This is a genomic window from Actinoalloteichus hoggarensis (genome assembly GCF_002234535.1).
GTDB classification, from domain to species: domain Bacteria; phylum Actinomycetota; class Actinomycetes; order Mycobacteriales; family Pseudonocardiaceae; genus Actinoalloteichus_A; species Actinoalloteichus_A hoggarensis.
This window is the reverse complement of sequence record NZ_CP022521.1, coordinates 1-115,343: the sequence shown is the minus strand read 5'-3', so window position 1 is coordinate 115,343 and position 115,343 is coordinate 1. Positions and strand designations below refer to the sequence as shown.

Here is a 115,343-nt window from a genome sequence, read left to right as displayed (position 1 = left end):
CAGAGGGCAGTTCCTGGAGCACTCGCCGTACTCGGAACGCGACCTCCGCGGCCCCGCGGCCCCGCTGCTCGTCGACGGCGAGGACGTACCCGTGCTGGTCCGCCATCGAGCAGGCCTCACCCGCCTGACCTACGCCCGGCACCCGTTCGACGTGGTCGGGTGGGACGGGTGCCTCTACCCGTGGGTCTTCAACATCCGCGACTTCGAGCCGATCACCGGCCGGGTCCACCAGCCGCCGCCGGTGCACCAGACCTTCGAGGGCCCCAACTTCGTGGTCTGCTCGTTCTGCCCGCGCAAGGTCGACTACCACCCGCAGGCGGTGCCGGTGCCGTACAACCACGCGAACGTCGACTCCGACGAGCTGATGTTCTACGTCGGCGGCGACTACGAGGCGAGGAAGGGCTCCGGGATCGGGCTCGGCTCGCTGTCCCTGCACCCTGCGGGCTGCACCCACGGCCCGCAGCCGGGGGCGGTGGAGGCCTCTCTCGGCGCGGAGTACTTCGACGAGACGGCCGTCATGGTCGACACCTTCCGCCCACTGGAACTGGGCGAGGCCGCCGAAGCCTGCGAGGACCCGCGCTACGCCTGGTCCTGGGCCCGACGTGGCCCGGACCGGGCGGACTGACGCCGCCGGAGGCGCGAGCGTCCGGCTCGACGTGAACAGCGGCGCGTCCTCGGGATCGGCGGCCCGCGCGCAGGCATCGACTCCCGCCGAAGACCTGCGGCAGGCCGTTCACCGCGGCATCGGTCCGTGCGGACGTCTCCGACCAGGGAGGGACTCCGGCGCCCGCCAGGACGTCGGGGTCAGGACCGTCTCACCGCTTTCTCGCCGACTCCGGAGCCTCGGGCCTCGGTGGCACCGGCGTGCAGGCGACACCCTGGCGGATTCCCCCTTACGACGCCCGATCCCGCGCGGCGCGCTTCCCTCCCACGCCGAAATAACTTAGGCTCCCCTAATAACCCGTGGTCGTTCCTCGTCGGCGCCCGCTCCCGGACTCGACGGACCACGGCATCGGCATGGGCGGCTCGTCTACGTCGCCCCGCGTCCCGGTGCGAGCCGTACGAGCCGGACACCGACGCGGAGTCCTGGAGGTGAGAGTGGACGTCAACGCGAGTCGCAGGCCCCCGTCGCCCACGGCGGCGGAACGAGCCAGGTCGACGGCTACCCGGGGGCGTGCCGTCATCCTGCCCGCGATCGAGAGCGCCGCCCGGGTGAACCCCGTGCTGCATCACGTGCACCCCGACGGCACCGTGTCCGCGATCCTCTCCCGACGGCATCCGCTCGTCGGCCTCGCCCTGCACGGTGCGGGCGGCGAACTCGCCGCGATGGTCGAGGTCGCGGACACCGCGCCCGTGGCCCTGCGCGAACCGGTCCGCGGGCTGCTGTGGATCAGCGGGCTGCTCAGCGTCCTGCCCGAGCGGGCGGCACGAGCAGCCGCGGTGAGCATCGCCGAGACCCGTCCCGACCCCCGACTGCTCGACGTCGGACACGACATGGTCGTCCTCCGGCTGCGGGTCGCCTCCCTGGTCCTCGCCGACGCCGACAGCAGCGGCCCCCTGGACGTCGCCGAGTTCGCCTCGGCCGCCCCGGACCCGTTCTGCCGGTTCGAGGCGGGCTGGCTGCGACACCTCGAGGGTGCGCATCGCAACGTCGTCGACATGCTCGCCCGGCATCTTCCCGAGAAGATCCGGGGCGGTCGGGTGCGACCGTTGGGACTGGACCGGCTCGGCCTGCGGCTGCGCATCGAGGACGACGACGGCGATCACGATGTGCGGCTGGCCTTCGCCAGACCGGTACGAGACGTCGCCGAGTTGTCGGTCGAACTGCGCAGGCTCGTCGGCTGTCCGTTCCTCGTCCGGCAGACCTGAGCTACCGTCTGGGCCGTGCCCACCGGATCGCCCAGTCCCTCGTCCGGCTGGTTCAGGCCGCGACGGCCCGACGATCCGGCGGTGATCACCGACCCGGCGGAACGCCGCGCGGTGGTCGTCGAACTGCTCATCGTCTTCACCGCGACGCTGGGACTGTCCGGGCTGCGCAGCCTGCTGTCGCTGCTGGATCGCCTGCTGCGGCCGGAACCGCTGAACGAGCAGGCGGTGGCGATCAACGTTCCGCAGGCCGCGCTCGGGCTGTTGGACTTCGCCAGACAGCTCACCAGCGTCCTCCAGCTCCTGTCATGGGGCGCGTTGGGCGTGTATCTGATCTGGCGTGGCGGCATCGCGCTACGGCGGATCGGCCTCGATCGCACCCGTCCAGGCCGTGACCTGTTGCACGGACTCGGTCTGGCGGCGTTGATCGGCATCCCCGGACTGGCCTTCTACCTCGGCACCCGCGCGATCGGCATCAATCTGACCGTGGTGCCGTCAGCCCTGGACGAGCAGTGGTGGCGAAGTCTGGTGCTCGTTCTCTCGGCACTGGGCAACTCCTGGGCCGAGGAGATCCTCGTCGTCGGATACCTGCTCACCCGTCTGCGGCAACTCGGCTGGTCGGAGAACGCGAGTCTGCTCGCCTCCGCCGTGCTGCGAGGCTCGTACCATCTCTATCAGGGCTTCGGGGGCTTCCTCGGCAACATCGTGATGGGGCTGATCTACGGCCGCTACTGGCAGCGAACCAATCGGCTGTGGGCCCTGGTCGTCGGCCATGCGGTCATCGACATCGTCGCGTTCGTCGGCTATGCGCTGCTGCGCGACTCCCTGTCCTGGCTCCCGTGACGCGCTCGGCGTCCGATCGGCACTGCTCGCGGGCGGACTCCGCCAAGACGTCCTCGGCGAGTCGGAACGTGCAGGCCGCAGGCTCCTCGCCTCGGTCCTCGGCGGGCAGGCCCGCCGCCAGCCGCAGCGCCACGTTGACCGTCTCGTCGACCGTGACCGTTCCCAGCCGCAGGCCGGCCATGGCCAGCATCTCGTCATCGATGTCCGTCACCCGCATCACCTCGTCGGGATAGCCGGTCCGACGGGACTCAAGCCCGCCGGACGGGCGACCCGGCCGGCGCGACGATGACGATCCGACAGCGACGCACGAACTGAACGAATACGCGCCGATTCACGGTTTGACGTTAATAGATCGACGCAGGCCAGAAGGAAGACAGCGAAATCGCTCGTGTACCGTCGCTGATCGCGACGATTATCGACGTCGAGCTTAGGCTGATCGGCGTGAGCATCCAGGTCATTCCGCCCGTGTCCCCGCCCGCCCGAGTCGACTCCGAGGTGGGGCCGCTCCGATCGGTGCTGCTCCACCGACCCGGCAACGAGCTGAAGCGCCTCACACCGAGGAACAACGATCAGCTGCTGTTCGACGGGATTCCGTGGGTGGACCGGGCTCAGGACGAGCACGACGCCTTCGCCGCGCTGCTCCGATCCCGCGGTGTCGAGGTCCTGCTGGTGGCCGACCTGTTGACCGACACCCTCGCCGACCCGCGTGCCCGTGCCGCGGGAATCCACGCCGCCGTGGAGGAACGCCGCCTCGGTCTCGAACTGGCCGACGCGCTGCGCTCGCACCTCACCGGACTGCCCGCCGCCACGCTGGTCGAGGTGCTGATGAGCGGCATGACGTTCGAAGAGCTGCCTGCGTCGGAGGGAGCCTCTCTGGTCCGGCGGATGCGGCATCCACACGACTTCGCCGTCACCCCGCTGCCCAATCTGCTCTTCACCCGCGACTCCTCGATCTGGGTCGGCGACCGCGTCGCCATCACGTCGCTCACCATGCCCGCGCGCCGCCGCGAGACCTCCATCACCGACCTGATCTACGCCTACCATCCCCGGTTCGCCTCCGCAGGTCGCGCCTACGGCGCGCACTCCGCACCCGTGGAAGGCGGGGACGTGCTGCTGCTGGCCCCCGGCGTGCTCGCCATCGGCGTCGGCGAGCGCACCACACCCGCCGGGGCCGAGTCGTTCGCGAGATCCGTCTTCGCCGACGGCCTGGCGCACACGGTGCTCGCGGTGCCCATCGAGCAGCGACGCGCCTCCATGCACCTGGACACGGTGTGCACGATGGTCGACGTGGACGCGGTGGTGATGTACCCCGCCATCCAGGACACCCTGTCCGCCTATCCGCTGCGGCCGACCGGGGAGGGCGGTCTCGCGGTGGCGGGACCGGCGCCGTTCCTCACCGCCGCCGCCGAGGCGATGGGCATCGAACGACTGCGAGCGATCGACACCGGACTGGATCCGGTCACCGCGGAACGGGAGCAGTGGGACGACGGAAACAACACGCTCGCGCTCGCGCCGGGGGTCGTGGTCGCCTACGAGCGAAATGTGGAGACGAATACCCGACTCGAGGAGAATGGAATCGAGGTCCTTCGCATCTCAGGCTACGAACTCGGCAGCGGCCGCGGCGGACCGCGTTGCATGTCCTGTCCACTGTCGCGCGATCAGATCGCCTGACCGAGCATTTTCGCAAATAGTCGAGATGCCGAGAAAAGGGAATCAAACCACGCCTGACCTGCCAGGTAAGGTCAGGCGTGGCTAACTTCGGCAAGCCTTCCCTCCGCTGAGAGGTATAGCCGTGAGCTGCTTCTCACGAAGTCGCAGGAGGGACGCGAAAGGCTTATCCTTTAATCATGACCATCGCGGCGAAGAATATTCAGCGGACGACGTCCGACTTCCAGACGCTCTTGCAGGATCAGGTGCGCAACGAGTTCACCGCCGCACAGCAGTACATCGCGCTGGCCGTGTGGTTCGACGCTCGTGATCTTCCCCAGCTCGCGCGCCACTTCTACCAGCAGTCGCTGGAGGAGCGGAACCACGCCATGATGATCGTCCGCTATCTGCTGGACAAGGACGTCGAGGTGACCATCCCCGACGTCGGGCCGGTCCGCAACTCGTTCAGCGAGCCCCGCGCGCTGATCGCGCTGGCACTGGAACAGGAGCGGGCCGTCACCGACCAGATCGTGGCGCTCGCCAAGGCCGCGCGGGCGGAGGACGACTACATCGGCGAGCAGTTCATGCAGTGGTTCCTCAAGGAGCAGGTCGAGGAGGTGTCGCAGATGTCCACGCTGCTCAACGTCGTGGAGCGATCGAACGGCAACCTGTTCGACGTGGAGAACTACCTGGCACGCGAGACCGTCGGCGATGCGGGCACGGACCCCACCGCCCCGCCTGCCGCGGGCGGGGCGCTCTGAACCGGGGTCGACCCGGTCGGCACTCGCCGCCGGACGCAGGCTCGCACTCCGACCAGGCCACGAGGCCGCGTCCGGCCGCTGCCCAGTCGGCTCGCGCCGAGGCGTCCGAGCCTGCGACGGAGGAGCGGTGGGCCTCCGGCCCGGGCGGGCCCGCTGGCGAATTCACTGCCGGGCCCGTCACGGCGGGTGGTGCGGCGGCTCGGATCGCGGGGCGCATCCCGACGCAGTCGCCGCGGACGGCCGAGGCGACCGGTCCGGCGGTCCGCCCGCCCACGAGCCCCGTCGCGGCCGACGACCTGTCACCCGATCTGCTGCCTCCGCTTCCCCTCCGCCACGACCGGGTGATCACTCTGCCCCCGGCGCCTTCCGACGAGCGGGGAGGCGAGGCAGGAACGGCGACGGTTCGCCGGTCCAGGTGAGGAGCAGGCGGTCGCGCGCTCGCGTGCAGGCCACGTAGAGCAGCGCCCGCCAACGGCGCAGCATCTCGGGTCGGTCGCCGGGGTCGACGCGATCGGCGAGCCCGGCAGGCGGCACCGACTCCGCCCCGACTCCGGAGACCGCCACCCGCGAGAACTCCCGACCGGCCGCCGAGGCCAGCTCACCGACCCGGACCGCCCGATTCTCCTCGATGTCCTCCTCGGACCCGAGGAGGACCGTGCCCACCCGAGCCGCACGGAGCCGCCGATCCAGGTGGTCCCGCAGCCGCGCCGACGGTGTGAGGACCGCGCAGGGCGGCTCGTCGACGGACACCTCCGTCCGCCACCGTCGCAACACCCGGACCACGGCATCGCGTTCCTCCGTGGTCGAGTCGAACGCCCAGGTGATCGGCTCCGGTCCAGCATCGACCGTGCTCCCCGCCCCACCCGCGCCCGGCGACTCCTCATCCGGATCGAGCACCGACGTGGCGAAGTCGACGATCGCTCGCGAGCTCCGGTGATCCGTCCCGAGCCGAAGCCGACGCCACGACGCGGCGACCGCGCTCAGGACGTCGCCCTGAGCATGAACCCGCTGCCGGTCGTCCCCGCAGAGCAGCAGACTTCCCGTGTCCCCGACGACCAGGGCACGCAGCAGCCGGAGCTGCGTCGGCGAGAACTCGTGCGCCGCGTCGCCGACGACGTGTCGGTAACCGCCGATCCTCGGCGCCCCCGGGTCGCGGGCGGCCTCCGCGAACTCGGCCGCCCGCGCCGCCGTCCGATCGCGGCTCGTCGTACCCCGCCGGGCGAGCAGATCCTCGAACGCCGTCACCAGCCCCCACACCCGCGTCCGCTCGGGTCCGTCGAGAGCGACACCGCGGTCCGATCGCGAACACGCCAGGTAATCCTCCCGACGGCGCAGGTCTCGACCGACGATCACCAACCGATACTCGGCGGCCAGGAACTCCGGGGTGTAACGCCTGCGGTCGGCGTCGTCGAGCTCGACGGCCCGCTGCAGCACCTGCGCCCAGCGAGCGGCCTCGTCGGGCTCGGTGCGGACCGTCCGGCCGGTGATGCCGACGCATGTCTGCCGAGCGACGACGTCGACATCGAGCACGTCGACCCGATCGAGGATCTCCCTGCCGCCGAGCCGCACCAGGCCGTCGGCAAGGCGACCGACCGCGGCGGGCGTCCCGGTCGTCAACAACAGCCTGCCCACTCCGCAGGCCCGCCACGTCCGGTGAATCCGATGCAACGCCACGACGGTCTTGCCCGTCCCCGGCCCGCCGATCAGCACATCGCGTCCGCCGGGTGTCGGCTCGGCCGCGGCGTCCTGTTCCTGATCGAGACGCCACCCGGCCGCGCCGCCCCCGGCGACCCCCTCGACTGCGACCATCGCGACTCGCCCTTCTCCTTCGTGTCCGGTGATCGAGGACGATCATGCATGCGAGGTCCGACTCCGGGAGCCGGCCGCTCTACGCCGAAGGTGTGACCTTCCGAACGACTCCAGAGCGTGGCAGACACGCTACCGAGCGACTGCTAACTTCGACGGGAAGATCGTCGGCGGGGCCGTAGGGGACGGTCCGACCACGAGAACGCACGGGGGAAGGACCGCACATGGCGGACGGCTACGAGATCGACCTCGACCGAGCACCACAGATCCTGGCGAACCTGAAGAACGCGCATGACTCAATTGTGGAAATTCAAGCAGAAGCCAGACAGCTCGCCCGATACAGTCTTCGAGGAACAGATGGCGTGAGCCGCCATGCATCGGCCGAGCTGCAAAGATTCGCCACAAACCCGGAATCCGGCTCACTGTTCGAAGCCATAACAGCTTACATGACAGCCCTCAAGGACCAGATCCACGCCCTAGAGGACAATCTTGCGAGATACCAGGACCTTGAGGAGCTGAATCAGATCAAAGCGACGCCGATAAACTGAAAGAATATCGACACTAAGGCTGAAATTCGACATAAGGAATCTGCATTGATCAGGAAAAGTCGCCCCGCCCGGACGCTGGTACCGATTTTTATCGCATCGCTCACACTGGCAGCGTGCAATCAGGACCCAGGCGCACTCTCAGTGGAGAGCACGCCGCCGAGTAGTAGCATCAGCGAGTCGGCGACAGGCGCCACCGCTGGAGCGATCGCCGTTCCGAACCCTGTAGACGCAACAGGGATTTCTCCATGCAGCTTCCTTTCCGCGGGAGACGCCGCCAGCCTCGAACTACCCGAGACGGGCGAACCTCATGAGGTCTGGATGAGCGAGGCCTGCAAGTGGACCGACCCCGACTCAGGCCTCAACGCGATCGTCTACCTCGATGCCGAATTCTCTCTGGCCGACATCTACGCACAAGAAGACAGTTTCTCGATCTTCGAACCGAGGACGATCGACGGATACCCGGCGGTAATTGCGAACCGAGTGGACTCGACGACCAGTTGCGAGGTATTCCTGGCCACGACAGAAGAGCAGATCATCGTCATCGACTCCACCGCGGCCAGGAGAGATAATCTCGACGCCTGCGAATGGGGAGCCGAGATTGCGGGAGCCACCCTGAAGAACATCACAGAATAGCACCACTCATAGCAGGGGGAAGAACAATGGGATTCCAGCCAGAAACGAGCAATCGATCTTGGGATCACACCAACGCACAAGCAATCTCCGCAGCACTACGCGCCAATCCGGGGAATGCCGATCCGGAGCAGTTGAAGAGCAGCTGGGACGCCATATCCGACCGGTTCAGAAACATCGGCGAGTACATCGAGAAGTCTATCTCCGATTCCTCCGACAGCTATCAGGGTGAGGCAGGCGATCGGTCCAGGGCGGCTGCCTCACCGCTTGCGCGGTATGCGCTGGAAGCGGAGGAGCAGGCACGGCAGGTCGGCAACGTCGTGGCAGTCCAATCCGTTTATCACGCGGCGGTCAAGCTCATGGCGCCCATGGGCTCACCGAAGCCGGAGAAGGGATTTCTGGAAACCGTCACCTTCGGGCTCAACGGCTATAACGACGAGATCGCGGCCTACGATCAGGACAATCAACGCGCTCGCGAAGCCATGGAGCAGTACCAGGACATCACGAACACGAACCTCGCCAATCTGCAAGGTTTCGAGGAGCCCGAGAAGACGACCATCACCATCGCCGATCCGGCGTTGAGTCGGGCCGACGAGGGCATGCCGTCGACGCTGGGCGACGCCCCGTCGACGGGCGGCCGAGCCGACGGCGGTTTCGGCGGCCCTGGCGGCGGTTTCGGCGGCCCTGGTGACGGTGGTGGCAGTGGTCTCGGCGGGAACGGCGGCTCAGAACGGCCCGGCGGCCCTGGCCACACCATTCCTCCGGTGGCGCCGCCGTCGATCGGGCCGGACTTCCACCATCCCGCTCCACCGCAGCCTCCGCTCGGTGCTCCGGTCGGGCCGCCGAGCGTGGGGCCCGGCCCCGGACATCCCGGGGGCGGCGGCCTGCTGCCTCCCGGTGGGCTGGGTGGACCCGACGTCCCCGGCGGGCCTGGGCCGGGCGGACGTGGGCCTGGTGGTCTCGGTGGGCGAGGCCCCGGCATGCCCGGCGCACGTCCCGGGGCGCCCGGCATCCCCGGCGGCGGACGCCCCGGCGGTCTCGGCGGCGGGCCCGCCGGCCCCGGACGCATCCCCGGTGGCTTCGGCCCCGGCGGGGGCTTCGGTCCAGGCAGCGGCTTCGGTCCGGGCAGCGGCTTCGGTCCGGGCAGCGGCGGCCCCGGCGGTGGCTTCGGTCCCGGCGGCACCACGGGCGTCGGCGGCGCCGGCGGCGCTCGCATGCCCGGCGTCGGGGGTGCGGGCGGCATGGGCGGTGGCGCGGCAGGGGGCATGGCAGGCGGCGGCGCGAACGGACGCAACGGTGCGGGCGAAGAGGACAGGGAGCACCAGCGCGCCGACTACCTCATCGAGATGGACGGCGTCTTCGACGACGACACGAAGGTCGCTCCGCCCGTCTTCGGCGAGTGACCAACCGGGAGACAGGTACGACGTGAGCGAACGATTCACCCTGACCGCACTCGCCGCCGATGCCGTGCGCGTCCACTTGAAGACCCGTCTTCCGCCGCTGTTCTACACCGTGGGCTTCGGTGAGTCGGAGGAGGAACGTCGGAGGCTGCATCGCACCGCGTGGGCCGAGCTCGATGCGCTCGGGCTGTTGGATCGCGGCGAGCCCGTCCCCTTCCTCGCCGACGCCTTCACCACGCTGTCCCGGCCGATGCGCGCCGTGTACGGCGCCTATCAGCTCGACCGGACGACGGGGGCGAACGCGGTGTCGGTGGCCAACGGCGAGTTCGCCGTGCTGGCGACGCAGACGGAGCCCGAGGGCAGCACCGAGGCCGAGCGGCCGTTGACCATCGAACGCATCTGGTCGACGTCGTTGGCGCGTGCCGTCGTGGAGGTGCTGCCGCAGGTGCCCGCGGGCCAAGGAACGTCGGTGAGCCTTCCCTCGGACGACATGCTGCATGCCGCGCAGCGATCCGGCCGCTCGATGACCGCGCTGCGGTCGGCGCTGACCGCGGCGGGGCTGCGCGGCGGCGAGGCCGACGTCGTCGCACGGACGCTCACCGCGCACCGTCTCCGAGCAGGCCAGATCAGCGCGGGCAGTTTCGATCGGCTCACCGGTCGGACGACCGACGGCACGTATCGGGTGGACTTCATCGACACCGCCGACGGGCGCTACCTCATGGGCCACCGGCCGTCCCACGACGGCCGACGATGGTTCACCATCGCCCCGGCGGATCGGGCGATGCTCGCGAGGCAGGTGGAGGAGCTGCTGGCCACTTTCGAACGGCGAGACTGAGCCGTCGGCGGGCGCGAGGCGGACGCCCGGCCGGGATGCTCGCCGGCTGTGATCGGCGGAGTGACGAGGCGTCCGGGCAGGCCGCGATCCTGCGTCGTCCTCTCGAGGCGCCTTGAGCGGACGTCGCCGCCACACGCCTCCTGTGCGATCGTCCGCCTTCGTGCACGGATGGCGGCCTCGGTGCAGGCTCGACGTCGGTGTCGGCGTCCACGCCCTCATCCAGGTCTCCGGCGGCGCGGGCGTTCGGCTCCCCTCTCGGCTCGGCCCCGATACCCCAAGCCTTCGAGGACCCGCGCACACCAGGAGCGACCACGGGCTCGCGGGCTGAGCCCGCGTCATCGCCGCGTGTCGCGACCGGTGCGGGTCTTCCGTGTCCTCGCCGCTCTCGATCCTCGGTGACACGGCCGCGCAGGCGAAGCCGGGCCGATTCACCTCGCCCGAGCTCTCGATCGCGGGCGACATGCTTCCTCTCGGGCCGTGTGTCCGGCCGCCGGGCGAGGCGGCACTGCGCTGATGGTGTGATGTCGCGGATCGACTTCGCAGGGTGCCTGATCCGCTACGCGCAGGCTGATAACTTCGGTCGAAGATCACTACGGGGCGGTGGGGCGGCCGCCCGGAGCAGCGACGGGGAGGCAGGCACTGTGTCCGACGCCGGTGAGAGACTCCGCGACCGCGCAGCGCAGTCACCGGTCGAGGTACGGCATGCACGAGTCCGGAACCGGCAGGCCTGCTCGCGCGCGCGGCGGTCGAGACCGCCCTGTCCGGCGGCTCCCGGGCGCCGGCCCGGTCGCCGCGGCGCGACGGAAGGCCTGGACGCGATGAACGCGGCGGGAGCACGGAGGACGCGGGCCCCGCGGCGCGACGAAGCCCTCGTGATGCGTCGATGAACGCCATGGCCGAGCGGTTCACCCTCTCCGCACTCGCGGTGGACGCGTTGCGCACTCGGCTCCGCACGACGATCACGCCTCTGCTGCATGCCGCAAGCCTCGACGACGCCGACCACGAACCTGATGATCTACGCCGGGAGGCCTGGCTGGAGCTCGACGCGATGGGCCTGCTTGATCGCGGCGAGCCGGTCCCGTTCCTGACGACCGCGTTCCACGCACTGCATCGACCCAGCCGCTCGGTGACAGGCTCCTTCCTGGTGTCCGACCTCGGACTGCACGCCATCGCCGCGTCGAGCGGGGAGTTCGCCGTCCTGGCTACGCGCTCGGAGCCGGTGGGATCCGCCGGGGCCGACCGCTCGCTGACGCTGGAGCGGATCCGGCCGACGTCGCTGGCTCGGGTGGTCGTCGAGGCGCTGCCCCCGGTCCAGGCCGGGCGGGGCGATCCGGTGCGGATCCCCTCGGAGCGCCTCCTGCGAGCCTACGACGCGGGTGTCCTGGACCCGGCGAGACTGTCGTCGGTGATCGCCGCCGCCGGCCTGCGCCCCCCGGACGCCCGGTTGCTGGAACGGGTCCTGACCGCACGGGTCGAGCGGGAAGGGCGGATCAGCGCCACCGGCTTCGACCCGTTGGCGGGTCGCACCGCCGATGCCGCCTACCAGGTGGAATTCCGGGACACCGCCGACGGCCGTTATCTGCTGCGGCATCGACCCGAGTCGGACGGCAGGCGATGGTTCACCCTCGCGCCCGCCGACCGAACGACGCTCATCGGCCAGGTCGAGATCCTGTTGTCCTCGATCGGGCCTCGGATCTGACCCGCCTCGACCTCACCCGGAGACCAGCGCGCCGCGGACGACGGCGCAGATCGGCGAGCCGGTGTGGCGGCCGCCGGTGTCGGCACGCGACAGGCTCAGTGCGGAGGGCCCGGCAGGATGGCCGTCCGATGCCGTCGGCCCGGCCGTCGACATCGACGTGCCGGACCGCTCGGCGAGCCGACGTGCGAGAACCGATCAGGCGATACCGGGACGGTGTCGCTCAGCGCAGCGTGATCTGCCGCCCGATCAGGCCGGCCCGAGCACGCCGTTCCGATTCGTCGAGCGGGGTGTCCTCGAGGGTGCCGAGTGCCTCGGTGAGTCGGACCCCGAGGTCGGCGGCGGGCTTCTCCCACTCCCGGGCGTGCAGCTCACGATCGAGATCCCACACCGGCACGAGCAGTCCGTGGGCCCGGAACGATCCCGCGTAGCGGCTGCCCTCGCCCAACGTGAGCGCATCGCGCGCGGCGAGTCGGGCCATCGCGGCGAGCAGCTTCTCCTCCGGCTCGGGCCGTACCCACCGCAGATGTGCCTTCTCGCCCGCATCGACCCAGTACGCGGCACGGATGTCGGTGCCGTCGAGCCGCTCGGTCGGCATGATCGCCTCGTTGGCGCGTTCCAGCGAGACGGTGATCTCGGGAGTCGCCTCGGTGCCCTCCGGGATCCACCAGGCGAAGTCGGGGTGCAGCTCGATGTCCAACGGCGCGTCGGCGATCAGCAGATCCTGGAGTCGCGGGCCCGCCGGGTCGTCGTCCGGCCCGACCACCGGCAGCATGTCGCCGGCGCCTGCATCGGCCACCCAGCGCACGGCGCGGGCGAGGTCGCGGCTGAGATCGCCGGACCGCGTCTGGACCTGGAGTCCGACGAGTGCCTGATCGTCGTTGCGACGCATGGCCGCGGCAGCCATCGGCAGCACGGAGGCCAGCGTCACGTCCACGGCCGAGACGCCGTCGACCAGCGGAAGCCGTGCGGTGGCGCTGGGCACGAACTCACGGAGCGCGATCAGCTCGCATTCCGAGGCGAGGCCTTCGAACGGCCTCGTGATGATCACGTCGGCCGCACCGCCGCCGGTGCCGTGGCAGGCCTTGAACCGCTTGCCCGAGCCGCATTCGCAGGGCCGCCTCGGGTTGAGGCCGTCCTCGCGGCCACCCGCCCGATCCTTACGCTTGACCGCTGTGCGCTTGGCCACGTGGCGCCCCTCCCGTGATTCCCTCGTTACGCGCTGGGAACGGTAGTCGACGGAGCAGGACCGAGGACGGACCGGGTGGCGGCAGGCCGGTTGGTCGCGAGGAAGCGGACGCCGAGTCGACGACACAACTCGATGTCGGCGGGCTCGTCGACCGTCCAGCAGTACGTCGGATGCCCGCGAGCCTCGGCCCGCCGGACATAGTCTGGGTCGGACCGCAGCAGACGGATGCCCGGTCCGGTGTAGTCCGCCCACGGGGGCAGCGTGCCGTCGTGGAGGGACCGGCCGATCCGGTCGAGCAGCAGCACCGTCGGCAGGGCGGGCGCGTGCTCGCGGACTCGCCGCACCGCGCGCGAGGAGAAGGACATCATCACCACGGGCGAGTCCTCCTTCGACGCGGGCCTGGTGAGTCCGTGCCGCGCGAGGGTGTGCAGCAGCGCCCGCTCCACGAGGCCGCCGAACCGGACCGGATGCTTGGTCTCCACGAACAGCCGGACCGGTCGCGACGCACCGACCACGAGGTCGAGGAGGTCGTCGAATCGGAGCGGACCGGTGGCGCGGTCGACGGGCAGGCGTCCGTCGGCGGCGGTGGGATCGGACCGCCCCGTCGGGTGCCCGCCGCCGAAGTCCAGGGCCGACAGTTCCGCCAGGGTCAGTTCGCTCACCAGGCCCCGCCCCGAGGAGGTCCGGTCGACGCTGCGGTCGTGGATGCAGATCAGATGCCGATCCCTGGTGAGCCGGACGTCGCATTCGAGTGCGTCGGCCCCCTGTTCCAGGGCCAGCGTGTAGGCGGCCAGCGTGTGCTCGGCACGGTCGGCTGATGCGCCGCGATGAGCGACGACGGCTGGTGACACCCGGCGATCCTGCGCCGCCGAGGTGGCTCGCAGGTGGCGTCTCGCCGACACGGGGGAGAACCCCCGATGGCACTCGCCCGCTCGAGCGGGTCGACGCCCGTCCGCTCGGAGGTCCAGCCCGATCGGAGGTCGCGGTCCGGCCTCGGCGGGCGTGCCGACGGTGGGCGTGCCGACGGTGGGCGTGCCGAATCGTCTACGGCGCCGACCGCCTCTCGAAAGCGGCGTACGACAACGCCGAGACCGACTCGCGGTAACCCCTTCGCACCCTGCCCGCACCCACGCCGATCCCCCTGCGCAGGCGGAACCACGGCGACTACGAGGGTCTGGTGCCGCGCCCCGGCCTCGCGGGGCGTCGCCCGCCGTCGCCGCCGGTCACGCGGGGATCAAGGTGTTCTCCCTGGCCGCGACCCACCACCGGCCCGCCTCCTTGACCAGGACGTAGAGGGCGATCATGGACGGATCCGCCTCCAACGGCTCCCCGGCGGCGGTCGCCGACCGCGCGGTCTTGACGGCGATGGCGACGTCGGGCCGCAGGAAGACGACGTCGCCGAGCTCGTAGCGGACGTGCTCGTCGCGCAGGAAGCCCGCGAGGGCACGCCGATTCGCGGCCAACAGCTCTCGTCGTCCCGTCAGCAGAGACCCGGCGGCGTTGACGACCACGGTGTTCTCGGTGAAGCGAGCGGTCAGGAGCTCGGCGTCATTGGTGTTGACGGCGGCCTCGACCTCGCGGATCACCTCGGCGACGGAGGCGAGGTCAGCCTGGTGGTCGACCGTCTCGTCCTGAACCACTGGGGCGGCGTCATCGTGTGTCGTCATACGACCGAGCCAAACACCTCAACCACGGTAAAGGTCAAGGCGGTCCATGATGACGCGCGTCCCGGCGGCAGACGACCCTCTCGGGCGCCACGCGGCCGTGCTCGGCACGCCGCCCGGCTCGTCGTCGACACCGTGAGCTGGCACGACCGATGCCGAGGGCGCGCGGGCGGCGGCTTACGGTGTTCCGATGAGCGTCGCCCAGTCTGCCGCCGCGCAGCCATTCGATCCGACCGACTCGTCGTTCCTGGCCGATCCGTACCCGACGTTCGCGGCCATGCGCGCGGCCGGGCCGGTCCACCGCCATGACGGCATGGGGCTCCAGCTTGCCGTCACTCATGCGGCCGCCTCCGCGGTGCTCCGACATCGATCACTCGGCCGGGTCTGGACCGACGCGGAGCCCGCCGCCGAGTTCGGTGCGTTCAATCTGCTGCACCAGACCTCGTTGTTGGAGAACGAGCCGCCGACCCACACCCGACTGCGTCGCCTCGTCTCGGCCGCCTTCGGCCGAGGTCACGTCGAACGGCTGCGGCCATGGGTCGAGCGGCTGGCCGATCAGATGGTGGCCGGGCTGGCCGATCGGATCGACGCCACCGGCTCCGGAGACCTGCTCGCCGAGGTGGCGGCTCCGCTGCCGGTCGAGGTGATCGCCGAGCTGCTGGGCGTCCCGCAGTCCGACCGCGGCCTGCTCGCCCCCTGGTCGAACGCGATCGTGAAGATGTACGAGTTCGACCTGCCCGAGGAGCGCCGACGAGCGGCGGAACAGGCCGCCCGGGAGTTCGTCGAGTACCTGCGCGGGCTGGTCGCGCTGCGCAGGCGGGCCCCCGGCGAGGACCTGGTGTCCGACCTCGTCGCCGTGACCGACTCCGACGGCGCTCGGCTCAGCGAGGACGAGCTGATCGGCACCGCCGTCCTGTTGTTGATGGCGGGCCACGAGGCGTCGGTGAACGTCGTCGGCAACGGTGTCTCGGCGCTGCTGCGGCATCCGACACAGTGGCGGCGACTGCTCGACGATCCCTCGTTGCTGCCCACGGCCGCCGACGAGCTGATCCGATTCGACTCGCCGCTCCAGCTCTTCGAACGCACGGCCGTCGAAGAGGTCGAGATCGCCGGGGTGGTCCTGGCTCCGGGCGAGCGGGTCGCCGCTCTGCTCGGCGCCGCGGCCCGTGATCCGCTGGTGTTCGATGATCCGGACGCGCTGGACGTGGGACGCGATCCGAACCCGCACATCGGCTTCGGCCTCGGCATCCACTACTGCCTCGGTGCACCGCTGGCCAGGATCGAGGTGACCGCCATCCTCGCGGCGCTGCTGCGGCGGCTCCCGACGTTGTCGGCGGCCGGGACGCCTCGGCGACGCGACGAGTTCGTCATCAGGGGGCTGCACGATCTTCCGGTGAGCCGATGAGGGCGGCGTGCCGGTGATCAGTCGGGCGACATGCGGGGTTTTCTCGTGTGCTGCTCCATTCGGGCGACAAAACCCGAGTGGATTGCCACGTCGGCACAGATCATCGGAGCATGGGACCCGTGAGTGAGCTGTTGACCGATCGCACAGTTCTCACCACGCTTGCCGTGATCGGGGTGCTGGGCATGTTCGTCATGCTCTGTCGGGCTCGTCGGGTCAGCACCTCCGTCGAGGACGCCACGCTGCGTGCCCTGCATCGGGTGTCGCAGGCCGCGCCCGAACTGCGCGAGGGGCTGACCGAGGAGTCAGCCAATCGAGCGACACCACACCTGCGGGAGCTGTTGCAGTGCGTAGCCGTGGGGCTCACCGACCGAGCGGGGTTGATCAGCTGGGACGGCGAGGCGAACCACCACTACGACGACCTGGCCGACAAGGTGGGCGAGGTCGTCTCCGGCGGCAAGCGCGCCCATGTCGATCATGCCGATCTCGACTGCACGCACAAGGCCTGTCCGATGCGACACGCCTCGATCATCCCGCTGCTGGTGGAAGGCGAGATCAAGGGATCGCTGGTCGTGGTGGCCGACACCGGCGGCAAACGACTCGTCAACGCCGCCGAGGAACTCGGACATTACGTCTGCACCCAGTTGGCGCTGGCCGAGCTCCAGGAGTCGCGAGAACGACTGGCCAAGGCCGAGGTGCAGGCCTTACGGGCCCAGATCTCGCCGCACTTCATCTACAACGCGCTCAACACGATCTCCTCCTTCATCCGGACCGATCCGGAGGAGGCGCGGGATCTGCTCCAGGACTTCGCGGAGTTCACGCGATACTCGTTCCGCGCCACCGGGCTGTTCACCACGCTCGCCGAGGAGCTGCGCAACGTCGACCGATATCTCACCCTGGAGCGGGCCCGCTACGGCGAGGACCGGCTGCGGGTCCAGCTGCGCATCGCACCGGAGGTGCTGCCGGTCGTCGTGCCTTTCCTGGTCGTGCAGCCGCTCGTCGAGAACGCCGTGCGGCACGGCCTCGCCAGCAAGCGAGGCGGCGGCACCGTGACCGTCGAAGCGGCGGACAACGGCACCGAGGCGTTGATCAGCGTCGAGGACGACGGCGTCGGCATGGACCCGAACCGGTTGAACAAGGAGTTCACCAACGCGCATCTCTCCGGCGCCCATGTGGGGCTCGGCAACATCCACGACCGGATGCAGTCGGTGTTCGGCAACGAGTACGGCCTGATCGTGGAGACCAATCTCGGCGCGGGGATGCGGGTCACGATGCGTGTGCCCAAGTTCAGCCCCGGTGTTCGGCCGCTGCCGGCCACGCCGGAGGACGACGCGGTCCCGGAGACGCCGATCGACGAGACGCAGGCGCCGCCCTCGATCGCCGACGAACCACGCGACGACGCGGAGCCGCTGGAACGGACCAGGACCGAGCTGGCGGTGCCCGGCGAGCCCGCCACCGACGATGCCAGGGCGCGGACGGCCGCGCTGGGCAGGCGCGACGGGAGCTGAGGACGGAGGAGGCGGCGTCATGCCCCGATGCCCCGATGCCCCGATGCCCCGATGCCCCGATGCCCCGATGCCCCGATGAGGATGCCTCCACCGAACACCAGGCCGTCTGCCTGCCGGGTCCGCACCCGGCGCCGTGCCGGGCCGTCGCCACACGGACGCACCGCGCACGCGGATCTCGACGTGGCCAGGCCTCCCGCCTCGATCGCGGCGAACGGTCGGCCCCTGGTCATCACATGATCGCGCGCCACCGGACGGCGTACCGGGTCAACCACGCGCGGCCGGAGGAGAAGGTCTCGATCAACCGTCGCGTTTCGGGCTAGGGTCGGGACATGAGCGTGACCGACAAACTGGCCGCCCGTCTTCCGCTGCCCGGCAGGCTCGGCGAGCGTGCGGAACGTGCACCGGTGGTCGCCGTGATCAGACTGCACGGCGTCATCACGCCGAACCCCGGCCCCACGACGCGCGGCGCACTCAGTCTGCACACGGTGGAGACCGCGCTGACCAAGGCGTTCGCCCACGATCGACTGGCCGCGGTCGCCCTGGAGATCAACTCGCCGGGCGGATCCCCGACCCAGTCGGCGTTGATCGCCGATCGCATCCGAGGCCTGGCCGAGGCGAAGGCACATCGGACGAGATCGGTCCCGGTGCTCGCCTTCTGCGAGGACGTCGCCGCGTCCGGCGGCTACTGGCTGGCGTGCGCGGCCGACGAGATCTACGCGCATCCGACGTCGTTGGTCGGTTCGATCGGAGTGATCAGCAGCGGCTTCGGTCTGACCGGGCTGTTGGAACGCATCGGCGTGGAGCGGCGGATCCACGCCGCAGGGGCGCACAAGGTCCGGCTCGATCCGTTCTCTCCGCAGAAGGACGAGGACGTGGAGTGGCTCACGGGACTCCAGTCCGACCTGCACGAGCAGTTCGCCGGGTGGGTCCGTGAACGGCGCGGTGACCGGCTGACGGGCACCGAGGAGGAGCTGTTCTCCGGGGAGGTGTGGACCGGAGCCAAGGCCAGGGGCCTGGGGCTGGTCGACGAGCTGGGCACGCTGCGCGAGGTGATCGCCCGCCGATTCCCCAAGGCCGAGATCTCGGTCGCCGAACCGCGCCGCAATCTTCTCTCCCGCCTCGGCTTCGGTAGCGGCGCGCAGCTGTCTTTCGGCCGTTCCACTGCGGCGACCGGCGTACTCCAGATGATCGAAGGTCTCGAACAGCGCGCGATGTGGAACCGGTTCGGGCTGTAGAGGGACCGGGAATGGTCAGAGCCGCGATCCCCTTGTCACACTGTCGGGTAGACGTTCGGTCATGGACGGCCACGACACGTCTGGGCAGGAATTGAAGGCATGGTGAGCACTCACGACAACGGCGCGGGACTGATCGTCCTCGCGGTCGACGACGAGGATCGCGGCCTGGACGAGTTGTTGTACTGTCTGCGCCGCAATAATCGAGTCCGTCGCATCCTCACCGCCTTCGATTCGGCCGATGCCCTCCGTGTCCTGCGCAGCAACGACGCCGAGTTGCGGGAGCGTTCCAGGGCGGGGCTGTCTCCGGTCGACGTGGTCTTCCTCGACATCGCGATGCCGGGGCTGGACGGTATGGAGCTGGGCAAGGTGCTCACCGCGTTCCGGGTTCCGCCCGCGTTGATCTTCGTCACCGGCTTCGACAATCAATCTCTGGAGGCGTTCAACGTCGGCGCCACCGACTACCTCGTCAAACCGCCGAACGCGGAGCGGGTCGACGAGGCGCTACGGCGGGCGGAGCGGCTGCGCCGACCGGAGAGCGGCCCGGGCACGGTGACCCCCGCGGAGGACGAGGTCATCCCCGTCGAACTCGCGGGCACGACGAAACTGATACCACGGTCCTCGATCCGCTATGTGGAGGCGCAGGGCGACTACGCACGTCTCCACACCGTCGACGGCAGCCATCTGGTACGCATTCCGCTCTCGCAGCTGGAGGAGCGCTGGTCCGAGGTCGGCTTCGCCCGTATCCACCGGTCTTATCTGGTCTCGTTGTCGTTGGTGAGCGAACTTCAGATGTCCTCGTCGGGCTATTCCGTGCGGCTGGGGAACGGGGAGACGGCCATCGAGCTTCCGGTGAGTCGCCGCCACACCCGGGAGCTGAAGGATCGGCTGGTGCGGTCGCCCAAACGGGGACTCGGTCCGGGCCGATGATCCCCCCGGACGACGATCGCGCGGAGCTTCCCGACCCCGACACGCTGGAGGCACCACCGGGACGCCGCCTGCGCCGGGTCAAGGTGGTGCTCGCGGATCGCCGTGCGCACCGCGGCCCGATCCGGCAGATCACGGAACTGGAGGAGCAGACCAGCGTCGGCGAGGCGCTCGTGCGCAACCTCATCCGTGCGCAGCTGCGCACGGCGTTACGACTGGCCTTGGCGACGTTGGCCCTGCTCGGCAGCCTGCCGGTGCTCTTCTGGCTGTTCCCCGCCTTCGCGACGCTGTCGGTCGGCGGGATCAGGGTCTCCTGGGTGCTCCTGGGTGTGCTGCCTTTCCCGCTGTTCATCGCGGCCGGCTATGCCTACAGCGTGCAGGCCGAGCGGCATGAGCGGGACTTCGTAGACATGGTGGAGAACTGATGTCACCACGTCGCGCGCAGGCGGTCGGATCGCCCCGTCGCGTGGCTGGGTCGTTCGACGACCGGGCAGGCCGCCGTGAGTGGGCGCACCCCGGCGGATCTTCGGCCGCATCCGCGGCCCGCCGCGCGATGGACGGGGCAGCGACGCCGTGGAGCTGATCCCCTGGGCGACGGTCGGCATCGTGGTCATGGCCGCGGTGATCTTCGCCCTCGGCGTCTTCGGCTCGCGGTCCGTGCACACCACCTCGGACTTCCTGGTGGCTCGGCGCACGATCGGCGCGGAGCGCAATGCGGCGGCGATCTCCGGCGAGTACCTCTCCGCCGCGTCGTTCCTCGGCATCGCCGGGCTGGTCTTGAAGGACGGCGTCGACGCCCTCTGGTATCCGATCGGCTTCGCGGGCGGCTATCTGCTGCTGCTGATGTTCGTGGCCGCGCCGCTACGTCGATCGGGTGCCTACACGTTGCCGGACTTCGCCGAGGCACGGCTGGGATCGGCGGGCCTGCGCAGGCTGGCGACCCTCACCGTCGTCGTCATCTGCTGGCTCTACGTGGTCCCGCAGTTCCAGGGCGCGGGACTGACCCTGCGGATGGTGACCGGGCTGCCATTCTGGGCAGGCACCGCGCTGGTGGCGCTGCTGGTGGCGGTGAACGTCCTCAGCGGCGGGCTGCGCGCGGTCACCCTGGTGCAGGCCGTGCAGTACTGGGTGAAGCTCTTCGCGATCTCCTTACCGGCGTTCCTCCTGGTCATCGTGTTCGTCGCGAACCAAGAGGGCACCCGCCGCGGCCTGGCCGAGCCGCTGCCCCCTCGGTTCGAGGAGGCGACCGCCGTCACGGTGGGCACCGACGTGACGTTGGACGTCTCGCGGCCGTTGTATCTGCACGCCGACGGGGTGATCGGCGGCAGGCCGGCGGCGGGCGCCGTCTACTGGGCACCGGGTGAGCACAGCGTGGGGGCCGACACCGAACTGACCTTCCCGGCGGGCTCCGACGTGCCGGTGGTGGTGGGCGCGCCGACGGACAACGCCTCGTGGCTGACCCCCCAGGACGACGGGGGTGCGGGTCTCTTCGCGACCTATTCGCTGATCTTCGCGACGTTCCTGGGAACCATGGGCCTGCCGCACATCCTGGTCCGCTTCTACACCAATCCCAACGGCGGAGCGGCCCGCCGGACGACGTTGTTCGTCCTCATGCTGCTGGGGCTGTTCTACCTGTTCCCGACGATCTTCGGCGCGCTGTCCCGACTGTACGTCCCGCAGCTCCTGGTCACCGGCACGACCGATGCGGCCGTGCTGCTGCTGCCCGGGGCCATGTTGTCGGGCTGGCCGGGCATGCTGTTGGGGGCGGTGACGGCGGCAGGCGCGTTCGCCGCCTTCATCTCGACCGCGTCGGGCCTGGTGAGCTGTGTGGCGGGTGTCCTGGCGACCGACGTCCTGCGGCGCGGGGCGTTGAACGACTTCCGACTCGCCACCGTGATCTCGGCGTTGGTGCCCCTGATCGCGGTCATGTACTTCGCGAATCTCAGCATCTCTCAGACGGTGGGCATGGTGTTCGCCGTGTCCGCGTCGACCTTCTGCCCGCTGTTGGTGCTGGGCATCTGGTGGCGCGGCCTGACGGCCACCGGCGCCGCGACGGGGATGATGGTCGGCGGCGGGCTCGCCGTCCTCGCGGTGACGCTGACGGTGGTCCTGGAGCCCACGTCGGCGGGCTGGTTGAGCTCGATGACCGCGCAGCCTGCGTTGATCACGGTCCCGATCGCCTTCGTGACCATGATCGTGGTGAGTCGGGCTACGGCTCGGCAGGTGTCCCCCGAGGTGGCACGGATCCTGCTGCGGATGCATGCCCCGGATCGGCTCGGGCTGATCAGGGATCGTGATCTGGAGCGCTTCGGATTCGTCGAGGAGCCGTCGGACGAGCCGCCTCCTCGCCCGACCCGACCTCGCCACCAACGGGCGACCGACGACGACTGACGGATCGGTGGGCGACGCCGTGCGGCCGCCGATCGCATTCCGCCAGAACGGGCTTGACCGCGCGAAACGGACACAATCGGACGGGCACGTTCGGCCGCGCCGATTCGCCGGGGTCGACGATTCGGGACCCGCACGCCAAGCTCGGACCTCCGCCGAGGGCGGGCTCCGTCGAAAACTTCTCACTCGACCGAATCAAGACATGCATCCAAAGAGTGAGAATCGAACCGCATCACCGTCACTCAACGTAGACGAAAACACCCTGTGCTGTCAGATTCCTCCGAGGCAGGCGGGTAAGCCCCCCGTTTGGCGGCTTCCGATGTGATCAACGCGACACAAGCATGTGGGACACCCCCAAGCCAGCAGGGAGGTCCTGTGAGCGAGACACCGCCACCACCCCCACCACCCGGCCCGGACGACTGGCGTGCCATCCAGGAGACGCCGGACTTCGTCGACCTGCGACGCAGACTGCGCCGTTTCGTCTTCCCGATGACCGCGCTGTTCCTCGCGTGGTATCTCCTTTATGTCCTGGTGGCCGACTTCGCACATGACTTCATGAGCATCAAGCTCATCGGCAACATCAACCTCGGCCTGATATTCGGCCTTCTCCAGTTCGTCTCCACCTTCGCGATCACGATGCTCTACGTGCGGTTCGCGAATCGCAGGCTCGATCCTCTCGCCGATCGGATCCGGGAAGAAGCCGAGGGAGGCGGACGATGACCAGTGCCGAGACGGTGATCCTCGCTCAGGGCGACATCGGATCGCCCTGGCTCAACATCGGCATCTTCGGCCTCTTCGTCGCGGTCACCCTGGTGATCGTGCTGCGGGCCAGCCGCAACACCAAGACCGCCGCCGACTACTACGCGGCCGGGCGGGCGTTCAGCGGACCGCAGAACGGCGTCGCCATCTCCGGCGACTATCTGTCGGCGGCATCATTCCTCGGCATCGCCGGCGCCATCGCGGTGAACGGCTACGACGGTTTTCTCTATTCGATCGGTTTCCTCGTCGCCTGGCTGGTCGCGCTGCTGCTGGTGGCGGAGCTGCTCCGCAACACCGGCCGCTACACGATGGCCGACGTGCTGAGCTTCCGGATGAAGCAGAAGCCGGTCCGGACCGCCGCGGCCATCTCCACCCTCGCGGTGTCCTTCTTCTATCTGCTGGCGCAGATGGCGGGAGCGGGCGGGCTCATCGCCCTGCTGCTCGGCATCGAGAGCGGTGCGGGCCAGGCCCTCGTCATCGCGGTCGTCGGCGCGCTGATGATCGTGTACGTGCTGATCGGCGGGATGCGCGGCACCACGTGGGTGCAGATCATCAAGGCCGCTCTGCTGATCTCCGGCGCCGCGGTGATGACCGTGTGGGTGCTCGGCATGTACGGCATGAACCTCTCGGAGCTGCTCGGCGCGGCGGTCGAGTCCGCAGGCACCGAGGACGTGCTCAATCCCGGCATGGCCTACGGGGCCTCGCTGCTGACGAGGATCGACTTCCTGTCATTGTCGCTGGCACTGGTGCTGGGCACCGCCGGGCTGCCGCACATCCTGATGCGGTTCTACACCGTGCCGACCTCCAAGGAGGCCCGCCGCTCCGTGCAGTGGGCCATCTGGCTGATCGGCCTGTTCTACCTGTTCACCCTGGTGCTCGGCTACGGCGCGGGTGCCATCGTCGGCCCGGAACGGATTCAGGAGGCCCCCGGCGGGGTGAACTCGGCGGCTCCGCTGCTGGCGGCCGAACTCGGCGGCCCGCTGCTGCTCGGCTTCATCGCGGCCGTGGCGTTCGCGACCATCCTCGCGGTCGTGGCGGGACTGACCATCACCGCGTCTGCCTCCTTCGCACATGACATCTACGCCAACGTGATCAAGGGCGGCGAGGCCGATGACAAGGCGGCGGAGGTGCGGGTGGCCCGGATCACCGCGGTCGTCATCGGTGTGGTGTCCATCCTCGGCGGCATCGTGGCCAACGGGCAGAACATCGCCTTCCTGGTCGCGCTGGCGTTCGCCGTGGCGGCCTCGGCGAATCTGCCCACGATCCTGTACTCGCTGTTCTGGAAGCGCTTCAACACCACCGGGGCGCTCTACAGCATGTACGGCGGCCTGGCCGTCACCGTCACGCTCATCGTCTTCTCGCCCGCCGTGTCCGGCAGCGAGACCGCGATGTTCCCCTCGGCGGACTTCGACTGGTTCCCGCTCTCGAACCCCGGCATCGTCTCGATCCCGATCTCCTTCGCCCTCGGCTGGCTGGGCACCATGCTCTCGAAGAGCCCCGCCGATCCGGCGAAGTACAGCGAGATGGAGGTGCGTTCGCTGACCGGCCTCGGTGCGGAGAAGGCCACCGATCACTGACTTCAGACCCCGATTCCGTGGGCCCGGCCGCCGTCGTGCGGCCGGGCCCACACTCGTCTCGGCACCCGGCTCGGCGAGCAGGGCGGCCCCACGTCTCCCGACGATCTTCGAGGCTCGTGCAACCTCCTCCGCCGGATCCGCGTAGTGACCATGACCGCAGCTTCACCACGGCAGAAGGAGATCGGTGCGCGGACGCAAGGAGCACGCGGAGGACTTCACCGAGTTCTTCGCGGCGCGCTTCGACACGGCACGAAGAACGGCGTACGCCCTGTGCGGTGACTGGTCGGAGGCGGAGGAGATCACCCAGGCGGCATTCGTCCGGGTCTACTCCCAGTGGTCCTCGGCTCGACGGATCAACCCGTCCGGTTACCTGCGCACCACGTTGACGCGGGTCTTCCTCGACTCGCGTCGACGAGGCAGGCAGTGGGAGCGGCCGGTCGCCGCTCCCCCGGAGAGACCCGACGTCGAGCCAGGCGGCCGTGACGAACGTCGAGAGTTGATCGCGGCGCTGCAGCGCGTTCCGTACCGGCAACGCGCCACGCTGGTACTGCGGTTCGTCCAAGACCTCTCCGTCGAGCAGACGGCCCAGGCGCTGCGGTGCTCACCGGGGACGGTCAAGAGTCAGACCGCGCGCGGGCTGGTCGCGCTGCGCCGGGCATACGAGTCGGCCGGTCGGCCGCAGGAAGCGAGGGTTCGGCGATGAAGGACATCTGGGCTGACGATGAGGCGATGGGTGCGGCGCTCCGGGACAGCGTCGACGGGCCTGCCCCGGCGCCGACGGTCGACGTCGAACACGTGATGCGCCTGGGAAGGCGACGCACCGCACTCCGGCGGGGGCTGACGACGCTGGGGACGGCAGGCGCCGCCGTCGGCATCGGACTCGGCACCGTGTTGCTCGGCGGGCTCGGCGGCACAGCCCTCGCCCCTGCGGGAGTCGACGAGAACGACCCCGCACGGCTCCCACCACGGGTGCAGTCACCGGTGGAACGTCTGCCCGGCTGGGAGCCGGTCGACGGCTGCCCGCTACTCGATCGATACGGCCACGAGCTTCCGTCCGACCTGGGTCCCCTCCCAGAGGTGGACCTGCCGTCGACGGGCGTCGTCGAGCCCGTGCTCCAGGACGCGCTGACCGAGCAGCGACCCGCGGCCGACCAGACCATCACGTTCACGATGAGCGAGCAGTACAGCGAGCGGTCGGAGTCTCCTCGGCTGGCCGTCAACCTGGACCTGGTCGATCCGGAGGCGTCCGGGGCGATCTATCTGGAAGCACTGCCCCATCACGGCGATCCGACGGAGGCCGCCGACCGTGCGGCGGCGGGCCGAACGACGAGAGCCTCGTCCTGTGAGGTCGCGCAGCGGATGACACTGGACGACGGATCGGTGGTGCAGATCTACGGCGTCATGAGCGGCGGCTTCAACGCCGAGTCCCCCAGTCAGGAACTCGATCTCTTCCACCCCGCGAACTACACCGTCTCCCTCGACGCCGACGGCCACCTCAGCACCGACTTCGAGGCGTCGGACGACGACCCCGGAATGGGAGGACTGCCCGAGGATGCCGGTACCGGCGTCGTGCCGCTGACCACCGAGGAGCTGGCTGCGGTGGGACTGACCCTGGCCGCCGCGCTGGGTTGAGCCGCGGGGAGGCAGCCGCCCCGCGGAATCCGGCGCGCCCCGGCTCGGCACGATCACCACGGAGCGTCGGGTGAGGACGGGACTGGTCGAGGCGCGGGCCCGCCTGCCGGGCCGGCGCAGACGGCCAATGGCACGGCGGCGCAGGCATGGTCGGCACGTCTCCCCCGGCGGCCGTCTCCCCATGCCTGCCGCCGTCGGGTCGACGAACCGATCTCGACGGCCCGCCCCGGACCTCCACGGCGCGGCAGCCGCAGCACGGGCGGGACGTCGGATGCGACGACCTCGGCCCGTGATCCGAGCTCCCTCAATCGCGACGTCCGACGCCGGCCCAACAGGCGGAGTCGCTCGGCTCAGAGCCGTCCGACTCGCCGTCCGGCCGCCACTGGGACGTCCACACCACGCCGGGCTCCACCAGGCTGAAGCCGTCGAAGAGCGCCTGTACCTCGGACCGGCTCCGATAGTGGATTCGGTGCGTGGTGGTCGCGAAGCGGTCGGCCACGGCGGCGGCCTCCGCCTCGCGTCCGTCGGCCGTCGCATGGGAGACGACGAAGTAGCTGCCCGAGACGAGCAGCCGATGATAGGGGGCCAGGACCGTGCGCATGTCCTCCTCGCGGTCGAGGTAGTGCAGGACCGCGACCGTCATCAGGGCGACCGGCCGATCGAAGTCGATCAGTCTGCGGGTCTCGGAGGCGTCGAGGACCGCGACCGCGTCCCGCAGGTCCGCCCGCACCACCGCGGCGCTGTCCATCCCCGTCAGCGCCGCGCGGGTCTGGGCGACGGCGACCGCCTCGTCGTCCACGTACACCACACGGGACGACGGATCGACGGCCTTGGCGATCTCGTGCACGTTGCCCACCGACGGGATGCCGGAGCCGAGATCCAGGAACTGGGTGACGCCCGCGTGCACACAGTGCCGCACGGACCGCCGAAGGAAGTCACGGTTGGCCCGCGCGACCTGTCGGCCGTTGCGGGTCACCGCCATGATCGAGTCGCCGACCATCCGATCGGCGGCGACGTTGTGCGCACCGCCGAGCGAGTAGTCGTAGATGCGCGCCGGGTTCGGCGTCGTCAAGTCCAGCCCGACCCGCGGGGTTGGTTCCATCAGCCCAGTGTCGCCGACGCGGGCCGAACCCCGCGCACCCCACCGGGGCCCGGTCGGGGCCCGTCCACGGCACGGCCGCCCCGGTTCGTGGCAGCATCGACTCGTGCAACCAGTACAGGTGCCCAGTGTGGCGATCAGCAATCTTCCCGACGAGCTGCCGAACCCGGACGTCGTCCTCCTCGACGTCCGGGAGGACGACGAGTGGCAGGCGGGCCACGCGCCCGACGCCCTGCACATCCCGCTCGGAGAGCTCGGCGCCCGGCTCGGTGAGCTGCCCACGGATCACGACGTCTTCGTCGTGTGCCGATCCGGTGGTCGATCCGCCCGAGCCACCGCCTACCTGAATCAGAACGGCTGGGACGCGGTGAACGTCGACGGCGGGATGAAGGCCTGGGCCGCGGCAGGCCGTTCCGTCGTGTCCGAGTCCGGAAACGACGCAGAGATCCTCTGAGGCGTGCAGCCGCGATCAGGTCAGCGCATGCGATGGGTGGCCGTCCCACCCGACCCGGTACTCCGGCCGGTCGGACGGACGACGCCCCCGCCGGTGTATCGGGGACCGCCCTCCTATCCCGCGCCGCCGCGCTGGGGTCTGCCGCTGCTGGGATGGCGTGCGCCGACCTCGGTGCCGAGCATGGCGGCTCCGACGCTCGACGCGAGCACCCGAGCGCGCCTGGTCGCGGTGCCCGCGATCCGCATGCTCTGGGCGACGGCGGTGCTGCTGGTGCTCGCCGCGGCCGCTGAGGCATGGCGTTACCTGCTGCTGGTCGCGGGTCTGCACGGAGCGTTGACCGTGCAGACGGTGCGGCTGTCCGACAGCGCTGTGCAGACCAGTGCGCTGCTCGCCCTCGTCTTCGGCGTCGGCGCCTTCGGAGCGGCTCTGCTGTGGCTGGTGCGGGCAGGCGAGGCGGCGGCCGAACTGGCCGAGGTGCGACCGTCCCGACCCCGATGGCAGGTGATCCTCGGATTCCTGGCACCGGGCGTGAACCTGATCGTTCCCGGTTCGGTCCTGGCGGAGCTGGAGCACACCGCCGCCCTGCGACCGCCCGATCGGCGGCCTCGGCCGAGCAGACCGGTGACGGTCTGGTGGATCGCGTGGTCGATCAATCTGCTGCTCGGTTTCACGGCCGTCCTCTGGCGTTTTCGCGAGGGCGCGCAGGCGATGGCCGACGGGGTGCTGCTGCATCTCGTGCTCAACCTGACCGCGGCCGCGGTGGCGGTGCTCTCCCTGTACCTGATCCGCCGGATGTCTCGGCTCCTCGACCCGGTCGACGTGCGCACCACGGCGCGCTTTCACGTCGTCCGGGTCGAGGGTGCCGCGGCGGCAGCGGGTGAGCGCAGGCCGCGGCATCCCGGTCAGGTCCGCTGACGTCGGACGCCCGGCGCGGCAGCCACCCGCGCGGAAGGCGGCGACGCCGGTCGGAGGCGGCGACGATCGGACCGGTCGGTCGGGCCTCCGGCGGGCTGCTCGGGCCGCGACGCTCACACTGTGACACCACGGCCCTGCCGAGTTCCACCGACGCGGCGAGGCCTCTCCGCACGCACCGGTCACTTGACGAAACGCGAGCGGCGGCGGTCGGCCAGCATCCGCCCACCGGTCTGGCAGGTCGGGCAGTACTGGAAGGAGCGATCGGCGAAGGACACCTCCGCGATGGTGTCCCCGCAGACCGGGCACGGCAGGCCTGTCCGCCCGTGCACGCGCAGGCCCGAGCGCTTCTCCCCCTTGAGCCGAGCCGCCTCCAGGCCGACCGAGCGATGCACGGCGTCGGAGAGCACGATCTCCAGCGCCGCGTGCAGCCGATCGACCTCTCCCGACGTCAGCCTGCCCGCCGTCGCATAGGGCGAGAGCCGAGCCGCGTGCAGCACCTCGTCGGAGTAGGCGTTGCCCAGCCCCGCCAGCATCGACTGCGTGGTCAACACCGTCTTGAGGCGTTCGGCACGGCCCCGCAGCACCTCGGCCAGGCCCGCCTCGTCCAGGGTCGCCGCGTCCGGCCCGAGGTTCGCGATGCCAGGCACCTCCGACGGGCTGCGCACCACCCAGACGGCGAGGCCCTTCCTGGTCCCGGCCTCGGTGAGGTCGAATCCGGGGCCGGTGCCGGGCGGACCGAGGTGGACTCGCACGGCCAGCGGTCCCCGGCCGGGCCGTGGCGGGGCGGCGGCGAGCACATCCGCCCACCGCAGCCAGCCTGCTCGCGCCAGATGGGTCACCAGGTGCAGTCCGCCGCAGTCGAGATCGAGGAACTTGCCGTGCCGGTCGACGTGCCGAACCCGTCCGCCGTGCAGCTCGGTCCACGGCGGGTCCGCCGTCTTCAGCACCGAGGGCGACGCGATGTCGATCCGGGAGATCGTCCGCTCCACCGCGTGTTCCCGCAGATAGCCGACGATCGCCTCGATCTCGGGAAGCTCAGGCACGTGCCCAGTGTGCGCCCGCGCGCCGCTTCCCACCGGGCGATGACCCGGCCGAGGCCGCCGCCCGCGGCTCCGCTGGACACCGCGGCGCGGCGGTACTCATTTCGCAGCGGGTGACACGGTACGCGCGACCGGCCTGGCGGGCGGGCCCCGCCGAACACCGTCACGGGCGACGCGACGAGCCTGCCCGAGTACGGCGGGGATCAGTCGACGAGTTGCAGCGTGCCCTCTTGATCCGGCTCCGAGTACACCTCGATGTGTCGTGCGGTCTTCGCCGCCTCCTGACGCACCAGGAACACCCCGCGCACCACACCAGTCCAGCGTTCCTGCGGAAGCTCCTCCTCGTCGACGCCTGCCTGGGTCTCGGCGACCAGCGTCCACGGCCTGCGCAGCACCCACCGAGCCGGGAAGAAGATCAGGACGAGGAGCAGCGCGAGGAGCAGCCAGCTCGGGACGACGACCTCCGGGGGAAGCCAGAGGATCAACAGGACGACGAGCGCGCCGAGCACGATCGACAACAGGATGCCGGGACCTCGACCGCCGCTGACGTCGTGCTCGAACTCGTCGAGCTGCAGCGGATGCGTCCACTCCATCTGGCCCTGGATGGTCCACATCCGGCCGTCGGCGCCGCGCACCATCTTGTTCATGCCGCCTCCCAGCGGGCAGTGGCGGCAGGGGCCACCCACCACCAAGAGACAACGGAGAAGTCGGGGTCGATCACCGTGCGTAGACTCACCGTACCGCGTCCACAGCGACTCGCCCAGCACTCGCGACGGCCTCGAAGACGCTCCCTCGGCGATCTTCTCATCTGAGAGGGTGGAGGCCGAGGAAGCGGCGCCGGTTCGGGCGTGGCACGGGTCGATGAGCACTCGGAGGCAGTCGTGGAGCACGGTGTCGCCCTGGACAGGGTCCGCGAGCAGCATCGGGCGGTGCTGGCCACCGCCCGAGCCGACGGGACACCCCAGATGTCCCCGGTGCTCACGGCCGTCGACGAGGAGGGTCGCGTGCTCGTCAGCACGCGGGAGACGGCGTACAAGGTCCGCAACGTCCGCCGCGACGCCCGAGTCTGGCTGTGCGTGCTGTCGGACGAGTTCTTCGGCGGCTGGCTCCAGATCGACGGCCGAGCGGACGTCGTCGAACTGCCGACGGCGATGCCGCTGTTGGAGCAGTACTACCGCCAGGTCTCCGGCGAGCATCCCGATTGGGACGAGTACCGCACGGCGATGCGCGAGCAGCGACGGGTGATCCTGCGGATCACGGTCGACCGCACGGGCCCGAAGGCGCACGGCTGAGATCTTCGGCCGACCCGGTGTAGGCAGTGGTTCGGAGGCGAGCTAGAGTGGTGTCACCACACGGGGTTCACCCCAGAGGCGGACATCGTGCGGACGTAGCGCAGTGGTAGCGCATCACCTTGCCAAGGTGAGGGTCGCGGGTTCGAATCCCGTCGTCCGCTCGGGACAAGAGGCTCGATCGATTTCGATCGAGCCTCTTTCGCGTCAGCAGGCACCGACGAAGGGCCGGGCCGGAGGGATCTACAGGTGAGCACTCCACCACCCCCGTCACCGGCGCCGAAGCGGCAATACCTCTACGGATTGGACGTCCTCCGAGCCGTCGCCGCCCTGTTCATCGTCTATCGCCATTTCATGGACTGGACTGCGACTCGAGATCTGGCGTTGGACTTCCGTGACGCGGTGAACGACACGGTCGCATCGCTGCGACTGCTGCCGAACCTCGGCATGGTCGGTCTGTCATCGTTGTTCTTGATCAGCGGGCTGGTCATCAGCTACGTGACGGAGAAGGAGACGCCGGGACAGTTCCTGGTGCGGCGGGCGTTCCGGTTGCTGCCCGCCTTCTGGGTCGCCGTGGTGATCAGCTGGCTGCTGGTGCTGATCGAGGTGTTCCCCGGCGGCAATCCCGCCATGACGGCCGACGCCAACGCGCTGATCGGCAGCCTCACGCTGGCCAATCACTTCCTGACCGAGCAGAACGTCGTCCTTCCGGTGGCCTGGACTCTGACGCTGCAGTTCGCCTTCTACCTGTTCACCGCGGCGATGATCCGCCCTGGACGGGACAGGCCGTGGCTCGGACCACTCATCGCAGGACTGATCATCGGCATCGCGCTCGCGTTGACGATGGAGACGCCCACGGCGACTCTGAACCATCTCCGCACCATGGCGACTTTTCTGCCGGTGTTGTTCATCGGGCAGTGCATCTCGCTGGTGCGCTCCGGGCGCCTGCGGCCGTCCGCGGGCATCGCCGTCGGAGCCGGCCACTACCTGCTGTTCATCTGGGGCGGGCTGAATCACGAGACCATCCCTTACGGTGACCCTGTCGAGCGGACCGTGCTGTTGATGACCCTGCTGACGGTGCTGTTGCTCGGGGCGAACGGCGGCCTTGCTCGATCACGAGCCGTCCGCGAGGTGGCGAAGCGGACGTACTCGATCTTCCTCATCCACATGCCGGTCGGCTTCCCGATCCTGGAGTTCGTCAGCCCGCATGCCGGAGCGGGCATGGCCGTCGTGGCGGCGATCCTGGTCTCCGGCGTCTGTGCCGAGCTGCTGTATCGACTGGTCGAGCTGCCCGTCCACGACTGGTACCGGCGGCGTGAACGCGATCGTCACGCCCGCCGAAGGGACGCCGCCCCAGCCGGGTCGTGACACCCCGCCGAGACGACGTCCGACTCATCTCAGCGAACCTCGTGGGCCGTGATCAATGTCTCCGTGTGGGAGTTGCCCGCGGCTTCGTCGGCCGCATGCACCCGCAATGACACGGGCCCCGCCTCCTGTCCGGGAACCCTCACGGTCCAGCCCTGCTCCGCCTCGGTGACCACAGCGTCCTGCCACGTCTCACCATCGGTGGCGAACTCGACCCGCGGGGCCGCCACACCGGCCGCGTCGATGGTGGGGCCGGCTTGATAACCGGCCGCGACGCCGAGGGTGACGTCCTCCCCAGCCGGCGCGGTGTGCGGCAGGCTCGACGCCATGTCGTAGTGGAGGTCGATCAACGGCAGCGAGGAACGCGGCGCACGCCGTGAGCACCGCCGAGGGCGGTCTCCATGATGATCGTCTTTCCTGCATGCACGCTCCTAGCAGATCGTCCGATCACCGACGGTGATCGCGGACTGCCGGTAGTACGCGGAATCGGCGGGAGAGGTTGCAGGTTCGGCGACAGCCATCCGGATGCGACGAGCCGTGACACACCCACGCTCCCCACCACCGACGGTAATCTTCCAACCTGATCGGAGAGCGATCAGTGAGGAGAACACGATGTCGACCCGGGCGGGGTGGCGAGTCGCGATACTGGCGGTGGGCTGTCTGACCGCGGCCTCCTGCGCCGAGCTCGACCGAGCCGAGCAGGATTCAGCACAGCGGTCCTCCCCCGAGTTGATCAGCAGCCTGACGCCGGACTCCGCGACGGAGTCGATCAGCGTGTCGGCGGAGGTACCGGTGACACGGCGGCCCGCGGTGGAAGTCCGCCCCACCGGCCCGGACCTGGTCTGCGAGGCCGTGCGCACCCCGGACGACATCGGCTTCGCCGTCACCGCGCTCGCCGATGAGGACGGGCGTAGCGTCGACTGCGCCGAGGCTCGCCGGATCGCGGGCGAGTACCACCGAAGCGGGGCCCACGGCGTCGGTCAACGCGCCAGGATCGACGGCTGGACCTGCGCGGCCGATTCGACGGCGGCGGCGACCCAGGGAGTTCTCTGCGGCCGGGACGACGACGTGAACCTGACCGTCGTGACCACCCGGCTGCTGCACCATGCCCGGCCGGAGAGCGGCGACGTCCAGTGCGGCGGACTGCCCGTGCACGACGGCGAACTGCGGCAGCTCGTCACCAAGGCAGGGCTGCCATCGAAGATCAACGGCACGGCGCCCGCCGACCAGGTGGGATGCGTCGCTGCTCGCGAGGTGATCGCCCGAGTCGACGACGGCGGACAGGCTGCGCACTGGACCTGCGCCGAACTGGACCCTGCCGATCACCCGTCTCGGGTGACGACATCCTGCGAGAGCGAGATCGGCGAGTTCTTCGTCGTCCTGGAAGGCGGGGCCTGAGGTCGAGAAGTCTCCGAAGCAGAGCCTCCACGGTCGCTCGTCGTCGGCGAGCGCCGACCCGTCCACCGAATCGTCCGCGCGAAGTGCGAGATCGCGGCCCGCCACTGTCACCAGACTCCGACAGCGATTCTCTCGGTGCGAGGCGCGTCGGAACCGCCGCAGGTGCGCCGTCAGGGCACCGCAGGACCCTTCCATGTGAAAGGCGTCAGGATGAGCGTTCCGGCAACCGCTCTCAGCGCTGCGCGCCGAGCCCCACCGGGCAGGCGACACCCGTACCGCCGATGCCGCAATAGCCGTTCGGGTTCTTGGCGTCGCTCAGGTACTGCTGGTGGTACTCCTCCGCGTAATAGAAGTCGGCGAGCGGCGCGATCTCCGTGGTGATGGCGCCGTGACCAGCCGAGCCGAGTGCCCGCTGATACTCGTCGCGGCTCGCTTCGGCCACCGCCTGCTGCGACTCGTCGGAGGTGTAGATCGCCGATCGGTACTGGGTGCCGACGTCGTTGCCCTGCCGCATGCCCTGGGTGGGATCGTGGCCCTCCCAGAACACTCGGAGCAGCTCGGACAGCGAGATGACTGCCGGATCGAAGACGACGAGGACGACCTCGGTGTGCCCGGTGAGCCCGCTGCAGACCTCTTCGTAGGTCGGATTGGGCGTGCTGCCGCCCGCGTACCCGACCGCGGTCGACCAGACGCCCTTCGTCTGCCAGAAGATCCGTTCCGCACCCCAGAAACAACCCATCCCGAACACGACTGTCCGCAGTCCTTCCGGGAAGGGCGGCACGATCCGACGATCCGGGAAGACCGCGTGTCGCCCACTGATCATCAACGGAGTGTCACGACCTGACAACGCCTCGTCAGAAGTCACGATCCGCCCTCTGGCCCCGCCGAACAACGCCATACCGCCACTGTACGCAACTCTCACGCCGCCATGGGCACCCTCATGCAAGACGCTTCAGCCTGACCTGCTGTGATCTTCTTGGTCGACCGGCGGCAGCCGTCGAATCGGACCGTGCGAGGGCAAGAACTCGACATCGTCCTCGACAACCGCCTGCCCGATGGACAAGATGATCCGGAAACTGCGGCACTTTGATCTCGATCACATCACGGCGTCGGCTGCTTATATCGAAGTTTGAATAGGCGATGAACAACCCGGACCGTTTCGCGGACAGGTTCGTGGAAGCAGCGAAGGAGCACAGTCATGACCTGGCAGGACGAGTTGCGCAGACTCGATACCGCTCTCGCTGCAGGCGACATCTCGCAGAGCGAGCATCAGGAGCAACGAGACGCCGTCCTGTCGATCGCAGCGGGCAGCAGGGCGGGATCGCCCTTCGACACTCAGCTCACACTGCGCAATCAGCCGATCGCCGCGCTCTCGACGCCCGCGCAGACCGACGCGCAGCAGGCCGCCGCAGGCGAGGCGGCCACTCGAACCGAGGCGGGCGCGGCATCCATCTCCCAGGCGTTCGCGGGCAGAGGCACCGGAGCGGCCGGCGCGGGCACGTCCGACGCAGCCGGCGTGAGCGCGGCCGAGCACGAGCACGCCGTGGCGCCCCGGACGCAGCCGGAGCAGGCGCGGATCGAGCAGACGCGGCAGGACCCGGCTGAGCCCTCGCCCGCCGAAGCGACGACCGACCAGGTGACCGACGGAGCGCCCGGCCGGCCGGGCGCCCACCCGACCGACCAGCCGGGCGTGATCGGCCGGGACGACGTCACCGCGGCGGCCGTGTCGAACGATCCTGACGCCCCGGCCGCGACGACTCCGGCAGCGGACGAGCAGCTGGCCGCCGCCGCGCCCGCCCCGAGTCATCCGACCTCACGCCCCGCGACGACGGGAGCGCCCGGCGCCGGGCCGACCGCACCAGCTCCGGTGCCGAGCACCGCACGGCAGGCAGGCCCGAACCCCGGCGTCCCGGTGCCCGACGGCGCGACGGAGGCCCAGACGCTCGGCGCCCGGCTCGGCGCGGTCATGCAGGACCACCCGAACGTCCACCAGACCGACCAGGACGCGCTGGCACTGCGGGAGACCGACCAGGCGAGCAGGCCGGGTCCCTACGCGGGCCGCGCCGAGGAGGTCTTCAGCGCGCAGAACGCCAGGCCGCGACGGAAGTACCTGCCGATCGTGGCCGTCGCCGTCGTCGTACTCGCGGTGATCGCGGCGGGTGCCTTCTGGCTTCTCTCCCAGAACGGCCCGGAGCCCGGGGACACGACCGTCCCGGACCACGCGCAGGGTCAGGGCGACGGCGCCGCGCCCGCGGAGGAGGCCGTACAGCCGGACTTCCCCGCGCTGCCCGGCGCCGTCGCTCCCCATCCCGAGGCGATGAGCCGTGACGCGGCAGTGAACGCGGGAGTCCTCGGCGAGAGCGAGGTCGCCACGTTCGCCGACCATGACGTGTCGGAGATCTTCTTCCGGGGTTCGGTGGACGGTGACAACGCCTTCGGCGTCCTCGTCGGCGTCGCCCCGACCGCTGACGCGGCACTGGCGGCCGCTGAGGCGTTGGCCCGCTCGCAGACCGAGTTGGGACTCGCCGCCGTCGCGATGGAGGAAGTCCCCGCGGAGGTACGCGTCTTCGAGCAGGTCGGCGAGGAGCAGAGCATTCATCGGGCCGTCTATGTCTCCGGCGAGTACGTGGTCCGCATCGGCGTGGCGGGACCGACGAACGGCGCGGGCGAGCCGGTCGCGGCGGCGTTCCGCACCCTCGCCGAGGACACGCTCCGGACGCTGGAGCAGAATTGAGAGCCGCCCCGCACGGACTGATCGCATCCGATCCGCGGCCCGCGTCCCGCGTCGTCTCGACGCCTCGACGGTGACGTCGGTCCGCACCTGGACGTGACATGGTGCGAACCAACCCACGGATCGACCCGAGGCAACGATCCGGCACCGGCGCCGAAGCACTGACGGTGACCTAGAACCGGGCACTCATCACAGATTGGTGACACCCGATCGCGGCCTCATCGAGGGTTTGGTGGGGTGTGGACAATAGGCATGCTTGACGCGTGAGGAAAGGGGGTGTCAGGGTGACCTGGCAGGAAGAGGCGCAGAAGCTGGACGCGGACCTCGCGACAGGTCGGATCTCCGCCGAGGAATATCGCGCCCGCCGCGACCAGCTGCAGGCAGGCGGCCAAGGCACCACCGGCACCCCCCAGAGCACCGGCCACGAGGCCCCCTCGTCGATGGAGTCGACTCAGTTGATAGGCCCCAATTCAGAGAACGATCAACGGCAGGGCGGCGCCACCCCTCCGAGCGATGCCACTCAGGTGGTCCGGCAGGACTGGCGTCAGCAGCCGGGTGGCCAGGCAGGCGGCCAGAGCGACGCCGACCGCACCCAGGTCGTCCGCGGCCTCGGCCAGCAGCAGCCTCAGGGATATCCGCAGCAGGGTTATCCCGCCGGACCGCCACCGCAGGCGCCGCAGTCGCCGCCCGGCGGCTTCCCGCAAGGCAACTACAACGCGCCGCCGCCGGGTATGGCACAGCCGCCCTGGGCCGGCGGCGACAGTCAGCCGCCGTGGGCGGGGTCGGATCTTCCGCCGATGGCGGCAGGCTCCTCGGAGAACTGGATCCGGCAGGGGCCGGAGGCCTTCGAGAGCGACGGCGGCGGCAAGGGACCGAAGATCGTGGCCGTCGTCGTGGCCGTCGTCGTCCTCGCCGCGATCGCGTTCGGTGCCTGGATGCTCTGGGGTCAGGGCGAGTCCACCGAGGCGAGCGACGACACCAGCCAGACCGGCGCCGCCGACCCCTCCGACTCGTCTCCGTCGTCCGAAGAGGCTCGGGAGCCGCGTGACCCGTTGTTGCCCGCGGACATCGGAGGCGCGCAGGAGCTGGACAAGGCCGAGATCGTCGACTACCCGGGCATTCAGGAGATCCGAACCCTCACCGAGGGCGAGGACGCGGCGTTCACGACCGGCGGTGCGGCCGACGCACGAGCACTCGTCTCGAACTTCGACGATGGAACCCACGTGGTGGTCTTCGTCGTGCAGATGGCGGACGAGGAGTCGGCGACGACGGCGCGCGACGAGCTCACCACATTGCAGGAGAACTACGGCCTCGAGCTCCGCGACGGTCCGCCCGGGGTCAACGAGGCGTGGCTGGTCGCCGGAGAGGGCGACGAGTCGATGGTCCGCGCGCACTACGTCAGCGAGGACCTGCTGATCCGCATTCAGGTCCGAGGCACGAGCGAGCAGGCGGTCGGCGACAGGCACCAGGAGGTCTTGAACCAGCAGATGGTGTCTCAGGTGCCGAATGAGTGAGTTCACGGCCCTGGCGTGCACCATCGTCGCGAAGAACTATCTGCCCGCCGCGAGAGTGCTCGCCCGGTCGTTCCGCGAGCATCATCCGGAACACGGCTTCGTCATCGCGGTGATCGACCGCGAACCCGGTGAGGAGCAGGACGAGCACGCGACCATCGTCGGCCCCGACTGGTTCGGCATCGACGAGGACGACTATCTGCGGATGGCCACCTCGTACACGGTCATGGAGCTGGCGACGGCGGTCAAGCCGTACCTGCTGCGCACACTGCGTGAGCAGGCCGACGTCGCCGTCTACCTCGATCCGGACATCCAGGTCTTCAGTCCGTTCGGCGAGGTGGTCGAGCTCGCCGCGGCGAACTCCATCGTGTTGACGCCGCACACCCTGGAGCCGATTCCGCAGGACGGGCTGGAGCCCGACGACGCCGTCATCATGGGCACCGGGATCTACAACCTCGGCTTCATCGCCGTGGGCGCGGGCTCGGAGGGTTTCCTGGACTTCTGGGCCTCCCGCCTGCGACACGACGCCATCGCGGCTCCCGAGAAGCAGCTGTTCACCGATCAGCGATGGGTGGACCAGGCGCCCGCGCTGTTCCCGCATCACATCTGGCGAGACCCGGGGCTCAACGTCGCGTACTGGAACGTGTGGCAGCGGCCGATCCGGCAGGAGGCCGACGGGGCGTACACCGCCGCGGGAAGGCCGCTGCGGTTCTTCCACTTCAGCGGTTACCGGCCGGAGAAGCCCTGGCTGCTGACCTTCCACTGTGCGCGCAAGCCCCGCACTCTGCTGTCCGATCACCCGGCGCTGCGGGCGCTCTGCGACGGGTACGGACAGGCGTTGCTGGCGGCAGGCTATGCAGATTCGGTGGAGTCGATCCCCTACCGCTACAACACCCTCGACGACGGGACGCGCATCACGCCGATCATGCGTCGGGTGTTCCGGGCGGGCTGGATCAAGTCCGAACGCGCCACCGGCACGCCCAGCCGACGGCCGTTGCCGCCCGCTCCGCCGCATGCGTTCGGCGTCGACGGCGGCAAGGCGTTTCGCGACTGGCTGACGGCGCCCGACGACGCGCAGCAGGCGTCGGCGGGGCTCAGCCGGTGGACGACGGCGGTCTGGCAGTCTCGCCCCGATCTGCAGGTGGCCTTCCCACAACCGTGGGGCGCCGACGCCGAGGGCTACCGACACTGGTGTCTGAACTCCGGGACGAAGGAGAAGCAGATCGCCGAGTGGGCACTGCCCACGGTCTCTCCCAGGACGAGCGCCCCGCTGGACCGGTTCGGCGTCAACCTGCTCGGCTATCTGACGGCCGAGCTCGGCCTCGGCGAGATGGCCAGGATCGTGCACGACGCGATCCGGCGCGCCGACGTTCCGATCGCGGCCGTGGTGGAGGACGAGCTCGTCTCCAACCGTACCGATCTGGCCGCCCCGGAGACGCTGGGCGATCCGCGGTTCCCGGTCAGCCTGATCTGTGTCAACGCCGATCAGATTCCGGCGGTGAGCGCGACCCATGCCGACGCCGTCCGCGATCGGTATCGCATCGGTCTGTGGGCGTGGGAGCTGGAGGACTTCCCGGAGTCCCTGCACGGCTCGTTCAGCATGGTCGACGAGATCTGGACCGTCAGCGACTTCTGCCGTGATGCCATCGCCAGGCACTCCCCCGTCCCGGTGCACACGATCCCCGTCCCGGTCCGGGACACCGGTGCTCCGATCCGTCGGGACCACGAGGAGGGCGAGCCCGTCCGGTTCCTCTTCGCCTTCGACTTCAACAGCGTCGGAGAACGGAAGAACCCGTGGGGCCTCGTCACGGCGTTCCAACGCGCCTTCCCCGACCGGCAGGACGTCCGGCTCACCATCAAGGCGATCAACGGGGCGCTGCATCCGGAGGCAGCTGAGCGGCTGCGCTCCCTGGCAGCCGCCGATGCACGGATCGACCTGCTGGAGCGCTATCTGTCGGTCGAGGAGTTGCGGGCGCTCTACGCCGACAGCGACTGTTATGTCTCGCTTCATCGCAGCGAAGGATTCGGGCTGACCGTCGCCGAGGCGATGATGCTGGAGCTTCCGACGATCTCCACGGACTACTCGAGCACCACCGAGTTCATGACCGCCGAGACCGGCTGGCCGATTCCGTTCACCACGATCCCCGTCGGGGAACGCTGCGAGCCGTATCACGCCTCGGCGATCTGGGCCGATCCCGATCTGGACGCCGCCGCGGCGGCGATGCGTCAGGTCGTGGAGGACCCCGAGGAGGCCCGCAGACGCGGGGCCGCGGCGCGTGCGCATCTGCTGGCCACCAGAAGTCTCGACACCACCGCGACGTGGATGCGCGACCAGCTCGAGCGGGCCTACGCCACCTGGCGGGAACGCCGCGCCGGCGAGCAGACACCGGCCGCTCCCGAGCAGCAGGCGGGCCCGATGGAACCGCTGCGCCGGGCGCGGGAGGCGCTGCGCTGGCGGGCCGACACCGAGATGCCCTCGCGGAATCCGCTGGCACCCGCGTTGCGCAAGGCGGTGCTCCGGGCGGTCGATCACTACGACGTCCACCAGCGTCGTGTCCTCGGTGCCGTGACCGACGGTGTGGAGGGCAGCCTCCAGGCGGCCCACGATCGGATCGACAGCCTCTCATCTCAGCTCACCGACCTCCAGCAGCGGCAGCTGGTCGGCGATGAGGAGGTGAAGTCGGAGGTCAGAGCCGTCGCGAGCCGGCTGGGCACCGCGCTGCGCGGTCACGACGACGCGCTGCACAAGCTCGAGAACAGGCTCCTGGAACAGGCCCGACTGTCCGAGGAGCAGCAGCTCTCCCTCAGCTCGGTCCAGGCCGGGCACACCGCCGAACTGCACGGGCTGCACCAGCGGGTCGACGAGGCGGGCGAGCAGTCGTTCACGATGTTCGCCGAGCGTGATCGCAGAGCGGATCACCTCGACGTCGAGCTGGCACAGGCTCAGCGCGATCTCGACGCCCTGCACGCACTCATCGCGGCACGACACAGCTCCGTCCCGCCGGGGTCGGAGGTCGTGGTATGCGATGCGGGCGCATTGTTGATGCCGTCGGACGAGGTCGTCCTGCCATGGATTCGGTACCACCGGAGCTGGGAGCTGGAGGAGGCCCGGCTGATAGCGCGGCTGGCGGGTGACGGCACGTTCCTCGACATCGGCGCGCACGTCGGTTACCACTCGCTGCGCCTGCTCACGCAGCACCCACAGCATCGGGTGATCGCCGTGGAGGCGAATCCGGAGACGGCCGAGTTCCTGCGCCGCAACATCAGCGCGAATCTCGCGCCCTCGGCGGCGGAACGTGTGGTCGTCCTCCCGGTCGCGGCCTGGGACACGTCCACCAAGCTCTCGCTATTGGCCGCCGATGCGGACAACAGTGGTGACTTCCGGGTCAGCGAGTGGGCGGAGAACCATTCGGTGACGGTGCCCGCCGTGGCGCTGGGCTCTCAGGCCGAGGTCATCGAGGCGCCGATCTCGTTGATCAAGGTTGATCTCCAGGGCCGTGACCATCGAGCGCTGACGGGGCTGCGGGACATCCTGATTCGTGATCGGCCGCATGTCGTCTGCGAGTTCTGCCCGGAGCAGATCGAGGAGCTGACGGACGATCCGAAGTCGGTCCTCTCCGAGTATCGGGAACTGGGCTACCGCATTCGTGACGTCGCGGGCGAGATCCTGCCCGACGACGCGGCGATCATCGACGACGCGCGGGGCAGCGCCACGGGGTTCTCGACGCTGTGGCTGGACCCGTCGGCATCCTGATCCGATGACGGCGGCGGAGACTCAGCCGAAGACCGGGCCCGTCTCGGATCAGCCGGACCGGACGGCGACGGCCCGGGACGCCTGGGGGCTGAGCGTCCTCGGCACCGTCGCCGTCGTCCTCGTCCTGTACAGCTACCTCGTCGCCTTGTGGCCGAATCGGCAGGGCGAGACGTTCGGTCTCGTCGTCGTGCTGCGACGGTGGGTGAACGAGCCGCTGGGCATCGGTGCCGACTTCGGTTTCGTCGGAATCGCCCTGCTGCTGCTGATCGCGGGCTATCTCGGGGCACGTTCGATGGACCTGGAGCCCCTGGGTCGGTTCGCCATGCGCATACTCGTCATGTTCTATGCGCTGGCCGTCTTCACGGCAGGCCTCGCCTTCCTGATACTCCTGGCGGGCGGGGAGCTCTACACGGCTCCGGCAGACGTCGATCCGGACGGCGGCAGCCTCGTCGCGACCGCGCTGCTCATCGCGCCGGTGACCGCTTCGGTGGACGCGGTTCCGTTCGCGATCGTGCTGACCTCGGTGCTGGTCTTCCTCATCGTGGCGATCCTGTGCAGGCCACTCGCCCGGATTCATCCGGCCTGGGCGATTCTCACTCAGATCCTGCTGTGCGCCGTGCCGGTGTTCGTCGGTGTCGGAGCAGAGGGGCCGTTGCGGTCGTTCGGCCTGCTGGCGTTCCTGCTACCGGTGGTGATCATCGGTCAGATCACCTGGTCGGTTCGACACTCCACGATTCCGCTGTGGCTCGGTGTGCTGCTGGGCATGACCACCTTCCAGGTGATGGCCTGGGCCGAGCACTCGTACCGCGAGCTGCTGCACTGGTGGTACCCGCTCAGCGCGGTCTTCGCCGTGCTGCTGCTTCTGCTGGCGCTGAACCATCCTCCTCGGTTCGGCGCGTATGGGGTGTTCCAGTGGTTCTTCGATCGGCGTCACACGATCCTGCTGTTCATCCCGACCATCGGCTGGGCAACCCAGACCGCGTCGACCGCGCTGCCCGTCATCCTCGTCGTGGTACTCGGGATCGGAGCGAACCTGGCAGCAGCCGACGCCTACCACCGATTCATCGAGACGGGTCTACGGCGACTCCTCGATCGAGCCCGGTCGCCGGGAGGGTCATGATCGGCGGGATCATTCAGGCGGCGGACGGGCGGCTGCGGTCGCCGCGACCGCCGCCACCTCGATGTCCGCGGCACGCACCGGCATCAAGGCGTGGGAAGTCTCGTCTGCGGCGAGGCGCGCCAACCCCGGAGGAAGCGCCGACATGACGGCCCGACCAGGACAGGCCCACGACGAGGACGGTCGAGCACGAGCACGTCAAGTGCGTCTCGAGGACGCGGTCACGGAGTCGATCCCCCGAATCGTCGACGCACGGGCGCCCGGAAAGCGGCAGACGTCCCGGATGCGGCAGGCGCGGGCACCCGGCACGCCGGGACGTGGCAGGGCTGCGGACGACGGAGTGCGAGCGCGCGTCCACTCCGCCGACGATGACGCGATCACCGAGGTGATCCCCGCGTTCACCGGGCCGGAACGGACGTCGGAAGCGCGCCGTGACGACGACGTGAGCGCGGCGGCGCACCGCACGGCGCCGGAGACCGTGCGCCAGAAGGCACGGCGACGGGACTATCACGCCGGGCTCGATCTGCTGCGCGTGCTCATGGCCGTCGCCGTGGTGTACACGCATCTCGCGATCTGGCTCGGCTCGAACGAGATCCTGTGGCCGGGTCACACCATCGTGCACCGCGGACTCACCACCCCGCTCAATCTCAACCTGAACCTGTCCTTCGTCGGTGTCGGATCGTTCCTGTTGATCAGCGGCATCGTGATCACGAGGGTCGCCGATCGTGAGTCGCCGACCCGGTTCCTGGCGCGGCGGCTGGTGCGCATCCTGCCCGCGATGTGGCTGGTGACCATCGCGATGTACTTCCTCGTGCAGGCCGAGCTGGTCAGTCCGGAGGGCGATCCGGCGGGCGGCCCCGCCGACCTCCTCGCGAACATGATGCTGACGACCTACTTCCAACAGCCTTCGGTGGTCCTGCTCGGAGTCACCTGGACTCTGGTCGTGCAGCTGCTCTTCTACACCTACATCGCCTGCACGATCCCGTTGTTACGCCGGTGGGCCTGGCTTCCGCCGTTGCTGGGTGCGGCGCTGGTCTCGGTCGCCCAGTCCTGGGCCGCGGCGCATGAGGGCATCATCGCGTTTCGCATCGGGATGTTCACCAGCTATCTGCCCGTGCTGTTCATCGGTCAGCTCATCGCGCTCGCCTACTCCCGACGCATTCCGCCGCTCGGCGCGCTCGGTCTAGGCCTGGCGCACTTCGGACTGTTCCTCAGCGCCGACCTCCTGCGGGACTACATCACCACCGGGGTCGCCCACACACGGACTCTGCTCCTGCTGGTCTTGCTGATCGTGTTGGTGATGAACAGCACCGGCAGGCTGGCGACCGCTCCGGTGATCTCGGCGATGTCCAGACGGTCGTACAGCGTGTACCTGGTCCACACCGCCTGCATCTACCCGATCATGGGTTTGATGACGCCGCGGTTCGGTCCTGGTCTCGCGATCCTCGTGTCGCTGGTCGCCGTGGCCGCGGCCACGGAGATGCTGCACCGCTGTGTCGAGATGCCACCGGTTCGGCTGCACCGACGCTGGGAGCGTCATCGTGATCGACGCCGGTCCGCCCAGCTCGACGGACGCTCCAGGAAACAGGACACGGGGGTCAGGAGATCGGGTTCCGGGCCAGCTCGGAGCTGATGAGACCGATCACCTCTTCCTCCAGGAACGGCGCGCTACCACTGACCAGGTTCCGTTCGACGACCTCGACCACGATCACGTCCTGCTCCACGAGCATCTGGATCACCGAGTCCGGATCGTGGCTCAACGTCTGGTAGTACTGCAGAGTCACGTCACTGAAGAATCCGGAGACGTACCGGCTGGCGGCGGCGAGGAACGAGTCTCCGATGATCGCGGTCCGCTCGGTGATCATGCCCGCGAGCGGGCCCGCGGTGAAGTGCTCCGGCTGATCGAGGTTGTAATTCAACCCATGGGTGTTGTCCGTACTTCCGTCCGGGTGGATGCGGTACGTCATGCCGGTGCGTTCCGCGTGCCGTCCGACGAGCACAGGCAGATCGGCATCGCTGTGCCACAGCGCGTCCTCGGTGGTGGTGACGGCGGCCGTGGAGCCGGGACGCAGGTCTTCGGCCACGCTGGTCAGCATGGCGATGGCGCCCTCGTCCATCCAGTGTGAGTCGAGCGGGTAGTACACCGGTCGACCGAGAGCCTCGCCCGCCTCCGCCAGCGGAGTCCGGATGTCGACCGCCCCCGTCTCGGTGGGTACCCGTTTCCAGAACTCCGCGCCGACCTCGCTCGAGCAGTCCCGGCCCGCGTAGTCGGCAGGCAGGTGTTCGGGGACCGCCGTCGTCTTGTCCGGAGCGATCACCATGACGAACTCGCGGCCCGAGGCCTCGACACCGGCTCGAAGCCGCTGCACCGCGTCGATCACCTCGTCGAGGGAGCGCTCGCTGTTGCACTTGCCGTCGACGTCGGCACCCAGGTACATCCAGCCGTCGCCGCCCTCGATCGCCTTGGGATAGACGATCCTGCGGTCGCCGCCGCCGCTCGGCGTGATGGGTCCGCCTGCCGCGTCGTCGCCGACGCCGTCCAGGGACACCGACTCGCCGAAGACGACGTGGCTGACGCCGTCCGCGATGGTGATGGCCGACTGGCGGAACGGCAGGTAGTCGATCGACCATTGGGGGAACTCGGTGAAGAAACCCCAGCCATGCATGATGTTCGGGAAGTCGACCAGGGCGCGGTTCTCGATCTCGGTGGCTCTCGCGCCGAACAGGTAGCTGAAGGCGGGAGCGCCGAAGAAGAGCAGTGCGGCCAGCAGCGCCAGGATCTGTCGTCCGCCGTGTCGGGGTCGGTACAGATCGTGCTCTCGTGGCAGCCATGCCTCGTGAACCTCGGGGAGCCGCACGCGAGGTATCGGCGCGGTCTCATCGCTCCCCTGCCTGGACATGTCAACACCCTAACGGTGGACGGGGGACGGTTCGGGCGGTTCCGTCGCGTCCCTCGTCCTCGCCTTGCCCTTCTCTCTGCTTCAGCCACCGCCTCGGTCCTCGTCCGAGCCCTCACTCCGCGTTCTCGCCATTCCGGAGATCCCCTGCCTCAGGCGCTCGCGGGGATCTCCGGCCGACCGGCGCGGTGGTCGGATCGGTGACGTGGTCGGGCCGCGCCGGGTGCGGTCAGTCGTCCCAGTCGTCGTCGTAGCGGTCGTCGTCATCCCGGTCGTCGTCATCGTCGTCGTGGTCCTGTTCGACGTCGCGAACCTCGCCGGTGTGGGCGTCGATCTCGACCTCCCATTCGGTCCGGTCCTGGCGCAGTTCGATCTCCCATTCGAGCCTGCCGTCGTCGGAGTCGAGGTCGACCTCGACGACGGTGGCGCCGGGTGCCTGCTCCTCGGCGATGCGGATCGCCTCGTCGCGGCTGACCGCGGCCTCGGTGCGCGAGTCCGGGGAGCCGCCTGCGGCATCGGGGCCGCCGAGACCACCGCGGTCGTCCTGGTCGTCCCAGTCGTCGCGGTCGTCCCAGTCGTCGCGGTCGTCCCAGTCGTCGCGGTCGTGCCGGTCATCCCGGTCGTCGACCTGCTGGGTGAAGGAGCTGGGGGTGACCTCGCTCGCGCCGCGGCCGTCCAACGCGATGGCGGTGCCGCCGACGGCCAGTAGTCCGGCGGCGCCGATGACCGCGGCCATGAGCTTCGGGTTGCGCATCGGATGTCCTCTCGTGGTGTGTGTCGCTGACGAGAACGACGATGGCCGAGAACGACCTAGCGGCACGCTGCGTGATCCCTAACGACCGGTTAAGGAATTCACGACACCCCGACGGCGGTCGCGCGACGACGAACCCGCGTCCGTGAGCGAGGCGCCGTCAGGCCACAGCCGCGCGACGAACATGTCCGGCACTCGCGACCCCGGAAAGCGCCGTGGACTCGACATCGCGGCCCGCCGACCGAACTCCGCCAGGCACGCCGTTCGCTCGTGATACCGGGGGATGTCGTGACCGATTCGAGGCGGACCGACATCCCGCCCGGCGGGCGCCTGCTCACTCACGAGGCCCGAGACTCCGATCACCACTGGTCACCGACCGCGTCGGCACCGATACACGCGCGAGAACGACGGCACCGCGGCGATGACAAGAGGTGACGCCTTATGGTCTTGAGCCGTGGAGCAACGACGACTGGGTGACTCAGGCCTGACCGTCAGCGTCGTCGGGCTGGGCTGTAACAACCTGGGCAGGCCCGGAACCAGTACGGAGACGCTGTCCGGTACTCGTGCGGTGGTCAATGCGGCGTTGGACGTCGGGATCACGTTCTTCGACGTCGCCGACGTCTACGGCGCCCCTCGCGGCCGCAGTGAGGAGCTGCTGGGACAAGCGCTGTCCGGCCGACGGGAGTGGGCGGTCATCGCCACCAAGTTCGGCATGGACATGCAGGGCGTCAACGGTCCCGACTTCGGCTCTCGCGGTTCACGCCGCTACATCAAACGCGCCGTCGAGTCGTCACTCCGGCGGCTGGGCACCGACTGGATCGACCTCTACCAACTGCATCGCCCGGATCTGGCGACTCCTCTGGAGGAGACGCTGTCCGCATTGGACGATCTGATCCACGAGGGCAAGGTGCGCTACATCGGACACTGCAACCTCGCCGGCTGGCAGATCGCCGACACGGCCTGGATCGCCGACACCGAGAAGCTCATCGGCCCCATCGCCGCGCAGAACCATTATTCGCTGTTGGAACGAGAGGCGGAGCGGGAGGTGGTGCCGGTCTGCGAACGGTTCGGCATCGGGCTGATCCCCTACTTTCCGCTCGCCAACGGACTGCTGACCGGGAAATATCGCCGGGGCGTCGAGACCATGCCGGGGACCAGGCTCGCCGGACGCGGCAGACTGCTCGCCGAGGCACCGTGGGATCGGATCGAGGCGATCAGGCACTTCGCCGACCAACGCAATCTGAGTATGACCGACGTCGCGATCGGGTGGCTGGCCGCACAGCCCGCAGTAGCCTCGGTGATCGCGGGCGCCACCATGCCCGAGCAGATCAAGATGAACGCCGTCGCCGGGGACTGGCAGCCGACCCTGGCAGACTTGGCCGAACTCGACCAGATCTGTCCACCCGGTCGTCGCTGAGCGCCTGAAGGCCTGACGTCCGGCACGGGGATCTCGCGTCGAATCTCGGCTGGTCCCGGTAGACGACAGACCTACGTGCTCAAGGGAGAGCAGATGCAGATCACCGACACCGCAGCGATCGTCACCGGCGGAGCCTCCGGGCTCGGCGGCGCCACCGCACGAGCCCTCGCGGCCGAAGGCGCCACGGTGTTCGCCCTCGATCTGCCCTCGGCCGTCGAGGCGGCGGCCCCCGTGGAGGGCGTCCGGTTCGTCGCCGCCGACGTGCGCAGCGCCGAGCAGGTGCAGGCGGCCGTCGACGCGGCCACCGGCTCCGGACTGCCGCTGCGCGTCGCGGTGAACTGCGCGGGCGTCGCCGACGCCGGCCGCATCCTCAGCCGCAAGGGCGTCCACGATCTGGAGCTCTTCCGCAAGGTCATCGAGATCAACCTGATCGGCACGTTCAACGTGATGCGCCTGGCGGCGGAGGCGATGGCCGCCACCGATCCGCTCGCCGAGGGACATCGGGGCGTGGTCGTCAACACCGCGTCGGTCGCCGCGTTCGAGGGGCAGGTCGGGCAGGCCGCCTACTCGGCGTCCAAGGGCGGCGTCGCGGGGATGACGCTGCCCGCCGCCCGTGACCTGGCCTCACTGGGAGTCCGAGTGATGACCATCGCCCCCGGCATCCTCAGCACACCGATGATGGCGGGCATCACGCCGGAGTTCCGCGAGAAGCTGGAGTCGAACCTCCAGTTCCCGAAGCGCATGGGACACCCGGAGGACTACGCGAGGCTGGTGCTGTCGATCATCGAGCAGGACTACCTCAACGGCGAGACCATCCGGCTCGACGGCGCGCTGCGGATGCCGCCGCGCTGAGTGGAGGACGTCGGGCCGTGCGCGGCGGCGATCACGGCCACACGGATCGCCGCCGCGCAGCCGGTGTTCGTCCGACACGGCGTGGCCCGGGCCTTGAAGGGCGGCCCGGACGCGGCGGGACCGAGCCTGGCGCATCGAAGCGGCGGACGAGCCCGCGAGGACACGGTTTCGATGCCGAGCGAGGTCCGGCCGCCGCGGCCGGAGAATCCTGTGAGGCCCCGACCGGCGTGGCAGCCCGCCGAGTCACGGAACCCACAGACCGCGCGGAACCGGGCGAGCCCCCTCAGAGGTCTCCGGCGTACGGCACCCGGGTGACCTCGGCCGAGGTCATCCAGCGGCGTAGGGCCAGGGTCGCCTGCACGTCGTCCTCGTTGTAGCGGAGCAGCCGCTCTCGCTGCCGATCGTCCGGGGGCGCGCCGTCCAGCCCGACGGCGTCGCGATACCAGCGCATCGAGTTCTCGCCGCCCGCCTCGGGGTCCCGCCACGAGAAGCCCGCCGCCGGCGCGATGGTCTTGAGTCCCCGCCCGCCCGCGCAGAGGAACTGCTCGCGGACGATCGCGAAGAGGTCCACCCATTCCTCCGACTGGATGAAGGCACGCACCTCGCCGACGGCGGGCACCCCCTCGATCCCCTCGAATCGGCTCGCGGAGGACAGCAGCCAGCGGTTCTCGGCCAGTTCGTTGTAGCAGTAGGCGCGGAAGGTCAGGCCGCGCGCCGCCGCCCGCATCCGGACCGTGCGCAACCACGACCAGAACTCGGCGAAGGACCGCGCCTCGTCGGGGGTCGGAACCGGCTCCCAGGTCGCGAAGGCGCGGTATCCCGCGGGCTCGCCGACGTCGGCGCCGGACAGCAGCGAACCCCACAGGTAGGCGCCGCCGTCGCCGAAGCTCTCCATGTCGACGTCCACCTCGACGTCCGCGCGGGGCACCTGGACGTCCCGGACGCGGCGGATCATCGACAGGTCCCGCAGCCAGGCCCTGGCCAGCACGACGGAGTCGCCGAATCCCGCGCCCATCAGCGGCACCGGCGACCGGCCCCGCGGGTCGAGCGCGGCGAGCCCGTCGACGGTGCCCACCCCGACCGACCGGAACGCCGTCGCGTCCTCACCTCGGACCACCAGGCTCACGTCTCGTTCGGCCCGCAGCGTCTGTTCGCACACCGGCCACCACGGGCATGATCGGCATTCGAGGATGCGTGACGGCCGGGCCAGCGGTTCGGCGCCCGCGGCCGCCGCCGCGGCGACGGCGAGCCGGTCGGCGAACCGCTTGTCGTACTCGTCCAGCGCCGTCCGGCCGCCCGGCCAGTTCGGCGCCTCCAGGTCGTGCCAGACCACGACGTCGCCGTCCATGCCGATGACACCGCCGACGGCACGTCCCCGGCCGCTCGCCGCGCCTCTGCCGACCGATCTGCGCCTGCCGGGTGCCTGCCGGGCCGTGTCTCCGCCCTCGTCCCGGCCGGCCGTCACGGCCTGGAGCAGCCGGTGAATGTGTGCGAGCCGCAGCTGGTCCCTCGCCTGCGGCCGGGCCTTGCGATTCGGGTCCGGCCGGGCGGCGGCGAAGGTCGGGGACTCCAAGGGGCTGGTCCGCACTCCGGAGCCCGGGTCGCTCACCTTATGCCGGACCACCAGGACGGGGAGGTAGCGGCCGTCGGACCGTACGAGCAGGTCGATGCCGCCGCGGCGCCCGTGGTCCGGGTCACCGGGCAGCTGGGCACCCCAGATCAGCGGTGTCTCGGCCGCCATCGCGTCGAGCGTGGCGCGGGCTCTGACGCTCGACGGCAGGTCCCGCGCGATCTCGACCCAACCGGGTTCGTGCAGCTCGGCGAGCCGCCTGGCGACGCTCGCCCGGTGGGCGGCCGCGTCCGCCATCCGCTGCTCGGCGGCGGTGTCCGGCTCCGCCTTGGGCGTGTCCGTCATCGTCGGGTCGTTCTCCAGATGGACCCGACGGCGACACCGCGTCACCACCCCCGCGTCGAGAAGAACCGTGTCCGTCACACATCGAGCGTAAGCGCACCCCCGGGATGCCCGAGTCGACACCCGATGTCGCACGCGCCTCGCGGCTGATCTGGCACGATTGGCGATCTCGCTGGAGTACCCCCAGCAGGCTGTCCCAGCCGGTGCTCCAGGGCGGTGCTCCAGGCAGGAATGCGGAGGTGCTCAGGCGATGGCACGACGGAAGAAGGACGACCCCGCCTCGAAGGGGCGTGGTGGCAGACGGCTCACGGGGCTGGCGAAGGCGTTGATCCCGGTCGCGGCACCGGTGCTGCTCCCGTTCGCCGCAGGGGCGGCGGCCTCGGCGCGCGACGCGGTCGACCGATTGCGGGCCCGGCGGCTCGGCGTCCCGGTCGAGCGGCTGGCGGAGTTCAGCGGCCGCGGAGCCGCCCTGCACGCGCGGATCGTCGGCGTGCGGGAGGCGCTGGACGCGCTCCGCGAGCGAGACGGCGACAAGCACGAGGACGCCCGATTCGCCGTGGGGATCGAGCCCCGACTTCGGCAGCTCCTCGCCGCGGTCCGGGCGGCGGAACGGATGCCCGCCGAACGGCGGCGAGCCGCGCACCGGGCGGTCGACGCGGAGCTGGCGCAGGTGGAGGACGAGCTCCTGCGCCGTTTCGGCCTGAGCACACGGCTCGGGTCGACCGCAGGCGGTGCTTCGGCCGCGTCGGGCAGGGCGCAGGCCCCGCGCTCGGCGGCAGGCTGAGCACGGCGGCAGGCGCGTTACGACGTCCCCGTTCCTCGCCGCAGGCCGACACGCCGGGGTCGGGCACCGGGGCATGCGCGCCGGTGGCGTGTCGAGGCGCCGGCGGTGTGTGTCCGGCCCGCCGTTCGATTCGACCCGGCGCCGAGCAGGGCGCCGACGCGCCTGGCCCGCGGAGCGTGCCTCCTCACGGCCGTCCACGAGCCTGGCGGTCGGTGGCCGACCCTGAGGAGACGACGTCCGGGCGTTCACGTCGTCCTCGTCACTCGGCCGCTGTGACGAAGCCCTCCTCGATGAGCCAGTCCCTGGCCACCTGATCCGGGTCCTGGCCCTCCACGTCGACCTTCGCGTTGAGCTCCCGCATCACGTCGTTGTTCAGCGCCTCGGCCACCGGGTCGAGCACCTCCCTGACCTCCGGGTACTCCTCGATGACCTCCTCACGGACCACGACGGAGGCGTTGTACCGGGGGAAGAACAGCCGGTCGTCCTCCAAGACCACCAGGTCCAGGCCAAGCACCCGGCCGTCGGTGCTGAAGATCTCGCCGACGGTGCAGACCTCGCCGTCGGCGGTGGCCTGGTAGATCGGCCCGATGGCCAGGGTGTTGAGATTCTCCGGCGGGACGCTGAAGCCGTAGGCCTCCTCCACACCCGGCATCCCGTCGTTCCGGCTGGCGAACTCGGTCTCCACGCAGAACGTGGCCGCCGACGGGTCCTCGTTGACGAGCGCCGCCAGGTCGGAGAGCGTCTCCACTCCGAGGCGTTCGGCGTTCTCCCTGTTCAACGCGAAGGCGTAGGTGTTGTCCACCGGGGACATCGCCGTCCACACCAGCTGATGTTCCCGCCGGTCCAGCTCGGCGACCGCGTCGTACTGCGCCACGGCATCCGTGATCGGGTCGACCTTGCCGTTGTAGGAGATCCAGGACGTGCCGGTGTACTCCCACATCATGTCGATCTGGCCCGCTGCCTGGGCGTCGCGCGCGCTGTTGGAGCCCTGGATGTTGGTCAGGTCTCGCACCTCGGCACCCGCCGCGGACAGCGTGAACAACGTCATGTAGCCGAGCAGCCAGTTCTCGGTGAAGTCCTTCGATCCGACGGTGAAGACCGCGTCTTCGAAGGCCGGGTTCACCTGGATCGAGCCCGGCCCGACTTCCAGGGACAGCGCCGCCCCCGAGCTGAGCCCGCAGCCCGCGAGCACCGAGACCGAGGTCAGCACCGTCGCCCCCAGCAGGGCGACGCGGCGACGTGTCGTGCTCATCGCAGTCCCTTCGGTCCGAGGAGCCGCTCGGCGAGCCCGCCGAGCCAGTCCACCAACAGTGCCAAGGCCATCGCCAGCGCCGCGCCCACCACCAGGACCGACGGCCTGCCGAGCTTGTATCCGGCGTCGATCAGCTCGCCCAGCCCGCCGCCGCCGACGAAGAACGCCAGCGTCGCGACGCCGACGGCCAGCACCAGCGAGGTGCGCAGGCCCGCCAGGACGAACGGAACGGCCAGGGGCAGTTCGATGCGGCGTAGGACGGTGAGGTTCGACATCCCGACGCCCCGACCCGCCTCCAACAGACTGGGGTCCACCTGCTGGATGCCGATCATGGTGTTGCGCAGCACCGGAAGCAGGGCGTAGAGCGCGGTGGGCAGCACCACGATCCAGAACCCCGTCTGGCCGGTCCACAGGAAGAACAACACCAGGATGCCGATCGCAGGCGCCGCCTGACCGATGTTGGCGATGATCAGCACCACCGGTGCGATGAGCCGGGCCCACGGCCTGGTCACCAGGATGCCCAACGGCACCGCCACCAGGAGCACGATCAACGTCACCATGGCGGTGATCTGGATGTGCTCCCAGGTCAGCGACGTCAACACCGCGAAGTTGATGTTGCGTGCCTCGATGTCGTCCAGGTCTCTGGTGAACGCCCAGACCAACACCCCGGCGATCAACGCCAGCACGATCGCGGGCTCGATGAACAGTCGTAGCCGGTCGCCGCGCCGCGAACCCGAGTTCATGTCCGGCGTCGCACCCTGTGCGACGGAGGTGGTCACGACGCGGTCCCGTCGTCGCCCTCGTGCTGCTCGCGCAGCTGCCGGATGGTGGCCATCAGTGTGTCGATGCCGACCACGCCCGCGTACTCGCCTCGGGACCGGGTGACCACGGCGTAACCGTCGTCGTCGGTCAGGATCGCCTCCAGTGCGTCCTGGAGGGTCGAGGCACGGTCGACGCTGTCGGCGACCGGCCGCCCCACCGTGGCGAGCGAGCCGGCCCTGGCCAGTTCGCGCCGGGTGGCCCAGCGGATCGGCCTGCGCCGCCGGTCCAGAACCAGGCCGACGGCGCCCGGTCGGGTGCCGAGCCGGGCCGACAGCGCCTCCGGGGCCTCCTCCACCGACGCCGTCGGCACCTCCTCCAGCTCGATGTCGCGCACCCGCAGCAGCGTGAGCTGCTTGAGCGAGGCACCGGCGCCGACGAAGCCTGCGACCGTGTCGTCCGCCGGATTGGCCAGGATCGCCTCCGGAGTGTCGTACTGCAGGATCCGAGACTGATCGCCGAGCACGGCGATCCGGTCGCCGAGCTTGACCGCCTCGTCGAAGTCGTGGGTGACGAAGACGATCGTCTTGCCCAGTTCCGCCTGGAGCCGCATCAACTCGTCCTGCAGGTTGCCCCTGGTGATCGGGTCGACCGCGCCGAAGGGCTCGTCCATCAGCAACACGGGTGGGTCGGCGGCCAGAGCTCTGGCCACCCCGATCCGCTGCTGCTGGCCGCCGGAGAGCTGCCGGGGGAACCGGCCGATGAACTCGCTCGCGTCAAGTCCGACCAGGTCGAGCATCTCCTCCGTCCGGTCCTTGATCCGCGCCTTGTCCCAGCCGAGCAGGCCGGGCACCACGCCGATGTTCTCCCCCACCGTCAGGTGCGGGAACAACCCGACCTGCTGGATGGCGTATCCGATGCTGCGCCGCAGTTCGTCGGGGTTCAGGCTGAGCGCGTCCCGACCGCCGATGGTGATCCGGCCGGACGTCGGCTCGATCAGGCGGTTGATCATCTTCATGGTGGTCGTCTTGCCGCAGCCGGACGGACCGACGAAGACCACCGTCTCCCCTGCCGGGATGGTCATCGTCACCGAGTCGACGGCGGGCGACGACTGGTTGCCGTAGCGCTTGGTGACCTCGTCGAGGTGGATCTCGACACTGTCCCCGCCCGTCGAGCCCGTCTGCGCTCTCGCACCGGTCGTACTGCTCGATTCAGACACGGACACCCCTTGACGTGGTCAGTCGGCCGATCACGATGTACAACGCGTCCAGCAGCAGGGCCAGCGCGATGATGCCGAGCGTTCCCGCGATGGCCGAGTTGACCGCGTTCGCGCTTCCGACCCTGGCCAGGCCGGTCAGGATCTGATTGCCCAGGCCGGGGCCCTTGGCGTAGGCGGCGATGGCGAGGATGCCCATGAGCATCTGCGTGCTGACCCGCATCCCGGTGAGCACCGAGGGCCAGGCGAGCCGCAGCTCGACCCTGGTCAGCACGCTCCATCGGCTCATCCCGATGCCTCGCGCCGCGTCGACCACCGACGGGTCGACCGCGCCGAGGCCGACGATGGTGTTCCGCACGATCGGCAGCAGCGCGTAGAGGACCAGCGCCGTCACCGTCGGCGGTACACCGAGACCGAGCACGGGAATGAGCAGGCCGAACAGCGCGAAGGACGGCACCGTCAGGATCGCGCTGGTCAGCGCGGTCGCCACCGATGAGCCTGCCGGGCTGCGGTAGACGGCGATGCCGATCAGCACGCCGATGATCGCCGCGATCAGCGTGCACTGCACCACGGCGCTGGCGTGTTGGAAGGCGTCGACGCCGAGCTGTTCCCATCGCGAGCCGATGTATTCCCAGAGACTCACGTCGACCCGTCCTGGTTCGTGGAGTCACCGATCGGCGACTCGTCCGCCGACGAGCCGGGCAGCGTGGGGCCCTTCTTACCGGTGTCTGTCTTCTTCGCGGCACCGACCTGAAGCTGGAAGTCGCCCGCGAAGCGCTGATTGCCGTGGATCACGGCCTGCTCGATCACCGCATCCGCCTTCTCACTGCGTCGAACCATCGGGTCGCTGCGCAGGTCCTTGGCCAGCGACATGCACAGCAGCACCATCACCAGCACGAACGGCGCGGCGGCGAGGATGGTCAGGTTCTGGAGTCCGGCCAGCGCGTCGCCGCTGCCGTCGCCCACCAACAGCATGATCGCCGCGACCGCGCCGGTGGCCACGCCCCAGAAGATGACGACGGGTCGACTCGGCGAGATGGACCCGCGTTCGGACATCGTGCCCATGACGACGGCGGCCGCGTCGGCGCCGGAGACGAAGAAGATGGCGACGAGCACCATGACCAGGACGCTGACCACCTCGGACAGTGGGAACGCGGCGAGCAGTCCGAAGAGCTGCGCCTCCTGTCCGCCCGCGTTCGCCAGGTCTATCCCCTGTTGCTGCTCGTAGATCGCGCTGCCTCCGAGGACGGCGAACCACACCAGGCTGACGGCGCTGGGCACCAGGATGACGCCGCTGACGAACTGGCGGATGGTGCGGCCTCGACTGATGCGCGCGATGAAGAGGCCGACGAACGGCGCCCACGAGATCCACCAGGCCCAGTAGAAGACCGTCCACCCGGAGAGCCATTCGTTGACGACGTCGCCGCCGGTGGCATCGGTGCGGGCGGCCATCATCGCCAGGTCGTTGAAGTAGGCGCCGATGGAGGTGGGCACCAGGTTGAGGATCAACACCGTCGGGCCGACCACGAACAGGAACACCGCGAGCAGCGCCGCGAGGACCATGTTGATGTTCGAGAGCCACTGGATGCCCTTCGCGACGCCGGACACGGCCGAGGCGATGAAGGCGATGGTCAGGACGACGATGATCATCACGAGGACCGTGGTACTCAGGTTCTGCGCCCAGCCCAGTTCCTGAAGGCCGCTACCGATCTGGAGCGCTCCGAGGCCCAACGAGGTAGCCGAGCCGAACAGGGTGGCGAAGATGGCCAGGATGTCGATGACCCTGCCGATCGGTCCGCCGGCCATCCGCCTGCCGAACAACGGCGCGAAGGCGGCGCTGATCAGCTGCCTGCGTCCTCGGCGGAAGGTGCCGTAGGCGATCGCGAGGCCGAGCACCGCGTAGATGGCCCACGGATGCAGCGTCCAGTGGAACAGCGAGGTGGCCATGGCGGTCGACACCGCCTCGTTGGTCTCGGCGGCGACGGTGCCGGGCGGCGGTGCCGCATAATGCGAAAGCGGCTCGGTAACACCGAAGAACATCAGACCGATGCCCATACCGGCACTGAACATCATCGCGATCCACGAGACGGTCCGGAACTCGGGCTTCTCGTCGTCGCGGCCGAGTGGGATGTTGCCGTACCTGCTTGCCGCCAACCACAGGATGAACACGACGAAGCCGGAGGCCGCCAGCACGAACACCCAGCCGGTGTTGGTCATCAGCCAGCCGAGGGCGGAGCCGGAGAAGTCACCGAGTCCGCTGGTGTCCAGCATTCCCCACGCCAGGAACGCCAACGCGAGCACCGCCGAGATGCCGAACACGACCCAGTCCGTCGTCGGCCGCGCGGTTCTGGTCGCGGCGTGTGACGTGGTCGGGGCATCGGCGGTGCCGAGTGATCGATCGCTATCAGGGTCTTCTGTCGTCACTTCATGTGCGACGCCCGGTCAGGGGCGCCCCTCCTCTCTACGGGAGGCACGCCCATTACTCAGAGCACACAGCGCGTGCTCTGAGTGAGAAGCATGCCGTCAAGGGACTCCACCGTTGCTCACGACGCTCGCAGAAGCAACCAGGCCCACGCGGGGTGTCATCGAAACGACACATAGGCTTGCCGACGTGAGAGGGGTGTCAGGAGGTGATCGGCCGGCGCCGCGAACGCTCGGCGACGCGCTGACGACCGGCCTCGCATCGTCACTCTCCGTGTCTGCACATGCCCTCGCGGGCGGGTCCGCGCCCGGCCTCGGCCTCACGCTGGTTCTTACCGCACTACTCGCGGCGGCGCTGCTCGCCGCGCCGAATCGCAGCCGGAGTCTGCGCGCCACGCTGCTGACGCTGACCGCCGCCCAGCTGGGGATGCACCTGCTGTTGGAGGCGCTGAGCGCCCACGGTCACTCGGCGACCGCGGTGACGGCGGAACTCGATCCGCTTCTCATGGTGGGCGCGCATGCTGCGGCCACCATCGTCGGTGCCCTCCTGCTGACTCAGGCCGAGCGGGTGCTGTGCCGAGGAGTCGGGGCCTTCGCCCGCAGCGTGGCAAGGCTCCGCAGGCTGTTGACGGGCGAACCCCTCGTCGTTCCCGCTCTGCGGGGCACGCTCACACCGTTGACCAGCGGCCAGTCTCGCCACGACCAGGTACTCGCCCGACGGGCCAACACCCGGCGCGGTCCGCCGACTCTCCACGCAGTACGTCACCTCGGTCCCGCCGACACGGTGCGGGATCACTGCCGCCAGGAGAGAAAGCGACATGTCGACATTTTGCACTGCCCGTAGGCTCGGCGGAGCCCTCGCTCTGGCCGGCGTCTTCGGCCTCGCGGGGGCGGGCACGGCCCTCGCCCACGTCACCGCCGTCCCCGACGAGGCGACCTCGGGCGGGTTCGCCACCTTCGCGCTGCGGGTCCCCAACGAGCGGCCGGACGCAGGCACGGTGAGCGTCTCGGTCAGCTTCCCCGCCGAGTACCCGCTCTCGTCCGTCCGCACCCGGCCCCAGCCGGGCTGGACGGTGGAGGTCGAACGCTTCGAGGAGTCCGAGGAGTCGGACCAGGAGCCCGCCGTCAGCACCATCACCTGGACCGCCGAGGACGGCGCCGGGATCGCCCCCGATGAGTTTCAGGAGTTCTCCCTGAGCCTGGGCGGGCTTCCCACGGACACCGACCACTTCGTCATGCCCGCCGTGCAGACCTATGACAGCGGCGAGGTCGTGGCCTGGGACGAGCCCCCGACGGAGGACGGCGAGGAGCCCGCTCGGCCCGCGCCGATGCTCACCCTCGTCGAAGGCGACGGGGGGCACGGCCACGGTGACGGCCACGGAACGACCACGCGGGGCACCGAATCCGGCGACGCGGAGTCGGAGGACGCCGTGACCGCGAGCGGTGCCCAGGACGACACCGCCCGACTGCTCGGCGGCGGCGGTCTGGTCGTCGGCGCGCTCGGCGTCGGCTTCGGCATCGGAGCGATGCTGCGGGCGAGGAGGCGATGACCATGCGACGCGGCGTCGCCTGGGTGCTCGCGGCGGCGGTGATCGGTCTCGGCATGGTCGGCACCGCCACGCCCGCCTCGGCGCACAACGTCCTCATCGACAGCAGCCCGGAGAACGGCGCCGAGATCGACACCGCACCGGATCGGATCGACCTGGTCTTCGATCAGATCGTCCAGCCGGGCTTCAACACGGTGACGGTGACCGGCCCGGACCAGAACCGGTGGGAGGAGACCAGCGAGGCGACCGTCGACGGCGAGACCGTCAGCACGACGGTGCACCCGCTCGGCCCGGCAGGCGAGTACACCGTGGGCTTCCGGGTGCTGTCCGCGGACGGCCACACGGTGCGGGGAAGCACGACCTTCACCCTGACCGAGGCAGGCGACGGCGACGTCCCGCCGCAGCCCGCGGACGACGAGGCGTCGGCGGACGGCTCCGCCGACGAGGCCTCGACGGAGGAGGGCATGCCGGTCTGGCCGTGGATCGCGGGAGCCGCCGTCCTGCTCGCCGTCGGAGTCACGGTGGGGATCCGTTTCGGTGGCGGCGACACGTCCAAGGGGTAACGAACGGTCCCATCGGCCAGAAGTAGTGAGCAGTACTGGTGAGTAGTACTAGTGGATCAACGAGCGGTCGTGGACCACTCGGCGCTCCGCTGCTCACGGCGGGGGCGGGGGCGCTGCTCGGGCTGACGCTCGGTCTCGCTCTCGCCACCGCGTTCGATCGCTCGACGACGCCTGCGGCGGACGGCCTCACCGGGGTCACGCTGCCCGCGCTCCGCCTGGCCGTCGACGTCACGGGCACCGCCGTGGTCGGTCTGTCCGTTCTCCGTCTGCTGCTGCGCACCGGCAGGCCGCCGCACGGCGGCGAGGCGGCGACCGCCGCCAAGGCCGCCGCCGCCGCGGACCGCTCCGCGGCCCGAGCCGCCCTCGCCGCGGCGGCCGCCTGGGCGCTGCTCGCTCTGGTCCTGCTGTGGGCCCAGGCGGGCGCCGCCGCAGGCGCCGGGCTGTGGATCTCACTACCCCGACTGGTGGAATACCTCGCCGTCGTGCCCGCGGGCCGAGCACTGCTCGTCGTCGTGGGCGCCGCCGCGGCCTGCGGCGTCGCCGTGGTGCTCGGGCGGCGGCGTGAATCCCTCCGTCGGGAGGCACTGATCGTCGCGCTGCTCGGCACGGCGGCCCTGCCGCTCACCGGGCATGCCTCGGTGACCGGCTTGGACACCCTGGCCGTGACGTCGGCGGCGGTGCACGCCGGAGCGGCCTCGATCTGGGTCGGCGGGCTGGGGGCGGTACTGCTGTTCGTGGCGCCGCGCCGGGGCCTGGCGGCACGGGTGCTACCCGGCTACTCCACGGTGGCGGGCTGGTGTCTGGCCGCCGTTGCGCTGAGCGGTCTGCTCGGTGCGCTGATCCGCATCGAGTTGGAGTTCTCGGCGCTGTACAGCACCGGGTACGGCAGCCTCATCCTCGCCAAGACCATCGCTCTGCTTCTGCTGGCCGTGTTCGGAGCGCGGCTGCGATTCCGGATCGTTCCCGGCGTCGCCCGGCATCAGGGCAGCGGCCTGGCGGTCTGGGCATCCGTCGAACTCGGCATCATGCTGGCCGCCTACGGGCTCGCCGCCGTGCTCGCCATCGCCTGACGCCGCACCGCCCGGAGCGAGCCGCGCAGGGCGCTCCGTGTGGAGACGCCACGCGCGGACGGCGGACGAGGCTCCCGGCAGCGGTCCCGACACCGCGGATGAGGCGCCGGCGATGTGCTTGCGCGGCGGGCCCGCGACGATACCGGGCCCGCCACCACTCCAGGCCCCGGCTCTCGACGCAGGCGCCGAATGCCGCCGGTCCCCGCCGAGCCCCGCCGCTCGCGACTAGAACCGGCCGATGTGCCGCAACGCGCGGACGGCCTCCGGTCGCCGCGTCATCCGGTCCAGGACGGCCATGCACTCCCGGCCGCGTCGATGCAGTTCCCGCCGACCGATCCAGCCCGCCGCGTACCAGCGATACGCCTGCCCCAGCATGACCAGGGCCGCGAGGTACTCCGAGGCCCGCCGCGCGGCGGGCTCGGCAAGCCCGACGACCAGCGAGAGCTGCGCGTCCACCAGTTCGTCGAGCATCGCGGCGGTGCGCAGCGCACGCCGTCGAGCGGCGCTCGGTCGAATCCGACGATCCCTGGGCCACGCCACCGACAGCCACCTCGCCTACATGCGGACGCCCGAACCACGCAGGCCCGACCGGCGACGACCGCAGGCGATGCGGCGTAGTCGACGAACCCTCGCCCGCGACACAGCGGCGGCGTTCTTCCGACCGGGACAGCCTGGGCATCGCCGAACGGGGCCCCGCCGTTACGCGTCCGGACGCCCCGTCGGGTGATCAACGATAGGGCGTCCAGGGCACGCTGTCGTCACCAGACCGCAGCGAGTCCAGACGCAGCTGCAACTGGGCGCGGACGCCGGGGTTGCTGCGCAGGATCGGCAGCACGCTGGTGGTGAGCTTGAGTTCCCGCACGTCGCGCAGCACGGCGAAACCCGACCAGCGGGTGATGTCGAAGCCGTACTCGTGAGCCAGCAGCCGCTGCTGCTCCTCCGGATGCAGGAAGCGCTGGGCGCCGACCGCGAGCGGTGTCAGATCCCATTCCCTCGGCCCCACACACGCGGAGTCGAAGTCGCAGATCGCCGTGCCCGCAGGCCCCGGGATGAGGTTGCCCAGGTGCGCGTCGCCGTGCAGGACGCCCTGCGGCAGCGGGAAGCGCAGGTCACGGAGCCGTTCCGCCACGTCGGCGCAGCGACGTTCCAGGAAACCGCGATCTCGATCGGACAGCTCCTCCGCGTCGGCGAGCCTGCGGCGCACGTCGTCCAACGGTCGCCAGGTCGGCAGGGGGAAGTCCGGTGCGGGCAGTCGATGAATGTCTCGCAGCAGCCGCGCCAGCTCCTCGGCGCCGGGAGGCGATCCCACGTGGGGAATCGCCTCCCAGATCGTCGCGACCTGCCCGCCCGCGTGGACCGGCTGATCGAGACCCGGCGGCAGCCGTACGGCGGCGACACCGTTCTCGGCCAGCCAGCGCGCCATCCGCACGACCTTCTCCGCGCGATGCCGCAGGCGGGCCGAGGCGACGATGCGCACCACGTGCCGCCGATCGGCCAATTCGAACACGGCGTTGTTCGTGAAGCGGAGCAGCCTCGCCCCGGCGGGGTCCAGTCCGACTCGGGCGCACACCTCCCCGAGCGCGACGGTCAGCTTGTCGATCGTGAAACGACCGTCGAGTCGGTTCTCCGCGATCACCGTCATGCCACTCGGTGACTCCTGATCCGCTCCGCGAGCTCCCGGCTCATCGGATTGGCGGATCGCTTCTGGGCGAGGTCCTCGAGCGGCCGCATCCGGTCGAAGACCCGCTTCGAGCGCACGTGCTCGCTGGCGTCGAGGGCGAGGGCGCCCATCGAGGCGCCCTGGTCGATGTCGCCCTCGATGAGGTGGTTGAGCGCCAGCATCGTGCACTGGAACGCGACGTTCCTTGTCGGCACGCCGCCGTAGTCGTTGATGGCCCTGGTCAGCGAGTTGATCGCGATCCTGCTGTGCTTCGGGTCGGCGTCGTCCTTGGTCGCCAGCTCGGTGTGGATCGCACCGATCATGGCGTACAGGTCGGTCTCGTCGAAGAACCGCACCCAGCCGGGCGGATCGGTGCGCTCGCTGCGCTCGAACATGTCCTTGGCCATGTTCACCAGGTTCTTGGCGGGCCGCTCCATGCCCAGCTTCGCGTAGGCCCATGCCTCGTTGGCGCAGAGGACCGCGGTGGTGAGCTGCGAGCCCGTGTTCTGCGCCGCCATCTGTCCGAGCTGGAACAGCTTGAGTGCCTCGTTGGGCTCCTCGTGGTGCAGGTAGAGCCGTCCCGTGCGGTAGAGCACGTTGGCGACCAACGAGTCGTCTCCGCCACGACGCGCGAACTCCAGCGCCCGGGAGAAGTGTCCGCGCGCGGAGTCGATCAATCCGGTGTCGAAGGAGGTCCAGCCCGCCAGGTTGTGCAGGTCGCCGATGGCGACGAACAGTCGATTCTCGATCCCGTCCCGGCGTTGGGCACTCAACAGCTGCTGCGCCCACCGGAGCTGGGCGATCACGGCGTCTCGGCAGAAACCGCCGCCGTGCCGAGAGTCCAACGAGCGCAGCGCACTGGTCGCCGCCTCGATCTGACGTACGTCGGTCACTCCGATCCGCCCCGGGATCGGGGTCTGATCAGAGGCAGGTGCCCAGCCCTCGTCTTCCCCGAAGACGGCCGCGCCGACGGTCACGGCGGCAGCGTGCGCCAGGAATTTGCGGCGCTTCACCGATTCGTCCTCCTCCGACTGTGGGTCACCGGACGTGCCGACGACCTTGATCGCCGTGCCCTCGTCATAGGCCAGGCCCATGAATCCCCTCGGCACCCCCAGGCCGTCGGCGATCCTGACCAGCACGTCATACGCCATGACCTGCCTGCCCTTGAGGATCTCCGAGACCTCGGACTGCGACTGGCCCGTCGCGGCGGCGATCTGACGCTGAGAGATCCCGTTCTTGCGAAGCAGCTTGTAGACGGTGCTGATCTCGCGCTTCAGCAGCGCCTCACGCATCTCCTGGCTCTCCCAGAACTCCGATGTAACAAGAGAGCTACGCGAACCGATGGTGTTCATTTGAACCCCCTCCCGCTCCAACGGGCGTCTCCCGCAGAGTAAGGCCACGTTGTGCGTCGGTGAAGTCCCGATCGGTGGAGCTGATCGGCCCCGCCGAACATCGCCGACCGCTTGTCGTCGAAGTGCAGCCGATCAACGCAATCGGTCTCCCCATGACAACGCCTGTGAATCAAGGTTGTACCCGGAACGACGGAACGCGGTGCGATCGACAGTGAGGAACCGAGAGTCGTGAGCTTGACGAGTCAGATCGACCCCCTCGCGGGGGGTGACACGGAGCAGGCGCGACGTCGCCACGTCCTCCGTGCGGACTCGGCTTCGAGCGGGGCCGAGGGACTGCACGACGACCGACCGGTGGGAGAGGACGACGGCGAGCCGGATCGCAACGACGTCGGCTCCGCGGAACCGCACGGCGGCAGGCCGCACTGGCTGGTGGACTGCCGAGACGTGGCCAACCGCGCCTGCGTCATCACCGTGCTCGTCGATCACGGCAGGGTGGTCCTGCTCGGGCCGCCCGGTGAGACGGCCGTGCTGACCGCAGCCGAGGTCGGTCGACTTCGGACGGTGCTGCACGAGGCCGCCGAACTGGCGAAAGGGTGACGTTGCGGTGGACGAGATTCTGGGCCGTGTCCTGCGGACGGCGGTGTGGGAGCGGCTCGACATGCTGACCCGGCTCGCCGAGCGGGCCGACACCTCGTCGTTGTTGTCGGTGGCTCGTTCGGAGCTGCCCCGTCTGACCGAGTGCTGGCGCGAGCTGCTCAGCGCGCACCAGCCGGACAACCGAGGAAACTGCCGCGAATGCTCCACCCGCTGGCGGCAGCAGCAGGCGCCGTGCGAGGTGTGGCGCGCGGCCTACGAACACCTGGTGATGGGCGGACTGGCCCCGGAGGACACGTCCGCTTCCGCGCCGGGCGGCACGGCAGGCAGGCCCGACGTCGGAACAACGGACCGGTCTCCGATCTCCGTCGGAGCCGCCTGAACATCGAAGACGGGCGGTCTCGACCTCGTGCCAACCCCCGACTGGAGCGAGTTCGAACAACCGCCTCGGTGCCGGTGGTCCGCCACCGCACGGCCCCCGACGGTGCACGGCGGGCCACCGGTCACCGAAAAACACCGTCCGGACGCCGGGCGCACAACTGCACAGTGATCTCTCTCGGCAGCACCGCGGCACGGCTGCGTCCGTCGACTCCACGACGACGAACGCACGACTCGAGCGCGAAGCCGAGACCACGACTTCCGCGGGCCGACACTCACGTCCCTCCCCCGACAGTGTTGGTCCGCGGATTCCAACCGGCCTCGGTGTCCGTTGCCGTCACCATGAGCGGACATCGAGGCCAGCCCAACCAGAGCCCTCCCGAGATGGGGCCGAGTCCGTCGACGCCCACACGACGTGACCGCCCCGCGAGAGGCGGGTGGCCGCCCACGCCACCCGCCTCTCGTCCTACCTTCATCGCCATCGCCGAGAGTGCGTGCTCGAGGGGACGGCGTGTCCGTGTCTCGGCCGTCGGTGATTCGACGGACCATACGGCGAGTGTTCCGCTGCCTCCGCCGATCCTGTGTCAGCGTGCCCGGCAGACGATTCCGTTGTGCGACTTGATCTCCCCGTGTCGCAGCACCTCGAACCCGTTCTCGTGCGCGTACAGGCCGAGCTGTGCGACGTTCTGCAGCTCGCGGTACGAGAAGTTCATGAGATCGCCGAACAGTCGGTAGAACGCCTTGGTGCGCAGGGCGACCCTCGGCGTGGTGAGGATCGCGTAGCCGCCGGGGCGGAGGAAGCGTCGATGCCAGTCGAAGGCCATCGGCTTGTACTGGTCGGGGAAGTGCTCGACGAGACCGATCGACACGACGATGTCGAACTCGCGGCCGAAGTCGAGATCACGGATGTCGGAGACCAGGTACGAGACGTCCATCTCGTCGCGGTGCCAGACCCGGGGCGCGCCGGTGGCCGGATCGGCGCCCAGGAAGGGATAGTCGGTCGGGAAGGCGCCGAACCGTCCTGTCACGCAGTACTCGTCGTAATCGACCAGAACCACCTCGCCGCCCGGATACATCGCCGAGAGCAGCATGGCCTCGTAGCCCTCCGCGGCACCGAGGAACAGGATTCTCGGCCGCTTCACGTCCAGTCCGTGAAACAGGGATCGTTTGGCCCTCGGGTCCCACACCGTGTCTCCGACTCGGTGCGCCTGGTTCCAGACCGTCCATCTGGCCACTTCGGACAGAGCAGCGTAGGCCGCCTTGACCTGCAACGCGGACAGCCTCAGTCCCGCCTCTCGCAGTGCGGCGACCCTGGCACGCACCGGATCGGTGTCGAACAGGGATTGGAAGGAGCGGTTGAACATCCGCCAGGCCAACGGGACCGGGAGCGACTCGTCATGCTCGGCCTCCCAGGCGCGTCGGTCACGGGACCAGTTCTCGACGCGGAACGGCCTGCCGACCTCCCGCCAGCTCAGCCGAGAGAAGTCGATCGGCCTCGCGTCGGCGAACACGTCACGCCCGGTGGGTCGTAGATCGACTCGATGCGTTCCTCGGACCTGAGTGCGGCCGAGATCCGCGTCGGACCATCGAGATGAGGACGACAGCGATGTCATGACGCCTCCTGTCTCGTTCGCTCGATCTGGTAGCGCACCGTCGCTCCCGGCGAACGAGATCGTTAGAGAAGGGAGGAGCCGCCTGTTGAGCCGCCCTCCCGGACGCGAAACTACTTCGCATACTAGGTGAGACGCAGCTCACGTGAAAAGGCCCGGATCTCCACCGACCACACCGTGAGGAGAGTTGCTGTGACCATCGCCCCGACCTCGCTCCGTAGGCGTCCCGTACAACAGCGCAGCACACAACGAGTCGAGAGAATGCTCAGCGCCTGCGCCGAACTCGTGAGCGAACTCGGCTACGACGGAGTGACGACCACCCTCATCGCCGAGCGCGCGGGCGTCGCCGTCGGCTCGCTGTACCAGTTCTTCCCGGACAAGAAGGCCGTCGTCGCGGAACTGACCAGGCGCAACCTCGACGACTTCCTCGCCAGGGTGCGCGAACAGCTGGCCGCCAGCGCGCCGGGAGACTGGTGGGGGGCGGTGGACACGGTCTTCGACGTGTACGTGGCGATGCACCGCACCGTCCCAGGATTCTCCCGACTGCACTTCGGCGACGCCGTGGACCTCCAGCTTCTCGACGAGCGCAAGGAGAACAACGCGCTGATCACCGACGGACTCACGCGGCTGCTCGCGCCTCGATTCGAGATCGCCGCGGAAAGCCTGCGGCTGCCGCTGGCCGTCGCGATCGAGGCCGCCGACGCGGTGCTCAACCTCGCGTTCCGGCGCGATCCCATCGGCGACGGACACGTTGTGGACGAGGCGAAGGCCATGATCCGGGGATATCTGTCGGCCCGACTCGATCCGGCGACGGAATGAACGGCCCCGCGACGAGCGGCGTCCGAGTCGCGCCGAAGCCGAAACCCAAGCCGAGCCGATGAGACACCACGATCCCGAGCACGCCCCGACGCGAGGATTCGACCGCGGCCGCCCGACGCGAGCCGACCCGACCACAGCGGTCCGAGCGGCCGGCGGGCTCGATCGTGCGACGAGAGGTCTCCATGCCGGGCCGCGGCGACGTCTGATCGACAGACCGCGCTGACTTCGATCGAGGCACCGACTCGGACGGCCGAGTGGCGGCCGTCCGTCAGGTGAGCCCCGGCGACGACGCAACCGCGCGGACTCGCGTCGAGGACGACGGTGCGGCTCATCCGGCCAGGTGCACGCCTCGCCTGGCGCGATGCCTTCCCTCACCTTCGCGGTGCGGTGTCACCAGGACCATCCCGTCGGTACACCGTCCACAGTCCTCACACGAGCACTCGAAGCGCAGCAGCACCGCGGCCCGGGTGTTCTCGACGGACTCCTGATGCCACCGGTGCACGCCGGCAAGGCAGGAGGAGCACCGGCTGTCCCGACGCGGCATCCGCAGCAGCGCGGGTTTCTTCTCCGAGTGCCGCGCCTCTCGCGCCGCCGGACGACAACTGGACCCACTCGGCCATGAGGCGTCCCTGGGTGGCCAGGTCCACTCGGCGAGTGCAGACGATTCCACGAGCACCACTCCTCAGCACGCGACGCGCAGCTACCGCCGGACGTGATCACGCCGGGCGGACTTCGACCCGGGCAGGGCCGCACGACCCGGCCGTCCGTGCGCGCCGACGCACCACGGCCCGGCCGGTCACGGAGTGAATATCGGCATCTCGGGGCGGCAGGCGGAGGACCCGACCCGTCAACCGACCGGGTGATAAACGATCTTCATGGCCGCGGCGACAGGCCGATTTCCCTGTGCTGGCAAGGGTTTCTCGTCGGACCGGGCTCCGGGGCCGCCCTTGATCGACGGCCGCGACGCCCGGCGTCGATCACCTCCTGCGCAGTCGAATAGTGCTGGCGAACTCGGGGTCGAGTCGCGCACCGAGCTGGCCGGGCACCACCCGAGCGGCCGTGATCGGCACCATCATCCAGGGCTGTCTGGTGCCGAGCAGCGGCGAGTACACCGGAACGAAGGCCTGGTCGTACAGCGAGACGGCGAAATCCGTCGAGACGTTGCCCTTTCGGTCGACGGCGCCCGTCCCGTGCCAGGGCAGCAGCCCGGAGCCGCCCAGCCCCGAGAACCCGCAGCGGCCCGGTCTCGGCACGTTCGTCAACCGGACCCGTGCCGGGAAGACGTCCTCGTAGTCGGAATCGTGGTCGGCGCGCCGGACCACCACGTAACGCACGGCCGACCGCCAGGCCCGTCGCAACACCTGTCTGCGCGCGTCGAGCACGGCCTCCCCCGCGGCGGAATCGCGCACGTCGAACACGTCGGCGAACACCCGAGCCGACCAGCTCATCGAATCGGCGGCGGGCGGGACGTCGGGCGCGGTCGAGTAGAGAGCGGAATGGAAGAAGTCCGGCAACGCGGTCAGGAGGTCGTGGGCGAGCCCGGCGTCGAGCACCCCGCCCTTGGGCCGGAGGGACCGGCGCACGACCTCGTCCAGCGTGCCGAGCGGGTCCGCCGCCACGTCCAGGCCGTCGAGCAGGGTGAGCAGTCCCTGGTGATACCGACGGATGCGGCCGCTCCGTTCGGCTTTGCGCCGCGGCGTCAGCCGGTCGCCCGCCAACTCGTCGATGTCGGTCAGCTCGATGACGTCGTCGGCGCCGACCAGAGCCAGATAGCCGTGCAGCGTCCGCTGATAGGCCGCCGTCGCCGAGTCCGGCCGGGAGTGGAAGTGCTGGCCGTCGGTCAGCACCGTCAGCCGAACCCCCGGCGGATAGATCTGTGCGACGGCCTTCGTCAGTTCGCGCAGCCGAACCAGGACGCCCAGTTCAGCGAGATCCGGCAGCAGACCAGCGGCCTTCAGGCCGTTCTGACCGTGCTTGATCGGGAATCCGGTGATGACCATGCGGATGGGCGCGTCGCGTGCCAGAAACGGACGCATGTCCCGCATCGCCTGCTCCGGCGGGTAGTTCGACCGCGCACCCTTGATGAACTGCTTCCGGGTGAGAAGGTGATGGATCAACAACACGGTCCGCTCCTGTTCGGAGCCCACCGCGCCGAGTCGATCCGCGAGATGTCGTCGTGCGTTCACGGCCACCCGGGCCGCGGCACTGTCGGCACCGCGGACCAGTGTGTCGACGATGGAGCGGCTCTCCGCCATGGACAGCCGCACCGCTTGGCGACGCGCGGGCCGATTGGTCCGCAGTTCACCGATGCGCAGCCCGGCCAGCGAGCATGCGTAGGAGAGGCGCGGCTGGTCGACCCCCTCGGCGGCGGGCCGAGGTGTGGTCTCGAAGCTCTGGATCGTCGGACTGTTCGTGGCGGCGGCCGCGGTGTCCGCCGAGGGCGGGCCGAGGACGAGCCGCACCGCCCGAGGGAACTCGCGGACGAGCAGTGGCCAGTTCGCCGAGGAGTCGGCGATGACCGCCACCGTCTCCAGGCGCTCCCGCTCCTTGATCCGCGCCACGGTGCGCCGAACGTCCTCACCCCGCACGAGGAACACCTCCCCGCCCGCGTCGGTCACGTCCCAGCGGAATCGACGCAGTCCAGGCAGGCTTCCCTCTGGGTCGGCGGAGTCCAGCTGGATGAACACCGAGGGCCGGCGCCGAGTCTGCCCCGCCCGCCGGGCCTGGGTACGGCCGCGCACCTCGGCGAGCACGTCCTTGAGCTGTTCGTCCTGTGCGGTCGAGACGCTGTGGACGAATCGCCGCAGCGGGTGATCGGTGTCGAGCCGCGCCGCGGTCTCGGGACGCAGGAACCGCAGCTCCTCCGTCAGCACGTCGGTCACGGCCCGCCGGACGTCGTGGGCGGAGTATCGGTCGAACCAGGCGGTGCACCGCCGGAAGGCGACGGCCAGTACACCGAGCAGGTCGTACAGCACCCGCATCCCGTCGCCCGCCTCACAGCCGTCCGCGTCCCGCGTGCAGGCCGCCTCGGTCGGCACCGTCGGATCACGAAGCACCACCCGACCGGTGAGGTGCAGCTCGGGCGACAGCTCTACGGCGACGTTCGCCTCGTCGAGCCCCGACAGCCCGAACCCGTACCGGTCGAGCAGGACCCGGAAGAGCACGACGACCGGACGCACGACGAATTCGACGAAGTGATCCAGCTCGCTCTCGGCGCGCTCGAAGCGGTTCTCCACCGCCCGCTGCAGCAGTGTCGGGGAATGCCGGTCCTGACCACTGATCAAGGCGCTGATGCTGACCGGCAGCGTGCCGCCGGGGAACTCCGGGTGTGCCGGGTGGACCTGGGCGGATCGCAACACCGCGGTCGCTCCGGACTCGGTGTCGACGAGGGCGAGCAGCGCGGGTCTGGCCGCCGCGTAGAGCCGGAGCAGTGGGTCGGTGCCCAGCAGCTCCGTCAGCGACCAGCTTCGATCCAGCCTGCCCTGCACCTGCCTGCGGACGACGTGCCGGGCGGGCCAGATCTGCTGCGATCCACCGAGCATCGGCGCGCCGGGCTCGGTCTCCAGCTCGACCCGCCACGAACCTCGACCGCCCAGCAGATCGGGTTCGGCCAGCAGGAGCGCACCTGCCGAGGACGTCAGCTCCGCGATGAGGGTGCGCCGGCCTGCCGCCGCACCGATCGGGCCGACGTCGGGCATCCCGAACAGCGGAAAGGCGATCGCTCCATCCGAATCGGTCAGAAAGCGCAGTCGGCTGCGTGCCTCGGCCGCCGACGACTCGGGCAGCGGCGTCGCGGGAAAGAGTGTGTCGACACGGTCGGCGGGCAACACCACGCAGTGCAGCGCGAACGGGCCGCGGGGAAGCTCGGGCGGCAGGTCGGACCCGCCCGCGATGACCTGTCGTTCGCCGAGCACGTCGAACCGGCGTCGGTCGCCGACGGTCCGGTCCCGGAAGATCCCGCCCGCTTCGGCCTGCCCGACGGTGTCCTGCTGCCAGTCCACGTCGGTCCGGGAACGGGTCTGGCGAAGCCGCACCAATACCCGGTACACCGCCAGCCGGTCGACGGGTGCCGGTATTCGTATTCCCGTACCGGTGCCCGGGCCGGTGAGCAGGATGCCGTTCTGTTTCTCGACGACGGTGAGCGGATAGCCGCCCGCACGCAGAAGTGTGTCGAGCTGCTCCGCGGTGAGTACCTCCTCTGCGGCCATTCGGGCTAACGGGGCCGGTCTCAGCGCGTCCGGTCGAGGAATGCTCGGGCCTGTTCTCGCAGGCACAGCCTCAGCGGCCGAATGCTCCCAGGACAACAAGAGCCCGTCCTGACCCATCACGCGCGCATGCCTCCCCCACCGAATCCGCGACAGCGGTTGTCACGCGAGGAAGCATTGTCGCAACGGATCGCAGCGGAGTCGAACCTGCTGGGTAAGCACGTGACCACCCAAGGGAATGAAACTTGTCGCCCGGTATGGCCGTTATGACTGCGAAACGTGTCCCATCGTGCACCCTTATGGGTAAGCACACCAGAAACACACAAGAAACTCACGAGTCAGGGCCCAGTGGTGACCTCCGTCAATGGCGGAGGTCACCACCTCGGTCGCGCGCACGGTCACGCGGCCCGACGCCTCGATCCGGCCGCGCCGAGGGCTTCCCTCCACGTCACAGTGTCGCCAACGCCTCCGGGATCGGCGTCGATCCGCCTACGAGCTCAGCCGTGATCCCGCCCAGCTCCGGGAGATCCAGCAGCCCGAGAAGGACCGAGGCGACGTCGTCCCTGCTGATGGAGCCGGGCGCCACGGAAGGGGCCAGCCGGACGAGTCCCGTCCCCTGTTCGTCGGTCAGCGAACCCGGCCGCAGCACCGCCCAGTCCAGGTCCTTCGTCCGCAGCTCGTCTTCGGCGGCCTTCTTCGCCCGCAGATACGCGGCGAACACCTCGTCGAGGTCGGGATCGTCCGCCCGGTCCACTCCCATCGAGCTGACCAGCAGATATCGCCGCACGCCCGCCGCCACACTCGCATCGGCGAGCAGCACCGCGGCGGCCCGATCCACCGTGTCCTTCCTCGCGGCCCCGCTCCCGGGGCCTGCCCCTGCGGCGAACACCACCGTGTCCGCGCGATCGAGCGTGTCGGCGACGAAGGACACCGAGGCCTGTTCGAGATCGCAGAGGACCGCCTGCGCGCCGGTGTCGGCCACCTCGTCCAGATGGTCCTGGTTGCGGACCAGTCCGATGACGCTGTCGCCGCGCGCACTCAGCAGTCGTTCAAGTCGAAGTGCGATCTTTCCGTGTCCGCCCGCGATCACCACATGCACGACGATCACAGTAGTGCGGGTTCGTCTCGCGCGCCGTCTCACAGCCCGTCGTCGTCCGCCTGCCCCGCGATGCCATGCCGGGTCGCGCTCCGGGGACGTCGGGTTCTCGCGTATCGGCGGGAGCCCTTATTCGGCGAGCATCCGCTCGTAGACCACCTCGTTGAGCCACAGCCCGGTCACCGTCACCGTCGGATCCACCAGCTCGGGCCAGGCCGACTGGGCGACGTCGAGGCGGTCGTCGGCGACCGTGGCCGTCAGCACGGTGACGTCGTGTCGCTGCGCACGTGGCAGACAGTTGTCCTGGAAGTCCGCGAGCCCCAGCACGCCGTCGGGCAGCACCACGGCCGCGCCGCAGAAGCGGGCGAACGGCGCGACGGAGGCGAGCCCCGTACGCCAGTGCCTGCCGAGCGACAGCATTCCCGCGATGCGGACGGCGGGCGGCGGCACCTGCGCGGTCAACTCCGGCCAGACCCAGGTCTCCACCGAGGCTCGGTCGACGACCGGCGCATAACCGAGACACAACCGCTCCGCATGCGCCTCGTGAATCAGCTCGGCGACGGGAATGACGCGCCTGCCGAAGAGGGTGAGAGCCGGCAGCACGACGCCCTGCCATCCGAGCAGATCGGCTGCGGCCGTCGCGAGGTGCTCCGCAGGGGTGGGAAGCGCGACGTCCGGCTCCAGCCGGGCGGGCAACACGTCGGCATTGTTTCCGGTCGCGTGCCCTGGTGAGCGGTTCACGGACAGGCCTCCTTATCCGATACTTCACGACAATGGGTGAGTCGCGCATTTCTGCTCTACTCAGAGCAGGGGTACCAGTTGAGGAGAAAGCGACGACCGGCTACCGGCCGCCGATGCGACCGACGGCGGTGAGCGATCGATGACCGGTCGATAACCGGTAGACGGGCTTCGGCCCCGCATGCCGCCGTTCGTGTGAGTCGGACTCCGCGAGTCGGCGTAACGCATCGAAGCGGGCATCGAGACGGTGGTCGTCCCGATGCCCGCGAAACCATCGGAAAGGAGGAGAGCGAACCTCAGAGTCGTTCGGGAGCCTCGATGCCGAGCAACGACAACCCCAGCGTCAACACCTGTGAGGTGAGGGCCGCCAACACCAGTCGTGATCCGCGGACGTCCTCGGGGGTGTCCGCCGCCAGGATCGGGCACCGCTCGTAGAAGGCCGAGAACGCGGTGGCGAGCTCGTAGAGGTGCCCGCAGATCCGGTGCGGTGCCAGGCCGTCCACCGCGGCCGCCACCGCGGCGGGGAAGCGCAGCAGCGCCAGCGCCAACGCCCGTTCCGCGGGGTCTGCCGGGTTCACCGGTGTGCCGGGCTCCGGCCGGGACTCCGCCTTCCGCAGGATCGACAGGATCCGCGTGTTGGCGTACTGGAGGTAGACGGCGGTGTTGCCGTCCATGGCGAGCATCTTGTCCCAGGAGAAGACGTAGTCCTTCTCCCGATCGCTGGAGAGGTCGGCGTACTTCACCGCGCCGATGCCCACCGCGTGCGCCACCGACGCCCTCGCCTCGGCGTCGAGCTCGGTGCGCTCCGCCACCACCGCGCTCGCGCGGTCGACGGCCTCGTTCAGCAGTTCGACGAGCTTCACCGAGCCGCCCGCCCTGGTGCGGATCGTCTTGCCGTCGGCGCCGAGGATCGAGCCGAATCCGACGTGCTCGGCACGGTGCTTCTCGGTCAGCCAACCCGCCTGCTCGCAGACGGCGAAGACCATCGCGAAGTGCTGGGCCTGCGGATTGCCGACGACGTAGAGCAGGTCGGTCGCCGCACGATCGTCCGCCCAGTACCGCGCGGTCGCGAGGTCGGTGGCCGGGTAGCCGTAGCCGCCGTCGGACTTGCGGACGATCAGCGGCAGCCGTTCGCCCTCACGGTTGGTGAAGCCGGGTGGGAAGACGCAGACGGCGCCGTCGCTGAGCTCGGTGAGGCCCTTGGCCGTCAGCTCGGTGACCGTGTCGTCGAGCATCGGGTTGTAGAAGCTCTCGCCGTAGAGGTCCTCCCGTCGCAGCGAGATCCCCAGGAGCCGGTAGACCTCCTCGAAATGACGGGTCGACTCGTCGACGAACCGCTGCCAGAGCGCGAGCGTCGCCTCGTCACCGCCCTGGAGGAGCACGACACGCCGCCGGGCCCGGTCGGCGAAGTCGGCGTCGGCGTCGAACTTCAGCCGGGCCTGCTGGTAGAAGCCGTTCAGGTCGGCGATGGCGTGGGTCTGCGAGCCGTCGGCGGTCCAGCCTTCGTCGAGCAGATGCTCGATGAGCATGCCGAAGGGTGTTCCCCAGTCGCCGACGTGGTTGTGCGGCACGACCTCGTGGCCGACGAAGCGGATCAGCCGAAGCAGCGCGTCTCCGATGATCGAGGAGCGCAGGTGGCCGACGTGCATCTCCTTGGCCAGGTTGGGGCTGGAGTAGTCGATCGCGAACCGGCGGGGGGCGTCGACCTCGGGCACTCCCGCTCTCGGATCGGCGAGCAGGGCCGACAGCCTGGCGCCGAGCCAGTCGTCACGAAGCACGATGTTGACGAAGCCGGGGCCCGCGATCTCCGTGCTCGCGACCAGGTCGTCCGCGGCGAGGTGTTCGACGGCCGCCGCCGCCACCTCGCGCGGCTGACGACCGAGCCGCTTGGCGAGGCTCATCGCCACGTTGCACTGGTAGTCGACGCCCGCTCTGCCGGAGGGTCGGATCAGGGCTTCTTCCGGAGTGATCGACACGTCCAGTGCCGTTCGCAGCGCGGCTGCGATCCGAGCACCGAGTTCCAGCCCGACGTCACCCTGTAGCACCCCGGCGTCCTCCTGCTTCTCTCCGTCAACCTGCACTGCCCGTCCTGGACGAGTATCTCAAGTTCGTCCGCGTCTCCGTCGTCCGGACGCCGCTCGCCCGCCGATCTCGATCTCCCTGTCAGGGTCGCCACCGGTGGAGATCCGGGCTCAGCCCGGATACCGGCGTGACGCCGCGTTCCTAACTTCGATGGATGATCTTCAGTCGATCTGATGCCCGCCTCCGAGCCCGCCCTGGATCTCGCACCCTCGTCGCCGCGCTGGCCCTCACGTTCGCCGCCGGCGTCGTGTCACCACCCGTGGCAGGCGCGGCGGCCGGGGCGGGCTCCGGCGCCTCGGCCGTCCTGCCCGCTCCGACCGGCCCGCACCCGGTCGGAGTCGACACGCTGCACCTCGTCGACGAGAGCCGCGCCGACCGGTGGCGACCGGAGGAGGATCGCGAGGTGATGGTGTCGCTCTGGTACCCGGCTCTCGCGCCGAGCGACATGCGTGCCCCCTACACCACCGAGGCGGTGTCGGCCGCGATCATCGCTGGTCACGGCCTCGCACTGCCCGGCGACACCCTGACGAAGGTGACCACCCACTCCTTCGCGGGCGCGCCGGGGCGGCCCGCTCCCGGCGGCCGTCCCCTCGTCGTCCTGTCCCCGGGTGCCGGTCTGAGCAGGGAGTCGCTGACCACACTCGCCGAGGACCTCGCCTCACGGGGCTACGTGGTGGCGGGCATCGATCACAAGTACGAGGCGACCGCCGAGTTCCCCGACGGCAGGGTGACGGAGTGCCTGCTGTGTGATGAGGCGTCGAGTCGCGAGCTGGGTGCGGAGCTGTCGCGGGGCCGCGCGGCCGACACGTCGTTCGTCATCGACGAGCTGACAAGAGATCGACCGGCGTGGTCGAGGGCGGCCCTCATCGACCAGACGCGCATCGCCGTCGCAGGTCACTCCCTCGGCGGATCCGCGGCGCTGACCGCGATGGCGACCGACGACCGGATCGACGCGGGCGTGAATCTCGACGGCACATTCCAGACCTCGGCGGCCGAGGCGGGCCTGGACCGCCCCTTCCTGATGATGGGTGCGCAGGCGCACGCCGTCCCGCCGGGTGAGGAGGGCCACGACGAGACCTGGCCGCGGGAGTGGGACCACCTCCAGGACTGGCGTCGGTGGCTCCAGGTCTGCAACGCGGGGCACATGGCCTTCACGGATCTCCCGGTCCTCGCCGACGCCTTCGAGGTTCCCGGCCTCGCCCCCACTCCGGACTGCGAGAACCCCCGCGTCGGCGAGCTGACCGGCGACCGCTCCGCGGCCGTCACCAGGACCTACACGGGCGCCTTCCTCGATCAGCACCTACGCGACGTGGACTCTCCCCTGCTGCGTTCCCCCAGCAGGCACTACCCCGAGGTCGAGTTCCACGGCTGACGGCCCAGCCCATCACCCCGCCCCAGCGCCCGGGGGCGGGGCCGGGCCGAACTCCCCAGCCGACAAGCACCAACGAACCCACCCACCACGCACGCCGAAGGGCGAGCCCACCCCAAGCCCACACACCCACGAAACGGAACCACCAAGGCCGAAGGCCGAACACGAAGCCCGAAGGGCGAAGGGCGAAGGGCGAGCCCACCCCAAGCCCACACACCCACAAGACGGGACCACCGAGGCCGAAGGCCGAACACGAAGCCCGAAGGGCGAGCCCACCCCAAGCCCACACACCCACGAAACGGGACCACCGAGGCCGAAGGCCGAACACGAAGCCCGAAGGGCGAGCCCACCCCAAGCCCACACACCCACGAAACGGGACCACCGAGGCCGAAGGCCGAACACGAAGCCCGAAGGGCGAGCCCACCCACCAGCTGGTAGACACAAGAAGCAACCACGGGCCCGGCTAGAGGAGCACGCACCGTGGGGGGCCTCGGGGGGCTCGGCCCCCCGGAGATACAAGGAAAACGGAAAGCTGCCCCCAAGGGGCAGCGAACATGGTGGGCGAGGAGGGAGTTGAACCCTCACGTCCTTGCGGACACACGGACCTGAACCGTGCGCGTCTGCCATTCCGCCACTCGCCCGAGTGACTCGCACCCCTGCTTGCTGGGTGCGGCGAAAGCGTAGCACACGTTCTGCGGGGCACTTTCCACTAGAGGCTGTGGGTCGCTCCACGCACGGATACGATCGGGTCAAGTAGTCGTATCGGGTGGAGGTATGCCGTGGGCCTCGTGCAGCGCTTCGAGCGCCGTCTCGAAGGCATGGTGGGGAACACCTTCGCGCGGGTGTTCGGTGGGAACGTGGTGCCGCAGGAGCTGGCGCAGAACCTTCAGCGGGAGGCCGACGGCCACGTTCAGGAGCTCGCGGGCGGTCGTCTGCTCGCACCGAATCACTACGTGGTCACGCTGGGGCCCAGTGACCACGAGCGACTCACCGGTGACGAGCACCGGGTCAAGCAGCTACTCGCCGACTGCGTCCAGGAGCACCTCGCCGAACAAGGGTGGGATACCTATGGTGACGTCGTAGTCTCCCTGGAGCGCTCTGAAACGCTGCACACGGGACAGTTCCGAACCAGTTCGTCTGTCGACCCGGATGCGGGCAGCCAGGCGGCACCATCTCGCAACGCAGGAGACCCACCCATGAGCCAGCCCCCCGGCCAGCAGTACCCCGAGAGCGACCCGTACGGCCAGCAGCAGTACGGCTACGACCAGCAGGGTTACGGCCAACAACAACAGCAGTACGGCTATGACCAGGGCTACGGCCAGCAGCAGCAGGGCTACGACCCGAACTACGGCCAGCAGCAGGGCTACGGCGGCCAGCCGGGCTACGACCAGGGCTACGGCCAGCAGCAGCAGGGCTACGACCCGAACTACGGCCAGCAGCAGGGCTACGGCGGCCAGCCGGGCTACGACCAGGGCTATGGCCAGCAGCAGGGGTACGACCAGGGCTACGGCCAGCAGCCGGGCTACGACCAGGGTGGTCAGCCGGGCTACGACCAGCAGGGTTACGGCCAGCAGGGCTACGGGCAGCAGCAGCAGCAGGGCTACGGGCAGCAGCAGGGCTACGGGCAGCAGGGCGGCTATGCTCCGCCCGCCGTGCAGACCGGCCCTCGTCAGGTCACCGCGACGCTGCAGCTCGACGACGGTTCCAACCGCACCTATACGCTCGTGCAGGGAAGCAACGTCGTCGGTCGGGGACAGGACGCGCAGTTCCGGCTGCCCGACACGGGAGTCTCCCGACGACACCTGGAGATCACCTGGGACGGGCAGAGTGCGACCCTTGCTGATCTCGGTTCGACGAACGGCACCACGGTCAACGGCAATTCAGTTCAGACTTGGCAGCTCGCGGAGGGCGATGTCGTCCGCATCGGTCACTCCTCCCTGGTGTTCCGCAGCCAGGGCTGAGGCGCCGCAGGCACGACCGGCCACGAGACCTCGGTGGCGGCATGGAGTTCCGACCACGATGCTTCGGTGGACGGCATGGAGTCGCTGTCCACGACGCTTCGATGAGCGGCATGGAGTCGGTGTCCACGACGCTTCGGTGGACGGCATGGAGTAGGAGCATCCAGAACGGTGGAAGGCGCATATCCCCTCCGTAGCGGGGGTGGTCGGTCATGCCAGAGTTGGTGATCCAGCTCACGAGGGCGGGTTTCCTCGCCCTGCTGTGGTTGTTCGTGTTGGCCGCGCTCCGGGTCGTCCGATCCGATCTGTACGCGGCCTCCGGTCTGCGTGTGCAGGTGCCCGGCGGGCGACGTGAACCGCAGAAGGCGGCTCGTGGCCGATCCGCTCGGCAGCTCGTCGTGACCCACGGAGCCCTCGCGGGCACCCGGATCTCATTGGACGGCAGGCCCATCACTCTCGGCCGGGCGGACGACTCGACGCTGGTGTTGGACGACGACTACGCCTCGACCCGACACGCGCGTCTGGTACTCCGGGGAACGGACTGGTACGTGGAGGATCTAGGCTCCACCAACGGCACCTACCTCGACCGGGCGAAGGTCACGGGTCCCACCCGAGTCTCGCTCAGAGCCCCGATCCGTATCGGCAAGACGGTGATCGAGCTGCACTCATGACCCTTGTCCTCCGCTATGCGGCCCGAAGTGATCGAGGCCTGGTTCGCTCCAACAACCAGGACTCCGTATACGCAGGCCCTCGACTTCTCGCGCTGGCCGACGGCATGGGCGGGCATGCCGCGGGCGAGGTGGCCAGCAAGGTCGTCATCGCCGCGCTCGCCCCGCTTGATGACGACGAGCCGGGCGACGATCTGCTCGGCAGGCTCCGTGAGGCCGTGAGCAACGGCAACGGCATGCTCAACGAGTTGGTCGCGGGTGATCCCGACCTCGACGGCATGGGCACCACACTGACCGCCGTGCTGTTCGCGGGCAGCAGACTGGGCCTGGTCCACGTCGGCGACTCTCGCGCCTACCTGCTGCGTGACGGCAGATTCGCTCAGATCACTCACGACGACACGTTCGTCCAGTCCCTCATCGACGAGGGTCGGATCAGCGAGGAGGACGCGGCGAATCATCCGCAGCGCTCCCTGCTGCTGCGGGCGTTGACCGGCAACGACGTCGAGCTGACGCTGACCGTCCGCGAGGCGCGTGCGGGCGACCGCTACCTGCTGTGCTCGGACGGACTCTCCGGCCCGGTGAGCGAGGAGACGCTCGACGAGGCCATGCGCATCCAGGACCCGCAGGCCTGCGCGGATCGACTGATCGAGCTGGCGCTCAAGGGCGGCGGGCCGGACAACGTCACGTGCATCGTCGCCGACGTGGTCGACGTCGAGTTCGGTGAGAACGATCCCATCGTGGGCGGTGCCGCGGGCGACGGCTCCGAGCAGCAGCCGCCGCCGGACTCGGCGGCGGCTCGTGCCTCGGCGACGACGCTGCCGAGGCCGTCGCGGCCCGAGACGGAGCCGGAGCAGCCGACCCGGCCGAAGCGGCGGCGACTGCGCACGTTCCTGATCCTGCTCGCCGTGTTGATCGTGCTCGGCGTCGGCGGGTACTTCGGCTACTCGGTCGTGATGGGCCAGTACTTCGTCAGCACCAACGACGACGACGAGGTCGCGGTCTTCCAGGGCGTGCGAGGCACCGTGATGGGGATTCCCCTGCACCGTCAGGTGGAGGACTCGTGCGGCGACGCGGGCGAGGACTGCGAGCGGATTCAGATCACCGATCTGCGTCCCGCCTATCAGGGCACGGTGCGCAACGGCATCGTGAACCAGGGCAGTCTGGCCGATGCCAGGGAGACGATCGAGCAGCTGCGCACCGAGCAGCTCCTGCCGCCGTGTACGGAGGAGAACCCCTCGCAGCACGACGTCGAGCCCGCGGGCCGGTCGAGCGAGTCGGATGATCCCTCTGACGGCCTTCCCACTGAGACGGAGACGACCCGACCGAGTTCGTTCCTCGGTCAGCAGGACGAGAACCGGGACGAGGGCGAGCGGGAGAACTCGACGCGGGAGGACTCGACGCGGGAGGACGCCAAGCAGGACGCCGCGGTAGGCACGGCACGACCGGTGCAGGAGCCCGGAGTCGACTGTCGGACGGTGGGCTGATGGCCAACCCGGTCGACGCCGCGTCGAATCCGGGGCAGGCAGCGCCGAGGCCCCCTGCCACGCCCACTCGCCGTAACACCGAGCTGCTGCTGCTCGCCTTCGCCGCGCTGCTCGTCACCATCGCCAACGTGCTGGTGGAGGCGAACCAGGAGCAGGAGCTGACCACTCAGCTGCTCTACAACGGGGTGGCCTTCCTCGCCGTCTTCGGCATCGCGCATCTGGCGGTGCGCAAGTGGGCTCCGTATGCCGATCCGCTGATCCTGCCGTTCGCGGCGCTGCTCAACGGGATCGGGTTGATCATGATTCATCGGATCGACCTCGCCAGGATCGCCGCCGTCCCGGAACGAACTCCGCTGGTCAACCGTCAGATCGGCTGGATGGTCGTCAGCATCGTGCTGTTCGTCCTCGTCCTGGCGTTCATCAAGGATCACCGGCTGATGGCCCGCTTCGGCTACACCTGTGGTTTCGTCGGGCTGTTCGCTCTGGCCCTGCCGGGATTCCTGCCCTACAGCATCTCCGGTTCCGGTGGCGCGAAGATCTGGATCAGGATCGGCGGTGCGGGCATCCAGCCCGGCGAGTTCGCCAAGATCCTACTGTTGATCTTCTTTGCCTCCTTCCTCGTCTCCAAACGCGATCTCTTCACGGTCGCGGGTCGCCGCTTCCTCGGGATGGACTTCCCCAGGATGCGTGACATGGCTCCGATGCTGCTGGCCTGGGCCGCCTCCGTCGGGGTTCTGGTCTTCGAGCGCGACCTGGGCACCTCGCTGCTGTTCTTCGGCCTGGTCCTGGTGATGATCTACATCGCCACGGAGCGCGTCTCGTGGGTGGTCATCGGACTCACTCTCTTCGCGGCGGGCTGCGTCATCGCCTATCCGCTCTTCAACCACCTCCGTGTCCGGGTGTTGAACTTCCTGGACCCGCTGGGGCGGATGTTCCTCGAGGAGGGCAGCAGCTACCAGCTCGCCCAGTCGCTGTTCGGGCTGGGCACCGGCGGCATCTTCGGCACCGGACTCGGCGGCGGCAGGCCGACGCTCATCCCCGAGGTGCAGACCGACTTCATCGTCGCCGCCATCGGCGAGGAGATCGGGTTCGTCGGCGTCGCCGCCGTGCTGCTGCTCTACCTGCTGCTGGTGATGCGGGGCCTGCGCACGGCGCTGGCCGTCCGGGACAGCTTCGGCAAGATGCTGGCGGCCGGGCTGGCCTTCATCATCGGCCTTCAGGTCTTCATCGTGGTCGGCGGCGCGACCCGGCTGATCCCGTCCACCGGCATCACCTCGCCCTTCCTGTCCTACGGCGGCTCCTCGCTGCTGGCGAACTACATCCTGATCGCGCTGCTGCTGCTCATCTCGGACGCCGCGCGCAGGCCTGCCCCGCCGCCGAAGCCCAAGCCGAAGCAGGCGCCGATCGCCGAGGCCCACACGGAGATGGTGGCTCGCCCGACATGAACACTCCGATCCGTCGAGTCGCACTCACCGTGATGCTGATGATCGTCGCGTTGCTGGTGAACCTGACCTACATCCAGGTGATCTGGTCCGACGAGCTGCGGGCGCATCCGTCCAACAGCCGGACGCTGACCGAGGAGCTGGCCAGGCAGCGCGGCGACATCATCGTGGGCAACGAGGCCGTGGCCACGGTCGAGGAGACGGGCGACAACGTCTACCCCTACCAGCGGGTCTACCCCGACGGCCCGATCTACGCGCCGATCACCGGGTACTACTCGCCCGCAGGCCGAACGGGCCTCGAGCGTGCCGAGGACCAGGTGCTCAACGGCTCCGACGACCGACTGTTCGTCCGCAGGCTGTCGGATCTGATCACCGGTCGGGACGCCAGAGGCGGGATGGTCGAGCTCACCATCGATCGGCGGATGCAGGAGACCGCCTATCAGATGATGACCGATCAGGGGCTCACCGGCTCCGTGGTCGCGATCGAGCCGGACACCGGTCGCATCCTGACCATGGTCTCCACGCCGACCTTCGACCCCAACCAGCTGGCCACGCTGGACTCGGAGGCGCGGGCGGAGGCGTCCGCCGCGCTGGAGGCCGACGAGGGGCGTCCGCTGCACAACCGGGCGATCTCGGAGACCCAGCCGCCCGGCTCGACCTTCAAGCTGCTGGTCGCGGCGGCGGCGTTGGAGAACGGCTACACGGCCGACAGCGCGGTCAGAGCGGAATCCTCGATTCAGCTGCCGGGCACCAACACCATGCTGCCCAACTTCAACAACAACGTCTGCGGCGACGGACAGAACGCCACCCTGCTCCAAGCGGTCGAGGAGTCCTGCAACGTGCCGTTCGGAGTGATCGCGGACGAACTCGGGCCGGAGGTCCTTCAGGAGAAGGCCGAGGCGCTAGGCTTCAGTGATCCGGATCTCGAGATCCCGATGTCGGTGGCCTCGTCCGAGCTCGGACCGATGGCCGACAGGCCTGCGACGTTCCAGACCGGCATCGGGCAGCGCGACGTCCGGGTCACTCCGTTGCAGAACGCGATGATGGTCGCGACGATCGCGAACGAGGGCACCCGGATGCAGCCGCACGTGGTCTCACAGATCCTCACCCCCGAGTTGGACGAGCTGGATCGGACCCGGCCGGACGAGGTCGAGGACGCGATGTCGCCGCAGGTCGCGCGGAGCCTCACCGAGATGATGATCGCCGCGGAGGCCTACACCGACGGCGAGGGATCGATCCCGGGCGTGACGATCGCGTCGAAGACGGGCACCGCGCAGTGGGGCGTCGACCCGAACGAGACGAACCCGCACGCCTGGTACGTCGCCTTCGCTCCCGCGGAGGACCCGCAGATCGCGGTCGCGGTGCTCGTCGAGGCGGGCGGCAACGTGGGCCAGGGTGCCACCGGCGGCCGGGTGGCCGCCCCGATCGGCCGAGCGGTGATCGGCGCCGGGCTCGGAGGTGGCTGAGCCGTGCTCACGTCCGGGCAGCTCCTCGCGGACCGCTACCGACTCGGCAGGCGGATCGCGGTCGGCGGCATGGGCGAGGTCTGGGAGGCGGCGGACACCCGTCTGGACCGTAAGGTCGCGGTCAAGGTGCTCAAGCCGGAGCTCTGCGGCAACGCCGAGTTCCTGCATCGATTCCGCACCGAGGCCCGCACCACGGCCTCGCTGAACCATCCGAACATCGCGGCGATCCACGATTACGGTGAGACCGCCGCGGTGCCGGACGGCCCCGAGGACACCGCGTACCTGGTGATGGAGCTGGTCGAGGGCGACCCGCTCGCCGCGATCCTCGCGAACCAGGGCAGGCTCAACGCCGATCGGGCGTTGGACATGTTGGAGCAGGCAGGCCAGGCACTCCAGGCCGCCCATGAACGCGGCTACGTCCACCGGGACGTCAAGCCGGGCAACATCATGGTGACGCCGAACGGCAAGGTGAAGCTCACCGATTTCGGCATCGCGAAGGCCGCCGACGCCGCACCGGTCACCCGTTCCGGAATGGTCATGGGCACCGCTCACTACATCGCGCCGGAACAGGCGTTGGGCGGCGAGGCAGAGCCTGCGAGCGACGTGTACTCCCTGGCGGTCGTCGGCTATGAGTGTCTGATGGGCCATCGACCGTTCGTCTCGGACAACGCGGTCACCGTCGCCATGATGCACATCAGGGAGAACGTGCCGCCGCTCCCGCCTGACGTGCCGATCGGCGCCCGCACCCTCATCGAGAACACCCTGGTCAAGGACCCGCGGCGGCGTTATCGGACCGGGGGCGAGTTCGCCGCGGCCGTGTCGGCGGTTCGGGCCGGACATCCTCTGCCGCCGCCGTCCGGCCTCGCGATGGCGCTCCAGACCGGGCCCGTGACCGGGAACCTTCCCCGCGTGCACACCGGCAACATGATGATGCCCGCGCAGGCCGGGCCGAACCTGCCCCCGCACGCGGGTCACGGCGGGGTGCCGATGGGCCCGCCGCCGATCGGCTATCACCATCCGCGCCCGATGCCGCGGCGACGGCGGGGCGGCGCGATGCTCTGGGTGGTCATCGCGATCCTGATCGTCGCCATCGCCGCCCTGACCGTGTGGGGGGTGAGCGCGATGTTGGAGGACGGTCGTGCCCGCGCCGCGCCGAGTGCTCAGGGCGATACGTCGGACACCGGCCCGATCGTCTCCGGGCAGGACGTCTTACCGTCCGTGCCTTCGCCGGACGACCTGCGATCGCCTCGGGAACCGGCGGTCGAGGACTTGGATCTCGTCGAGATCACGCCGAGCGACTTCGAGGACATGCCCGCCGAGCAGGTCGAGGTGCGGCTGGCCGAGCTTAGGATGCGGACGACCTTGTCGTCGGTGGACGGCGAGGCCGTGGAATCCCCGCGGACCTGCCTGGTGACGTCCGTCGAACCGAGTGGTCGGCTGCCACCCGGGACCGAGATCACCGTGCGGTGTAGCCCTGGAGGTGCGTGATCCGATGTACCACCGAGGAGACTGGCTAGACAGACTCGGCATCGAGCCGGGCAACCCGGCATGATGAGACGACCGTTATCGAGGATCGGGACGACGCAGTAATGAGCACGCACCGACTGCTCTCCAACCGCTATGAACTGGGTGACACACTCGGTTATGGCGGCATGTCCGAGGTCCATATGGGCAGGGACGTCCGACTCAGCCGCGATGTGGCCGTCAAGGTGCTGCGCGCCGACCTCGCCAGAGATCCCACCTTCCAGCTGCGTTTCCGTCGGGAGGCGCAGAACGCGGCGGCGTTGAACCACCCGGCGATCGTCGCGGTCTACGACACCGGTGAGACCGACACCGAGCACGGCCCGCTGCCCTACATCGTCATGGAGTACGTCGACGGCCGGACGCTGCGGGACATGGTGAAGGGCGACGGCCCGCTCACCGGTCGCCGCGCGATGGAGATCATGGCCGACGCCAGCGCGGCGCTCGACTTCAGCCACCGGCACGGCATCATCCACCGGGACGTCAAGCCCGCGAACATCATGATCACCAAGTCCGGCGCCGTGAAGGTGATGGACTTCGGCATCGCCCGTGCGCTGCACGACGGGCAGGCCGCGGTCACGCAGACCGCCGCGGTGATCGGGACCGCGCAGTATCTGTCGCCGGAGCAGGCTCGCGGCGAGGCCGTCGACGCCCGAAGCGACGTCTACGCTGCCGGGTGCGTGCTCTTCGAGCTGCTCACCGGCGAGCCGCCGTTCACCGGGGACTCGCCGGTCGCCGTCGCCTACCAGCACGTGCGGGAGGACCCTCGGCGCCCGTCCGAGGTGAACGATCAGATCTCCCCCGCCCTGGACGCGATCATCCTCAAGGCGATGAGCAAGAACCCGGCCAACCGGTACCAGTCGGCCGCGGAGATGCGTGCCGATCTGGTGCGGGTGCTGTCCGGGCAGCGGCCGAACGCGCCCATGGTGATGACCGACGAGGAACGCACCACGATGCTCGGCGGGCCGGAGGACTCGCCCGCTTCGGGCAGGCGTCGTCGCCCGCCCGCCCCCGTCGACGAGGATTACGACGACCTCGAGGACGAGGAGGAGGAGCGTCGCGCCCGCAGGCGGAAGGGCTTGGTCGCCGCCCTCATCACCGTGCTGTGCGTCGGGATCATCGCGCTGGCCGCCTACCTGACCAGCAGCGGGTTCTTCGACTCCGGATCGGACGAGGCGCCCGTCACCGAGAGGATCGACGTCCCCGACCTCATCGGACTGAGCGAGGAGGACGCCAGGAGCGCCCTGACCGAGGCAGGCCTGCGGATCAACATCGGCGACGGACAGGAGTCGACCGCCGAGGAGGTGGGCACCGTCATGGCCACCGATCCGCCCGCGGGAACGTCGGTGGAGGCGGACACGGCTGTCACGATCTCGTTGGGTCTCGGGCCGGGCACCGCGACGGTGCCGGATCTGGCGGGCCTGTCGGCCGAGGAGGCGGCCGGTGAGCTTCGCGCGGTCGGACTGCTGCTCAACCCGAGCTACGGAAGCGAGGAGGTCGACGACGAGAACCTCGTCGGCCGCGTCGTCGGTCAGGACCCCTCGCCGGGCGAGGAGGTGGATGCCGAGACCAGCATCCAGATCATCCTCGGCGAGGCCGCCGCGCAGGTGCAGGTGATCAACGCGGTCGGCCAGCAGTACGACGTCGCGGCGGGGAACCTGGAGAACGCCGGCTTGACCGTGAACCGCGAGGACGTCGACGGCGTGGAGGAGGCCGGCGAGGTGCTGATGCAGAACATCGCCGCGGGTTCCTCGGTCCCGCCGGGGACGACCATCACCCTCCAGGTGTCCCGGGGGAACCAGATCTCGATGCCCGACCTGAGCATGCTCGACCCCGAGGATGCCGAGAACCGGCTGCGGCAGTTGGGCTGGGACGGCACGTTCACGCAGCAGACGGCGGGCGTGGAGGACATCCAGCAGATCGGCCGCGTCGTGGACCAGTCGGTGAGCACCGGCGATCCGCTCGGGATGAACGCCTCGGTGACCGTCAGCGTCGGCCGACTGACCGGCGGTGAGCCGTCCTTCGACCCGCCGTGATCTATTCGTCCGGGCCGAGATGACGTGATCGACCCGGTCTGATCCTCACGGCGGGGAGGATGTCGCCCGCCCAGGGCATCGGATCGGGCGTTACGTCGGCGCCTGCGATGTCCTGGGCCTGGACACGGAATCGACATCGGTCCCAGTACGCTGTCCTGTCATGGTGTCCACGGCGGAGGAACAGGCGCGGCGGACCATCGATCGGTATCTGCGACTGCTCGCCGACGGCGACGTGACGGGCGTGCTCGAGCTGTTCACCGATGACGGGGTGGTCCGCTCACCGATGAACGGGATGATCCCGGCACGCGAGTTCTATCCGGAACTCGCCGCCACCACCGCGCGATCGGTGATAACGCCGATCGACGTCTACCTCTCCGTCGACGATCCTCGGTGCGCGGCCGTGCGCTTCCGCTACGACTGGCGGCTGCCCGACGACACGGCCACCGCCTTCGACTGTGTCGACGTCCTCACGCTCGCCGACGACGGTCGGATCGCCGAGCTGCGGATCGTCTACGACACCCATCCGCTGCGAATGGCCTGGCAGGCCTCTCTCCCGGCGCCCTGACTCCACCGCGACGCCTCCTGTTGCGACCGGGAGATCCCCGCCCCACGCTGGCACGACCGGGCCGACACGCGGTTCCGGCGTTGGCGGAGGAGGTGTGTGCGATGACAGCAGAGGTCCCGTCGAGCGAGGAGACGCTGCCCGACGTGCTCTGCCGGGATGCGCAGGGCAGGCTGTGCCGGGTCGCGGTGCGCGTCGTGGAGGATCGGATCGAGCTGAGTTCGCCGGAGACCGACGTCCTGGTCCTCGATCCGGACTCGGTGCAGACGCTCGCGATCGCCCTGCGTGGCGCCGTCGCCCGACTCCAGGCCCGGATCAGAGCGCGAGCCGTCCCGCTGCCCCGGCCGAGGGGTCACGCACCGCGGACCGGGTGACGCATCGCGACGCCCGCGCAGGAGTCAGATGTGTGCCGCCGCCGCGATCCGGCGTGCACCCCGCTCCAGCTCGTCGACCAGCGCCTCCGGGACCACGTGGCCGCAGCCTGCCAGCCAGTTGGCCAGCATCCGGTGCCCGCCCTCGGTGAGCACCGACTCCGGATGGAACTGGACGCCCTCGATGGGCAGCTCCCGATGCCGGACGGCCATCACGACACCCGACGCCGTGCGTCCGGTCACCTCGAAGTCGGCGGGCACGGTGTCCGGGCGGACGGTGAGCGAGTGGTAGCGGGTCGCGGTGAACGGATTCGGCAGCCCGCTGAGCACGCCGACCCCGGTGTGCTCGACCTCACTGGTCTTGCCGTGCAGCAGTTCGGGGGCACGCTCGACGACCCCGCCCCAGGCCGCGGCGATCGCCTGGTGGCCGAGGCAGACGCCGAGCACCGGCAGTTCTCGCGCGGCGCATTGCCGGATGATCTCGATGCTTCGTCCGGCTCGCTCCGGGGTGCTCGGGCCGGGGCTGACGAGCACCCCGCCGACCGTGTCCAGGTCGGCGGGCTCGACGACGTCGTTGCGCCTGACCACCACCTCGACGTCCAACTGGGCGAGATACTGGACCAGGTTGAAGACGAAGCTGTCGTAGTTGTCGACGACCAGGATGCGCACTTGGTCAGGATAGTCGAGCGTCAAGCCCGATCCGAGTGCTCACCAGACCTCCGCTGGTCGCTACGGCTGCCGTGCCGTGATCAGCCCACCGTGTTCGAGTCGGTGGGCAGATCCACGTTGTTCCACGGCAGCATCGGCGCCACCAGGGGGAACACGATGAACAGCAACACCGAGACCACGATGGCGAACAGCACCAAGGCCTGGATGATCTTGACCACGAGTGGTCCCGGCAGGTGCCGCCAGATCCAGCCGTACACGTCGTCCCCGCTTACTCTCGTCGCTGATCACTGGCTGAGCTCAGGCGGAAGCTGAGCTCCTTCCCCGTCCTTCGGATACTGCGCGGTCAACAGACCATGAATGATCATCCGCTCCCGTGCCGAGAACCTCGGATGGCAGGTGGTCAGCGTGATCAGCGCGCGCTGATCCGCCTCGTCCACCTCAGCACCGGGGTTGCTCGGCACCGGGAGGATGACCTCACCCTGACTCGGGGCGACGATCTGCTGTCCGGGAGTGTTCCCATAGACGCCGCCGCCCTCGACCGTGGGGTCCACCAGCGACGGGACGTCGGTGCACTCCGGCCTGTTCGCCCGCGTGGTCTCCCAGTCCGCGATCTCGTTCTCCATGGGCAGCACGCGGTACACGAACCACTCCGTGGCGCCCTCGATGACGATGGCGTCGCAGCTTTCGAGCAGGTCGAGGTTGTTGAACGGGGAGTCCCAGCCGACTCGATGCCCGGCGACGGCGAAGTTGCCCCGCTCTCCCGGCATGGCGGTGTCGACGTAGTGGCCGGGGCCGACCTCGAGGTGCTCGTCGCTGGTGCCCTCCACGATGCTGTATCGGTAGTCGGGACCGAACTTGGGCACGAAGATGCGGGCGAACGCCTCGCCCTCCATCGGCTCGAATCCCGCCTCGCGCTCGTTCTCACCCGCCTGCCACTGCTCTTCCATCCGCGAGTCGGCCTGTGCCTGCCGCGCCGATGTGAACCAGCCGGTCACGAAGAGCTCGTAGAAGACGAAGAGCAGCACCACGAAGCCCGCGGTCAGCATCAACTCGCCGCCGGAGCGCGCGAGTATCCGCCCGGCGCTGTCCTTCTTCCGCGCGGGCGCCTGCTTCTTCGGCCGACGACGCTCCGACCGCGCAGCCGCCTCGTGCTCCTCGTCGGCCGGACCGTCATCGAGATCGCCGTCGCGGTGGTCATCCCGGTCTACGTGGCGATCGTCGTACTCGTCCTCGTAGTAATCGTCGACATCCTCGTCCGCCACGGGGGCGATCAGCTCCGTGACAGGTTCGGCGGGCTGTCCCCGCCCGGCCGTCTGCACGGGCGGGCCCGCCTGGCGGGCCACCTGCGGGATCTGTCGGGTCGGCATCCCGGCGTCCGGGTCCAGCAGCGAACGAGGCCCGGCGTCGCCTGCGTCGTCGAGATCACCGTCGAGCCGGGAGCCCAGCCTCGACTCCAGACCCGTGTCCTGTCGGACCGGCTGCTGCGGCGGGGGCGGCGGGGGGAAGGCAGGGTTCGATCGCGTCGAGAGGTTCGGCGGTGCGGGCCTGCCTCCCTGCCCCGGTTCTCCGAGGCCCGCCGTCGGCTGCGGCCCCGCGCCCGGAACGGGCGGCATGCCCGGCGGCTCCTCCGCGCCCGGCACCGGAAGCACTCCGCCTATCAGCGCCGACGAGCCCGGCCACGAATCCGAGTGCGCCTGTTCGTCACGGTTCTCCGCGTGCCGACGCGGCCGAGCGGCCGCCTCCGATCCCGACGGCGCGGGCTGCTGCGGACGGGCCCGCCTGCCGGTAGGCGCGTCGATGGGACGGTCGACGGGACGACGGGGCGGCGGCTGCCTGCCATCGCCGTGCGGTGGTGCGGTCGGCCGTGGTGTCTCACCCCGCCGGACCCCCGGCTGCGGATCGGGGGCATCCAGCCGCCCGGCCTGCGGCCACGACTGCTCGGCGGGCTCGGCGAAGAAGGCCGTCGCCGGGGCCTCCGCGCCGTTCGGGGCGTCCGACGGGTCCCGGCGCGCGCGCCGCGGCGGGAGCTGTTCATCCGGATCGGGCCTGCGTCGGCGACCGCCGCCTGCAGGACGGCCCGTCTCCGGTCGGAACGCGTTCTCGGACGGCGGCGCGCCCTCGGGGGCAGCCCGGCGCGGCGGCCGCGCGGCGGCCCGGCGAGGTTCGGCCTCGGGAACACGGCGAGGCTCGGCCTCGGGAACACGGCGAGGCTCGGCCTCGGTGTACCCCCGAGGTGCCTCCGCGGGCGGGCGCGGGCGCGTCGGCTTCGGCGGGCTCGGCGCCTCCCAGGTGCCCGACGTCGAATGTCTTCCCGCTGCGCCGCCGGGACGCTGATCGTCCTGGCCTTCGCGGGCAGCGTGCCTGCGACCGGGCGCGGCGACGCGGTGGGGACGCGGCGCAGCCCGGCGCGGCTCGTCGTGCGTGGTCTGCGGAGCGCGCGTGCGGGGGGCGTAGTCGTCCCGCTCCGGCGGGAACTCACTCACCACGAAACCTCCTGGACTCCGACTTCTGCGGCGCTGCACCAGCAGCGTAAACACACGTCTGTTGTCATCGTGTCCGTTTGTCGAGAGACACCGGTAGCACTGCGCAGGGCCGTCACGGGCCTCGCGGGCGGATCAACCGGCCTGCGATGCGGACGGCACATCGTCGCCGTCACAGGCACCACATGCTCGACGGGTACACCTGTCCTTCGCTGAAGGCCTCGACTACGTTAACGTGATTGCGGGATCGAGGCGTCCACCTTGCGATTTATCACCAGGCGTAGACTGGACGGCCACATTCCGTGATGACGACGAGCAACACCGGTCGACGCCAGCGAGGACACGATGCCGAAGTCCAAGGTCCGTAAGAAGGACGTCTACACCGTTCCGCAGGATAAGCGCACGCCGGTGAAGGTGAAGGCGGCGGGTCCTTCGCATCCGGTCTACGTGTCCGTGATGCTCGGGATCATGCTGATCGGCCTCCTGTGGCTGATCGTCAACTACATCGCCGGGGATCGCATCCCGCTGATGGCCGAGCTGGGAGCGTGGAACTTCGCGATCGGGTTCGCACTCATGATCACCGGTCTGCTGATGACCATGCGGTGGCGCTGAGCGAAGGTCTCACCAAGAGCACTGAGAGTGAGCGCGGCCCGGATGCGACATGCATCCGGGCCGCGCTCACTCTGGTGAAGATCAGGACGCTCACGACTGGGGCGTGCACTCCGGGTCGTCGAACCACAGCCGTGTAACTCATCCCCAGTGGGGACAACTCCTGTGGATAACTTTGAGCATTTCGGCACAAGCGCCGGTAGAAGGCCCCACTTGTCCACAACGCGAGCACGATCGGACGTTGTCAGCCGACCTGGCCGCATCGCAGCCCGTCGGCGCCCGTCACGCACATCCACTCGCCGAGCTGGACGTCGCGGATGACGAACAGGACGACGAGGAGCACGAGCAGCGCCGCCACCGTGCCGCCCTGGACCAGGTTGCGACGGTCGCGGGGCGCGAAGACCATCCCCGCGACGGCCAGCGCGCCGATCACCAGGCCGCCGAGGTGCCCGAGCAGCGAGATGCCCGGGATGGTGATGCTGATGAGCAGGTTGATGCCGATGACCATCAACGCCTGTCGGGGGTTGACCTTCAACCGGATCGCGGCGACCGCGATACCGCCCATCAGGCCGAACACCGCACCCGACGCGCCCGCGACCTGCGTGCCGAGTTCCCCGAACAGATACACGGCCACCCCGCCGCCCAGCAGCGACACGAGATAGACGGCGATGAAGCGGGCCCGGCCGAGCAGTACTTCCAGATCCCGACCCAGCACCCACAGCGCGAACATGTTCAGCGCCAGATGCAGCAGACCGAAGTGCAGGAATCCCGAGGTGGCCAGCCGCCACCACTCCCCCGCGGCCACCTGCGGCGGCCACAGCGCCCAGGCGTGGAAGAGCGCCGATGAGGAGTTCCGCATCGGGTTGCCCGCCTGGGCGGCGGTGACGAGATAGACCAGCACGTTCAGCGCGATGAGGATGGGAACGACGATCGGCCTGGTGCCCACCGCCGCACCCGCCAGCGTCTGGGGCCTGCGTACCGCTCGGGCCCCCTCCGCCACGCAGTCCACGCACTGATAGCCGACCGACGCGTCGCGAAGACACTCCGGGCAGGCGGGACGCCCGCACCGAGTGCAGCTGAGCCCCGTCGGACGTTCCGGGTGCCGCGCACAGCCTGGCAGCGAAGAGCCTCCCCCGCCGCCGGTACCGGGATGCTGCCCAGGGGGTGTGGTCATCACGCCACCCGCACGGTCCGGGCCGTCATGTCGGGATCAGCCTTCCCCGCGCTCGATGGTGATGCTCTCGATGACGACGTCGGTCGTGGGACGGTCGCCGGGGCCGGTCGAGGTGTGCGCGATCGTGTCGACGACCGTACGTGACGCCTGGTCGGCGACCTCGCCGAAGATGGTGTGCTTGAAGTTCAGGTGGGTGGTCGGGCCCACCGTCACGAAGAACTGCGAGCCGTTGGTGTTCGGCCCCGCGTTCGCCATGGCCAGCAGGTAGGGCTTGTTGAACTGCAGCTCCGGGTGGAACTCGTCGGCGAACTTGTAGCCGGGGCCGCCGCGGCCGGTGCCCGTCGGGTCGCCGCCCTGGATCATGAAGCCGTCGATGACCCGGTGGAAGATCGAGCCGTTGTAGAAGGGGCCGGAGCGCTCCCCCTGCGCGTTGGGCTCGGTGTAGTCCTTGGTGCCCTCGGCGAGTCCGACGAAGTTCGCCACGGTCTTCGGTGCGTGATCAGGCAGCAAGTTGATCTTGATCTCACCCAGCGAGGTCCGCAGGGTGGCGACCAGCTTGCTCCCGACCAGCGTCTCTTTACTGTCAGCCACCTGACCATCGTGCCATCTTCAGCGGGACCCCCGGCGGAGGGGCAGTATGGGGATCGCGGAATGACGTCCGTCAACCAAGGTTCCGGAGGCAACGTGGACGAGGTGAGAGCGATGGCCGCGGCGGGAGAATCCGTGGGCCGGGCAATGGGCAGCGGTGTCAGGACCGTCCGCGAAGGCGCGCAACGGGCAGGCAGGGCAGGTGCTCAGGCGACGATCAAGGCGGCTCGACAGGCCGCCAGGTCGACCGAGTCCCAGCTCGCCGATCGGGGGCTGACCCCGCACCAGCTGTTGGAACTGATCGAGAACAACGCGCAGGACGGCAAGAAGGCGGTCGAGGTGAACAAGCGGAAACTGCGCAAGCAGCAGGCCCGCACCGGTCGGGATCTGCGCAAGGCCGGTCGCTCGGCTCGGCGCGATCTCGAGAAGAAGATCAAGAGTACCCGTAGACGTCGGCGTTGGCCGTGGGTGCTCGGACTGATCGCGCTCGGCGCGGCGGCGGTCGCGGCGACCCGACGGTCGGACAGCACGACCGTCCAGGCCGAGGACGTCTTCGACTCACCCGATGCCATGCACGGCGAGGGCCGTCACGCGGGGGCCGGGTCGGACGCCGAGCCGAGCACCAACGGCTCTGGAACGCTGCATCGGGGCAACGGCGCCGCCCGGGACCTCGACCGAGGCGCCGACAACCGGAACTGACACCTCGACGAATACTGACGCCCGGACGACGGAGACGCGGCGGAGACGACGGACGCGGATCTCACTCATCCGCTCCCGCCGTCTTCGTTCGGTTTCGACGCACTCGTGACCGCACAGCACGGCGGTGGGGCTCAGTCCGTGTCCCGCACACCGTCGTCGATCGCGGCCGCGAGTCCGTCGAGCACCGATTCGAGGCTCGCGGCGACGCCGGCGCACGCCGTGCCCTCCCAAGGGTGCCCCGGCGGAGAACACCCCCAACGGCGAGCATCGACGCACGGTGTGTGGACACCGCTCAGGATCGATGAGGCCCCCGCGGCGCGGCTGCGTGCTCTTGGACGGTGACTCCCGACGGCGAACGGCCGGCGCGGCTCGGACCGGAACGCCGGACGGAAACGGGGCTTCACCGCCCGCCCACACCGTCCCGTCTCCCCGTACAGCAGGCGGGACGGTTCGGCGGATCGCCTGTCACTTCCCGTTCACCGCACTCGACGGACACCGCGCCGAGCCGGGCCGAGCGGAGAACGACGAGGATGGCCTGGTCAGAGCGCGAGATCGGCGATGACCGTCTCGGCGATCGTCTGGGCAGGGAAGCTCTGCTGCTGATTCGTCCACACCACGACGGCGGCCTCCTCCTTGTAGACGGCGAACACCGAGCCGTCGTCGCCGCTGATCCGCCCCCCGGACCACCCGCCGTCCACCTCGGCGAGCTGGGAGGCGTCGACCGGCGCCTGCTCGTCGACCAGTGCCTTGGCGGTCTGCGGCTCGCCGACGAACACGCGGACGGTCAGTTGGTCCCCGCCGTCGGGCCGGGAGAAGAAGCAGGAGGGATGCGGTTCGTCGTCACCGACCCGCACGTCGCCGAGCCGTTGCCCGTTGACCTGCTCGACCAGTTCCGAGGCCAGGTACGGGCACGGCCCGTCGGCCACCGGCTCGACCGGAGGCGGTGGCGCCCCGTCGTCGTGCACGATCACCGTCGACGTCACCGTGCCGGGCGCGTCCGGCTGAGACTGCGCGTCCTGCGACGCACAACCCGCGAGGGCGACGGCGGCGCCCGCCACCACCACCGCGGTGAGAACCGAGTTCTTCATAGCTGGCGATAATCGTCCACCGGCCGTTCCCTCCGGCATCCGGGTCCCGGGCCCCTCGCCGCGGCGCGAGCGCCGATGCTCACGGGATTCCGCCCGATGTCGCCCCGCCCGCTGATCAGTGCGGGCGTCGAGCGACCACCGAGAAGTTCAGCGGGATCCGCGGCGCGCCGTCCGGCAGTCGCCAGCCCTCCGGGCAGGCCACCAGCCCGTCGAAGGCAGGCCAGTCCATGAACGGATGCTCCCCGAGTGCCTCGATCACCAGTCCGGCCGACAGCAGCGCACCGGTCACCTCCGCCAGGTCATGCCGCCATTCGTGATTGACGGTGTGCGTGATGCCGTCGACGGACCCGTCGGTGTAGGTGGCGGCCTCGTCGTAGACGTTCGCTCCGCCACCGCTGAGGTAGTCCTCCGTCACCTGCCACGGCCGGAACCCCATGGCCCCCAGGATCGGATGGTCGTCCCGGATCATGAACACCCCGCCGGGTTCGAGCAGATCACGGATCGACCGCGCCCAGGACCGCAGTTCGGGCAGCCAGACGATGGTGCCCGCGCTGGTGACGATGACCTCGAAACGACGGTCGACGACCTCGGAGGCCCGGCGGGCGTCCCCTTCCACGAGGGTCAGGCCCGCGCCGTCCGCCTCGGAGAGACGACGAGCATGGGCCAGCGAGTTCGGGGACAGATCCAACCCGTGGACGTCCACCGCGCCCAGCCGGGCCCAGCAGATCGTGTCGGAGCCGATATGACACTGCAGGTGCAGCAGCGACTTCCCGGCCACCGTGCCACCGGACACATGCGGTGCCAGGACGGCGAGGTCGTTGCGGACCACCTCGGAGATGCGTGCCGGATCCGCGAGCAGCCCCTCCACGTCGTACATCCGGGACCGCGCGTGGACGTCGGCCCGTTGATCCCAGTTGGCCCGATTCGCCGCGATCGCCTCGTCGTGTTCGCCCATGTCGGCTCTGCTCCTCGTTCTCGTGCGTCGCGACGCCCGCCGACGGCGCTCGGGCCGTGTGACACCGTCTCGCGGTCGAATGGATGCCCGAGCGCGGCCGCACCGCCCCGACACGCCTGTACCGAGAGCGGTGGCACCGCTCGGGCGAGGCTAACCGGTGCCGAGGCCGACGATCGAGCGCTTTTCTCCCACCCCGCCGCGCCCGGGCTCGACCGTGTGCTCCGGCGAGGGAGGTTCGTGATCCGTCATCGCTCGTCGGCCGTCGCGGCCGTCGAGCTGTCGGGCCCCTTCTCGCGGGATGCCCCCGCAGGCTGGAACGGGCCGGTCCACCAGTCCGCCGAGGCGTCCGCCTCGGTGGAGGCCGCCGTCACCAGCTCCATGGCGTGTCCGTCCGGGTCGACGAAGTAGACGCCGCGATCCCCCTGACTGCCGAAGGAGATCTGCCCGGCCGTCGCCTCGGGCTGATGGGGGTGCGCGTGAAACGGCACGCCGCGCTCCACGATCCTGGCGAAGGCCGCATCGAACTCCGCGTCGCTGACCAGGAAGGCATAGTGCAGCGTGGGAACCGGTCGGCTCTCGTCCCGCCCGCTGCTGCCGTCGCTGCCGTACTCCCCGTCATAGAAGTCGAGGGTCACGCCGTCGAGCGTGATGGGTGCGAAGTAGCCGCCGGGATCGGTGCCCACCGTCACGCCGAGGATGTGGGCGAGGAATTCGGCCGAGGCGGCCTGGTCGCGGGCGGGGACGATGACGTGGTCGAGTCGTACGGGCATCAGATGTTCCTCTCGTCGCTGCTGCACTGGTCGGATTCGGGTTCATGGCCGGTAGGGCCGTGCCTCGCGGGCCTGGGCAAGGGCGTGGGCCCACCAGTCGAGCTGATCGAGCAGGCTCACGGCCGCCGCGTCGGCGCGCTCGTTCTCGAACGACCTGCGCCCGTCGACTTCCACCTCGGCGGAGATGTCGGCGAAGCTCACGCTGTTGCGCACGTCCACCGCATGGAGCTCGGCGAACACGAGCCGCAGCTGCTCGACCGCGCGCAGCCCACCGCTGACTCCGCCGTAGGAGACGAACCCCACCGGCTTGGCCGCCCACTCGTCGAAGAACCAGTCGATCGCCGTCTTCAACGGGGCGGGGAAGCTGTGGTTGTACTCGGGTGTGATCACGACGTGGGCGTCCGCGGCGGCGAGCCGGGGCGCCGTCTCGGTCACCTCCACAGGAATGTCGTCCGCCTCGTCGACGAGCACGTCGGGCAGACCGATCTCGGCCAGATCGATGACGTCGGCATCGAAGGCGCCGTGGTCGGCGACCCGGCTCTTGAACCAATCCGCCACGCTGGGACCGAGCCGTCCCCTCCGGGTGCTTCCGATGATGATCGTGAGTCGTAGGGGCTCTACTGCGGTCATCACGCCGTTCCTCTCCGCTCGCCGGGCCGGTCGACATGAACTCTGCGGGTCGGGACACTCGGTCGACGCTCGATTGACTTTCGGATGACTTCGGAACGGGCTGTTCGGGCTGTTCGGGCTGTTCGGGCTCGACACGGGACGACGGGATACCGTCGCGGAATGCGTTTCGGGGTACTCGGCCCGCTCATGATCTGGACCTCGGCGGGGCTCCCGGTCGAGGTCCCGGAAACGAAGGTCCGTCTCCTGCTCGCCGCGCTCCTCGTGCGCGCCGGCGAGCCGGTGTCCCGCGATCGGCTCGCCGAGGAGCTCTGGGACAGCCGCAGGCCCGCCAACCCCGCGGGCGCGCTGCATCGCAAGGTCTGGCAGCTCCGCCGAGCCTTGGAGTCGGCCGAGCCGGGCGGCCGAGATCACGTGGTGTCCGGCCCGGCCGGGTATCGACTGCACGCCGAGCCCGACGAGGTCGACGCGAACCGGTTTCAGCGGCTGCTGGCCGATTCCGCGCGCACCGACGACGCGAGCGTCGCCGCGGAGCTGCTCACCGAGGCCCTGTCACTCTGGCGTGGGCCGGCTCTCTCGGACTTCGCCGACGAGGAGTTCGCCCGGCCGACGATCACGCGCCTCGACGAACAACGGCTGACCGCGTTGGAGGACCTCGCGGAGGCACGGCTGAAGCTGGGTGAACACGGCAGCCTGATCGGCGAGTTGAGCGACGTCTCCGAACGGCACCCGCTGCGCGAGCGTCTCATCTCGGCCCTCCTACGCGCGCTCTACTTCGGCGGGCGGCAGGCGGAGGCGCTGGAGGTCTACCGGCGGTTCCACGATCGGATGCGTGCGGAGCTGGGCCTGAACCCCGGCCCGGAACTCGTCGCGCTGCACCAGGCGATCCTGCGCCGCGAAGTCCCCGGTGCGTCCGATCGCCGGGAGCCGACCTCGACGGCAGGCCTGCCGGCCGCAGGGACGCGCACGAACCTGCCCGCCACCCGCACCGACCTCATCGGCAGGTCCGCCGAACTCGATCAGGCAAGCGCGCTGCTGGAATCCAGCCGGCTGGTGACTCTGACCGGACCCGGCGGGGTGGGCAAGACACGACTCGCCATCGAGGTCGCTCGCGGACTGGACGCACGGTTTCCCGCCGGGGTGTGGCTGGTGGAACTGGCGGACCGCAGCCGTCCGACTACGGCGACGGCTGATCGCGCGGCTCACCGGACCATGTCCGCAGGGCCGGGCGGCGACGTCTCGAAGCCCGACACCGCGTCACCCGGCGCTCCGGCCGACGGCACTGGGGCTGGGGTTGGGGCTGGGCAGACGCAAAGCCCGTTCGCATCGAAGCACGCGGCATCGGCTCGGCTCCGGCGGACGTCGACGGAGATCCTGCGACTGATCGCCGCCACCATGGGCCTTCGCGACGAGCCGGACACGGAACGGCCTGACACGCAGACACCCGGTCACCATCATCCGACGGTCCAGCAGGTCATCCGAGCCTCGGGACGCCGGGCCCTGCTGCTGCTCGACAACTGCGAGCACCAGGTCGAGGAGGTCGCCGAGGTGGCGGGCCTCCTGCTCGACGGCGCTCCGGGGCTGCGGATCCTGGCTACCAGTCAGGAACCGCTCGGGCTCATGGGGGAGGCGCTGCTGTCGGTGCCGCCGCTGGACCTTCCCCCGCCGGGCGCCGTCGACGCGGCGGGGGTCGCGGCGTCGGGCGCGGGACGGCTGTTCATCGCCCGCGCCACGGCGTCGTCGGCGGGTTTCACCCTGAACGCCCGCAACGCCGCCGACGTCGCGACCCTGTGCCGCAGGCTCGACGGGATTCCGCTGGCCTTGGAACTGGCCGCCAATCGGGTACGGTCCCTCGGGACACGCGAACTGGTCGACCGACTCGACGACCGCTTCGCGCTGTTCTCGGGCGGCCGACGGGACGTGCCCGCCCGGCAGCAGACGCTGCGCGCGGTGATCGACTGGAGCTGGGAGCTGCTCACCGACCCGGAACGTCGGGTCCTGCGCAGGCTCTCCGTGCAGGCGGACGGCTACGGACTGGAGACGGCCGTGGCGGTGTGCTCCGGGCCGGGGGTGGACGCGGGCGAGGTTCCGACACTGCTGGCCCGCCTGGTGGATCGTTCCCTGGTCGTCACCGTCGACGATGAGACCGGACGCAGATTCCGACTGCTGGAGTCGGTCGCGGACTACAGCGCGGCCAGGCTCGACGAGGCGGACGAGACGGTGCCGACGCAGCGCCGACACGATCGAAGCCTCCTCGCACTGGCCGAACAGGCCGATCCGCTCCTTCGCGGCCCCGACCAGCTCTACAACCTGCGGCGATTCGACGCCGAAGCCGCCAACCTGCGCTCCGCGATCTCCGGCGCGACCGGCTATGACGTGCGGCTGGCGCTGCGACTCGTCGATGCGACGGCCTGGTACTGGGTACTGCGGGGCCGACTCCGTGAGGGCGTCGAGACCATCAACGCGGTGCTCGCCGCCTGGCCGCGGCTGCCCGCCGCCCACCGTGCCCGCGCCGAATCCTGGCGGCTGGGCCTGGAGATCATGCTCGGGCAGTCCGCCGACTCCGCCCTGCGCTGCCGCGAGATCGTCGACCTCTTCGACGGGGAGGACGATCCGGGCGGGCTGGCGCGTGCCGAATGGTTCCTCGGACATGCGCTGTACAGCGCGGGCAGCCAGAGCGAGAGCGAGGAGTTGACCGCCCGGTCTCTGACGAGGTTCACCCGGATCGGGGACCGATGGGGGGTGGCCGCCGCGCTCGCCTCCCATGCCTCCCACGCCATCGGCCGCAGCGATCTGGCGGGCATGCGACGCGACGGCGAACGCAGCGCCGAGCTGTTCCGCACGTTGGGCGACCGCTGGGGCATGTTCCAGGCCACCAACGCACTCCGTTCCCACGCCGAGATCATCGGCGACTATTCGACCGCGCAACGGCATGATCGCGAGGGACTGGCCGTCGCGGAGGAACTCGGCCTGACCATCGAGACGGTGGGCAGTCTGTCGCGGCTCGGCAGGAGTGCGTTGCTGGCGGGCGATCACGCCTCGGCGGACGAGTTCCACGAACGGGCGAGAGCATTGGCCGCCGAACGGGGAAGCCAACCGTCCGAACTCTTCGCGGTGCTCGGGCTGGCTCTGAGTGCCCGTCGGCAGGGCAGGCACGACGACGCGGAGTCCCTGCTGCGGCCCTGGCTGTCCTGGTGTCTGGCGGTGGACTGGATGCCGGGCGCCGCACTGATCTACGCCGAGCTGGGTTTCATCGCCGAGCATCGGGAGGATGCCCACCGCGCATGTCTGATGCACCTCGACTCGCTCGCCGCCGCGCGTGCCACCGACGACACGCGAGGGGTGGCGCTCGCTTTGGAGGGACTGGCCGGGGCGCGCGCGCTACAGGGCAGGAACGAGGACGCCGCATGTCTTCTCGGTGCCGCCGCGTCGAACCGAGAGTCGATCGGGGCACCCCTGCCCCCCGCCGAGAGGCATGATGTGGAACGGATCACGCGACGAGCACGGTCGACGGCAGGAGACGAGGTCTTCGACGTCGCGTTCGACGCCGGGTCACGATTGAGTCCGACCGAATCACTGCATCAGACCGGCCTCGACGTCGGCTGCGGGGAGACGAACAGAGCCTCCGCTCACGCCCGCGAGTACCCGAGCTGACCGGGGGCGCGGGAGTCGCGCGCCGACGCGGGGATTGAGAAGTCACCGCGGCGGGCAGGACTGATGCGCCGAACAAGATGACATAGGACCTGTGTCACGGCCACACAGAAGAGCCGGACCACACGGCCCACAGTGGTCGAAGACCGGATTCAGGGGATCGCGGCCGCTCGGCCTCGCAACAGACAGCGCGGAAGACCGGGAGCAAGGCATCGGAGAACCGCGAGCCGCGACCCCGTCACGTGGAGACGAGGGGAATCGAACCCCTAACCCCCGCCTTGCAAAGGCGGTGCTCTGCCAATTGAGCTACGTCCCCGCTGGGCCGAACCGCTGGAAGCGCCATCCTTGCGGCCCGGCACGAACACCGCACCAACGTTATCCGCGCGCCCGGCCTGCCGCGCGAACGCTACGGCAGGCGGAGCGCGGGATCAGCCCTCGCTGGGCGCGGTGGCCTCGCGCCACAGGTCCGCCTCCGCCTTCGCGGAACGGTTGCGACGGACGAGCAGCAGCACGACTCCAGCCACAGCGGCGAGTGCAAGCAGCTTCTTCACCTTTGATCGCCTCCTAAGAATGTGGCGCACAGTGGCCCGACCGGGCCTGAGATTCATCGAAGATCATCATGTGCAGTGGGCCTAGGAGGACTTGAACCTCCGACCTCTTCGTTATCAGCGAAGCGCTCTAACCGCCTGAGCTATAGGCCCCCGTGGGTGCGATGGGAAGAGACTACCGCACGCCTCCCACCGCACCCAAACCGGCTGCTCTCTGAGGGTGCGAGATCAGGATCGTCGCTGATCACACCACCGGAGCACCCGACGGGCCGGCTCAGTCACGCTCGGAGAGCGTGACCTCGATGCCACCCGCCAGATCCGCCGACACGTTGTAGACGAAGGCACCGACGGTGGCGAGCGCGGTGAAGAGCACGATGTTCACCGCGCCGATGATCGCCGCGACGCCGAACACCCGGCCCGCGCTGATCAGCGCACTGTCCGCGCTCTCCCCCGCCAGGTCGTTGTAGGTGCCGTTGAGCTGATCCCACACCTGCATCCCGTCGAGGACTCCGTAGAGCACTCCGACCGCGATCAGCCAGACGACGAACATCGCCATCGACAGCACGAGCGTGAGTTTCAGCACCGACCACGGGTCGATGCGCTTGATCTGAAGACTCGCCCGGCGAGGTCCGCGACCCGGCCGACGTCCGCCGCTGGTCGACGAGCCGCCGGTCGACGAGCCGCCGGTCGGCCGCGACTGCGCCGACTGCGCCCCCGGTGCGGCACCCGGTGCCTGTCCCGGCGGCCGGACGTTCCCGGCGGGGAAGGTCACGGCGGTACGGCCCGCACCGGATTGCTGACCACCGCCGACAGGTTGCGTCATGATCGTCGCCTCGCCTCCCCCCGCGCCCGTGGACGGGCCTGCGGGTGCCCCACTCGAAGCGTACCCGGACGACTTCGTCGCGTCAGGGGGCTGAGTGGAGGACTGACCTGCGGACTGGCCCGCAGCCGGGGTGGCGGACTGCCCGGCGACCGTGGTCCGCTGCCACGGCGGGGTGGCGGCCGGGGCGTCCGCCCGGAGCGAATCCGATCTCGACTCGGACCTGGCCGCGGACGAGGCGTCCTTCCCCGTCGCGCCCACGGTGCCCGAGGTCGACCTCGGCGCCGGAGTGGCGTCGGCGGTGGCGGTCGAGGCGGACACGGTGGACGCTGCCGCACTCGACGTGTCCGCCGATCCGGTGCCGCCGGCCTTGGCGGCACCGGCCGTGGCGGCGACGGATTCGCCTGTGTCCGACTTCGCGGCGTCGGTCCGGCCCGTGCCCGGCTTCAGGACCTCCGACGTGACGGTGTCCGGCTGCGAAGCGGCCGACTTCCCGGCATCCGACTTCCCCGTGTCAGGCTTCCCCAGCGCCTGCTTCTCGACGCCCGCCGCCGCGCCCGCGTCGACGCCGTCGTTCTTGGCACCCAGCGTCGTCATGAAGGAGGTCTTCTCCGAGTCCGGCGTCCGCCGGTCGCCGCCGGAGGCCGGATCGGAGTTGTTCGCCGAACTCATGGCTGGTCCTTCCCGGCCGACGCAGTCTGGTCAGAAGAACCGGCCACGAGGTTCTGCCTGGCCGAGTCGTCGCCCGCCGCGTCCGGGTCGGCGGCCTCTTCCGCGTTGCGCGCGACCGCGAGCAGGGTGGTGCCGTCGCCGAGGTTCATCAGCCGGACTCCCTTGGTCTGCCTTCCTGCCTTCCTGACCTCCTTGGCGGTCGTGCGGATCACGCCGCCGGTGGAGGTGATGGCGTACAGCTCATCCTCGAGGTCGACGATGAGCGCGCCGACCAGCCTGCCGCGCCTGCGGTCGTACTGGATGGTCAGCACGCCCTTGCCACCCCGACCCTGCACGGGATAGTCGTCGATCGGCGTGCGCTTGGCATAGCCGCCGTCCGTCGCCACCAGTACGAACCTGTCGGGGCGCACCACCCCCATCGCCAGGAGTTCGTCGCCCTCGTTGAACCGCATCCCGAGCACGCCTGAGGTTGCCCGGCCCATCGGGCGCAAAACCTCGTCGGTCGCGTGGAACCGGATCGACTGGCCCTCGGCCGAGACGAGCAGCAGGTCGTCGTCACCGGAGCAGAGCACCGCGCCGACCAGCTCGTCGTCGTCCCGCAGATTGACGCCGATGAGGCCGCCCGCCCGATTCGAGTCGAAGTCGGACAGCCGGGACTTCTTGACCAGGCCCTTCTTCGTCGCGAGCGTGAGATACGGCGCGGCGGTGTAGTCCTTGATCTGCATGACCTGGGCGATGTGCTCGTCCGGCTGGAAGGCGAGCAGGTTCGCCACGTGCTGACCACGCGCGTTGCGGCTCGCCTCGGGCAGGTCGAAGGCCCTGGTGCGGTAGACCCGCCCCTTGTTGGTGAAGAACAGGATCCAGTCGTGGGTGGAGCACACGAAGAAGTGCGCCACGATGTCGTCCTGCTTCAACGCGGCGCCCTGCACGCCCTTGCCGCCGCGCTTCTGCGCCCGGTACAGATCGGTCCTGGTGCGCTTCGCGTAACCCGTCCTGGTGATGGTGACCACGACGTCCTCGACGGCGATCAGGTCCTCGACGGCGACCTCGCCGTCATAGGGGATCACCCTGGTCCGACGGTCCTCGCCGTGCTTGTCGACGACGACCATCAGCTCGTCGCGGATGATGGTCCGCTGCCGCTCGGGCCGGTCGAGGATGTCCTGCAGATCGGCGATCTCCCGCTCGATCTCGCCGAGTTCGTTGACGATCTTCTGTCGTTCGAGGGCGGCCAGCCTGCGGAGCTGCATCTCCAGGATCGCGTTCGCCTGGATCTCGTCCACGCCGAGCAGCTCGATCAGGCCCGTCCGTGCGATGTCCGGGGTGTCCGAACGGCGGATGAGGGCGATGACCTCGTCGAGGGCGTCGAGCGCCTTGACCAGCCCGCGCAGGATGTGGGCCCGCTCCTCGGCCTTACGCAGCCGGTAGCGCGTCCGGCGCACGATGACCTCGACCTGGTGCCGCACGTAGTGCCGGATCACCTGGTCGAGGCGCAGCGTGCGGGGCACCCCGTCGACGAGCGCCAGCATGTTCACGCCGAAGGACGTCTGCAGCTGGGTGTGCTTGTAGAGGTTGTTCAGCACCACCTTGGCGACGGCGTCCCGCTTGAGCGTGATGACGATCCGCATGCCGCGCCGCTGGTTGGACTCGTCGGCGATGTCGGCGATGCCGCTGAGCTTTCCGTCGCGCACCAGGGCGGCGATGTTCTCGACCAGGTTGTCCGGGTTCACCTGGTACGGCAGCTCGGTGACGATCAGGATGGCACGCCCCTTGGCGTCCTCCTCCATCTCCACCACGGCACGCATCCGGATGGAGCCGCGGCCGGTGCGGTAGGCGTCCTCCATGCCCGAGGTGCCCAGGATGAGCCCGTGCGTGGGGAAGTCCGGCCCCTTGATCCGCTGCATGAGCGCGGCCAGGGTCTCCTCGTCGGAGGCGTCCCAGTTCTCCAACGCCCACACGACGCCGGCGGCCACCTCACGCAGGTTGTGCGGCGGGATGTTGGTCGCCATGCCGACCGCGATGCCGCCGCCGCCGTTGACCAGCAGGTTCGGCACCCGGGACGGGAGGACGTCCGGCTCCTGCGTCCGGCCGTCGTAGTTGTCCGAGAAGTCGACGGTCTCCTCGTCGATGTCGGCCAGCATCTGCATGGCCAGCGGCGTGAGCCTGCTCTCGGTGTACCGCATGGCGGCCGCGGGGTCGTTGCCCGGCGAGCCGAAGTTGCCTTGCCCGTCGATGAGCGGATGCCGCATCGACCACGACTGGGCCAGCCGGACCAGGGCGTCGTAGATCGACGAGTCGCCGTGGGGGTGGTAGTTGCCCATGACGTCGCCCACCACGCGCGAGCACTTGACGTACCCCCGGTCCGGCCGATAGCCGGAGTCGTACATGGCGTAGAGCACCCGACGATGCACCGGCTTGAGCCCGTCGCGCACGTCGGGCAGCGCCCTGGACACGATGACGCTCATCGCGTAGTCGATGTAGGAACGCTGCATCTCCTGCTGGATGTCGACCAGCTCGATGCGGTCGCCCTCCGGCGGCAGGGTCTCGGTCATTGAAGTCCTTCGTGTGGGGACGTGTGCGTTGTCTTCCGGCGGCGGGGCCGCTCTAGACGTCGAGGAAGCGGACGTCCTTGGCGTTACGGGTGATGAACGCGCGCCGAGCCTCCACGTCCTCGCCCATCAGCACGCTGAACAGCTCGTCGGCCGTCGCGGCGTCGTCGAGCGTGACCTGCCGGAGCAGGCGGTTGGCCGGGTCCATCGTGGTCTCCCACAACTCGTTGGCGTTCATCTCGCCGAGCCCCTTGTAGCGCTGGATGCCGTCGTCCTTGGGCAGCTTGCGTCCCGCGGCGGCGCCCCGCTCGATCAGTCCCTCCCGCTCGCGGTCCGAGTAGGCGAACTCCGCCTCGCCCCGAGGCCACTTGATCTTGTAGAGCGGCGGCGAGGCCAGGTAGACGTGTCCGTGCTCGATGAGCGGGCGCATGAACCGGAAGACGAACGTCAACAGCAGGGTTCGGATGTGCTGACCGTCGACGTCGGCGTCGGCCATCAGCACCAGCTTGTGGTACCGGAGCTTGCTGATGTCGAACTCGTCGTGGATGCCGGTGCCCAACGCGGTGATCAGGCTCTGCACCTCGTTGTTCTTCAGCACGCGGTCCAGCCGGGACTTCTCGACGTTGATGATCTTGCCACGGATGGGCAGGATCGCCTGGAACCGCGACTCCCGCCCCTCCTTCGCCGAACCGCCCGCGGAGTCGCCCTCCACGATGTAGAGCTCGCACTCCTCCGGGTTGCGCGACTGGCAGTCCTTGAGCTTGCCGGGCAGTCCGCCGATGTCCAGGGCGCCCTTGCGTCGGACCAGCTCACGGGCCTTCCGCGCCGCCATCCTGGCCTGCGCGGAGGAGACCGCCTTGCTGACGATCGACTTCGCCTCGGTGGGATGCCGCTCGAACCAGTCGGCGAGCCGCTCGTTGCACGTGCGCTGCACGAAGGACTTCGCCTCGCTGTTGCCCAGCTTGGTCTTCGTCTGGCCTTCGAACTGCGGCTCGGCGAGCTTGATGGAGACGATGCCCGCCAACCCCTCCCGGACGTCGTCGCCGGTGAGGTTGTTCTCCTTCTCCTTGAGCAGCTTCTTGTCCCTGGCGTACTCGTTGACCACCCTGGTCAGCGCCGCACGGAAGCCTTCCTCGTGCGTGCCGCCCTCATGGGTGTTGATGGTGTTGGCGAAGGTGTACACCGACGGCGTGTAGCCGGTGTTCCACTGCATCGCGACCTCGACCTCGACGCCGGTGCCCTTGGCCTCGAACGAGATGACCTTGCGGTGGACGGCCTCGCGGGTGGCATTGATGTGTCGGACGAAGTCCTCCAGGCCTCCGGGGTAGTAGAAGACCCGCTCACTCGCCTGCGCGGGCTGCCCCTCGGCGTCGTTCTGATCGGCCGCCTCGACGACCCGTTCGTCACGCAGCCGGATGGTCAGCCCCTTGTTGAGGAAGGCCATCTCCTGGAGCCTGCGAGACACCGTCTCCATGTTGTAGGTCGTCGTCTCGAAGATCGTCGGATCGGCCCAGAAGGTGACCGACGTGCCGGTCCGATCGGTGGGCCCGGTGTCACGCAGCTCGCCGGGCACCGACTCCACGTAGCTCTGCTGCCAGACGCGACCCTCGACGTGCACCTCGACGTCGAGCCGGAGCGACAGGGCGTTGACCACCGAGACGCCGACGCCGTGCAGACCACCGGAGACGGCGTAGGACTCGCCGTCGAACTTGCCGCCCGCGTGGAGCTGGGTCAGCACCACCTCCAGCGTCGGCTTCTTCTCCAAGGGGTGCATCGCGACCGGGATGCCTCGTCCGTCGTCGACCACCCGGACGCCGCCGTCGGCGAGGAGGGTGACCTCGACCCTGGTCGCGTAGCCGGCCATCGCCTCGTCGACCGAGTTGTCCACCACCTCCTGAACCAGGTGGTGCAGGCCCCGCTCACCGGTCGAGCCGATGTACATGCCGGGACGCTTGCGGACCGCTTCAAGGCCCTTGAGCACGGTGATTGATGATGCGTTGTACTCGTTCTTCTTCGCTGCCACGAGCTTCGAAGTCTCCTCATTGCGGCCCTTGTCGCACAGGATGATCCGGTGCGGCGTGAAAAGGGGAACCAGCCTGACCGACCCGGTCCACGGGGCAGTCCTCGGTCTGCCGTCGCCCGGTGCGGGCCAGGCGAGAACACGCTCTGGCTCCGATTCTACTGGGCTGGTACGTCAGGAGTGCCCCAAGGACACCTCTAGAATCCTCGCAGAGCCATCGAAGCGGAGCAGCCTGCGGTCGGCAACCCCCAGAGTGATTCGTCCGTCTTGGCGGGCGGCTCCGCCCGGAGCAGAGGCCGATCTCGACGAGGGTCAGCCGTCGGTGTTCCTCTGATCACGGCGGGGAGTCACCCTGGACGTCCGACGAGCGGCGGCGGAACGGCTGCCCGCCGCCGCGGCGAATCGGTCGGCCTTTTCGGCCCGCGGTCCGATCTCCGTGCGGGTGTCAGCCGTAGGTGTCTCTCGGGCCGCGCCCCGGCACATGTCGAGGGCCGTACCGCCAACTCGGCGTCGCGGGGCCCTGCACCTTCAGGCGCCGTACCACGTCCCGCCCCGCACCGGTGCCGATCCGGGCGAGGAGCTGCCGCTGCAGCAGCCGAAGCTGCGTCGCCCATGCCGTCGAGTCGGCCTGCACGGTCAGTTCTCCGTCCCGCAGCGCGACCGGCCTGCTGTGCTCGGCGATGTCCTCCCCCACCAGCCTGGCCCACCGGCCGAAGATCGACCCCCCAGCGAGGCTCTCCGACCAGCCGCGCTCCATCGCCAGGCGGGAGGCCAGCCTGCCGAGTGGCTGCGGATCTCGCTCGTCGGGGCGTGGTCCCGACCACGTTCGCCGTCGGGCAGCGCGCACGCCCCGTCGGACCGGCTGCTGTCCGGGTGCGCGCCCCTTCGCCTTCGCCGCGGCCCGCGCGGCCGCGAGACTGGCCCGAGCCAGGTCCGCGCCCCTCGGAATGTCCCCGTCCCGCGGGACGACGGCGGCTGTGACCTCGGGCACGGGCCTGCGCGGCGATCGGCTCGTCACTCCACCGCCCCAACGTGAGTTATCCACACCATCCACAGGGTTATCCCCAGATATGGGGGTAGTCGCGCCTAGATCACCCACACCATGTGGTCGGCGGGGCGCGGACGGGTCTCGGGGTCGGTCAGTCATCACGTCGCGCCTCCCCGTCTCGCACCTGATATCGGATCGCCGCCAGCTCCGGAGGCACGTCCGCCGCCACCGCCGCCGTGATGAGCACCTGCTCCGCCTCGGACGCCACCGCCGCCAGGCGGCCCCGCCGCCGTTCGTCGAGTTCGGCGAACACGTCGTCCAGCAGCAGCACCGGCTCGCCGCCGTCGGAGCGCAGCAGCTCGTAGGCGCCCAGCCGCAGTGCCAGCGCGAAGGACCACGATTCTCCGTGACTGGCGTAGCCCTTCGCGGGCAACTCGCCGAGGGAGAGCTCCAACTCGTCCCGATGCGGACCGACCAGGCAGACACCGCGTTCGAGCTCCCTCGCCCGGACCCTGCCCAGCTCGGTGAGCAGCAGCTCCTCCAGCTCCGCGATCGATCGACCCTCGGGCACCAGGCCCTCCACCGAACAGCGGTAACGCAGCGAGGCCTCTCGCGACTCCGGGGCGACCTGGGCATACGCCAGCGCCACCCGAGGCGCCAGCTCCGCGACCAGTTCGACCCGGCCTGCCAACAGCGTGGCGCCGAAGTGTGCGAGCCGGGCGTCCCAGACGTCCAGCGTCGCGACCTCGTCCCCGTGCGGCTCGGGCCCCGCTCGACGCGATCGGCTCCCCCGGCGCAGCGCGCCCGCCGACTTCAGCAGGGCGCTGCGCTGACGCAACACCTTGTCGTAGTCGGCCCGCACACCCGCGTAACGAGGCCAGCGGGCGGTGAGCAGCTCGTCGAGGAGCCGTCGGCGATCGCCGGGATCACCACGGACCAGGCTGAGGTCCTCCGGGGCGAACAGCACCGTGCGCAGGATGCCCAGCACATCGCGCGGACGGGACACCGGTGCCCGGTTGACCCTCGCCCGATTCGCCCGGCCCGGCGCGATCTCGACCTCGACCAGCAGCTCGCGACCCTCGTTGACCACCGCCCCGCGGACCACCGCCCGACCTGCGCCCTGCCGCACCAGCGGCGCGTCCAGGGCGACCCGATGCGAGCCGAGCGTCGACAGGTAACCGACCGCCTCGATCAGGTTCGTCTTGCCCTGTCCGTTGGCGCCGACGAGGACGACCGGCCCCGGTTCCAGTGCCAGATCGAGCCGCGGCCATGAGCGGAAGTCGGTGACTTGAAGATGACGTAGATGCATGAGCTTCCGTCAGTCCACGCGACCGCCGAAGGCGATCGGTTTCGCGGGGCATCGATCGAGTCGTGGCGAGGGCCGACCGCACCTGGTGCGGCGTCGCACACGCCGAGGTGAATCGCAGGACGTGGAACGGCCTGCCTAGACGCGGTGAGCCGGCGCGGCGGTACCGGTCGGCGCCGCGCCGGTCGGCTCAGGAGCCGTCGGACACCTGTCCGGTGCCGGAGGACGGGCCCGCCTGCTGCACCGCATGGCCGCCGAACTGGTTCCGCAATGCCGCGACGGCTCGCATGGCAGGCGAGTCGGGCTGCCGGGAGGCGAACCGGGCGAACAGCGCGGCGGAGATCACCGGCGCGGGCACCGCGTGATTGATTGCCTCCTGGACCGTCCATCGGCCCTCGCCGGAGTCCTCGACGTATCCGCGCAGGTCGTCAAGCTCCGGATCGGAGTCCAGAGCCTTGATCAGCAGGTCGAGCAGCCAGGAGCGTACGACGGTGCCCCGGCTCCACGCCTTGAGCACGGCAGGCACGTCGGTGACGACGTCGGAGGCGTCGAGCAGCTCGAAGCCCTCCGCGTAGGCCTGCATCAGGCCGTACTCGATGCCGTTGTGCACCATCTTCGCGTAATGGCCCGCGCCGACTCCGCCCGCATGGGCGAAGCCCTCCTCGCGCGGACCCTCAGGACGCAGCGCGTCGAAGATCGGCATCGCCCGTTCGACCAGCTCGGCGTCGCCGCCCACCATCAGGCCGTAGCCGACCTCCAGGCCCCAGACGCCGCCGGACACTCCGCAGTCCAGGTACCCGACGCCGTGCTCGGCGAGCAGCTTCGCGTGCTCCTGGTCGTCGGTGTAACGGGAGTTGCCGCCCTCGATGATCAGATCACCGGGCGAGAGCAGCTCGGCCAGCTCCGCCACGGTCTGCCGCGTCGGATCGCCCGCGGGCACCATCAGCCACACGAGCCGGGGCCCGCTCAGTTCCGCGACGAGCTCCCGGAGCCCCGAGACGTCCCTGACCTGTGGATCTCGGTCGTATCCGATGACCTCGTGCCCAGCGCGGCGCAGCCGCTCGCGCATGTTGAAGCCCATCCTGCCGAGACCGACCAGTCCGATTCTCAACGACGTCCTCCCCTGCCGACGAAGCCTTGACGAGTGGTGCGCTGTGATCGCGTCAGCCGGGCAGGCGCACCGGCATCAACAGGTACAGGTAGCCCTCGATGACCGCACCCTCGTCGTTCACGGGCTTGATCAACGCGGGCCGGGTGGGCACGGTGAACGAGAGGTGGGCTCGGTCGGTGCGCAGCACGCCGAGGCCGTCGAGCAGGTAACCGGGGTTGAAGGCGATGGTCAGCGGCTCGCCGTCGAGTTGGATCGGCAGCGCCTCCTCGGCGCTGCCCTCGTCGTCGCCGCCCGCCGTCAGCCGCAGGCTCGACTCGCCGAACTCCAGCCGGACCTGCGTGCCGCGCTCGGCGACCAGCGACACCCGCTTGATCGCCTCGACCAGCGGGCCGACCTCGACGATGGCGCTGGTGTTGTGCTCCTCGGGCAGCAGCTGACGGTACTTCGGGAAGTCGGCGTCCAGCAGCCGCGTGGTGGTGTGGCGGCCTGCGCCCGCCAGCCCGAGCAGCCCGTCGCCCGAGGCCAGTGAGAGCTCGACCTTGCTCCCTCCGCCGCCCAGCGTCTTCGCCGCCTCGGCGAGTGTCTTCGCGGGCACCAGCACCGAGGTGTCGATGGTGTCGTCGCTGGACTCCCAGGTGAAGTCGCGCACCGCGAGACGGAAGCGGTCGGTGGCGACCATGGTCATGCGGTCCGCCTGGATCTCGACGCGGACGCCGGTCAGCATCGGCAGGGTGTCGTCGCGGCCCGCCGCGACGGCGACCTGCGCGACGGCTTCGCCGAAGGTCTCGCCGAGCACGCTGCCCGCGAGCCCGGGCATGGCCGGAAGCTGTGGGTAGTCCTCGACCGGCATGGTCGGCAGGCTGAACCTCGAGTTGCCGCAGGCGATGGTGGCCCGGGAGCCGTCGACGGTGATGTCCACCGGCTTGTTGGGCAACGCCTTGGTGATGTCGGCGAGCAGCCTGCCGGAGACGAGCGTGCGGCCCGGCGTGACCACGGTGGCGGGGACGCCGACCTGAGCCGAGACCTCGTAGTCGAAACCGGAGACCGTCAGGGTGCGCTCCGCACCTTCGCTGCCTGCCGCCTCGCCAGAATCGTCCGCGTGCTCCGGGCCCGCGTCGAGCAGGACGCCGCCCAGCACCGGGATCGGCGGTCGGGAGGGCAGGCTGCGGGCGACCCAGGCGACGGCGTCGGCGAGTCCGTCACGCTCGACTCGGATCTTCATCAGGCGTCCTTTCAGGCCGCTGCGATCTTGGCAGCCGACCGAGCTTGACCAGGTTGACCAGCATCGACGTCGCACGGGGCTCGCTGACGCTGTTCACCGGGCGGGCCATCGTCGATGGTCAGGCTCGACCGGGCGAGGAGACGGGGCAACCCCGAACAGGGACGGCCCCGAGCGGGGACGGCCCCCGAGTTGGGAACACCACCGTAGAGCCTCCCCGACCCCGGGTGTGACACGGGCCGGCGCCGGCGGGGGTTTCTCGGACTGTGGTTCGGCGAGCTGTCCCCACCCCCTGTTTTTCCTCACCTTCTCTCTAAGAAGAAAAAGACAGGGATAGTAGTAAGGGCTGTGGATACTGGGGATAACCCTTGTTTTGGCTGCTCACCGTCTGTGCACCCCTGTGTGCGGAGCAGTGGATCAGTCGGTGGACAACTGGGCTGCTCGGTGGACAACTCGCCGGCCCGTTCGATCCGTCCACAGACGAGCCGAGTTGTGCACATTTCCATCCCCAGATCTGGGGGTGGTTGTACCCAGGCGCTGCACAGGCTGGAAGTGGCGTGGATCTCGCCCGATCGGGGCTGTGGACAACTCTAATCGCGGCCTTTTCTGGGCAGCCGGCAGCCCGCCGGCCTCCACGGGAAGGAAAAGATCCGACGGCCGGCGCGGGACATGCGGCGGATGATGCCGCTCGCTCACCGCCGAGTGCCGCTCGCTGTGCCGCTGTCGGTCCGGTGCGGGCTCGGCGGCGGCCCCTCCGGCTTCGGCCTGTTCGCCACCCGCTTCGGCGGTGTCCGGTGAGCCGGGTCGCATCCGAAGGAGGTGAGCGCGAGACGCCTGCGTGGGGTGGCGAGCGGTGAGCGGGGTGGATCGGTGTCGTGGCGGCGGTGCGGGACGATGCTGCGATGCGGGCTTGCCGGGTGGTCTTGAGGCGCGTTCGGCGCCCGCCAGACCGTCAGCTCCTGGCGCGCTGCTTGATGCGGGAGGTCAACTCCTGCACCTGGTCGTAGATGCGACGGCGCTCGGCCATCTCCTTGCGGATCTTCTTGTTGGCGTGCATGACCGTCGTGTGGTCGCGTCCTCCGAAGGTCTGGCCGATCTTCGGCAGCGACAGATCGGTCAGCTCACGGCACAGGTACATGGCGATCTGCCTGGCCTGGGCCAACGCCTTGGTCTTGCCAGGTCCGGAGAGATCGTCTATCCCGACGTTGAAGAAGGTCGCGGTCACCGCCATGATCGTCGACGCCGTGATCTCCGGAGCATGCGAGTCCGGGATCAGATCCCGCAGCACGATCTCGGCGAGCTGTACGTCCACCGGCTGGCGATTCAGTGAGGCGAAGGCGGTGACCCTGATGAGGGCGCCTTCCAACTCCCGGATGTTGCGCTCGATCCGGGCCGCGATGAACTCCAGCACCTCCGCCGGTGCGGCGAGCCGATCCTGGGCCGCCTTCTTCCGGAGGATCGCGATGCGCGTCTCCAGCTCGGGCGGCTGGATGTCGGTGATCAGACCCCATTCGAACCGGGTGCGCAGCCGATCCTCCAGCGTCTCCAGCCGCTTCGGCGGTCGATCGGAGGAGACCACGATCTGCTTGTTGGAGTTGTGCAGCGTGTTGAAGGTGTGGAAGAACTCCTCCTGAGTCCCCTCCTTGCCCTCCAGGAACTGGATGTCGTCCACCAGCAGCACGTCGACGTCCCGGTAACGGCGCTGGAAGGCCACCTTCCTGTCGTCCCGCAGCGAGTTGATGAAGTCGTTGGTGAACTCCTCGGTGGAGACGTACCGGACTCGCATCCCGGGGAAGAGGCGCTGGGCGTAGTGCCCGACCGCGTGCAGCAGGTGTGTCTTCCCCAGCCCCGACTCGCCCCAGATGAACAAGGGGTTGTAGGCCCGTGCGGGGGCCTCCGCGACGGCGACGGCCGCGGCGTGCGCGAAGCGGTTGGACGCGCCGATGACGAAGGTGTCGAAGTTGTACTTGACGTTCAGTCTGGTCTGCGAGCTGGGCGGGCCGTGTCGAGGCGCCGTGTAGGCCTCGAACTGCCCGTGCGACTGCCCGCCGGACGCCTGGCCGGCGCCGGGTGATCCGTGCTGCGGTTGCGGCTGGCCTGCGAAGACCTGCCTGCCGTCGATCGGGTCCGCGAGCGCGTCCTGCTCGTCGTCGATCTCCTCGGCCGGGCCTGCGGAGCCTGCGGGACCGACGGAGTCCAGGACTCCGACATCCGGCTCGATGCCGTCCTCGTTCGGGACGACTCCGGTGGCCAGTACGGCGTCGAGGGCGGGAAGCGGCCCGGTGTGCTCGACTCTGGTCTGCTCGTAGTCGCGCTGCTCGTAGTCGCGCTGCTCGTAGTCGCGCTGGTCGAACTCTCGCTGGTCGAACTCTCGCTGGTCGTAGTCGCGCTGCTCGTAGCCGCCGTCGAACGCGGGCCGGTCGAACGGAAGCGACTCGAACGGGAGGGGGTCGAAGTGCGGTGGTCTACCCGGCCCGTCGAGTCTCGGCGGGGGCTCTCCTTGACCTCTGCCGGGGCCGTAGGCGTGACCGCCGGTGAATCTGGTCGGTGGCGGCGGTGTCCACGCCATCGACTGAGGCAGCGGCGCGGGCCGTTCCCAGTCGTGCAGCTCGGTCGAGTCGACGATCGGCCGTTCGAATCCCTGCGGTGGGGTCGGCGCCTCGGAGACCAGCGGGTCGGCGGGCGGCGGCGTGAACGACTGCGGCCGGATCTCGTCGACCTTGACGGCCAGCGTCACCTTTCTGTCGAGATATCGCGACAGCGCGTCGGAGACCGGAGCTCGCAGTGTCCGTTCGAGCGCGTCCTTGGCGAATTCACTCGGCGCGGCAAGGAGCGCCACGCCGTCCAGAAGCCCGATCGGCCGCGTGTCCCGAATCCAGGCACGATGCAACGGGGAGAGGGTGCTGGAGGAGAGCTCCTGCACCACCTGGCTCCAGACGACGCCGAGATCGGCCTGGTGGTCGGCCAC

96 protein-coding genes, 4 tRNA genes and 1 pseudogene (1 of these 101 running past the window's edge) are annotated in these 115,343 nt (G+C 69.6%); 54 read left to right on the top strand and 47 right to left on the bottom strand.

Annotation, left to right across the window (positions count from 1 at the left end):
- The 3 genes from AHOG_RS00495 to AHOG_RS00485 all read left to right on the top strand — a co-directional run.
- On the top strand, positions 1 to 625 hold the 3' portion of the coding sequence (locus AHOG_RS00495; RefSeq protein ID WP_093939609.1) for a homogentisate 1,2-dioxygenase. Its footprint begins 560 nt before the window's first position; the window shows 625 of its 1,185 coding nt (coding positions 561-1,185); its start codon lies off the left edge, out of view; it ends in the stop codon at positions 623 to 625.
- 473 nt (positions 626 to 1,098) lie between these two features.
- On the top strand, positions 1,099 to 1,869 hold the full coding sequence (locus AHOG_RS00490) for a DUF2470 domain-containing protein (protein ID WP_245857125.1): 771 nt from the start codon (positions 1,099 to 1,101) through the stop codon (positions 1,867 to 1,869).
- Positions 1,870 to 1,950: 81 nt separating this feature from the next.
- Positions 1,951 to 2,709, top strand: a complete 759-nt coding sequence (locus AHOG_RS00485; RefSeq protein ID WP_093944016.1) for a CPBP family intramembrane glutamic endopeptidase — start codon at positions 1,951 to 1,953, stop codon at positions 2,707 to 2,709.
- Here the strand turns inward: AHOG_RS00485 and AHOG_RS00480 are convergent.
- Positions 2,645 to 2,920, bottom strand: coding sequence for a hypothetical protein (locus AHOG_RS00480; protein WP_157736557.1), 276 nt, complete (start codon positions 2,918 to 2,920; stop codon positions 2,645 to 2,647). The two genes, AHOG_RS00485 and AHOG_RS00480, sit on opposite strands and share 65 nt — an antisense overlap.
- Positions 2,921 to 3,150: 230 nt before the next feature.
- Between AHOG_RS00480 and arcA the strand changes: the two genes are divergently transcribed.
- Positions 3,151 to 4,380, top strand: a complete 1,230-nt coding sequence (arcA, locus tag AHOG_RS00475) for an arginine deiminase (RefSeq protein WP_245856496.1) — start codon at positions 3,151 to 3,153, stop codon at positions 4,378 to 4,380.
- Positions 4,381 to 4,556: 176 nt separating this feature from the next.
- On the top strand, positions 4,557 to 5,117 hold the full coding sequence (locus AHOG_RS00470; RefSeq protein ID WP_093939607.1) for a ferritin: 561 nt from the start codon (positions 4,557 to 4,559) through the stop codon (positions 5,115 to 5,117).
- Positions 5,118 to 5,462: 345 nt separating this feature from the next.
- On the opposite strand, the gene AHOG_RS00465 is transcribed toward AHOG_RS00470, so the two are convergent.
- Complete coding sequence (locus AHOG_RS00465; RefSeq protein WP_093939606.1) at positions 5,463 to 6,926, bottom strand: UvrD-helicase domain-containing protein; 1,464 nt, start codon at positions 6,924 to 6,926, stop codon at positions 5,463 to 5,465.
- A gap of 221 nt (positions 6,927 to 7,147) precedes the next feature.
- On the opposite strand from AHOG_RS00465, the gene AHOG_RS28165 reads away from it, so the two are divergent.
- The 5 genes from AHOG_RS28165 to AHOG_RS00445 all read left to right on the top strand — a co-directional run bounded on the left by AHOG_RS28165 (position 7,148) and on the right by AHOG_RS00445 (position 12,035).
- Complete coding sequence (locus AHOG_RS28165) at positions 7,148 to 7,471, top strand: hypothetical protein (protein ID WP_157736556.1); 324 nt, start codon at positions 7,148 to 7,150, stop codon at positions 7,469 to 7,471.
- A gap of 45 nt (positions 7,472 to 7,516) precedes the next feature.
- Complete coding sequence (locus AHOG_RS00460; RefSeq protein ID WP_157736555.1) at positions 7,517 to 8,104, top strand: DUF3558 domain-containing protein; 588 nt, start codon at positions 7,517 to 7,519, stop codon at positions 8,102 to 8,104.
- A gap of 26 nt (positions 8,105 to 8,130) precedes the next feature.
- The gene (locus AHOG_RS29225) at positions 8,131 to 9,504 is read left to right on the top strand and encodes a hypothetical protein (protein ID WP_211290506.1); all 1,374 of its coding nucleotides are present in this window, start codon (positions 8,131 to 8,133) and stop codon (positions 9,502 to 9,504) included.
- 22 nt (positions 9,505 to 9,526) lie between these two features.
- On the top strand, positions 9,527 to 10,336 hold the full coding sequence (locus AHOG_RS00450; protein WP_157736554.1) for an ESX secretion-associated protein EspG: 810 nt from the start codon (positions 9,527 to 9,529) through the stop codon (positions 10,334 to 10,336).
- Positions 10,337 to 11,219: 883 nt separating this feature from the next.
- Entirely contained in the window at positions 11,220 to 12,035 is an 816-nt protein-coding gene (locus tag AHOG_RS00445) for an ESX secretion-associated protein EspG (RefSeq protein WP_093939603.1), read from the top strand.
- 220 nt (positions 12,036 to 12,255) lie between these two features.
- Here the strand turns inward: AHOG_RS00445 and AHOG_RS00440 are convergent, their stop codons facing one another.
- From AHOG_RS00440 to AHOG_RS00430, 3 genes are all read right to left on the bottom strand, one after another.
- Positions 12,256 to 13,221, bottom strand: coding sequence for a DUF5926 family protein (locus AHOG_RS00440; protein WP_093939602.1), 966 nt, complete (start codon positions 13,219 to 13,221; stop codon positions 12,256 to 12,258).
- Positions 13,222 to 13,247: 26 nt separating this feature from the next.
- Complete coding sequence (locus AHOG_RS00435; RefSeq protein ID WP_093944014.1) at positions 13,248 to 14,072, bottom strand: glycerophosphodiester phosphodiesterase; 825 nt, start codon at positions 14,070 to 14,072, stop codon at positions 13,248 to 13,250.
- A 372-nt stretch (positions 14,073 to 14,444) separates the two neighbouring features.
- Entirely contained in the window at positions 14,445 to 14,888 is a 444-nt protein-coding gene (locus tag AHOG_RS00430; RefSeq protein WP_093939601.1) for an SgcJ/EcaC family oxidoreductase, read from the bottom strand.
- A gap of 187 nt (positions 14,889 to 15,075) precedes the next feature.
- On the opposite strand from AHOG_RS00430, the gene AHOG_RS00425 reads away from it, so the two are divergent.
- The 10 genes from AHOG_RS00425 (at position 15,076) to AHOG_RS00375 (ending at position 26,310) form a co-directional block, all read left to right on the top strand.
- The gene (locus tag AHOG_RS00425) at positions 15,076 to 16,290 is read left to right on the top strand and encodes a cytochrome P450 (RefSeq protein ID WP_093939600.1); all 1,215 of its coding nucleotides are present in this window, start codon (positions 15,076 to 15,078) and stop codon (positions 16,288 to 16,290) included.
- Between the two features lie 110 nt (positions 16,291 to 16,400).
- A complete protein-coding gene (locus AHOG_RS00420; protein WP_093939599.1) occupies positions 16,401 to 17,795 on the top strand; it encodes a sensor histidine kinase in 1,395 nt (464 codons plus the stop codon).
- 329 nt (positions 17,796 to 18,124) lie between these two features.
- The gene (locus AHOG_RS00410; protein WP_093939597.1) at positions 18,125 to 19,030 is read left to right on the top strand and encodes a S49 family peptidase; all 906 of its coding nucleotides are present in this window, start codon (positions 18,125 to 18,127) and stop codon (positions 19,028 to 19,030) included.
- A gap of 99 nt (positions 19,031 to 19,129) precedes the next feature.
- Entirely contained in the window at positions 19,130 to 19,957 is an 828-nt protein-coding gene (locus AHOG_RS00405; RefSeq protein WP_093939596.1) for a LytR/AlgR family response regulator transcription factor, read from the top strand.
- Complete coding sequence (locus tag AHOG_RS00400) at positions 19,954 to 20,379, top strand: hypothetical protein (protein ID WP_211290505.1); 426 nt, start codon at positions 19,954 to 19,956, stop codon at positions 20,377 to 20,379. The genes AHOG_RS00405 and AHOG_RS00400 overlap by 4 nt, the downstream gene beginning before the upstream one ends.
- A gap of 187 nt (positions 20,380 to 20,566) precedes the next feature.
- A complete protein-coding gene (locus AHOG_RS00395; protein ID WP_093944012.1) occupies positions 20,567 to 22,345 on the top strand; it encodes a sodium/solute symporter in 1,779 nt (592 codons plus the stop codon).
- Positions 22,346 to 22,717: 372 nt separating this feature from the next.
- Entirely contained in the window at positions 22,718 to 23,062 is a 345-nt protein-coding gene (locus AHOG_RS00390; RefSeq protein WP_093939595.1) for a DUF485 domain-containing protein, read from the top strand.
- Positions 23,059 to 24,678 (top strand): solute symporter family protein, encoded by a 1,620-nt coding sequence (locus AHOG_RS00385; protein ID WP_093939594.1) that lies wholly within the window; start codon positions 23,059 to 23,061, stop codon positions 24,676 to 24,678. The genes AHOG_RS00390 and AHOG_RS00385 overlap by 4 nt, the downstream gene beginning before the upstream one ends.
- Positions 24,679 to 24,862: 184 nt before the next feature.
- Positions 24,863 to 25,381 carry a SigE family RNA polymerase sigma factor gene (locus tag AHOG_RS00380; RefSeq protein WP_093939593.1) on the top strand — a complete coding sequence of 173 codons (519 nt, stop codon included), beginning with the start codon at positions 24,863 to 24,865 and terminating at the stop codon, positions 25,379 to 25,381.
- Entirely contained in the window at positions 25,378 to 26,310 is a 933-nt protein-coding gene (locus tag AHOG_RS00375; protein WP_157736553.1) for a hypothetical protein, read from the top strand. The genes AHOG_RS00380 and AHOG_RS00375 overlap by 4 nt, the downstream gene beginning before the upstream one ends.
- A gap of 304 nt (positions 26,311 to 26,614) precedes the next feature.
- On the opposite strand, the gene AHOG_RS00370 is transcribed toward AHOG_RS00375, so the two are convergent.
- On the bottom strand, positions 26,615 to 27,412 hold the full coding sequence (locus AHOG_RS00370; protein WP_093939591.1) for an SAM-dependent methyltransferase: 798 nt from the start codon (positions 27,410 to 27,412) through the stop codon (positions 26,615 to 26,617).
- Between the two features lie 103 nt (positions 27,413 to 27,515).
- On the opposite strand from AHOG_RS00370, the gene AHOG_RS00365 reads away from it, so the two are divergent.
- The gene (locus tag AHOG_RS00365) at positions 27,516 to 27,863 is read left to right on the top strand and encodes a rhodanese-like domain-containing protein (protein ID WP_245856495.1); all 348 of its coding nucleotides are present in this window, start codon (positions 27,516 to 27,518) and stop codon (positions 27,861 to 27,863) included.
- A gap of 27 nt (positions 27,864 to 27,890) precedes the next feature.
- Positions 27,891 to 28,778: a DUF4328 domain-containing protein gene (locus AHOG_RS00360; RefSeq protein ID WP_093939590.1), complete on the top strand. Its 888-nt coding sequence runs from the start codon at positions 27,891 to 27,893 to the stop codon at positions 28,776 to 28,778.
- Between the two features lie 179 nt (positions 28,779 to 28,957).
- Here AHOG_RS00360 and AHOG_RS00355 read toward each other — a convergent pair whose 3' ends face one another.
- Together AHOG_RS00355 and AHOG_RS00350 are read right to left on the bottom strand one after the other, a co-directional pair.
- Positions 28,958 to 29,821, bottom strand: coding sequence for a DNA-formamidopyrimidine glycosylase family protein (locus AHOG_RS00355; protein ID WP_093939589.1), 864 nt, complete (start codon positions 29,819 to 29,821; stop codon positions 28,958 to 28,960).
- A 200-nt stretch (positions 29,822 to 30,021) separates the two neighbouring features.
- Positions 30,022 to 30,465, bottom strand: coding sequence for a DUF983 domain-containing protein (locus AHOG_RS00350; RefSeq protein ID WP_093944010.1), 444 nt, complete (start codon positions 30,463 to 30,465; stop codon positions 30,022 to 30,024).
- A 201-nt stretch (positions 30,466 to 30,666) separates the two neighbouring features.
- On the opposite strand from AHOG_RS00350, the gene AHOG_RS00345 reads away from it, so the two are divergent.
- The 3 genes from AHOG_RS00345 (at position 30,667) to AHOG_RS00335 (ending at position 32,475) form a co-directional block, all read left to right on the top strand.
- Entirely contained in the window at positions 30,667 to 31,110 is a 444-nt protein-coding gene (locus AHOG_RS00345; protein WP_245856494.1) for a PPOX class F420-dependent oxidoreductase, read from the top strand.
- 89 nt (positions 31,111 to 31,199) lie between these two features.
- Positions 31,200 to 31,271 (top strand) — tRNA-Gly (locus AHOG_RS00340).
- 85 nt (positions 31,272 to 31,356) lie between these two features.
- The gene (locus AHOG_RS00335) at positions 31,357 to 32,475 is read left to right on the top strand and encodes an acyltransferase family protein (protein ID WP_157736552.1); all 1,119 of its coding nucleotides are present in this window, start codon (positions 31,357 to 31,359) and stop codon (positions 32,473 to 32,475) included.
- Positions 32,476 to 32,504: 29 nt separating this feature from the next.
- On the opposite strand, the gene AHOG_RS00330 is transcribed toward AHOG_RS00335, so the two are convergent.
- Positions 32,505 to 32,822 (bottom strand): molybdopterin-binding protein, encoded by a 318-nt coding sequence (locus tag AHOG_RS00330; RefSeq protein ID WP_157736551.1) that lies wholly within the window; start codon positions 32,820 to 32,822, stop codon positions 32,505 to 32,507.
- A gap of 262 nt (positions 32,823 to 33,084) precedes the next feature.
- On the opposite strand from AHOG_RS00330, the gene AHOG_RS00325 reads away from it, so the two are divergent.
- Entirely contained in the window at positions 33,085 to 33,870 is a 786-nt protein-coding gene (locus AHOG_RS00325; RefSeq protein ID WP_157736550.1) for a hypothetical protein, read from the top strand.
- 232 nt (positions 33,871 to 34,102) lie between these two features.
- Here AHOG_RS00325 and msrA read toward each other — a convergent pair whose 3' ends face one another.
- A complete protein-coding gene (gene msrA / locus AHOG_RS00320) occupies positions 34,103 to 34,768 on the bottom strand; it encodes a peptide-methionine (S)-S-oxide reductase MsrA (RefSeq protein ID WP_093939585.1) in 666 nt (221 codons plus the stop codon).
- 300 nt (positions 34,769 to 35,068) lie between these two features.
- On the opposite strand from msrA, the gene AHOG_RS00315 reads away from it, so the two are divergent.
- The 5 genes from AHOG_RS00315 (at position 35,069) to AHOG_RS00300 (ending at position 44,616) form a co-directional block, all read left to right on the top strand.
- Positions 35,069 to 36,604 carry a hypothetical protein gene (locus AHOG_RS00315; protein WP_093939584.1) on the top strand — a complete coding sequence of 512 codons (1,536 nt, stop codon included), beginning with the start codon at positions 35,069 to 35,071 and terminating at the stop codon, positions 36,602 to 36,604.
- Between the two features lie 281 nt (positions 36,605 to 36,885).
- Positions 36,886 to 38,115 carry a hypothetical protein gene (locus tag AHOG_RS00310; protein WP_093939583.1) on the top strand — a complete coding sequence of 410 codons (1,230 nt, stop codon included), beginning with the start codon at positions 36,886 to 36,888 and terminating at the stop codon, positions 38,113 to 38,115.
- A complete protein-coding gene (locus tag AHOG_RS00305; RefSeq protein WP_093939582.1) occupies positions 38,108 to 41,866 on the top strand; it encodes an FkbM family methyltransferase in 3,759 nt (1,252 codons plus the stop codon). The genes AHOG_RS00310 and AHOG_RS00305 overlap by 8 nt, the downstream gene beginning before the upstream one ends.
- A 4-nt stretch (positions 41,867 to 41,870) precedes the next feature.
- Positions 41,871 to 42,986 (top strand): hypothetical protein, encoded by a 1,116-nt coding sequence (locus tag AHOG_RS28160; RefSeq protein ID WP_157736549.1) that lies wholly within the window; start codon positions 41,871 to 41,873, stop codon positions 42,984 to 42,986.
- Positions 42,987 to 43,128: 142 nt separating this feature from the next.
- Positions 43,129 to 44,616: an acyltransferase family protein gene (locus tag AHOG_RS00300; protein WP_157736548.1), complete on the top strand. Its 1,488-nt coding sequence runs from the start codon at positions 43,129 to 43,131 to the stop codon at positions 44,614 to 44,616.
- On the opposite strand, the gene AHOG_RS00295 is transcribed toward AHOG_RS00300, so the two are convergent.
- Together AHOG_RS00295 and AHOG_RS00290 are read right to left on the bottom strand one after the other, a co-directional pair.
- Positions 44,582 to 45,883, bottom strand: coding sequence for an alginate O-acetyltransferase AlgX-related protein (locus AHOG_RS00295; protein WP_093939580.1), 1,302 nt, complete (start codon positions 45,881 to 45,883; stop codon positions 44,582 to 44,584). The two genes, AHOG_RS00300 and AHOG_RS00295, sit on opposite strands and share 35 nt — an antisense overlap.
- Before the next feature lie 226 nt (positions 45,884 to 46,109).
- Positions 46,110 to 46,634 carry a PepSY domain-containing protein gene (locus tag AHOG_RS00290; RefSeq protein WP_093939579.1) on the bottom strand — a complete coding sequence of 175 codons (525 nt, stop codon included), beginning with the start codon at positions 46,632 to 46,634 and terminating at the stop codon, positions 46,110 to 46,112.
- A gap of 451 nt (positions 46,635 to 47,085) precedes the next feature.
- Between AHOG_RS00290 and AHOG_RS00285 the strand changes: the two genes are divergently transcribed.
- Together AHOG_RS00285 and AHOG_RS00280 are read left to right on the top strand one after the other, a co-directional pair.
- A complete protein-coding gene (locus AHOG_RS00285) occupies positions 47,086 to 48,048 on the top strand; it encodes an aldo/keto reductase (protein WP_093939578.1) in 963 nt (320 codons plus the stop codon).
- Between the two features lie 93 nt (positions 48,049 to 48,141).
- Entirely contained in the window at positions 48,142 to 48,900 is a 759-nt protein-coding gene (locus AHOG_RS00280) for an SDR family NAD(P)-dependent oxidoreductase (RefSeq protein WP_093944008.1), read from the top strand.
- A 283-nt stretch (positions 48,901 to 49,183) separates the two neighbouring features.
- Here the strand turns inward: AHOG_RS00280 and AHOG_RS00275 are convergent, their stop codons facing one another.
- Positions 49,184 to 50,893 (bottom strand): TM0106 family RecB-like putative nuclease, encoded by a 1,710-nt coding sequence (locus AHOG_RS00275; RefSeq protein ID WP_093939577.1) that lies wholly within the window; start codon positions 50,891 to 50,893, stop codon positions 49,184 to 49,186.
- A gap of 169 nt (positions 50,894 to 51,062) precedes the next feature.
- Between AHOG_RS00275 and AHOG_RS00270 the strand changes: the two genes are divergently transcribed.
- Positions 51,063 to 51,596: a DUF6474 family protein gene (locus AHOG_RS00270; RefSeq protein ID WP_184451060.1), complete on the top strand. Its 534-nt coding sequence runs from the start codon at positions 51,063 to 51,065 to the stop codon at positions 51,594 to 51,596.
- A 259-nt stretch (positions 51,597 to 51,855) separates the two neighbouring features.
- On the opposite strand, the gene AHOG_RS00265 is transcribed toward AHOG_RS00270, so the two are convergent.
- The 5 genes from AHOG_RS00265 to AHOG_RS00245 are packed head-to-tail and all read right to left on the bottom strand — an operon-like array spanning position 51,856 to position 57,142.
- Entirely contained in the window at positions 51,856 to 52,848 is a 993-nt protein-coding gene (locus AHOG_RS00265; RefSeq protein ID WP_093939576.1) for a glycine betaine ABC transporter substrate-binding protein, read from the bottom strand.
- Positions 52,845 to 53,627: an ABC transporter permease gene (locus AHOG_RS00260; RefSeq protein ID WP_376700084.1), complete on the bottom strand. Its 783-nt coding sequence runs from the start codon at positions 53,625 to 53,627 to the stop codon at positions 52,845 to 52,847. The genes AHOG_RS00265 and AHOG_RS00260 overlap by 4 nt, the downstream gene beginning before the upstream one ends.
- Positions 53,624 to 54,832: an ABC transporter ATP-binding protein gene (locus tag AHOG_RS00255; RefSeq protein WP_211290504.1), complete on the bottom strand. Its 1,209-nt coding sequence runs from the start codon at positions 54,830 to 54,832 to the stop codon at positions 53,624 to 53,626. The genes AHOG_RS00260 and AHOG_RS00255 overlap by 4 nt, the downstream gene beginning before the upstream one ends.
- Positions 54,819 to 55,466: an ABC transporter permease gene (locus AHOG_RS00250; RefSeq protein ID WP_093939575.1), complete on the bottom strand. Its 648-nt coding sequence runs from the start codon at positions 55,464 to 55,466 to the stop codon at positions 54,819 to 54,821. The genes AHOG_RS00255 and AHOG_RS00250 overlap by 14 nt, the downstream gene beginning before the upstream one ends.
- The gene (locus AHOG_RS00245; RefSeq protein WP_281258063.1) at positions 55,463 to 57,142 is read right to left on the bottom strand and encodes a BCCT family transporter; all 1,680 of its coding nucleotides are present in this window, start codon (positions 57,140 to 57,142) and stop codon (positions 55,463 to 55,465) included. The genes AHOG_RS00250 and AHOG_RS00245 overlap by 4 nt, the downstream gene beginning before the upstream one ends.
- A 376-nt stretch (positions 57,143 to 57,518) precedes the next feature.
- Here AHOG_RS00245 and AHOG_RS00240 point away from each other — a divergent pair, with 376 nt between their 5' ends.
- From AHOG_RS00240 to AHOG_RS00225, 4 genes are read left to right on the top strand one after another with little or no spacing between them, the layout of a single operon-like run.
- Positions 57,519 to 58,088 carry a hypothetical protein gene (locus tag AHOG_RS00240; RefSeq protein WP_157736547.1) on the top strand — a complete coding sequence of 190 codons (570 nt, stop codon included), beginning with the start codon at positions 57,519 to 57,521 and terminating at the stop codon, positions 58,086 to 58,088.
- Positions 58,063 to 58,794 (top strand): YcnI family copper-binding membrane protein, encoded by a 732-nt coding sequence (locus tag AHOG_RS00235; protein ID WP_093939572.1) that lies wholly within the window; start codon positions 58,063 to 58,065, stop codon positions 58,792 to 58,794. The genes AHOG_RS00240 and AHOG_RS00235 overlap by 26 nt, the downstream gene beginning before the upstream one ends.
- Positions 58,791 to 59,354, top strand: a complete 564-nt coding sequence (locus tag AHOG_RS00230; protein WP_311770188.1) for a copper resistance CopC family protein — start codon at positions 58,791 to 58,793, stop codon at positions 59,352 to 59,354. Before AHOG_RS00235 ends, AHOG_RS00230 begins: the two co-directional genes overlap by 4 nt.
- Before the next feature lie 38 nt (positions 59,355 to 59,392).
- Positions 59,393 to 60,424: a copper resistance D family protein gene (locus tag AHOG_RS00225; RefSeq protein WP_093939570.1), complete on the top strand. Its 1,032-nt coding sequence runs from the start codon at positions 59,393 to 59,395 to the stop codon at positions 60,422 to 60,424.
- A gap of 225 nt (positions 60,425 to 60,649) precedes the next feature.
- Here the strand turns inward: AHOG_RS00225 and AHOG_RS00220 are convergent, their stop codons facing one another.
- The 3 genes from AHOG_RS00220 to AHOG_RS00210 all read right to left on the bottom strand — a co-directional run bounded on the left by AHOG_RS00220 (position 60,650) and on the right by AHOG_RS00210 (position 63,436).
- A complete protein-coding gene (locus AHOG_RS00220) occupies positions 60,650 to 60,964 on the bottom strand; it encodes a hypothetical protein (protein WP_245856493.1) in 315 nt (104 codons plus the stop codon).
- Between the two features lie 187 nt (positions 60,965 to 61,151).
- Positions 61,152 to 62,066 (bottom strand): phosphotransferase enzyme family protein, encoded by a 915-nt coding sequence (locus AHOG_RS00215; protein WP_093939568.1) that lies wholly within the window; start codon positions 62,064 to 62,066, stop codon positions 61,152 to 61,154.
- Entirely contained in the window at positions 62,063 to 63,436 is a 1,374-nt protein-coding gene (locus tag AHOG_RS00210) for a helix-turn-helix transcriptional regulator (RefSeq protein ID WP_169725786.1), read from the bottom strand. Before AHOG_RS00210 ends, AHOG_RS00215 begins: the two co-directional genes overlap by 4 nt.
- A 234-nt stretch (positions 63,437 to 63,670) precedes the next feature.
- Between AHOG_RS00210 and AHOG_RS00205 the strand changes: the two genes are divergently transcribed.
- Together AHOG_RS00205 and AHOG_RS00200 are read left to right on the top strand one after the other, a co-directional pair.
- A complete protein-coding gene (locus AHOG_RS00205; RefSeq protein ID WP_157736546.1) occupies positions 63,671 to 64,033 on the top strand; it encodes a hypothetical protein in 363 nt (120 codons plus the stop codon).
- 7 nt (positions 64,034 to 64,040) lie between these two features.
- Entirely contained in the window at positions 64,041 to 64,412 is a 372-nt protein-coding gene (locus AHOG_RS00200; RefSeq protein WP_245856492.1) for a hypothetical protein, read from the top strand.
- A gap of 580 nt (positions 64,413 to 64,992) precedes the next feature.
- Here AHOG_RS00200 and AHOG_RS00195 read toward each other — a convergent pair.
- Entirely contained in the window at positions 64,993 to 66,021 is a 1,029-nt protein-coding gene (locus AHOG_RS00195; RefSeq protein ID WP_093939565.1) for a class I SAM-dependent methyltransferase, read from the bottom strand.
- Between the two features lie 189 nt (positions 66,022 to 66,210).
- On the opposite strand from AHOG_RS00195, the gene AHOG_RS00190 reads away from it, so the two are divergent.
- The gene (locus tag AHOG_RS00190) at positions 66,211 to 66,837 is read left to right on the top strand and encodes a TetR/AcrR family transcriptional regulator (protein ID WP_245856491.1); all 627 of its coding nucleotides are present in this window, start codon (positions 66,211 to 66,213) and stop codon (positions 66,835 to 66,837) included.
- Between the two features lie 977 nt (positions 66,838 to 67,814).
- Here AHOG_RS00190 and AHOG_RS00185 read toward each other — a convergent pair.
- The 4 genes from AHOG_RS00185 to argS all read right to left on the bottom strand — a co-directional run bounded on the left by AHOG_RS00185 (position 67,815) and on the right by argS (position 74,921).
- Positions 67,815 to 71,045, bottom strand: coding sequence for an L-tyrosine/L-tryptophan isonitrile synthase family protein (locus tag AHOG_RS00185; protein ID WP_169725785.1), 3,231 nt, complete (start codon positions 71,043 to 71,045; stop codon positions 67,815 to 67,817).
- Between the two features lie 445 nt (positions 71,046 to 71,490).
- On the bottom strand, positions 71,491 to 72,141 hold the full coding sequence (locus AHOG_RS00180; protein WP_093944005.1) for an NAD(P)H-binding protein: 651 nt from the start codon (positions 72,139 to 72,141) through the stop codon (positions 71,491 to 71,493).
- A gap of 126 nt (positions 72,142 to 72,267) precedes the next feature.
- The gene (locus AHOG_RS00175; RefSeq protein WP_245856490.1) at positions 72,268 to 72,879 is read right to left on the bottom strand and encodes a hypothetical protein; all 612 of its coding nucleotides are present in this window, start codon (positions 72,877 to 72,879) and stop codon (positions 72,268 to 72,270) included.
- 293 nt (positions 72,880 to 73,172) lie between these two features.
- Positions 73,173 to 74,921, bottom strand: a complete 1,749-nt coding sequence (argS, locus tag AHOG_RS00170) for an arginine--tRNA ligase (protein WP_093944004.1) — start codon at positions 74,919 to 74,921, stop codon at positions 73,173 to 73,175.
- Between the two features lie 191 nt (positions 74,922 to 75,112).
- Between argS and AHOG_RS00165 the strand changes: the two genes are divergently transcribed.
- Positions 75,113 to 76,330, top strand: coding sequence for an alpha/beta hydrolase family protein (locus AHOG_RS00165; protein WP_093939561.1), 1,218 nt, complete (start codon positions 75,113 to 75,115; stop codon positions 76,328 to 76,330).
- Between the two features lie 552 nt (positions 76,331 to 76,882).
- Here the strand turns inward: AHOG_RS00165 and AHOG_RS00160 are convergent.
- A tRNA-Leu gene (locus AHOG_RS00160) sits at positions 76,883 to 76,968 on the bottom strand.
- Positions 76,969 to 77,106: 138 nt separating this feature from the next.
- On the opposite strand from AHOG_RS00160, the gene AHOG_RS00155 reads away from it, so the two are divergent.
- From AHOG_RS00155 to AHOG_RS00115, 9 genes are all read left to right on the top strand, one after another.
- Complete coding sequence (locus AHOG_RS00155) at positions 77,107 to 78,288, top strand: FHA domain-containing protein (protein WP_093939560.1); 1,182 nt, start codon at positions 77,107 to 77,109, stop codon at positions 78,286 to 78,288.
- A gap of 209 nt (positions 78,289 to 78,497) precedes the next feature.
- Entirely contained in the window at positions 78,498 to 78,956 is a 459-nt protein-coding gene (locus tag AHOG_RS00150) for an FHA domain-containing protein FhaB/FipA (protein ID WP_093939559.1), read from the top strand.
- The gene (locus tag AHOG_RS00145) at positions 78,953 to 80,437 is read left to right on the top strand and encodes a PP2C family protein-serine/threonine phosphatase (RefSeq protein ID WP_157736544.1); all 1,485 of its coding nucleotides are present in this window, start codon (positions 78,953 to 78,955) and stop codon (positions 80,435 to 80,437) included. The genes AHOG_RS00150 and AHOG_RS00145 overlap by 4 nt, the downstream gene beginning before the upstream one ends.
- Positions 80,437 to 81,882, top strand: a complete 1,446-nt coding sequence (locus tag AHOG_RS00140) for an FtsW/RodA/SpoVE family cell cycle protein (RefSeq protein ID WP_093944003.1) — start codon at positions 80,437 to 80,439, stop codon at positions 81,880 to 81,882. The genes AHOG_RS00145 and AHOG_RS00140 overlap by 1 nt, the downstream gene beginning before the upstream one ends.
- Positions 81,879 to 83,345, top strand: coding sequence for a peptidoglycan D,D-transpeptidase FtsI family protein (locus tag AHOG_RS00135; RefSeq protein ID WP_093939558.1), 1,467 nt, complete (start codon positions 81,879 to 81,881; stop codon positions 83,343 to 83,345). The genes AHOG_RS00140 and AHOG_RS00135 overlap by 4 nt, the downstream gene beginning before the upstream one ends.
- A gap of 3 nt (positions 83,346 to 83,348) precedes the next feature.
- The gene (locus AHOG_RS00130; RefSeq protein ID WP_093939557.1) at positions 83,349 to 84,833 is read left to right on the top strand and encodes a serine/threonine-protein kinase; all 1,485 of its coding nucleotides are present in this window, start codon (positions 83,349 to 83,351) and stop codon (positions 84,831 to 84,833) included.
- Between the two features lie 101 nt (positions 84,834 to 84,934).
- On the top strand, positions 84,935 to 86,902 hold the full coding sequence (pknB, locus tag AHOG_RS00125) for a Stk1 family PASTA domain-containing Ser/Thr kinase (protein WP_093939556.1): 1,968 nt from the start codon (positions 84,935 to 84,937) through the stop codon (positions 86,900 to 86,902).
- Positions 86,903 to 87,062: 160 nt separating this feature from the next.
- A complete protein-coding gene (locus AHOG_RS00120; RefSeq protein ID WP_093939555.1) occupies positions 87,063 to 87,467 on the top strand; it encodes a nuclear transport factor 2 family protein in 405 nt (134 codons plus the stop codon).
- A gap of 101 nt (positions 87,468 to 87,568) precedes the next feature.
- Positions 87,569 to 87,838, top strand: coding sequence for a hypothetical protein (locus tag AHOG_RS00115; protein ID WP_157736543.1), 270 nt, complete (start codon positions 87,569 to 87,571; stop codon positions 87,836 to 87,838).
- A 24-nt stretch (positions 87,839 to 87,862) separates the two neighbouring features.
- On the opposite strand, the gene AHOG_RS00110 is transcribed toward AHOG_RS00115, so the two are convergent.
- From AHOG_RS00110 to AHOG_RS29670, 3 genes are all read right to left on the bottom strand, one after another.
- Positions 87,863 to 88,504: an aminodeoxychorismate/anthranilate synthase component II gene (locus AHOG_RS00110; RefSeq protein WP_093939553.1), complete on the bottom strand. Its 642-nt coding sequence runs from the start codon at positions 88,502 to 88,504 to the stop codon at positions 87,863 to 87,865.
- A gap of 80 nt (positions 88,505 to 88,584) precedes the next feature.
- Positions 88,585 to 88,761: a hypothetical protein gene (locus tag AHOG_RS28970; protein ID WP_093939552.1), complete on the bottom strand. Its 177-nt coding sequence runs from the start codon at positions 88,759 to 88,761 to the stop codon at positions 88,585 to 88,587.
- A 27-nt stretch (positions 88,762 to 88,788) separates the two neighbouring features.
- Positions 88,789 to 90,117, bottom strand: coding sequence for a class E sortase (locus AHOG_RS29670; RefSeq protein ID WP_245856489.1), 1,329 nt, complete (start codon positions 90,115 to 90,117; stop codon positions 88,789 to 88,791).
- Positions 90,118 to 91,329: 1,212 nt separating this feature from the next.
- Between AHOG_RS29670 and crgA the strand changes: the two genes are divergently transcribed.
- Positions 91,330 to 91,596: a cell division protein CrgA gene (crgA, locus tag AHOG_RS00095; RefSeq protein ID WP_093939551.1), complete on the top strand. Its 267-nt coding sequence runs from the start codon at positions 91,330 to 91,332 to the stop codon at positions 91,594 to 91,596.
- 241 nt (positions 91,597 to 91,837) lie between these two features.
- Here the strand turns inward: crgA and AHOG_RS00090 are convergent, their stop codons facing one another.
- The gene (locus AHOG_RS00090) at positions 91,838 to 92,593 is read right to left on the bottom strand and encodes a rhomboid family intramembrane serine protease (protein WP_342746047.1); all 756 of its coding nucleotides are present in this window, start codon (positions 92,591 to 92,593) and stop codon (positions 91,838 to 91,840) included.
- A gap of 210 nt (positions 92,594 to 92,803) precedes the next feature.
- The gene (locus AHOG_RS00085; RefSeq protein WP_093939549.1) at positions 92,804 to 93,358 is read right to left on the bottom strand and encodes a peptidylprolyl isomerase; all 555 of its coding nucleotides are present in this window, start codon (positions 93,356 to 93,358) and stop codon (positions 92,804 to 92,806) included.
- Positions 93,359 to 93,451: 93 nt separating this feature from the next.
- Between AHOG_RS00085 and AHOG_RS00080 the strand changes: the two genes are divergently transcribed.
- Entirely contained in the window at positions 93,452 to 94,054 is a 603-nt protein-coding gene (locus AHOG_RS00080) for a hypothetical protein (protein WP_157736542.1), read from the top strand.
- A gap of 539 nt (positions 94,055 to 94,593) precedes the next feature.
- Here AHOG_RS00080 and AHOG_RS00075 read toward each other — a convergent pair.
- The 4 genes from AHOG_RS00075 to AHOG_RS00060 form a co-directional block, all read right to left on the bottom strand.
- A complete protein-coding gene (locus AHOG_RS00075) occupies positions 94,594 to 95,142 on the bottom strand; it encodes a DUF2020 domain-containing protein (protein WP_093939547.1) in 549 nt (182 codons plus the stop codon).
- A gap of 115 nt (positions 95,143 to 95,257) precedes the next feature.
- Positions 95,258 to 96,097: a class I SAM-dependent methyltransferase gene (locus tag AHOG_RS00070; RefSeq protein WP_093939546.1), complete on the bottom strand. Its 840-nt coding sequence runs from the start codon at positions 96,095 to 96,097 to the stop codon at positions 95,258 to 95,260.
- Positions 96,098 to 96,342: 245 nt separating this feature from the next.
- Positions 96,343 to 96,867 carry a VOC family protein gene (locus AHOG_RS00065; protein ID WP_093939545.1) on the bottom strand — a complete coding sequence of 175 codons (525 nt, stop codon included), beginning with the start codon at positions 96,865 to 96,867 and terminating at the stop codon, positions 96,343 to 96,345.
- A gap of 42 nt (positions 96,868 to 96,909) precedes the next feature.
- A complete protein-coding gene (locus AHOG_RS00060) occupies positions 96,910 to 97,497 on the bottom strand; it encodes an NADPH-dependent FMN reductase (protein WP_093939544.1) in 588 nt (195 codons plus the stop codon).
- 159 nt (positions 97,498 to 97,656) lie between these two features.
- Here AHOG_RS00060 and AHOG_RS00055 point away from each other — a divergent pair, with 159 nt between their 5' ends.
- A complete protein-coding gene (locus tag AHOG_RS00055) occupies positions 97,657 to 101,148 on the top strand; it encodes an ATP-binding protein (protein ID WP_184451058.1) in 3,492 nt (1,163 codons plus the stop codon).
- A gap of 240 nt (positions 101,149 to 101,388) precedes the next feature.
- On the opposite strand, the gene AHOG_RS00050 is transcribed toward AHOG_RS00055, so the two are convergent.
- From AHOG_RS00050 to dnaA, 11 genes and pseudogenes are all read right to left on the bottom strand, one after another.
- Positions 101,389 to 101,461 (bottom strand) — tRNA-Ala (locus AHOG_RS00050).
- A 118-nt stretch (positions 101,462 to 101,579) separates the two neighbouring features.
- Positions 101,580 to 101,696: pseudogene (locus tag AHOG_RS29220) on the bottom strand (DLW-39 family protein); the annotation flags it as partial.
- Between the two features lie 76 nt (positions 101,697 to 101,772).
- A tRNA-Ile gene (locus AHOG_RS00045) sits at positions 101,773 to 101,846 on the bottom strand.
- Between the two features lie 121 nt (positions 101,847 to 101,967).
- Positions 101,968 to 102,774, bottom strand: coding sequence for a DUF3566 domain-containing protein (locus AHOG_RS00040; protein WP_093944001.1), 807 nt, complete (start codon positions 102,772 to 102,774; stop codon positions 101,968 to 101,970).
- Between the two features lie 407 nt (positions 102,775 to 103,181).
- Positions 103,182 to 105,734 (bottom strand): DNA gyrase subunit A, encoded by a 2,553-nt coding sequence (gyrA, locus tag AHOG_RS00035; protein WP_093939542.1) that lies wholly within the window; start codon positions 105,732 to 105,734, stop codon positions 103,182 to 103,184.
- A 52-nt stretch (positions 105,735 to 105,786) separates the two neighbouring features.
- Positions 105,787 to 107,754 carry a DNA topoisomerase (ATP-hydrolyzing) subunit B gene (gyrB, locus tag AHOG_RS00030; RefSeq protein WP_093939541.1) on the bottom strand — a complete coding sequence of 656 codons (1,968 nt, stop codon included), beginning with the start codon at positions 107,752 to 107,754 and terminating at the stop codon, positions 105,787 to 105,789.
- Between the two features lie 442 nt (positions 107,755 to 108,196).
- Complete coding sequence (locus AHOG_RS00025; protein WP_376700083.1) at positions 108,197 to 108,769, bottom strand: DciA family protein; 573 nt, start codon at positions 108,767 to 108,769, stop codon at positions 108,197 to 108,199.
- A 121-nt stretch (positions 108,770 to 108,890) separates the two neighbouring features.
- Positions 108,891 to 110,048 (bottom strand): DNA replication/repair protein RecF, encoded by a 1,158-nt coding sequence (gene recF / locus AHOG_RS00020; RefSeq protein WP_093939539.1) that lies wholly within the window; start codon positions 110,046 to 110,048, stop codon positions 108,891 to 108,893.
- Positions 110,049 to 110,235: 187 nt separating this feature from the next.
- Positions 110,236 to 111,204 (bottom strand): phosphogluconate dehydrogenase (NAD(+)-dependent, decarboxylating), encoded by a 969-nt coding sequence (gene gnd, locus AHOG_RS00015; RefSeq protein ID WP_281258100.1) that lies wholly within the window; start codon positions 111,202 to 111,204, stop codon positions 110,236 to 110,238.
- A 4-nt stretch (positions 111,205 to 111,208) separates the two neighbouring features.
- Positions 111,209 to 112,378, bottom strand: a complete 1,170-nt coding sequence (gene dnaN / locus AHOG_RS00010; RefSeq protein ID WP_093939537.1) for a DNA polymerase III subunit beta — start codon at positions 112,376 to 112,378, stop codon at positions 111,209 to 111,211.
- Positions 112,379 to 113,327: 949 nt separating this feature from the next.
- Complete coding sequence (dnaA, locus tag AHOG_RS00005) at positions 113,328 to 115,343, bottom strand: chromosomal replication initiator protein DnaA (RefSeq protein ID WP_093939536.1); 2,016 nt, start codon at positions 115,341 to 115,343, stop codon at positions 113,328 to 113,330.

Excerpts from the sequence above, each read along its gene's own strand:
- AHOG_RS00470 (WP_093939607.1), top strand. The coding sequence starts at position 4,557 with ATGACCATCGCGGCGAAGAATATTCAGCGGACGACGTCCGACTTCCAG.
- AHOG_RS00465 (WP_093939606.1), bottom strand. The coding sequence starts at position 6,926 with ATGGTCGCAGTCGAGGGGGTCGCCGGGGGCGGCGCGGCCGGGTGGCGT.
- AHOG_RS28165 (WP_157736556.1), top strand. The coding sequence starts at position 7,148 with ATGGCGGACGGCTACGAGATCGACCTCGACCGAGCACCACAGATCCTG.
- AHOG_RS29225 (WP_211290506.1), top strand. The coding sequence starts at position 8,131 with ATGGGATTCCAGCCAGAAACGAGCAATCGATCTTGGGATCACACCAAC.
- AHOG_RS00445 (WP_093939603.1), top strand. The coding sequence starts at position 11,220 with ATGAACGCCATGGCCGAGCGGTTCACCCTCTCCGCACTCGCGGTGGAC.
- AHOG_RS00430 (WP_093939601.1), bottom strand. The coding sequence starts at position 14,888 with ATGACGACACACGATGACGCCGCCCCAGTGGTTCAGGACGAGACGGTC.
- AHOG_RS00425 (WP_093939600.1), top strand. The coding sequence starts at position 15,076 with ATGAGCGTCGCCCAGTCTGCCGCCGCGCAGCCATTCGATCCGACCGAC.
- AHOG_RS00420 (WP_093939599.1), top strand. The coding sequence starts at position 16,401 with ATGGGACCCGTGAGTGAGCTGTTGACCGATCGCACAGTTCTCACCACG.
- AHOG_RS00410 (WP_093939597.1), top strand. The coding sequence starts at position 18,125 with ATGAGCGTGACCGACAAACTGGCCGCCCGTCTTCCGCTGCCCGGCAGG.
- AHOG_RS00405 (WP_093939596.1), top strand. The coding sequence starts at position 19,130 with ATGGTGAGCACTCACGACAACGGCGCGGGACTGATCGTCCTCGCGGTC.
- AHOG_RS00400 (WP_211290505.1), top strand. The coding sequence starts at position 19,954 with ATGATCCCCCCGGACGACGATCGCGCGGAGCTTCCCGACCCCGACACG.
- AHOG_RS00395 (WP_093944012.1), top strand. The coding sequence starts at position 20,567 with ATGGCCGCGGTGATCTTCGCCCTCGGCGTCTTCGGCTCGCGGTCCGTG.
- AHOG_RS00385 (WP_093939594.1), top strand. The coding sequence starts at position 23,059 with ATGACCAGTGCCGAGACGGTGATCCTCGCTCAGGGCGACATCGGATCG.
- AHOG_RS00375 (WP_157736553.1), top strand. The coding sequence starts at position 25,378 with ATGAAGGACATCTGGGCTGACGATGAGGCGATGGGTGCGGCGCTCCGG.
- AHOG_RS00370 (WP_093939591.1), bottom strand. The coding sequence starts at position 27,412 with ATGGAACCAACCCCGCGGGTCGGGCTGGACTTGACGACGCCGAACCCG.
- AHOG_RS00360 (WP_093939590.1), top strand. The coding sequence starts at position 27,891 with ATGCGATGGGTGGCCGTCCCACCCGACCCGGTACTCCGGCCGGTCGGA.
- AHOG_RS00350 (WP_093944010.1), bottom strand. The coding sequence starts at position 30,465 with ATGAACAAGATGGTGCGCGGCGCCGACGGCCGGATGTGGACCATCCAG.
- AHOG_RS00325 (WP_157736550.1), top strand. The coding sequence starts at position 33,085 with ATGTCGACCCGGGCGGGGTGGCGAGTCGCGATACTGGCGGTGGGCTGT.
- msrA (WP_093939585.1), bottom strand. The coding sequence starts at position 34,768 with ATGGCGTTGTTCGGCGGGGCCAGAGGGCGGATCGTGACTTCTGACGAG.
- AHOG_RS00315 (WP_093939584.1), top strand. The coding sequence starts at position 35,069 with ATGACCTGGCAGGACGAGTTGCGCAGACTCGATACCGCTCTCGCTGCA.
- AHOG_RS00305 (WP_093939582.1), top strand. The coding sequence starts at position 38,108 with ATGAGTGAGTTCACGGCCCTGGCGTGCACCATCGTCGCGAAGAACTAT.
- AHOG_RS28160 (WP_157736549.1), top strand. The coding sequence starts at position 41,871 with ATGACGGCGGCGGAGACTCAGCCGAAGACCGGGCCCGTCTCGGATCAG.
- AHOG_RS00300 (WP_157736548.1), top strand. The coding sequence starts at position 43,129 with ATGACGGCCCGACCAGGACAGGCCCACGACGAGGACGGTCGAGCACGA.
- AHOG_RS00295 (WP_093939580.1), bottom strand. The coding sequence starts at position 45,883 with ATGTCCAGGCAGGGGAGCGATGAGACCGCGCCGATACCTCGCGTGCGG.
- AHOG_RS00290 (WP_093939579.1), bottom strand. The coding sequence starts at position 46,634 with ATGCGCAACCCGAAGCTCATGGCCGCGGTCATCGGCGCCGCCGGACTA.
- AHOG_RS00280 (WP_093944008.1), top strand. The coding sequence starts at position 48,142 with ATGCAGATCACCGACACCGCAGCGATCGTCACCGGCGGAGCCTCCGGG.
- AHOG_RS00270 (WP_184451060.1), top strand. The coding sequence starts at position 51,063 with ATGGCACGACGGAAGAAGGACGACCCCGCCTCGAAGGGGCGTGGTGGC.
- AHOG_RS00265 (WP_093939576.1), bottom strand. The coding sequence starts at position 52,848 with ATGAGCACGACACGTCGCCGCGTCGCCCTGCTGGGGGCGACGGTGCTG.
- AHOG_RS00235 (WP_093939572.1), top strand. The coding sequence starts at position 58,063 with ATGTCGACATTTTGCACTGCCCGTAGGCTCGGCGGAGCCCTCGCTCTG.
- AHOG_RS00230 (WP_311770188.1), top strand. The coding sequence starts at position 58,791 with ATGACCATGCGACGCGGCGTCGCCTGGGTGCTCGCGGCGGCGGTGATC.
- AHOG_RS00215 (WP_093939568.1), bottom strand. The coding sequence starts at position 62,066 with ATGACGGTGATCGCGGAGAACCGACTCGACGGTCGTTTCACGATCGAC.
- AHOG_RS00210 (WP_169725786.1), bottom strand. The coding sequence starts at position 63,436 with ATGAACACCATCGGTTCGCGTAGCTCTCTTGTTACATCGGAGTTCTGG.
- AHOG_RS00195 (WP_093939565.1), bottom strand. The coding sequence starts at position 66,021 with ATGACATCGCTGTCGTCCTCATCTCGATGGTCCGACGCGGATCTCGGC.
- AHOG_RS00185 (WP_169725785.1), bottom strand. The coding sequence starts at position 71,045 with ATGGCCGCAGAGGAGGTACTCACCGCGGAGCAGCTCGACACACTTCTG.
- AHOG_RS00165 (WP_093939561.1), top strand. The coding sequence starts at position 75,113 with ATGATCTTCAGTCGATCTGATGCCCGCCTCCGAGCCCGCCCTGGATCT.
- AHOG_RS00150 (WP_093939559.1), top strand. The coding sequence starts at position 78,498 with ATGCCAGAGTTGGTGATCCAGCTCACGAGGGCGGGTTTCCTCGCCCTG.
- AHOG_RS00145 (WP_157736544.1), top strand. The coding sequence starts at position 78,953 with ATGACCCTTGTCCTCCGCTATGCGGCCCGAAGTGATCGAGGCCTGGTT.
- AHOG_RS00140 (WP_093944003.1), top strand. The coding sequence starts at position 80,437 with ATGGCCAACCCGGTCGACGCCGCGTCGAATCCGGGGCAGGCAGCGCCG.
- AHOG_RS00135 (WP_093939558.1), top strand. The coding sequence starts at position 81,879 with ATGAACACTCCGATCCGTCGAGTCGCACTCACCGTGATGCTGATGATC.
- pknB (WP_093939556.1), top strand. The coding sequence starts at position 84,935 with ATGAGCACGCACCGACTGCTCTCCAACCGCTATGAACTGGGTGACACA.
- AHOG_RS00120 (WP_093939555.1), top strand. The coding sequence starts at position 87,063 with ATGGTGTCCACGGCGGAGGAACAGGCGCGGCGGACCATCGATCGGTAT.
- AHOG_RS00115 (WP_157736543.1), top strand. The coding sequence starts at position 87,569 with ATGACAGCAGAGGTCCCGTCGAGCGAGGAGACGCTGCCCGACGTGCTC.
- AHOG_RS29670 (WP_245856489.1), bottom strand. The coding sequence starts at position 90,117 with ATGCCGCCCGTTCCGGGCGCGGGGCCGCAGCCGACGGCGGGCCTCGGA.
- crgA (WP_093939551.1), top strand. The coding sequence starts at position 91,330 with ATGCCGAAGTCCAAGGTCCGTAAGAAGGACGTCTACACCGTTCCGCAG.
- AHOG_RS00075 (WP_093939547.1), bottom strand. The coding sequence starts at position 95,142 with ATGAAGAACTCGGTTCTCACCGCGGTGGTGGTGGCGGGCGCCGCCGTC.
- AHOG_RS00070 (WP_093939546.1), bottom strand. The coding sequence starts at position 96,097 with ATGGGCGAACACGACGAGGCGATCGCGGCGAATCGGGCCAACTGGGAT.
- AHOG_RS00065 (WP_093939545.1), bottom strand. The coding sequence starts at position 96,867 with ATGCCCGTACGACTCGACCACGTCATCGTCCCCGCCCGCGACCAGGCC.
- AHOG_RS00060 (WP_093939544.1), bottom strand. The coding sequence starts at position 97,497 with ATGACCGCAGTAGAGCCCCTACGACTCACGATCATCATCGGAAGCACC.
- AHOG_RS00055 (WP_184451058.1), top strand. The coding sequence starts at position 97,657 with ATGCGTTTCGGGGTACTCGGCCCGCTCATGATCTGGACCTCGGCGGGG.
- gyrA (WP_093939542.1), bottom strand. The coding sequence starts at position 105,734 with ATGACCGAGACCCTGCCGCCGGAGGGCGACCGCATCGAGCTGGTCGAC.
- recF (WP_093939539.1), bottom strand. The coding sequence starts at position 110,048 with ATGCATCTACGTCATCTTCAAGTCACCGACTTCCGCTCATGGCCGCGG.
- dnaN (WP_093939537.1), bottom strand. The coding sequence starts at position 112,378 with ATGAAGATCCGAGTCGAGCGTGACGGACTCGCCGACGCCGTCGCCTGG.